The sequence below is a fragment of the Variovorax sp. 679 genome (assembly GCF_003952185.1).
Classification (GTDB): Bacteria; Pseudomonadota; Gammaproteobacteria; order Burkholderiales; family Burkholderiaceae_C; genus Variovorax.
This window is the reverse complement of record NZ_RXFS01000006.1, coordinates 112,293-223,367: the sequence shown is the minus strand read 5'-3', so window position 1 is coordinate 223,367 and position 111,075 is coordinate 112,293. Positions and strand designations below refer to the sequence as shown.

110 protein-coding genes, 1 tRNA gene, 2 pseudogenes and 1 riboswitch (2 of these 114 running past the window's edge) are annotated in these 111,075 nt (G+C 66.4%); of the genes and pseudogenes, 59 read left to right on the top strand and 54 right to left on the bottom strand.

From position 1 onward, the window contains the following. From EJO71_RS16910 to EJO71_RS16890, 5 genes are all read left to right on the top strand, one after another. On the top strand, window positions 1-1,547 hold the 3' portion of the coding sequence (locus EJO71_RS16910) for a tannase/feruloyl esterase family alpha/beta hydrolase (protein WP_125949917.1). 94 nt of this gene lie to the left of the window's left edge; only the last 1,547 of its 1,641 coding nucleotides appear in the window; the start codon falls outside the window, past its left edge; the stop codon is at window positions 1,545-1,547. 375 nt (window positions 1,548-1,922) lie between these two features. Next, the gene (locus EJO71_RS16905) at window positions 1,923-3,101 is read left to right on the top strand and encodes an alpha/beta hydrolase (RefSeq protein WP_125949918.1); all 1,179 of its coding nucleotides are present in this window, start codon (window positions 1,923-1,925) and stop codon (window positions 3,099-3,101) included. Continuing rightward, window positions 3,098-3,826 (top strand): enoyl-CoA hydratase/isomerase family protein, encoded by a 729-nt coding sequence (locus tag EJO71_RS16900; protein ID WP_125949919.1) that lies wholly within the window; start codon window positions 3,098-3,100, stop codon window positions 3,824-3,826. Before EJO71_RS16905 ends, EJO71_RS16900 begins: the two co-directional genes overlap by 4 nt. 65 nt (window positions 3,827-3,891) lie before the next feature. Continuing rightward, on the top strand, window positions 3,892-4,863 hold the full coding sequence (locus EJO71_RS16895) for a tripartite tricarboxylate transporter substrate binding protein (protein ID WP_125949920.1): 972 nt from the start codon (window positions 3,892-3,894) through the stop codon (window positions 4,861-4,863). 47 nt (window positions 4,864-4,910) lie between these two features. Beyond that, the gene (locus EJO71_RS16890; protein ID WP_125949921.1) at window positions 4,911-5,681 is read left to right on the top strand and encodes an alpha/beta fold hydrolase; all 771 of its coding nucleotides are present in this window, start codon (window positions 4,911-4,913) and stop codon (window positions 5,679-5,681) included. Between the two features lie 10 nt (window positions 5,682-5,691). On the opposite strand, the gene EJO71_RS16885 is transcribed toward EJO71_RS16890, so the two are convergent. Beyond that, window positions 5,692-6,465, bottom strand: a complete 774-nt coding sequence (locus EJO71_RS16885; RefSeq protein ID WP_125949922.1) for an IclR family transcriptional regulator — start codon at window positions 6,463-6,465, stop codon at window positions 5,692-5,694. 138 nt (window positions 6,466-6,603) lie between these two features. On the opposite strand from EJO71_RS16885, the gene EJO71_RS16880 reads away from it, so the two are divergent. The 9 genes and pseudogenes from EJO71_RS16880 to EJO71_RS16840 all read left to right on the top strand — a co-directional run. Then, window positions 6,604-7,392, top strand: a complete 789-nt coding sequence (locus EJO71_RS16880) for an SDR family oxidoreductase (protein ID WP_125949923.1) — start codon at window positions 6,604-6,606, stop codon at window positions 7,390-7,392. Then, window positions 7,389-8,708 (top strand): fumarylacetoacetase, encoded by a 1,320-nt coding sequence (gene fahA, locus EJO71_RS16875; RefSeq protein ID WP_125949924.1) that lies wholly within the window; start codon window positions 7,389-7,391, stop codon window positions 8,706-8,708. Before EJO71_RS16880 ends, fahA begins: the two co-directional genes overlap by 4 nt. 22 nt (window positions 8,709-8,730) lie before the next feature. Further along, entirely contained in the window at window positions 8,731-9,054 is a 324-nt protein-coding gene (locus tag EJO71_RS16870) for an NIPSNAP family protein (protein ID WP_125949925.1), read from the top strand. A gap of 28 nt (window positions 9,055-9,082) precedes the next feature. Then, window positions 9,083-10,392 (top strand): annotated as a pseudogene (gene hmgA / locus EJO71_RS16865) (homogentisate 1,2-dioxygenase). A gap of 37 nt (window positions 10,393-10,429) precedes the next feature. Then, entirely contained in the window at window positions 10,430-11,413 is a 984-nt protein-coding gene (locus EJO71_RS16860; protein ID WP_240651433.1) for a tripartite tricarboxylate transporter substrate binding protein, read from the top strand. Continuing rightward, the gene (locus EJO71_RS16855) at window positions 11,410-12,000 is read left to right on the top strand and encodes an NADPH-dependent FMN reductase (protein WP_171022565.1); all 591 of its coding nucleotides are present in this window, start codon (window positions 11,410-11,412) and stop codon (window positions 11,998-12,000) included. The genes EJO71_RS16860 and EJO71_RS16855 overlap by 4 nt, the downstream gene beginning before the upstream one ends. Window positions 12,001-12,162: 162 nt before the next feature. Beyond that, window positions 12,163-12,981 carry a Crp/Fnr family transcriptional regulator gene (locus EJO71_RS16850; RefSeq protein ID WP_240651434.1) on the top strand — a complete coding sequence of 273 codons (819 nt, stop codon included), beginning with the start codon at window positions 12,163-12,165 and terminating at the stop codon, window positions 12,979-12,981. Window positions 12,982-13,241: 260 nt separating this feature from the next. Next, a complete protein-coding gene (locus EJO71_RS16845; RefSeq protein WP_125949927.1) occupies window positions 13,242-14,870 on the top strand; it encodes a hypothetical protein in 1,629 nt (542 codons plus the stop codon). 15 nt (window positions 14,871-14,885) lie between these two features. Beyond that, a pseudogene (locus EJO71_RS16840) lies at window positions 14,886-14,993 on the top strand (LysR family transcriptional regulator); the annotation flags it as partial. A 116-nt stretch (window positions 14,994-15,109) separates the two neighbouring features. On the opposite strand, the gene EJO71_RS16835 reads toward EJO71_RS16840, so the two are convergent. The 10 genes from EJO71_RS16835 to EJO71_RS16790 form a co-directional block, all read right to left on the bottom strand. Next, window positions 15,110-15,186: transfer RNA gene (locus EJO71_RS16835), tRNA-Pro, on the bottom strand. A gap of 26 nt (window positions 15,187-15,212) precedes the next feature. After that, the gene (locus EJO71_RS16830) at window positions 15,213-15,671 is read right to left on the bottom strand and encodes a MerR family transcriptional regulator (protein ID WP_125949928.1); all 459 of its coding nucleotides are present in this window, start codon (window positions 15,669-15,671) and stop codon (window positions 15,213-15,215) included. 65 nt (window positions 15,672-15,736) lie between these two features. After that, window positions 15,737-16,111: an integration host factor subunit alpha gene (locus tag EJO71_RS16825; RefSeq protein WP_125949929.1), complete on the bottom strand. Its 375-nt coding sequence runs from the start codon at window positions 16,109-16,111 to the stop codon at window positions 15,737-15,739. A 5-nt stretch (window positions 16,112-16,116) separates the two neighbouring features. After that, window positions 16,117-18,558 (bottom strand): phenylalanine--tRNA ligase subunit beta, encoded by a 2,442-nt coding sequence (gene pheT / locus EJO71_RS16820; RefSeq protein WP_125949930.1) that lies wholly within the window; start codon window positions 18,556-18,558, stop codon window positions 16,117-16,119. Window positions 18,559-18,600: 42 nt separating this feature from the next. Then, window positions 18,601-19,677, bottom strand: a complete 1,077-nt coding sequence (gene pheS, locus EJO71_RS16815) for a phenylalanine--tRNA ligase subunit alpha (RefSeq protein WP_125949931.1) — start codon at window positions 19,675-19,677, stop codon at window positions 18,601-18,603. A 112-nt stretch (window positions 19,678-19,789) separates the two neighbouring features. Continuing rightward, entirely contained in the window at window positions 19,790-20,149 is a 360-nt protein-coding gene (gene rplT / locus EJO71_RS16810; protein ID WP_007832499.1) for a 50S ribosomal protein L20, read from the bottom strand. A 24-nt stretch (window positions 20,150-20,173) separates the two neighbouring features. Then, on the bottom strand, window positions 20,174-20,377 hold the full coding sequence (rpmI, locus tag EJO71_RS16805) for a 50S ribosomal protein L35 (protein ID WP_007832497.1): 204 nt from the start codon (window positions 20,375-20,377) through the stop codon (window positions 20,174-20,176). 164 nt (window positions 20,378-20,541) lie between these two features. Further along, entirely contained in the window at window positions 20,542-21,168 is a 627-nt protein-coding gene (infC, locus tag EJO71_RS16800) for a translation initiation factor IF-3 (RefSeq protein WP_125949932.1), read from the bottom strand. Window positions 21,169-21,269: 101 nt separating this feature from the next. Beyond that, window positions 21,270-23,177, bottom strand: coding sequence for a threonine--tRNA ligase (gene thrS, locus EJO71_RS16795; RefSeq protein ID WP_125949933.1), 1,908 nt, complete (start codon window positions 23,175-23,177; stop codon window positions 21,270-21,272). Between the two features lie 220 nt (window positions 23,178-23,397). After that, the gene (locus tag EJO71_RS16790; RefSeq protein ID WP_125949934.1) at window positions 23,398-23,709 is read right to left on the bottom strand and encodes an antibiotic biosynthesis monooxygenase; all 312 of its coding nucleotides are present in this window, start codon (window positions 23,707-23,709) and stop codon (window positions 23,398-23,400) included. A 115-nt stretch (window positions 23,710-23,824) separates the two neighbouring features. On the opposite strand from EJO71_RS16790, the gene EJO71_RS16785 reads away from it, so the two are divergent. Then, window positions 23,825-24,787, top strand: coding sequence for a helix-turn-helix domain-containing protein (locus tag EJO71_RS16785; protein WP_125949935.1), 963 nt, complete (start codon window positions 23,825-23,827; stop codon window positions 24,785-24,787). Between the two features lie 92 nt (window positions 24,788-24,879). Here the strand turns inward: EJO71_RS16785 and aceA are convergent, their stop codons facing one another. Together aceA and EJO71_RS16775 are read right to left on the bottom strand one after the other, a co-directional pair. Next, window positions 24,880-26,211 (bottom strand): isocitrate lyase, encoded by a 1,332-nt coding sequence (aceA, locus tag EJO71_RS16780; RefSeq protein ID WP_125949936.1) that lies wholly within the window; start codon window positions 26,209-26,211, stop codon window positions 24,880-24,882. Between the two features lie 206 nt (window positions 26,212-26,417). After that, entirely contained in the window at window positions 26,418-26,828 is a 411-nt protein-coding gene (locus tag EJO71_RS16775; RefSeq protein ID WP_164546847.1) for a gamma-glutamylcyclotransferase family protein, read from the bottom strand. Between the two features lie 41 nt (window positions 26,829-26,869). Here EJO71_RS16775 and EJO71_RS16770 point away from each other — a divergent pair, with 41 nt between their 5' ends. Both EJO71_RS16770 and EJO71_RS16765 read left to right on the top strand, forming a co-directional pair. Further along, window positions 26,870-27,793, top strand: coding sequence for a DMT family transporter (locus tag EJO71_RS16770; protein WP_125949938.1), 924 nt, complete (start codon window positions 26,870-26,872; stop codon window positions 27,791-27,793). Window positions 27,794-27,948: 155 nt separating this feature from the next. Next, a complete protein-coding gene (locus EJO71_RS16765) occupies window positions 27,949-28,389 on the top strand; it encodes an SWIB/MDM2 domain-containing protein (RefSeq protein ID WP_125949939.1) in 441 nt (146 codons plus the stop codon). Window positions 28,390-28,429: 40 nt separating this feature from the next. Here the strand turns inward: EJO71_RS16765 and EJO71_RS16760 are convergent, their stop codons facing one another. Further along, the gene (locus tag EJO71_RS16760) at window positions 28,430-29,209 is read right to left on the bottom strand and encodes a helix-turn-helix transcriptional regulator (RefSeq protein WP_125949940.1); all 780 of its coding nucleotides are present in this window, start codon (window positions 29,207-29,209) and stop codon (window positions 28,430-28,432) included. A 103-nt stretch (window positions 29,210-29,312) separates the two neighbouring features. Here EJO71_RS16760 and EJO71_RS16755 point away from each other — a divergent pair, with 103 nt between their 5' ends. Further along, window positions 29,313-29,603, top strand: a complete 291-nt coding sequence (locus EJO71_RS16755; protein ID WP_125949941.1) for a hypothetical protein — start codon at window positions 29,313-29,315, stop codon at window positions 29,601-29,603. On the opposite strand, the gene EJO71_RS16750 is transcribed toward EJO71_RS16755, so the two are convergent. Further along, window positions 29,572-31,293: a thiamine pyrophosphate-binding protein gene (locus EJO71_RS16750; protein WP_125949942.1), complete on the bottom strand. Its 1,722-nt coding sequence runs from the start codon at window positions 31,291-31,293 to the stop codon at window positions 29,572-29,574. The two genes, EJO71_RS16755 and EJO71_RS16750, sit on opposite strands and share 32 nt — an antisense overlap. Window positions 31,294-31,387: 94 nt before the next feature. Between EJO71_RS16750 and EJO71_RS16745 the strand changes: the two genes are divergently transcribed. From EJO71_RS16745 to EJO71_RS16705, 9 genes are all read left to right on the top strand, one after another. Then, window positions 31,388-32,056 carry a TetR/AcrR family transcriptional regulator gene (locus EJO71_RS16745; RefSeq protein ID WP_125949943.1) on the top strand — a complete coding sequence of 223 codons (669 nt, stop codon included), beginning with the start codon at window positions 31,388-31,390 and terminating at the stop codon, window positions 32,054-32,056. Window positions 32,057-32,341: 285 nt separating this feature from the next. After that, entirely contained in the window at window positions 32,342-33,334 is a 993-nt protein-coding gene (locus EJO71_RS16740; protein ID WP_125949944.1) for a tripartite tricarboxylate transporter substrate binding protein, read from the top strand. Between the two features lie 49 nt (window positions 33,335-33,383). Further along, the gene (locus EJO71_RS16735) at window positions 33,384-34,157 is read left to right on the top strand and encodes an ABC transporter permease (protein WP_125949945.1); all 774 of its coding nucleotides are present in this window, start codon (window positions 33,384-33,386) and stop codon (window positions 34,155-34,157) included. Between the two features lie 39 nt (window positions 34,158-34,196). Beyond that, window positions 34,197-35,198: an ABC transporter substrate-binding protein gene (locus EJO71_RS16730; protein ID WP_125949946.1), complete on the top strand. Its 1,002-nt coding sequence runs from the start codon at window positions 34,197-34,199 to the stop codon at window positions 35,196-35,198. A 155-nt stretch (window positions 35,199-35,353) separates the two neighbouring features. Beyond that, the gene (locus tag EJO71_RS16725) at window positions 35,354-36,133 is read left to right on the top strand and encodes an ABC transporter ATP-binding protein (protein WP_125949947.1); all 780 of its coding nucleotides are present in this window, start codon (window positions 35,354-35,356) and stop codon (window positions 36,131-36,133) included. A gap of 11 nt (window positions 36,134-36,144) precedes the next feature. After that, window positions 36,145-37,575 carry an enolase C-terminal domain-like protein gene (locus EJO71_RS16720; protein WP_125949948.1) on the top strand — a complete coding sequence of 477 codons (1,431 nt, stop codon included), beginning with the start codon at window positions 36,145-36,147 and terminating at the stop codon, window positions 37,573-37,575. Between the two features lie 48 nt (window positions 37,576-37,623). Continuing rightward, window positions 37,624-38,799: a Gfo/Idh/MocA family oxidoreductase gene (locus tag EJO71_RS16715; protein WP_125949949.1), complete on the top strand. Its 1,176-nt coding sequence runs from the start codon at window positions 37,624-37,626 to the stop codon at window positions 38,797-38,799. Window positions 38,800-38,806: 7 nt separating this feature from the next. Next, window positions 38,807-39,994: a dihydrodipicolinate synthase family protein gene (locus EJO71_RS16710; protein WP_125949950.1), complete on the top strand. Its 1,188-nt coding sequence runs from the start codon at window positions 38,807-38,809 to the stop codon at window positions 39,992-39,994. An 8-nt stretch (window positions 39,995-40,002) separates the two neighbouring features. Continuing rightward, a complete protein-coding gene (locus EJO71_RS16705; RefSeq protein ID WP_125949951.1) occupies window positions 40,003-40,881 on the top strand; it encodes a sugar phosphate isomerase/epimerase family protein in 879 nt (292 codons plus the stop codon). Window positions 40,882-41,163: 282 nt separating this feature from the next. Here the strand turns inward: EJO71_RS16705 and EJO71_RS16700 are convergent, their stop codons facing one another. Next, a complete protein-coding gene (locus EJO71_RS16700) occupies window positions 41,164-41,568 on the bottom strand; it encodes a hypothetical protein (protein ID WP_125949952.1) in 405 nt (134 codons plus the stop codon). A 327-nt stretch (window positions 41,569-41,895) separates the two neighbouring features. Here EJO71_RS16700 and EJO71_RS16695 point away from each other — a divergent pair, with 327 nt between their 5' ends. Beyond that, window positions 41,896-42,456, top strand: a complete 561-nt coding sequence (locus EJO71_RS16695) for a DUF2846 domain-containing protein (protein WP_125949953.1) — start codon at window positions 41,896-41,898, stop codon at window positions 42,454-42,456. 481 nt (window positions 42,457-42,937) lie between these two features. On the opposite strand, the gene EJO71_RS16690 is transcribed toward EJO71_RS16695, so the two are convergent. From EJO71_RS16690 to EJO71_RS34605, 9 genes are all read right to left on the bottom strand, one after another. Then, the gene (locus EJO71_RS16690; protein ID WP_125949954.1) at window positions 42,938-43,282 is read right to left on the bottom strand and encodes a hypothetical protein; all 345 of its coding nucleotides are present in this window, start codon (window positions 43,280-43,282) and stop codon (window positions 42,938-42,940) included. A 128-nt stretch (window positions 43,283-43,410) separates the two neighbouring features. Further along, window positions 43,411-43,806 (bottom strand): hypothetical protein, encoded by a 396-nt coding sequence (locus tag EJO71_RS16685; protein WP_125949955.1) that lies wholly within the window; start codon window positions 43,804-43,806, stop codon window positions 43,411-43,413. Between the two features lie 160 nt (window positions 43,807-43,966). Then, entirely contained in the window at window positions 43,967-44,248 is a 282-nt protein-coding gene (locus tag EJO71_RS16680) for a ribonuclease E inhibitor RraB (protein ID WP_240651435.1), read from the bottom strand. A gap of 188 nt (window positions 44,249-44,436) precedes the next feature. Beyond that, window positions 44,437-45,003 carry a hypothetical protein gene (locus EJO71_RS16675; protein ID WP_125949956.1) on the bottom strand — a complete coding sequence of 189 codons (567 nt, stop codon included), beginning with the start codon at window positions 45,001-45,003 and terminating at the stop codon, window positions 44,437-44,439. A gap of 132 nt (window positions 45,004-45,135) precedes the next feature. Continuing rightward, window positions 45,136-45,603, bottom strand: coding sequence for a hypothetical protein (locus tag EJO71_RS16670; protein ID WP_125949957.1), 468 nt, complete (start codon window positions 45,601-45,603; stop codon window positions 45,136-45,138). Between the two features lie 103 nt (window positions 45,604-45,706). After that, window positions 45,707-46,006 (bottom strand): DUF3658 domain-containing protein, encoded by a 300-nt coding sequence (locus EJO71_RS16665; RefSeq protein WP_125949958.1) that lies wholly within the window; start codon window positions 46,004-46,006, stop codon window positions 45,707-45,709. A gap of 103 nt (window positions 46,007-46,109) precedes the next feature. Next, a complete protein-coding gene (locus EJO71_RS16660) occupies window positions 46,110-46,349 on the bottom strand; it encodes a hypothetical protein (protein ID WP_125949959.1) in 240 nt (79 codons plus the stop codon). A gap of 109 nt (window positions 46,350-46,458) precedes the next feature. Further along, window positions 46,459-46,932 carry a hypothetical protein gene (locus EJO71_RS16655; protein WP_125949960.1) on the bottom strand — a complete coding sequence of 158 codons (474 nt, stop codon included), beginning with the start codon at window positions 46,930-46,932 and terminating at the stop codon, window positions 46,459-46,461. A 268-nt stretch (window positions 46,933-47,200) separates the two neighbouring features. Then, window positions 47,201-47,470 carry a hypothetical protein gene (locus tag EJO71_RS34605; protein ID WP_125949961.1) on the bottom strand — a complete coding sequence of 90 codons (270 nt, stop codon included), beginning with the start codon at window positions 47,468-47,470 and terminating at the stop codon, window positions 47,201-47,203. Between the two features lie 483 nt (window positions 47,471-47,953). On the opposite strand from EJO71_RS34605, the gene EJO71_RS16645 reads away from it, so the two are divergent. The 5 genes from EJO71_RS16645 to arsC all read left to right on the top strand — a co-directional run bounded on the left by EJO71_RS16645 (window position 47,954) and on the right by arsC (window position 53,501). Beyond that, complete coding sequence (locus EJO71_RS16645) at window positions 47,954-49,045, top strand: crosslink repair DNA glycosylase YcaQ family protein (protein WP_125949962.1); 1,092 nt, start codon at window positions 47,954-47,956, stop codon at window positions 49,043-49,045. A 268-nt stretch (window positions 49,046-49,313) separates the two neighbouring features. Beyond that, window positions 49,314-51,500: a TonB-dependent siderophore receptor gene (locus EJO71_RS16640; protein WP_125949963.1), complete on the top strand. Its 2,187-nt coding sequence runs from the start codon at window positions 49,314-49,316 to the stop codon at window positions 51,498-51,500. A gap of 98 nt (window positions 51,501-51,598) precedes the next feature. Continuing rightward, a riboswitch (FMN riboswitch) is annotated at window positions 51,599-51,759 on the top strand. Between the two features lie 100 nt (window positions 51,760-51,859). Continuing rightward, window positions 51,860-52,372: a 6,7-dimethyl-8-ribityllumazine synthase gene (locus EJO71_RS16635; RefSeq protein ID WP_125949964.1), complete on the top strand. Its 513-nt coding sequence runs from the start codon at window positions 51,860-51,862 to the stop codon at window positions 52,370-52,372. Window positions 52,373-52,412: 40 nt separating this feature from the next. Beyond that, window positions 52,413-53,096, top strand: a complete 684-nt coding sequence (locus tag EJO71_RS16630; protein WP_125949965.1) for a glutathione S-transferase family protein — start codon at window positions 52,413-52,415, stop codon at window positions 53,094-53,096. A gap of 24 nt (window positions 53,097-53,120) precedes the next feature. Beyond that, a complete protein-coding gene (gene arsC / locus EJO71_RS16625; protein WP_125949966.1) occupies window positions 53,121-53,501 on the top strand; it encodes an arsenate reductase (glutaredoxin) in 381 nt (126 codons plus the stop codon). 4 nt (window positions 53,502-53,505) lie between these two features. Here arsC and queG read toward each other — a convergent pair whose 3' ends face one another. Next, a complete protein-coding gene (gene queG / locus EJO71_RS16620; RefSeq protein WP_171022566.1) occupies window positions 53,506-54,579 on the bottom strand; it encodes a tRNA epoxyqueuosine(34) reductase QueG in 1,074 nt (357 codons plus the stop codon). Here queG and tsaE point away from each other — a divergent pair. From tsaE to EJO71_RS16605, 3 genes are all read left to right on the top strand, one after another. Further along, window positions 54,565-55,071, top strand: a complete 507-nt coding sequence (gene tsaE / locus EJO71_RS16615; protein ID WP_125949967.1) for a tRNA (adenosine(37)-N6)-threonylcarbamoyltransferase complex ATPase subunit type 1 TsaE — start codon at window positions 54,565-54,567, stop codon at window positions 55,069-55,071. The two genes, queG and tsaE, sit on opposite strands and share 15 nt — an antisense overlap. Continuing rightward, window positions 55,068-56,519: an N-acetylmuramoyl-L-alanine amidase gene (locus tag EJO71_RS16610; RefSeq protein ID WP_125949968.1), complete on the top strand. Its 1,452-nt coding sequence runs from the start codon at window positions 55,068-55,070 to the stop codon at window positions 56,517-56,519. The genes tsaE and EJO71_RS16610 overlap by 4 nt, the downstream gene beginning before the upstream one ends. A 154-nt stretch (window positions 56,520-56,673) precedes the next feature. Further along, window positions 56,674-56,961, top strand: a complete 288-nt coding sequence (locus EJO71_RS16605; protein ID WP_125949969.1) for a glycine zipper domain-containing protein — start codon at window positions 56,674-56,676, stop codon at window positions 56,959-56,961. 77 nt (window positions 56,962-57,038) lie between these two features. Here the strand turns inward: EJO71_RS16605 and EJO71_RS16600 are convergent, their stop codons facing one another. Next, window positions 57,039-57,707: a DedA family protein gene (locus EJO71_RS16600; RefSeq protein ID WP_125949970.1), complete on the bottom strand. Its 669-nt coding sequence runs from the start codon at window positions 57,705-57,707 to the stop codon at window positions 57,039-57,041. A 47-nt stretch (window positions 57,708-57,754) separates the two neighbouring features. Between EJO71_RS16600 and EJO71_RS16595 the strand changes: the two genes are divergently transcribed. From EJO71_RS16595 to EJO71_RS16565, 7 genes are all read left to right on the top strand, one after another. Beyond that, window positions 57,755-58,252 carry a GNAT family N-acetyltransferase gene (locus EJO71_RS16595; protein ID WP_125949971.1) on the top strand — a complete coding sequence of 166 codons (498 nt, stop codon included), beginning with the start codon at window positions 57,755-57,757 and terminating at the stop codon, window positions 58,250-58,252. Window positions 58,253-58,278: 26 nt separating this feature from the next. After that, window positions 58,279-59,496 (top strand): dienelactone hydrolase family protein, encoded by a 1,218-nt coding sequence (locus EJO71_RS16590; RefSeq protein WP_125949972.1) that lies wholly within the window; start codon window positions 58,279-58,281, stop codon window positions 59,494-59,496. 12 nt (window positions 59,497-59,508) lie between these two features. Further along, window positions 59,509-60,372 carry an alpha/beta hydrolase gene (locus EJO71_RS16585; protein ID WP_125949973.1) on the top strand — a complete coding sequence of 288 codons (864 nt, stop codon included), beginning with the start codon at window positions 59,509-59,511 and terminating at the stop codon, window positions 60,370-60,372. A gap of 34 nt (window positions 60,373-60,406) precedes the next feature. Further along, window positions 60,407-62,305, top strand: coding sequence for a DNA mismatch repair endonuclease MutL (gene mutL / locus EJO71_RS16580; RefSeq protein ID WP_125949974.1), 1,899 nt, complete (start codon window positions 60,407-60,409; stop codon window positions 62,303-62,305). 201 nt (window positions 62,306-62,506) lie between these two features. Then, window positions 62,507-63,487, top strand: coding sequence for an alpha/beta fold hydrolase (locus tag EJO71_RS16575; protein WP_125949975.1), 981 nt, complete (start codon window positions 62,507-62,509; stop codon window positions 63,485-63,487). A gap of 57 nt (window positions 63,488-63,544) precedes the next feature. Further along, window positions 63,545-64,570, top strand: a complete 1,026-nt coding sequence (miaA, locus tag EJO71_RS16570) for a tRNA (adenosine(37)-N6)-dimethylallyltransferase MiaA (protein WP_240651437.1) — start codon at window positions 63,545-63,547, stop codon at window positions 64,568-64,570. Beyond that, a complete protein-coding gene (locus EJO71_RS16565; protein ID WP_125949976.1) occupies window positions 64,567-65,217 on the top strand; it encodes an ABC transporter ATP-binding protein in 651 nt (216 codons plus the stop codon). Before miaA ends, EJO71_RS16565 begins: the two co-directional genes overlap by 4 nt. A gap of 13 nt (window positions 65,218-65,230) precedes the next feature. Here the strand turns inward: EJO71_RS16565 and EJO71_RS16560 are convergent, their stop codons facing one another. After that, window positions 65,231-66,193, bottom strand: a complete 963-nt coding sequence (locus EJO71_RS16560) for a threo-3-hydroxy-L-aspartate ammonia-lyase (RefSeq protein ID WP_125949977.1) — start codon at window positions 66,191-66,193, stop codon at window positions 65,231-65,233. Between the two features lie 125 nt (window positions 66,194-66,318). On the opposite strand from EJO71_RS16560, the gene EJO71_RS16555 reads away from it, so the two are divergent. The 5 genes from EJO71_RS16555 (at window position 66,319) to EJO71_RS16535 (ending at window position 71,047) form a co-directional block, all read left to right on the top strand. Further along, complete coding sequence (locus EJO71_RS16555) at window positions 66,319-67,029, top strand: GntR family transcriptional regulator (protein ID WP_125949978.1); 711 nt, start codon at window positions 66,319-66,321, stop codon at window positions 67,027-67,029. Beyond that, window positions 67,026-67,901: a phytanoyl-CoA dioxygenase family protein gene (locus EJO71_RS16550; RefSeq protein WP_125949979.1), complete on the top strand. Its 876-nt coding sequence runs from the start codon at window positions 67,026-67,028 to the stop codon at window positions 67,899-67,901. The genes EJO71_RS16555 and EJO71_RS16550 overlap by 4 nt, the downstream gene beginning before the upstream one ends. Before the next feature lie 5 nt (window positions 67,902-67,906). Further along, the gene (locus EJO71_RS16545; protein WP_125949980.1) at window positions 67,907-69,280 is read left to right on the top strand and encodes a Gfo/Idh/MocA family oxidoreductase; all 1,374 of its coding nucleotides are present in this window, start codon (window positions 67,907-67,909) and stop codon (window positions 69,278-69,280) included. A gap of 166 nt (window positions 69,281-69,446) precedes the next feature. Beyond that, a complete protein-coding gene (locus EJO71_RS16540) occupies window positions 69,447-69,818 on the top strand; it encodes a YciI family protein (protein ID WP_125949981.1) in 372 nt (123 codons plus the stop codon). After that, entirely contained in the window at window positions 69,815-71,047 is a 1,233-nt protein-coding gene (locus tag EJO71_RS16535; RefSeq protein WP_125949982.1) for a DUF6596 domain-containing protein, read from the top strand. The genes EJO71_RS16540 and EJO71_RS16535 overlap by 4 nt, the downstream gene beginning before the upstream one ends. Window positions 71,048-71,056: 9 nt before the next feature. On the opposite strand, the gene EJO71_RS16530 is transcribed toward EJO71_RS16535, so the two are convergent. Beyond that, a complete protein-coding gene (locus tag EJO71_RS16530) occupies window positions 71,057-71,713 on the bottom strand; it encodes an NUDIX domain-containing protein (RefSeq protein WP_240651446.1) in 657 nt (218 codons plus the stop codon). Between the two features lie 140 nt (window positions 71,714-71,853). Here EJO71_RS16530 and EJO71_RS16525 point away from each other — a divergent pair, with 140 nt between their 5' ends. Genes EJO71_RS16525 through EJO71_RS16510 form a run of 4 tightly spaced genes read left to right on the top strand, consistent with a single transcriptional unit; the run spans window position 71,854 to window position 74,808 of the window. Then, complete coding sequence (locus EJO71_RS16525; protein WP_206169025.1) at window positions 71,854-72,732, top strand: TIGR02452 family protein; 879 nt, start codon at window positions 71,854-71,856, stop codon at window positions 72,730-72,732. Further along, a complete protein-coding gene (locus EJO71_RS16520) occupies window positions 72,729-73,334 on the top strand; it encodes a DUF4291 domain-containing protein (protein ID WP_125949984.1) in 606 nt (201 codons plus the stop codon). Before EJO71_RS16525 ends, EJO71_RS16520 begins: the two co-directional genes overlap by 4 nt. Window positions 73,335-73,351: 17 nt before the next feature. Next, window positions 73,352-73,912 carry an NADAR family protein gene (locus EJO71_RS16515; RefSeq protein WP_125949985.1) on the top strand — a complete coding sequence of 187 codons (561 nt, stop codon included), beginning with the start codon at window positions 73,352-73,354 and terminating at the stop codon, window positions 73,910-73,912. After that, window positions 73,909-74,808, top strand: a complete 900-nt coding sequence (locus EJO71_RS16510; RefSeq protein WP_125949986.1) for an ADP-ribosylglycohydrolase family protein — start codon at window positions 73,909-73,911, stop codon at window positions 74,806-74,808. The genes EJO71_RS16515 and EJO71_RS16510 overlap by 4 nt, the downstream gene beginning before the upstream one ends. Window positions 74,809-74,817: 9 nt before the next feature. On the opposite strand, the gene EJO71_RS16505 is transcribed toward EJO71_RS16510, so the two are convergent. Continuing rightward, window positions 74,818-76,254, bottom strand: coding sequence for a serine hydrolase domain-containing protein (locus EJO71_RS16505; RefSeq protein ID WP_125949987.1), 1,437 nt, complete (start codon window positions 76,252-76,254; stop codon window positions 74,818-74,820). Window positions 76,255-76,337: 83 nt separating this feature from the next. Here EJO71_RS16505 and EJO71_RS16500 point away from each other — a divergent pair, with 83 nt between their 5' ends. After that, a complete protein-coding gene (locus EJO71_RS16500) occupies window positions 76,338-78,944 on the top strand; it encodes an ABC transporter permease (protein ID WP_125949988.1) in 2,607 nt (868 codons plus the stop codon). 22 nt (window positions 78,945-78,966) lie between these two features. Here EJO71_RS16500 and EJO71_RS34355 read toward each other — a convergent pair whose 3' ends face one another. The 3 genes from EJO71_RS34355 to EJO71_RS16490 form a co-directional block, all read right to left on the bottom strand. Then, window positions 78,967-79,107 carry a hypothetical protein gene (locus tag EJO71_RS34355; RefSeq protein WP_164546837.1) on the bottom strand — a complete coding sequence of 47 codons (141 nt, stop codon included), beginning with the start codon at window positions 79,105-79,107 and terminating at the stop codon, window positions 78,967-78,969. 83 nt (window positions 79,108-79,190) lie between these two features. Then, a complete protein-coding gene (locus EJO71_RS34350; protein WP_164546838.1) occupies window positions 79,191-79,688 on the bottom strand; it encodes a hypothetical protein in 498 nt (165 codons plus the stop codon). Between the two features lie 54 nt (window positions 79,689-79,742). After that, window positions 79,743-82,250 carry a penicillin acylase family protein gene (locus EJO71_RS16490; RefSeq protein WP_125949990.1) on the bottom strand — a complete coding sequence of 836 codons (2,508 nt, stop codon included), beginning with the start codon at window positions 82,248-82,250 and terminating at the stop codon, window positions 79,743-79,745. A gap of 108 nt (window positions 82,251-82,358) precedes the next feature. Between EJO71_RS16490 and EJO71_RS16485 the strand changes: the two genes are divergently transcribed. The 3 genes from EJO71_RS16485 to EJO71_RS16475 all read left to right on the top strand — a co-directional run bounded on the left by EJO71_RS16485 (window position 82,359) and on the right by EJO71_RS16475 (window position 85,057). Then, on the top strand, window positions 82,359-83,435 hold the full coding sequence (locus tag EJO71_RS16485; RefSeq protein ID WP_125949991.1) for a PLP-dependent cysteine synthase family protein: 1,077 nt from the start codon (window positions 82,359-82,361) through the stop codon (window positions 83,433-83,435). A gap of 8 nt (window positions 83,436-83,443) precedes the next feature. Next, a complete protein-coding gene (locus EJO71_RS16480; protein ID WP_171022567.1) occupies window positions 83,444-84,505 on the top strand; it encodes a carotenoid 1,2-hydratase in 1,062 nt (353 codons plus the stop codon). A gap of 93 nt (window positions 84,506-84,598) precedes the next feature. Further along, entirely contained in the window at window positions 84,599-85,057 is a 459-nt protein-coding gene (locus tag EJO71_RS16475; protein ID WP_125949993.1) for a YXWGXW repeat-containing protein, read from the top strand. A 68-nt stretch (window positions 85,058-85,125) separates the two neighbouring features. Here EJO71_RS16475 and EJO71_RS16470 read toward each other — a convergent pair whose 3' ends face one another. The 6 genes from EJO71_RS16470 to EJO71_RS16445 form a co-directional block, all read right to left on the bottom strand. Further along, window positions 85,126-86,112: a branched-chain amino acid ABC transporter permease gene (locus tag EJO71_RS16470; RefSeq protein ID WP_125949994.1), complete on the bottom strand. Its 987-nt coding sequence runs from the start codon at window positions 86,110-86,112 to the stop codon at window positions 85,126-85,128. Window positions 86,113-86,122: 10 nt separating this feature from the next. Next, window positions 86,123-86,998, bottom strand: a complete 876-nt coding sequence (locus EJO71_RS16465; RefSeq protein ID WP_125949995.1) for a branched-chain amino acid ABC transporter permease — start codon at window positions 86,996-86,998, stop codon at window positions 86,123-86,125. A 41-nt stretch (window positions 86,999-87,039) separates the two neighbouring features. Continuing rightward, window positions 87,040-88,236 (bottom strand): ABC transporter substrate-binding protein, encoded by a 1,197-nt coding sequence (locus EJO71_RS16460; protein WP_125949996.1) that lies wholly within the window; start codon window positions 88,234-88,236, stop codon window positions 87,040-87,042. A 54-nt stretch (window positions 88,237-88,290) separates the two neighbouring features. Beyond that, on the bottom strand, window positions 88,291-89,487 hold the full coding sequence (locus tag EJO71_RS16455) for an ABC transporter substrate-binding protein (protein ID WP_125949997.1): 1,197 nt from the start codon (window positions 89,485-89,487) through the stop codon (window positions 88,291-88,293). Between the two features lie 65 nt (window positions 89,488-89,552). Beyond that, the gene (locus EJO71_RS16450) at window positions 89,553-90,260 is read right to left on the bottom strand and encodes an ABC transporter ATP-binding protein (RefSeq protein ID WP_125949998.1); all 708 of its coding nucleotides are present in this window, start codon (window positions 90,258-90,260) and stop codon (window positions 89,553-89,555) included. Further along, the gene (locus tag EJO71_RS16445; RefSeq protein WP_125949999.1) at window positions 90,260-91,030 is read right to left on the bottom strand and encodes an ABC transporter ATP-binding protein; all 771 of its coding nucleotides are present in this window, start codon (window positions 91,028-91,030) and stop codon (window positions 90,260-90,262) included. The genes EJO71_RS16450 and EJO71_RS16445 overlap by 1 nt, the downstream gene beginning before the upstream one ends. Before the next feature lie 322 nt (window positions 91,031-91,352). Here EJO71_RS16445 and EJO71_RS16440 point away from each other — a divergent pair, with 322 nt between their 5' ends. Together EJO71_RS16440 and EJO71_RS16435 are read left to right on the top strand one after the other, a co-directional pair. After that, entirely contained in the window at window positions 91,353-92,630 is a 1,278-nt protein-coding gene (locus EJO71_RS16440; protein WP_125950000.1) for a YbiU family protein, read from the top strand. Window positions 92,631-92,641: 11 nt separating this feature from the next. After that, window positions 92,642-93,841, top strand: a complete 1,200-nt coding sequence (locus EJO71_RS16435; protein ID WP_125950001.1) for an AGE family epimerase/isomerase — start codon at window positions 92,642-92,644, stop codon at window positions 93,839-93,841. An 85-nt stretch (window positions 93,842-93,926) separates the two neighbouring features. Here EJO71_RS16435 and EJO71_RS16430 read toward each other — a convergent pair whose 3' ends face one another. From EJO71_RS16430 to EJO71_RS16415, 4 genes are read right to left on the bottom strand one after another with little or no spacing between them, the layout of a single operon-like run. Beyond that, a complete protein-coding gene (locus EJO71_RS16430; protein WP_125950002.1) occupies window positions 93,927-95,489 on the bottom strand; it encodes a DHA2 family efflux MFS transporter permease subunit in 1,563 nt (520 codons plus the stop codon). 50 nt (window positions 95,490-95,539) lie between these two features. After that, a complete protein-coding gene (locus EJO71_RS16425) occupies window positions 95,540-96,862 on the bottom strand; it encodes an efflux RND transporter periplasmic adaptor subunit (protein WP_125950003.1) in 1,323 nt (440 codons plus the stop codon). 46 nt (window positions 96,863-96,908) lie between these two features. Beyond that, window positions 96,909-98,384 (bottom strand): efflux transporter outer membrane subunit, encoded by a 1,476-nt coding sequence (locus tag EJO71_RS16420; protein WP_125950004.1) that lies wholly within the window; start codon window positions 98,382-98,384, stop codon window positions 96,909-96,911. After that, window positions 98,377-98,922, bottom strand: coding sequence for a MarR family transcriptional regulator (locus EJO71_RS16415; RefSeq protein ID WP_125950005.1), 546 nt, complete (start codon window positions 98,920-98,922; stop codon window positions 98,377-98,379). The genes EJO71_RS16420 and EJO71_RS16415 overlap by 8 nt, the downstream gene beginning before the upstream one ends. 77 nt (window positions 98,923-98,999) lie before the next feature. Between EJO71_RS16415 and EJO71_RS16410 the strand changes: the two genes are divergently transcribed. Then, entirely contained in the window at window positions 99,000-100,784 is a 1,785-nt protein-coding gene (locus tag EJO71_RS16410) for an ABC transporter transmembrane domain-containing protein (protein ID WP_125950006.1), read from the top strand. A gap of 19 nt (window positions 100,785-100,803) precedes the next feature. On the opposite strand, the gene EJO71_RS16405 is transcribed toward EJO71_RS16410, so the two are convergent. The 11 genes in view from EJO71_RS16405 to nuoG are tightly spaced (at most 38 nt apart) and all read right to left on the bottom strand, a layout consistent with a single transcriptional unit that may run on beyond the window. Beyond that, window positions 100,804-101,277 (bottom strand): DUF1178 family protein, encoded by a 474-nt coding sequence (locus EJO71_RS16405; RefSeq protein WP_125950007.1) that lies wholly within the window; start codon window positions 101,275-101,277, stop codon window positions 100,804-100,806. Between the two features lie 7 nt (window positions 101,278-101,284). Then, entirely contained in the window at window positions 101,285-101,899 is a 615-nt protein-coding gene (locus EJO71_RS16400; protein ID WP_125950008.1) for an NUDIX hydrolase, read from the bottom strand. A gap of 13 nt (window positions 101,900-101,912) precedes the next feature. Next, the gene (locus EJO71_RS16395; RefSeq protein WP_125950009.1) at window positions 101,913-102,218 is read right to left on the bottom strand and encodes a DUF2818 family protein; all 306 of its coding nucleotides are present in this window, start codon (window positions 102,216-102,218) and stop codon (window positions 101,913-101,915) included. 15 nt (window positions 102,219-102,233) lie between these two features. Further along, window positions 102,234-103,721 (bottom strand): NADH-quinone oxidoreductase subunit NuoN, encoded by a 1,488-nt coding sequence (gene nuoN, locus EJO71_RS16390; RefSeq protein WP_125950010.1) that lies wholly within the window; start codon window positions 103,719-103,721, stop codon window positions 102,234-102,236. A 24-nt stretch (window positions 103,722-103,745) separates the two neighbouring features. Next, complete coding sequence (locus tag EJO71_RS16385) at window positions 103,746-105,224, bottom strand: NADH-quinone oxidoreductase subunit M (protein WP_093204825.1); 1,479 nt, start codon at window positions 105,222-105,224, stop codon at window positions 103,746-103,748. Window positions 105,225-105,248: 24 nt separating this feature from the next. Next, window positions 105,249-107,282, bottom strand: a complete 2,034-nt coding sequence (gene nuoL, locus EJO71_RS16380) for an NADH-quinone oxidoreductase subunit L (protein WP_125950011.1) — start codon at window positions 107,280-107,282, stop codon at window positions 105,249-105,251. Between the two features lie 7 nt (window positions 107,283-107,289). Beyond that, window positions 107,290-107,598 carry an NADH-quinone oxidoreductase subunit NuoK gene (nuoK, locus tag EJO71_RS16375; RefSeq protein WP_019653383.1) on the bottom strand — a complete coding sequence of 103 codons (309 nt, stop codon included), beginning with the start codon at window positions 107,596-107,598 and terminating at the stop codon, window positions 107,290-107,292. Further along, window positions 107,595-108,248: an NADH-quinone oxidoreductase subunit J gene (locus EJO71_RS16370; protein ID WP_125950012.1), complete on the bottom strand. Its 654-nt coding sequence runs from the start codon at window positions 108,246-108,248 to the stop codon at window positions 107,595-107,597. The genes nuoK and EJO71_RS16370 overlap by 4 nt, the downstream gene beginning before the upstream one ends. Window positions 108,249-108,286: 38 nt before the next feature. Further along, window positions 108,287-108,808 carry an NADH-quinone oxidoreductase subunit NuoI gene (nuoI, locus tag EJO71_RS16365; RefSeq protein ID WP_019653385.1) on the bottom strand — a complete coding sequence of 174 codons (522 nt, stop codon included), beginning with the start codon at window positions 108,806-108,808 and terminating at the stop codon, window positions 108,287-108,289. Window positions 108,809-108,825: 17 nt separating this feature from the next. Further along, complete coding sequence (nuoH, locus tag EJO71_RS16360; protein WP_125950127.1) at window positions 108,826-109,902, bottom strand: NADH-quinone oxidoreductase subunit NuoH; 1,077 nt, start codon at window positions 109,900-109,902, stop codon at window positions 108,826-108,828. Further along, on the bottom strand, window positions 109,902-111,075 hold the 3' portion of the coding sequence (gene nuoG, locus EJO71_RS16355) for an NADH-quinone oxidoreductase subunit NuoG (RefSeq protein ID WP_125950013.1). 998 nt of this gene lie beyond the right edge of the window; 1,174 of the gene's 2,172 nt are visible here — the last part of the coding sequence; its start codon lies beyond the right edge, outside the window; the stop codon is at window positions 109,902-109,904. Before nuoG ends, nuoH begins: the two co-directional genes overlap by 1 nt.

The following is a 111,075-nucleotide window of genomic DNA, read 5'->3' as shown; positions in this document are numbered from 1 at the left end:
GCGGAGGCGGCGGCTTCATCCCGCTTCCAGCACCGGCACCCGCCCCTGCGCCCGCCCCCGCCGCACCGCCACCGGCAGGGCCTACCGCCGAGCAGCTGAAGAGCACCTGCGACGCGCTCAAGGGCCAGGTGCTCGAAGGCGTGACGGTCACGCAGACCGCGCGCTTCGAGGCCAAGGCACCGGTCTACGCCTCGGGCTTCTGCCAGGTGCTCGGCACGCGCGCACCGTTCCTCGACATCGAGATCGACGTACCGGACAACTGGACCGGGCGGTACTGGCAGCAAGGCGGCGGCGGCTTCGACGGGCGCATCGCCTCGGTGGTGACGAAGGACTCGGGCGGCGCGGTGACCGCGGTCGATCCGACACTCGCGCTCAAGGGCGCCGTGTACGCGGCATCGAACGGCGGGAACCGGGCAAGCGTTCCCGCGCAGGCCGCGCCAGCCGTCTGGGCCAGCGGCACGGCCGACGGCCAGCAATCGGCGACCGACTACGCGTACGCCGCAGTGGGCACCACGGTGCGTTTCGGCAAGGCCGTCACCAGGGCCTTCTTCGGCAAGGCACCGAGCCACAGCTACTTCAACGGCTGCTCCAACGGCGGACGCAACGCCTACATCGCCGCGCAGCGCTGGCCGCAGGAGTTCGACGGCATCGTCTCGGGCTGCGAGACCATGGACATGGCGGGCCAGACCAGTGCCTGGCTGCGCGCGGCCTCGCTGACGGGTACGCCCGCGGCGCTGAGCCCCGCGCAGACCGGGGCAGCCTATGCGGCGGCGCTGGCATCGTGCGACGCGCTCGACGGTGCCACCGACAGCCTCATCGGCAATCCGCAGGCCTGCACCTTCGACCCAGCAGTGCTGCAGTGCGGCGCACCGGGTGCGAGCACCGACCCGTCGATCTGCCTCGGCGCGACACAGGTGGGGACGCTGAAGTCCTTCCTCTCGGAACTCAAGCTCTCCAACGGCGGCACCGTGCTCTCGGGCTACTCCTGGGGCAACGGACTCGGCATCGGATGGGGCGGACTCGGCGGCGGGTTCGCATTGCTCGCGAGCGGAGACCCGGCCTGGCTCACGCCCGCGAAGCAGGCCGGCTTCGTGCTGGACACCGACTACTACATGCTCGGCAACGGCCTCGCGCGCATCGGCGCCGATCACGACAAGGCGGCCATCGCCAGCTTCGTGGCCTCGGGCCGCAAGCTGATCTCCTGGCACGCCGGCAGCGATGCGCTGCTGTCGCCCAACGACCACTACCGCAACTGGACGACCATGACCGGCATCGCGAAGTCGATGGGACTCGCCGACCCCAACACCGCCACGCGCTTCTTCATCGTGCCCGGCGGCGGACACGGCGCAGGTGGCTCGCTGAAGGAAGTGGACTGGGCGTCCGCCATCATGGGCTGGGTGGAAAACGGCGATGCCCCCACGCAGATGACCTACACGTTCACCAGCGGGGGCACGACCCGAAGCATGCCCGCCTGCCAGTATCCGAAGTACCCGAAGTACAACGGCGCGGGCGATGTGAACACGGCGTCCAGCTACACCTGCAGCTGACGGCCTCATGCGACGCTGCCGCCGTGCGTGGCGGCAGCGTCGCGATGACCCCGGGGAGATCCCGCGCTCCCCATGCAGAGCACCCGCCGACGCCGACGACAGCGACCACGCGTACATCGTCCGCCGTCATCTGTGATGCGCGATGGTCAGAGAGATCATCAAGCCCGCCCAAGCCAATCCTCCCGCTCGTCCAACCTCTCGCACGCGGACGCGAGACAGCTCTGGTGTCCATCTATTGGACAACGCCGAGACATCCACAAACGCAAGGCGAACAATTCCCCGAACTGCTGTCGGCCGGCTCCTCCGTGAAGTGCATCGGACCATGCACCCGGCGCCACCGCAGATCCGCGATTCACCTTACCTGCTGGAGAGAGCATGTTCTTCTACTTCCCCGACAACTACCGCTGGTCTCTTGCCGTGCTCCGGGCCATCGCCGCAGGCGGCTTGTTCGGCGAGATCGACTGGGCCTGCTCCCGCCTCAAGGAGGCCTCGCGGGTACAGCCCTCCGGCGACGTGGAAGCCTGGCATCGAGCCTGGAGCGAACTCGGGCAACAACTGGAGCAATCCGCGGCCGATGCCATTGCCCGCGGCCACCGGGTGAGCGCGAGCGATTTCTCCCTGCGCGCCTCGGTCTATCACCAATGGGCGGAAGGCCTGCTGGACCCGGACGATCCACGTGCCGAGGAGGCCTACGGCAAGCACTTGTCGTGCTTCGCGAGCTTCGCCCAACACCGGGACCCGGCGATCGAGCTGGTGAACATTCCCTTCGAAGGCGGGGTGATTCCGGCCTATCTGGTGCCGGCCGTTGGCGTCAGCGGCCCCGGGCCGGTCGCGCTGCTTTCGGACGGACTGGACGCGAACAAGGAAGAGATGTTCTACGTGGCGCTCAACCTCGCGCGGCGCGGCATCGCCACCCTCGCCTTCGACGGTCCGGGCCAGGGCTCCGCGCTGCGTGTGCACGGGCTCGTGGCGCGCCACGATTTCGAGAAGCCGGTGTCGGCCTGTGTCGACTGGCTGCTGCAGCGCCCGGAGGTGGACGCATCACGCATCGGCATGGTCGCAGCGAGCTGGGGCGGCTACTACGCGCCGCGCGCCGTGGCGTTCGAGAAGCGGATCAAGGCATGCGCGGTGATGGGCGCAGTCTTCGACACGCACGCGTGCATGGTGCGCCGCGTCGGCTACGTGCCTGGCCAGGGTGCCACCCAGCTGGGCAACAACGCACCGCTGGGCACCACCGGCAAGCAGATCCTCCGGATACTGGGCGTGCCCGACTGGGAGAGTGCGTTCCGCAAGCTGGAGGACTTCCGCCTCGAAGGCGTTGCCGCCCGCATCGACTGCGACCTCTTCGTCGTGCACGGCGCCAACGACCGCCACGCGCCGCCCTCTGAAGCGCATCGCCTGCTGGAGACGGTAAGTTCACGCCACAAGCAGCTGCGCGTGTTCACCGAAGAGGAAGGCGGCGCGGCCCACGTCAACCTCGACCGGCCGGAGCCCGCGCTGAGCATGGTCTGCGACTGGATGGCCGAGCGTCTTTCGGCGGGAGGCAAGGCATGACCACGCCCGAGTCTTCCTGGGTCGGCTACGAAGTGCAGGCCGGCGTGGCCGCCATCCGCCTGCAGCGCCCGCAGGCCGGCAACCGCCTGACCAACGACATGGCGCTGGCGCTGGCCGAAGCGCTCGATGCCGGGCGCGAGAGCCGGGTGATCGTGCTGTGCGCCGAAGGCCCTGACTTCTGCCTGGGCCGCGAGATGGCGCCGCCGCCACCCGGCGCAGGCGTCAGCGCGGCGGACGTGTTGCGCGACGATGCCGCGCCGATCCAGCAGCTGTACGAAGCCTTCGGCCGCTGTCGCGCGCCGGTGCTCGGGATAGTTTCGGGGCGCGCATGGGGCATCGGGCTGGTGCTGGCCGCGCGGTGCGACCTCACGCTGTGCACTCCGGACAGCAGCTTCGCACTGCGCGAACTGGAGCGCGGCATTCCGCCCTGCATCGCCATGGCACCGCTGCTGGACCGCATGCCGGCCAAGGCGCTCGCACACCTGGTCTTCGGCGCCGAGCCCATCGACGCGAACGCCGCGCTGGCGGCAGGCATCGTCGGGGGCATCGTCGAAGACAGCCGGCTGCAGGCCGAGGGCAACGCGCTGGTGCAGCGCCTTCTGGCCTTCCCGGCACCAGCGGTGCAGGCGGTCAAGCAATACCTCGCCACCGCGCCGCGGCACCACGAATCGAACGCGGTGCTCTACGGCGCAGGGCTGCTCGCCAACGTGCTGGGCTCGCGCTAGACGGCCGTGCCGGGACGGCGCCGCACACGACGACGACAAGACAGAACGAGACAGGAGACATCACCATGCGACTCTCATTTCTTGCGCCTCTTGCGGCGGCCTTCGCACTGGCTGGCGCCTGCGCGCCGGCAGCATCCGCCGGGTTTCCGGAGAAGCCGGTGCGCATCGTCGTCGGCTTCCCGCCCGGAAGCACCGGCGACCTCATCGCGCGCATCGTCGGCCCGCGCCTGACGCAGGGCCTCGGCCAGCCCGTGATCGTGGAGAATCGCCCCGGCGCCGGCAGCAGCATCGCCGCCGAAGCGGTGGCCCATGCACCACCCGACGGCTACACGCTGCTGTTGAGCACAACGGCGAATGTCATCAACACCAGCCTGTATCCCAACCTGCGCTTCAGCTTCACGAAGGACCTGGCGCCGGTGAGCCTCATCGCCGAAGCGCCGGCGCTGCTGATCGCGAAGTCCGACCTCGCGCCGCGCACGGTCAAGGAACTGGTGACGGCGGCGTCGGCCACGCCCGGCAAGTTCAGCTACGGCTCGTCTGGCAACGGCACCTTCACGCATCTCTACGGCGAACTGTTCAACCAGTCGGCGAACGTTCGCCTCACCCATGTGCCGTACAAAGGCAGCTCGCAGGCACTGACCGATGTCATGGCCGGGCTGGTGGACCTGTCGTTCACGCCGGCGGCGCCGGTGCTGGCGCAGGTCAGCGCGGGACGGGTGAAGGCCCTGGCGGTCATCGGCCACCAGCGCATCGCCTCGCTGCCGCAGGTGCCGACCTTCGAGGAATCGGGCGTCCCCGGGTTCGACTCGGCGCTGTGGTTCGGCCTGAATGCGCCGACAGGTACGCCGGCCGCCGTCGTCGAGCGGTTGGCGGCCGAACTGCGCAAGGTGCTCGCCGAGCCGGAGGTCAAGCGCCAGCTCGCGGACCAGACGGTCGACGTCGTCGCCAGCACGCCGGCCCAGTTCGCGGGCACCATCGCGAGCGAGTCGGCGAAATGGGCGAAGGTGATCCGGACCGCGAACATCAAGATCGACTGACGAAGCCCGCGCCCGGGCTGGCACGAACGAACGAAAGGAGAACGCACATGACTCTGCTGGGCCACGACATCCGGGGCAACGGCCCCCGGCGCGTGATGGTTCTTCACGGCTGGTTCGGCGACCACGACGTGTGGGCGCCGACCTATCCGCTGCTGGACGAGAAGGCCTTCACCTACGCCTTTCCCGACTACCGCGGCTACGGAGCCTCCCGCACCATCGAGGGTCGGCACTCGATCGCGGAGATCGCCGCCGATGCGCTGACGCTGGCCGACCACCTGGGCTGGGAGCGCTTCTCGCTGCTGGGGCATTCGATGGGCGGCATGGTCGCGCAGCGGGTCGCCATCGACGCGCCCGAGCGCATCGAAGCCGCCGTGTGCGTGACGCCGGTGCCGGCCTCCGGCGTGCCGCTGCCGCCGGAAGTGGCGGCGCTGTTCGCATCGGCCGCGAGGAGCGACGAGGCGGCGCTGGGCGTCATCGAGAACTCGCTCGGCACGCGCCTCACGCCGGCCGCGGGGCGATGGGTGCTGGCCCATCAGCGCGCAACCTCGAACCCTCGCGCCTTCGAGGACTATTTCCATGCCTTCTCCGCCACCGACTTCTCCAGCGAGGCCGGCGCGCTGCGCGCGCCGCTGCTGGTGCTTGTGGGCGCGCACGACGCGGGCGTGTCTTCCGACTTCGTGCAGGCGACCTTCCCTCGCATGTACCCGCATGCGCAGATCGAAGCGCTGCCGAACGCCGGCCACTACCCGATGCTCGAGACGCCGGCCTATCTGGTGACGCGGATCGAGGCCTTCCTGCGGGAGCACGCGGCCGGCTGAAGCCGACGCCTCATGGCTTGCGCTTGCGCAGCAGGATCTCGACCGACTGCGTCGCGCCGCGCAGCATCTCGGCCACCACGGCGATGCGCCGCTGGCTCAGGCGCTGCGACAAGGCCGCGACGCTCAGGGCGCCCACGGCTTGCCCCATCGAATCGCGGAAAGGAACGCCGACCGCCTTGACGCCCAGGCTCACGCGGTTCTGGATCACGGCGGCGCCCAGGGTGCGCGCCTGCACGCAGGCTTCGGCGAGGTCCTGCGGCGAGAGCTTGCCGAAGGCGGCCAGGCTCGGCCCCACCCGCTCGATGATTTCCGAGCGCTCCTCCTCGTCGATGGCCGACAGGATCGCAAGCCCCCCGGCACCCACGCCCAGCGGTCGCCGGCTGCCGACCTCGAGCACCAGCGCACGAATCGGAAACGAGCCTTCGCGGCGATGCATGCAAACTGCATCGAAACTGCTTCGCACGACCAGGTAGACGGTGTCGCCCGTCTCCTTCGCGAGCATGTCCATCGCGGGTTCGCACAGGTCGCGGATGTCGTGCATGGTCGAGCCGGCCACGCCCAGTTCGAACGCCAGCGGACCGAGCTTGTAGCGCCGCAGCTCCGCGTTGAAGACCGCCAGCCGCTCCGCGGTCAGCTGCCCGAGGATGCGATGCACCGAGGGATGGGGAATCCGCGATTTCTCGGACAGCTCCGTCAGTGCGAGTCCGCGCGGACCGGCCGTGGCGAGCAGCTTGAGGATCGCCACGCCCCGCTTCAGCGAACCTGCATCGGAGGGCGCTTTCATGTTCGACTAGTGGACAAACGTCTGGTTGAGTGCGGGCCATTAGAAAACAATTTCCCTCGGAACAACAACACGCGCCCCGACTATCGGACATCACTCTTCCGATGCGGTGCGCGCAGGCACAACGCAAGGGCCCGAGGAATGCATCAGGAAGAAGAGAAGAAGGAAAGGCAAGCGTCGCAAGGGTCCGCGCCCGGCCTCGCCGGCAAGGTGGCCGTCGTCACCGGCGGCAGCAGTGGCATCGGCGCGGCCTGCGTGCGCGCGCTGGCCGATGCGGGAGCGACGGTCGTCATCGGCTACAACGAGGGCGCGGAGCGTGCGCAGGCACTGCGCGAACAGCTGCCGGGCAACGGTCACATCGCACTGCGGATTCCGCTGACCGACGGCGCGGCGCACGCAGCGACGGCGGAGGCGCTCCAGCGCAGCTTCGGCCGCATCGACGTGCTGGTGAACTCGGCCGGCTTCACCCGGCGTATCGCGCATGGCGACCTGGATGCGCTGCCACCGGCCCTGTTCGACGAGATACTGGGCGCCAACGTCGGCGGCCCTTACGCCATCACACGTGCGCTCATGCCGCTGCTGCGCGCATCGGACGATGCGACCGTGATCAACATGTCTTCCGTTTCGGCTTTCACCGGGCTCGGCAGCAACATCGCCTACTGCGCGGCCAAGGCGGCGCTCGACACGATGACCGTGTCGATGGCCAGGGCCTTCGGTCCGGTGCGTTTCCTCAGCGTCGCGCCCGCGGCGGTCGACACCGGCTTCGTTCCGGGACGCAATCCCGATGAGCTGGCAAAGAAGGCTGCCGCCACGCCGCTCGGGCGCGTCGTCACACCGCAGGACGTGGCGCTCGCCGTGCTGGCTTGCGTGTCCCATCTGCGCACGGCCACGGGCACGCGGATCGTGATCGACGGAGGGCACAGCCTGTGAATGCCATCGAGCTCGATGCGACGCACGATCCGGCGCTGCGCAGCTGGGTCGGGTCGGCCAACGTGGAAGGCACCGACTTCCCGATCCAGAACCTGCCGTTCGCGGTGTTCCGGCGCCATCCGTCCGATGCGCCCCGCTGCGCAGTCGGCATCGGAGACAGGCTGCTGGACATCGGCATGTGCATAGAGCTGTTCGATGGAGCGGCTGCCCCCGCGGCGCGGGCTTGCCGCGCCTCCGCACTGAACGATCTGATGGTGCTGGACCCTTCGGCCGTTTCCGCATTGCGCGCACAGCTCTCGCGGCTGCTCTCCGCTGGCCATGAAAGGGATCGCGCCGCGCTCGGTGAAGCGCTGGTCCGCATCTCGGACGCGGAACTGCTGCTGCCCGTGAAGATCGGTGGCTTCACGGATTTCTTCGCATCGATCCATCACGCGACCAATGCGGGCCGGATGTTCCGGCCCGACATGCCGCTGCTGCCGAACTACAAGCACCTGCCCATCGCCTACAACGGCCGCGCGAACAGCGTGCGCGCCAGCGGCGCGATGGTGCGGCGTCCGCACGGCCAGCTGAAGGCCGCGGCCGACACGGCACCGCGCCATGGCCCTGCCCAGCGGCTGGACTACGAGGTGGAACTGGGCCTGTACATCGGCGCCGCGTCCACGCCCGACCAGCCGGTGACAGTCGGCGACGCATGGCGGCACGTGTTCGGCTTCTCGCTGCTCAACGACTGGTCGGCGCGCGACATCCAGTCGTGGGAGTACCAGCCGCTGGGCCCCTTTCTCGCCAAGAGCTTCGCGACCACCGTATCGCCCTGGGTCGTGACGGCGGACGCGCTGGCCCCGTTCCGCGTGAGCGCAGCCGAACGGCCTGTGGGTGATCCGTCCCCGCTGCCCTATCTCCACGACGCGCGGGACCAGCTCCACGGCGGCCTGCGGATCACGCTCGAAGCGAGGCTGCGCACGCAGCGGATGGCCGCGGAAGGCACGCCGCCGGTGACGCTCTCGCGCTCCGGCACCGACACCCTCTACTGGACCTTCGCCCAGATGGTCGCGCACCACACGAGCAACGGCAGCTGGCTGGACACGGGCGACCTGCTGGGCTCCGGCACCGTGTCGGGTCCCGGAGCGGATGCGCTGGGCAGCCTGCTCGAGATCTCGGAGGGCGGCTCGAAGCCGCTGACGCTTCCGAACGGCGAGCAGCGCACCTTCCTCGCGGACGGCGACGAAGTGACGCTCGTCGGCCGCTGCGAGGCGCCCGGCCGCGTGGGCATCGGATTCGGGGAATGCACCGCCCGCCTGCTCGCCGCCGCGGGCTGATCCCCGAAAAAGGAAGAACAGCATGCTCGTCGAACAACGTACCTACACCACGCACCCCGGCCAGTGGCGGGCGTACCTGTCGCTGTACGAAGCCAAGGGCCTGGAGATCCAGCGCCGCATCCTCGGCCGGATGGTGGGCTACTACCGCAGCGAGACCGGACCGCTCAACCAGGTGATTCACATGTGGGCCTACGTGGACATGAACGAGCGGGCCCAGCGACGCGAGCACCTGATGGCCGACGCGGGATGGAAGTCCTACGTGGCGGAAATGCTCCCGCTGCTGCAGAGCCAGGAATCGAAGATCCTGATTCCCGCCGCCTTCTTCGAACCCCGATGGCAGGACTGAGGGTCAAGAGATTCAAGACGGAGACACCATGACCACACGCACAGGCCAGCCCGAAGCGACGCTCGACTACCAGAGCGGATTCGGCAACCAGTTCGCCAGCGAGGCGCTTCCCGGCGCCCTGCCCGTCGGCCGGAATTCGCCACAACGGGCACCGATGGGCCTGTATGCCGAGCTGCTGTCGGGCACGGCCTTCACTGCGCCGCGCGACCACAACCTGCGCACCTGGATGTACCGGAAACGCCCGAGCGCGATGCACGAAACCTTCGAGCGCATCGACGACGGTAGCTGGCGCAGCGGCCCGTTCACCGAAGCGCCGACGCCGGCCAACCGGTTGCGCTGGAATCCCTGGCCGATGCCGGACCAGCCCACGGACTTCGTCGACGGCATGCTGACCATCGCCGGCAACGGAGAACCGCACGCGCAGACCGGCTCGGCGGTCCATGTCTACCGCGCGAACCGTTCGATGGACAGGCGCTACCTCGTGAATTCCGACGGCGAGATGCTGTTCGTGCCGCAGTCCGGCGCGCTGCTGCTGCACACGGAGCTGGGGCGTCTTCACGTCGGCCCCGGCGAGATCGCGCTGGTACCGCGCGGCATGCGATTTCGCGTCACGCTGCCGGACGGCGAGGCGCGCGGCTATGTCTGCGAGAACTACGGCGCGCCTTTCCGACTGCCGGAGCTCGGCCCGATCGGCTCGAACGGCCTGGCCAACGCGCGCGACTTCATGGCGCCCGTCGCGGCCTTCGAGGAAGACGCCGGCCCGGTGCGCATCGTCAACAAGTTCATGGGCCATCTCTGGGAAGGCGGGCAGGCGAATACGCCGCTGGACGCGGTTGCGTGGCACGGCAACCTCACCCCTGGAAGTACGACCTGGCGCGCTTCATGGCCATCGGCACGATCAGCTTCGACCATCCCGATCCGTCGATCAACACCGTGCTGACCTCGGGCAGCGACACGCCCGGCGTCGCCAACTGCGACTTCGTGATCTTCCCGCCGCGATGGCTCGTGGCGGAAGGCACCTTCCGCCCGCCCTGGTTCCACCGCAACGTGATGAGCGAGCTGATGGGGCTGGTGCGCGGCGTCTACGACGCAAAGGCCGAAGGCTTCGTGCCCGGCGGCGTGAGTCTGCACAACTGCATGCTGCCGCACGGGCCCGATGCCACCACCTTCGAACGGGCCAGCACCGCCGAGCTCGCGCCGCATCGCCTGGAGAACACGCTGGCCTTCATGTTCGAGAGCCGCCATGTGTTCCGGCCGACGGCGCAGGCGCTGTCCGCGGCCAACCTGCAGTCCGACTACGACACCGTCTGGAGCGGCTTCAGGACTGCGGGCGCGTGAGACCCCGAAAGACAAGAAAAGGAGACAAGAGAAAGCCGTGACAACCTCACCCAACATCATCACCCGCCGCGACTTCGTCGCTTTCGCAGCCGCACTCTCGCTACTGCCTTCCGCATATTCGCAGACCAGCTACCCCAGCCGCCCCGTCCAGCTCAACCACGGCTTCGGCGCGGGCGGCAATGCCGACGTGGTCTCGCGTCTGCTCGCGCAGAAGATGCAGGACAAGCTCGGCCAGCCCGTGGTCGTCGAGATCAAGAGTGGCGCGGGCGGACTCATCGCCACCGACTTCGTGGCCAAGGCCCGGCCCGATGGCTACAACATCGTCATGCTCACCGGCGCGCACACGGTGTCGGCCGCGCTGCGCAGGAAGCTGCCCTACGAGCCGGTGAACGACTTCGCGTTCATCTCGACGGTGACGAGCTTTCCCTTCGTGATCGCCGTGCGCGCGGACCATCCGGCCAGGAACTTGGCCGAGCTCATCGCAACCGCGCGGCAGAAGCCCGGGCAGGTCACCTTCACGTCGGTGGGCGTGGGCTCGACGCAGCACATGGTCGGCGAACTGCTGGGCGTGAGCGCCGGCGCCAAGCTGCTGCACGTTCCCTATCGCGGCGGCGGCGCACCGGTGCAGGCGGTGATCGGCGGCGACGTCGACGTCCTCGCGGACACACTGACGGTGGCGATGCCGCACATCCAGTCCGGCCGGCTGCGCGCGCTCGCGGTCACCAGCGCACAGCCCTGGCCCTCGATGCCGGAGGTGCCCGTGGTCGCGAGCGTGCTCAAGGGCTTCGAGATCCGTTCCTGGCTGGGCATCGCGGCGCCACACGATACGCCACCGAACGTGATCGAGGTGCTCGGGCGCAGTGCGCGCTCGGCGCTCGACGATCCGGGCGTGAAGACGACGCTGACCACGCTCGGCAGCGAGGCCGCGCCATCGACACCTGCACAGATGAAGTCGATGGTGGAGAGAGAAATCGGACGCTGGAGCGAAGTCGTCGCCAAGGCAGGGATTCCACAGCAATGAACACCACCGATACCTCCACTCGGCCATCCATCGATGTCGTCGGGCTCTGCGGCAGCCTGCGGCGCGGATCGATCAACGCCATGGCGCTGCGCCTGGCCGGCGAATGCATGCCGGCGGGAATGGCGTTGGATGTGGTCGACTGGCGCGACATCCCGCCCTTCGACGCAGATGTCCTCGCCCAAGGCAATCCCGCGCCGGTGGACGCGCTGCGCGAGCGCATCCGGCGCGCGGACGCGGTCCTCATCGCCACGCCGGAATACAACTTCTCGATTCCCGGCATGCTGAAGAACGCGCTCGACTGGATCTCACGCGGCACCGACCAGCCGCTGCGCCACAAGCCGGTCGCGATCATCAGCGCCGCGCCCGGTCCGGTCGGCGGCGCGCGGGTTCAGTACGAGCTGCGCAAGGTGCTGCTCTTCATGGATGCGATGGTCCTGTCGAAGCCGGAGGTCTTCATCGCCAACGCGGCCGGCAAGTTCGGGCCGGACGGCGATTGCACGGACGAGACGACGCGCCGCTTCGTCACCGACCAGATGACGGCATTGCAGCGCTGGATCGATCAGGTAGGACGGATGCTGCCGGGGTAGCTGCGACGGTTGCGCAAGCAGCGTTCCCTGCGCCGTCCTCGCCATCGCGCACCTGGTCCAGCGCATCGGCGGTTGCCTCGAGTTCGGAGAGTCGCGCATCGCATGTCGCCTTCGCCGCGAGTTTGCGGCGCAGGTGTTGAGGATGGACAGCACACCCAGCACGTGCCCGACGCCGATGCGTTCGATCCGGTTCGAGGTCGCTTCGCTTCTCCGACCGTCACCCTTGCATTGACCGCCTCGACGAAGCGTTCACGGCCGTCGAGGGAGACCTGCGATGTTGTCGATGCCGCGCTGCAAAATATCGCCATGCATGCGTTCCACGCCAACCCCTGGTTCAAGACTCTGCCGGACTCGGTGGCCGATGCGCTGCTGAACGCCGCAGTCCCCATGCGGCTCCCCTGCGGTACGTTCCTTTTCTCTCAAGGGGATGCAATGAGCACCGAATCGGCCGCGTTCTTCGGCGTGGTCTCCGGCTTGCTGAAGCTTTCCATCTTCGACGAGGCGGGCACCGAAGCCATCCTGGCCACCGTGGAGCCGGGCAACTGGTTCGGAGGCGTGTCGACCCTGGATCTGCAGCCGCGAGCGCATTGCGCCATTGCGCTGGAAGACTCGCAGGTGCTCGGCGTTCGCGTCGATCAGTTCGATGTGCTGATGCAGGACGGCGCGTTTGCCCGTGCGATGCTTCGCCTGGTGGCGTCGCGCCTCCGGCTGGCCTATGTTTCGCTTGCGAATGCTGCACTGCTGGGTACCCGCGAGCGTCTGGCACGGCGCATCGCCCTGCTGGCGTGCGGCGATATGTCGCAGTCCGAAAGCGCGCGCAGCAGTGTCAGTGCATCCCAGGAAACGCTTGCAATGATGCTTGGCGTCAGCCGGCCAACCTTGAGCAAGGAACTGCAGGCACTGGCCAAGGCAGGCGCCATCCGCCTGAACTATGGCCGGATCGACATCCTGGACATGGCCCTCTTGCTGCGCGATCAGTAACGACCATAGGCCCGAATGGGCTGGGCGAGATGCCGCGCGTCGTCATCGCCGCACACGACAGCCCCCGGGAATCCGTCGCATCGCGCGTTCGTGATGGCCGCTCCGTGGATGTTTGGGGGCAAATGCAAAGAAGTTAGCAGTCTTCGGGCAGGCGTGTCCGGATGATGCCGCCAAGGGCATCGAGAGCAGCCGGTGCCGACGAGAACCCGCCTTGCATTCACAACATCTCGCCGGGCCAGGCCGGCGAACGGAGACCTGCCATGAACGCCCTTCCCATCGAACGCCGCCAGTTTCTTGCCCTCGGAGCCGGTGCAGCGGCCACTGGCCTGATGGGCCTGCCTTTGCAAGGCAGCGCCCGATCCGGAAACGAATGGAATGCCGGCCAGCTCCTGCACCTCATTCCCATCGCGAACCACGAGCGGTTCCTCATCAAGGCATCGTTCAGGACGCCGTTGAAGAGCCCTCCGCAACTTGGCGTCGACGGCAAGCGGATCGCCGGGGTGAAGACCGATTCGCAAGGCCGCTTCTGGCGCTTTGACGTGCGCGGGCTGCGTCCCTCGACCCACTATGAGCTGCGCATCCTGGATGCCAAGGGCTCCGCGCTTTGCGATTCATGGCCGCTCAAGACCTTTCCGGCTCCCGACACCATGCCCGAGCGCCTGCGCATCCTCGCCTACACCTGCGCGGGCGGCTACGACGCGGAATCGTTCAAGGGAAAGAGCGCGTTCCTGGACATGGCGGCGCGCAGACGACTGCTGGCGAAAGGCATGTCGTTCAACCCCGATGCGGTGATCGCCAACGGCGACCACATCTACTGGGACCAGAAGACCTGGGACAACAAGCCCTTCGCCCAGCTCGTGAAGTCGGACGTCCGGCCACGCTTTGGCGGCGAGCTGGATCTTTCCTTGCCCATGTATCACCCCCGGAACATCGGCATCTTCACGCAGGTCTGCGACTACCAGATCCCGGGCCTGTACGGCACCACGTTGCGCTCCACGCCGGCCTGGTTCCTGACCGACGACCACGACATGTTCGACAACGACGAGTTCGACGACCAGCTGGCCACGTTGCCCGTTGAGGACTACGGCCGTGTCGGCGCGGAACTGACGCAGCAGATGTACTACCCCGAGTTCCTGCCCGACGCCAATCGCCCGCAATGGCTCCCGGGTGGCGACCGCGCCGGCCAGCCCGAGGGCACGAACTGCAATTTCGGCACCCTGCGCTACGGCAAGCTGTTCGAGACGGTGCTGTATGACTGCCGGCGCTACCTGGACAACAAGGGCATTCACGCGCGAGTGATCCCGCGCTGGGTGGAAGACTGGGTGCTGGCGCGCACCCGTGCCGAAGACACCGCGCATTTCTTCCACACGCCGTCGCTGCCTTTCGCCTATTCCTCGGGCAAGCTGGGCGACTGGTATCCGGACCTGCTGAACGAGAAGACCGGCAAGCTCGTCGGCAACGTGCCCAAGGACGGCTGGCAAGCCGGCTGGCACAAGCAGCACCAGCGCCTGGTGGCCGCGCTGAGCGAACAGAAAAAACGCAGCGCCGTGATCGTCCAGGGCGATTTCCACGCCTCCGCGGCCGGCAGGATGGTTCGGTCGGCCGAACTGGATCTCGGCGCCAACCCCGTCCACGCCATCATGACCGGCACCCTGGGCACCGGCGATCTGGGCTTCCCTTCGGTCTTTCGCAACGTCGAGTCCATGCCGGCACTGTCGGTGGACATGGAGCAGGCACTCAGGCCGGCAGAGAAGAATGGCTTCACGATCATCGACATCACACCCGAGAAGATGAGCTTCTCGCTCTATCTCTGGCGTCCGCCGGAAGCCGTTGAGGCGATCGATTCGCTTGCGCCTGCGATCGTCTATGAAGTTCCACGAAGGGCTTGAGCAGCTTCGCTTGAACTGAGACTGGAAGCCATCGAGGTCGTCGACGCCATCGCTCGCCACGGCACCTTCGCCGCCGCCGCCTCGCGCCTGAACAAGGTGCCCTCCACCATCTCCTATGACGTGGAGGCGTGAGGAAGGATGCAAGGCATCTGGTTTGTCAGGAACCCATCCATTTGTCAGGCGCAAAGAAAAACGGGTCAGGACTTGTGGTCCTGACCCGTTGATCTATCTAGCAAAAATGGTCGGTGTGAAAGGATTCGAACCTTCGACCCCTTGCACCCCATGCAAGTGCGCTACCAGGCTGCGCCACACACCGAAGCTCTCGATTATAGCCTCGAAAATTCAGCGTCCTACACTCAGCAGCTCACGAATTTCGAAGAGTTCGCGCCGCAGGTGCAACAACTGCGACAGGTCGGCCGTTTGGACGCCAGATGGCACAGGGGAATCCTCCACCACGGCGGCATCGAACTCTTCCTGGTCGATCTCGATCGCCTCCACGCCTTCGAGCGGTACCTCACCGGCCTTGCGGCGGTCGCGCTCGCCCTGCACGAGTTCCTGCAACTTGTTGCGGGCACCACTGATCGTGAAGCCCTGGTCGTAAAGCAGATCGCGAATGCGGCGAATCATGAGCACCTCGTGGTGCTGGTAGTAGCGACGATTGCCGCGCCGCTTCATGGGGCGCAGCTGCGTGAACTCCTGCTCCCAATAACGCAGCACGTGCGGCTTGACGCCACACAGCTCGCCGACCTCACCGATGGTGAAGTAGCGTTTGACAGGGATCGGCGGGAGCGTTTTCTCCATTGAAATCAAGACTGTGCGCGGGAAACCTCAGAGATTACTCTACGCAGGCGCACAGCACCAAGCACTTATTCGGTAGAGCCGAGACTCCACTCGACTTCGGATGCATTGCCCTGGTCGATGCTCCCGTGAATCTGCTCCTTGAGCTTCGCGCTCGCATGGAAGGTGGCCACGCGGCGCTCGCCGATCGGAATGGCCTCGCCGGTGCGCGGGTTGCGCCCCGGCCGCGGCGCCTTCACGCGGATCTGGAAGTTGCCGAAGCCAGAGATCTTCACGTCCGTGCCCTCGATGAGGCTGTTGGCCACGAGCTCGAAGAACGCTTCGACCATATCCTTCGACTCACGCTTGTTCAGGCCGATCTGCTCGAACAGCAGGTCAGCGAGATGCGCCTTGGTGAGCGCAGGCGTTTCGAGAGCCTCGAGCGTGAATTCGGCAGCGTTCATTCTCATCATCCCCTCAAGCGGCCGCCGAGCTTGGCGCCCAGTTGTTCGACGATTGCGCGGACAGCGGGCTCGACCTGCTCGTCCGTCAGAGTGGCGCTGTCGCTCTGGAAGCTAAGGCGCACCGCCATGCTCTTCTCGCCCTGTGCCAGCGCACCTGCCGCGGCCACGGCGCCATCGCGCAATGGCTGCGGACGGTAGATGTCGAACAGCGTCGCATCGCGCAGCAGGCCTTGTGCAGCCGAGGCAGCACGGATGGTCTGCATCAGCGCATCGTGCGTGACGGCCTCAGCCACCACGACGGCGATGTCGCGCTCGACGGCCTGGTGCTTGGGCACCGGCTGTGCCACTGGCACGGGCCGCGCGGTCACTGCGTCGAGGTCGAGTTCGAACAGCACGGGTGCCTGCGCGAAGTCCCACTTCTGGCGCCAGCGCGGATGCAGCTCGCCAACGAAGCCGATGGCCTTTCCGTCGACCAGCACGCGTGCCGAACGGCCCGGATGCAGGGCCGGATGCTCGGCGACCTCGAAGCTGGGCTGCAGCGGCGCGAGCAGTGCTTCGACGTCGCCCTTCACGTCGTAGAAATCGATGCGCTGCGGCTTGCCATCCCAGCGCGATTCATCAGCGTCGCCCCACGCGAGGCCTGCCACGCGCATCGGCTGGTTCACGCCGCGCACGGTGCTGTCGGTGGTCACGACGCTGTCGTCGCGCATGAACACGCGCCCCAGCTCGAACACGCGCACGCGGGGCGCCTTGCGGTCGAGGTTGAACTTGAGCACCTGAAGCAGCGAGCCCATCAGCGAAGAGCGCATCACGCTCATCTGGCTGGCGATGGGGTTCAGCAGCTTCACCGGGTTGGCATTGCCCGCAAGGTCCTGCTCCCATTGCGCTTCGACAAAACTGAAGTTGATGATTTCCTGATAGCCCAGCGCGGCAATGCTGCGGCGAACCGCGAAGCGGCTGCGCTGCGCCTCGGGCCGCACGCGCGCGGTGATGGGTGCGAGCGGCGCCGTGGTCGGCAGGTTGTTGAAGCCGATCAGGCGCGCGACTTCTTCGATCAGGTCTTCCTCGATCAGCAGGTCGAAGCGGTGCGGCGGCGGCGTCACGGTCAACGTGCCCTCGCCTTCGGTGATCGCGAAGCCCAGGCGGTTCAGCGCGTCGGCGCATTGGGCCTGCGTCAGCGGCATGCCGATCACGCGCGCCGCGCGCGCCACGCGCAGCGTGACGGGTGCAGCTTCAGGCACGCGCAGCGTCTGGTCGTCCATCCTGCCGGCCTGGCCGCCGCAGACCTCGACGATCAGCTGCGTGATGCGCTCGATGATCTGGACCGTGCGGCTCGGGTCAACGCCTCGCTCGTAGCGATGGCCGGCATCGGTCGAGAAATTGAAGCGACGCGAACGGCCCTGCACCGCCTCGGGCCACCAGAACGCAGCCTCGACGTAGATGTTGCGCGTGTCGTCGGACACAGAGGTGGCGTCGCCGCCCATGATGCCGGCGAGCGACTCGACCTCGCGGTCGTCGGCGATCACGCCGACCTTCTCGTCGACGGTGATCGTCGTGCCGTTGAGCAGCTTGAGCTGTTCGCCCGCCTTGCCCCAGCGCACCGTGAGGCCGCCGTGGATCTTGTCGAGATCGAAGATGTGGCTAGGCTGGCCATACTCGAACATCACGTAGTTCGAGATGTCGACCAGCGGCGTCACGCTGCGCTGGCCGCAGCGCGCGAGGCGCTCGACCATCCATGCGGGAGTGGCGACCTTGGTGTCCACGCCGCGCACGATGCGGCCAGAAAAGCGACCGCAAAGATCGGGCGCCTCGACCTTGACCGGCAGCACGTCGGCGAACGACGTGGCCACTGGCGCGATGGCGGGGGTCTTGAGCGGCGAACCGGTGAGCGCGGCCAGCTCGCGCGCCACGCCGTAGACGCTGAGGCCATGCGCCAGGTTGGGCGTGAGCTTCAGCGTGAGCAGCACGTCGTCGAGCTTGAGCACGTCGCGCACGTCGGCGCCGATGGGCGCATCGGCATCGAGCTCGAGCAGGCCGCCGTGGTCTTCGCTCAACTGCAGTTCGCGCGCCGAGCACAGCATGCCCTGGCTCTCCACGCCGCGCAGCTTGCCAAGCTTGATGAGGAAAGGCTTGCCGTCTTCACCCGGCGGCAATTCGGCGCCGACGAGCGCGCAAGGCACCTTGATGCCGACACGCGCATTGGGCGCGCCGCACACGATGTTCAGCAGAGCACCCTGCCCCGCGTCAACCTGGCACACGCGCAGGCGATCGGCGTTCGGGTGCTGCACCGCTTCCTTGATTTCGCCGACCACGATGCGCGTGAAAGGCGGCGCCACCGGTCGACGCTCTTCGACCTCGAAGCCACCCATGGTGAGCGTTTCGGCCAACGTGGCGCTGTCGATGGGCGGGTTGCAGAACTCGCGCAGCCAGGATTCCGGGAATTGCATCTCTTCGATCTCGATCTGGTTTTTTCTGTGATGGGGTGCTGCTTACTGGAACTGCGAGAGGAAACGCAGGTCGCCGTCGAAGAAGAGGCGCAGGTCGTTCACGCCGTAGCGCAGCATCGTGAGCCGGTCGGGGCCCATGCCGAAGGCGAAGCCGATGTAGCGCTCGGGGTCGAGGCCCATGTTGCGCACCACGTTCGGGTGCACCTGGCCCGAGCCCGACACTTCGAGCCAGCGGCCGGCCAGCGGGCCGCTCGCGAACTGGATGTCGATCTCGGCGCTGGGCTCGGTGAACGGGAAGAAGCTCGGGCGGAAGCGCAGCACGAGGTCGTCGCGCTCGAAGAAGGTGCGGCAGAAGTCGGTGAAGACGACCTTCAGGTCCTTGAAGCTCACGTTCTCACCGAGCCACAGGCCTTCGCACTGGTGGAACATGGGCGAATGGGTGGCGTCGCTGTCAACGCGGTAGGTGCGGCCCGGCGCGATCACGCGGATCTCGGGCGCCTTCACGGCGCCGGTGGTGTCGGCCGCGGCAGCCGCGAATTCGGCGGCGTACTTCTTGATGTGCTGATGCGCGTAGCGCACCTGCATCGGGCTGGTATGCGGACGCAGGTTGTAGGGAATGCCGTCGTCGCCGTTCAGGTCGACGTAGAAGGTGTCCTGCATCGAGCGCGCAGGATGGTTAGGCGGGTTGTTGAGCGAGGTGAAGCTGTGCCAGTCGCTCTCGATCTCAGGGCCGTCGGCCACGTCGAAGCCCATGCTCGAGAAGATCTCCTCGATGCGCTCCAGGGTGCGGCTCACGGGGTGCAGTCCGCCGGAGATGCGGCGGCGGCCGGGCAGGCTCACGTCGAGCGCCTCGGCGCGCAGTTGCAGGGAGAGCTCGTCGTCGGCCAGCTGCTGGCGGCGGTCGGTCAGCGCGGCCTCGATGGCCTGCTTGGCGACGTTGATGGCGGCGCCGCGGGACTTCTTCTCTTCGACACTCAGCGCTGCCATGCCCTTCATCAGCTCGGTGATGCGGCCCGACTTGCCGAGGAACTGGGCCTTGGCGTTTTCGAGCTCTGCGGGCGTCTTCGCTTCGGCGAAGGCGGCGCGTGCGGTGTCGACCAGGGAGTCCAACTCGTTCATAGCAACAAAAATCTTCGAGGGGAAATAAAAAAGAGCTGGAGCCTTTTCAAGCGCCAGCCCTTGAGCCGTGGGCGCAGGAAGCCGCCCGAAGGCAGCGCCCTGCTGTGCAGAATCAAGCAGCCAGCTTGGCCTTGACCTGCTCCACGATGCCGGCAAAAGCGGCCTTGTCGTGCACGGCGATGTCCGCAAGCATCTTGCGGTCGATCTCGATACCGGCCTTGCGGATGCCATTGGCGAACTGGCTGTAGGTCAGGCCCAGTTCACGCGAGGCGGCGTTGATACGCGCGATCCACAGCTGACGGAACACGCGCTTCTTGGTACGGCGGTCACGGTAGGCGTATTGGCCTGCCTTCATCACCGCCTGTTTGGCGACGCGGAAGACATTGCCGCGGCGACCGCGGAAACCCTTGGCGAGTGCGAGAACTTTCTTGTGGCGGGCGCGAGCCGTTACACCACGTTTGACGCGAGGCATGTGTGTACTCCTTGTTCGTCTGAATTAGATGCCACGGCCGGGCAGCATGGCGGCGACAGAAACCATGTTGGTTTCATGCACTGCGACTGCACCACGGAGGTGACGCTTGTTCTTGGTGGTCTTCTTCGTCAAGATGTGACGCTTGAAGGCTTGACCGCGCTTGACGGTGCCACCGGGACGAACGCGGAAACGTTTTTTCGCGCTGCTCTTGGTCTTCATTTTGGGCATGTGAATGCTCCTTTAGTTTGTGCTCGTGAGGCGCCATGGATGCTCCACGGACTTGTTGGCCCCGAGACACTTCTTCATCCCGCCCCTGCCTGCCCTTCTTGCGAAGTGCGGACAGGAGCGAAATCCCTTCAAAACCTCTCTACTGCAACCCCGGTTCCAGCCACTCAGGCCGTTGCGGGTGCCGCTGCCGGCGCGGCACCGGCGTCTGCCGCCGGCTTCGGCGCACCGCCACCGGGCTTCTTGCGGCCCGGAGCGATCATCATGATCATCTGCCGGCCTTCGAGCTTCGGAAACTGCTCGACAAGGATGGAGTCGCCCAGCTCGTCGCGAATACGCTGCAGCAATGCCAGACCCAGCTCCTGGTGCGTGATCTCGCGGCCGCGGAAGCGCAGCGTGATCTTGCATTTGTCGCCGTCATCAAGAAAGCGCCGGATGTTGCGCATCTTGATGTTGTAGTCGCCATCGTCGGTACCGGGCCGGAACTTGATTTCCTTGACCTCGATGACCTTCTGCTTCGACTTCGCCTCGGCCGCCTTCTTCTGCTCGTGGTACTTGAACTTGCCGTACTCGATCAGGCGACACACCGGCGGATTGGCCGCCGCAACGACCTCCACCAGATCCACGTCCTGCTCACCAGCAAGGCGTAGAGCCTCGGCAAGACTCACGACACCCAATTGCTCGTTATCCGGGCCGATCAGGCGGACTTCCGGGGCCATGATTTCCCGGTTCAGGCGGTGTTGGCGTTCCTCGCGGTGGCGGCGGTCGCGGAATGCAGTAGCGATGGTCAGAATCCTTCAAAATTTGCTACAAAATCTGTAGCGAACGCCGTTCAGCCCTCGCGGACAAACGGCACGATTTGGCAGGGAAACATGTGGGGTGTTCCGAAGACAAATCAACGCTTGTCGGCAACATCCTGAACGAGCCGTTGCGTGAACGATTCGAGGGACATTGCACCGAGGTCTTGATTGCCCCGGGCGCGCACTGCGACGGCACCTGCTTCCTTTTCCTTGTCGCCCACGACAACGATATAAGGGAGCTTTTGCAACGAATGCTTCCGTATTTTATACGTAATCTTTTCGTTGTGCAGGTCAAGCTGGACCCTAAGCCCTTGATTTTGCAGCGTTTTCGCAACTTGCGCAGCGTAATCGGCCTGTCCTTCGCTGATATTGAGCACCGCGACCTGCACCGGAGCGAGCCATGCGGGCATTGCCCCGGAGTGGTGTTCGATCAGCATGCCGATGAAGCGCTCGAGGCTGCCGACGATCGCGCGGTGCAGCATCACGGGATGCGCGCGGCCGCTCGATTCCGTCACGTATTCGCCGCCAAGACGCTCGGCCGTGTTGAAGTCGACCTGCATCGTGCCGCACTGCCACTGGCGGCCGATCGCGTCGCGCAGCGTGTACTCGATCTTCGGGCCGTAGAACGCGCCGTCGCCCGGCGCAATGACGAAATCGACGCCCGAGCGGCGCAGCGACTCCATCACCGCATGCTCGGCCTTGTCCCACAGCTCGTCGGAGCCGACGCGGTTCTCCGGCCGCGTGGCGACCTTGTAGAGGATGTCCGTGAAGCCGAAGTCGGCGTAGACCTTCTGCAGTTGCGCCGTGTAGGCGATGCACTCGTCGAGGATCTGGTCTTCCGTGCAGAAGATGTGCCCGTCGTCCTGCGTGAAGCCGCGCACGCGCATGATGCCGTGCAGCGCGCCGCTGGGCTCGTTGCGATGGCACTGGCCGAACTCGCCATAGCGCAACGGCAGGTCGCGGTAGCTGCGCAGGTCGCTCTTGAAGATCAGCACATGGCCCGGGCAGTTCATCGGCTTCAGCGCGTACTCGCGCTTTTCCGACTCCGTCGTGAACATGTTGTCGCGATAGTTCTGCCAGTGGCCCGTTTTCTCCCACAGGCTCTTGTCGAGGATCTGCGGACCCTTCACTTCCCAGTAGCCCGTGTCGCGATAGATGCCGCGCATGTACTGCTCGACCTGCTGCCAGATCGCCCAGCCCTTCGGGTGCCAGAACACCACGCCGGGCGCCACTTCGTCGATGTGGAACAGGTCGAGCTCCTTGCCCAGCCTGCGGTGATCGCGCTTCTCGGCTTCCTCGATGCGCTGGATGTATTGGTCGAGCTGCTTCTTGTCGGCCCACGCCGTGCCGTAGATGCGCTGCAGCTGCTCGTTCTTGGCATCGCCGCGCCAGTAGGCGCCGGCCAGCTTCGTGAGCTTGAAGACCTTCAGGAATCGCGTGTTCGGCACGTGCGGGCCGCGGCACATGTCGACGTATTCCTGGTGGTAGTACAGGCCCATGGCTTGCTCGTCGGGCATGTCCTCGACGAGGCGCAGCTTGTAGTCCTCGCCGCGCGACTTGAAGACTTCGATGACTTCGGCACGCGGCGTCATCTTCTTGATCACGTCGTAGTCCTGCGCGATCAGCTCGCGCATGCGCGCCTCGATGGCAGCCATGTCCTCCGGCGTGAAGGGGCGGTCGTACGAGATGTCGTAGTAGAAGCCCTCCTCGATCACGGGCCCGATCACCATCTTGGCCGTCGGATAGAGCTGCTTCACCGCGTGGCCGACCAGGTGGGCCGTCGAGTGGCGGATGATCTCCAGGCCCTCGTCGTCCTTGGGCGTGATGATCTGCAGCCTGGCGTCATGGTCGATGACGTCGCTGGCATCGACGAGCCTGCCGTCGACCTTGCCGGCCACCGTCATCTTGGCCAGGCCGGGACCGATGGACTGGGCGACTTCGGCCACCGAAACCGGGCCTGGGAACTCGCGGCGCGAGTTGTCGGGGAGCGTGATCTGGATCATTTGAAGAAAACCTCGAAGAGAAAAACAAAAAAGCGCGGTGGATGCCGCGCTTTGCTTGGTTGTGGCGCTGGAAGAAACCAGCGAGCGCGGGGCTACCGGCCTTTTCCTTCAGTGAAGAAAAAGCCGCTGAATCCTTGCGGGGTAGTTCGCGGTGTCATAACCAAGGTGCCTTTCTCGCTCTTGTTGAGTGCAGAGACGGCGATTCTAGCCTTTGCCCGCTTCAGGACGCAGGCGCGGCGTTCTTGAGTCCCAGCACTTCGATGGGCTCGATCGACGGCGGACTGGCAAACAGTTCGGGCGCCTTCGCCATCAGCGCCTGGGCGATCGGACCGGTCAGGTGAGCCTGGCGTCCGGCCTCGTTCTCGAATGCGTCGAACACGCCGAAGGTGCTTGGCGACAGGCGCAGCGCAAACCAGATCGGCGTGGTTTTCTCGTCGCGCGCCATCACGAGACCGGCCTCGAGGAACTTCTCGACATCGCCTTCCTTGCCCGGCTTGGCTTCCAGGCGGGCGAACAGTGCGTACTTGATCATGGGTCATCTCCTGAGTTGAACGGCGCGCGACATTGCGCGGCGTTGGCACCAACTCTAGGCAGCCATCGCCTCCGGAGCTATTGGCGTTATTGACATCTTTGATATCGTTATGGCCATGAAGCTCGACGTACTCGCCCTCGACGGCGTATTCGATACCGGCCTGTCCACGGTGCTCGACGTGTTCACCACCGCCAACGAGCTCGCGGCCATGCTGCGACTCGACGTTGCACCGTTCGAGGTCACCGTGACAGGCGTCCGCAAACGCGTGCGGACCTCGCAGGGTCTTGTCGTGCCGGTGGCTCGCGCACTCGACACCAGCACTGCGGATTGGCTGATCGTTCCCGCGCTGGGCTGCAAGATGCCCGAAACCCTGGAACCCGCGTTGCAGCGCGCCGACGTACGCGACGCCTGCACCGCATTGCGGGAGCGCTCGGGCAGGAACGCCAACGTGGCGGCCGCCTGCATCGGCACCTTCGTGCTCGCCGAATCGGGCGTGCTCGATCACCACAAGGCGACCACGACCTGGTGGCTTGCCACGCTGTTCCGCCAGCGCTATCCCGGCGTGCAGCTCGAGGACTCGCGCATGCTGGTCAATTCCGGCCACCTGGTCACGGCCGGCGCGGCGCTGAGCCATGTCGACATGGCGCTGTGGATCGTGCGCCAGGCAAGCCCCGAACTCGCCACGCTGGTCGCACGCTACCTGATCGTCGACTCGCGGCCGTCGCAATCGGCCTACGTGATCTCCGACCACCTCTCGCATTCAGACCCGCTGGTGGAGCGCTTCGAACGCTGGGCGCGCGGCCGGCTGGCCGACGGCTTCTCGCTCGACGAGGCCGCGCAGGCCGCGGGCACCAGCAAGCGCACGCTGGCTCGCCGCATGCAGCAGGTGCTGGGCAAGAGTCCGCTCTCCTACGTGCAGGATCTGCGCGTGGAGCGCGCCGTGCACCTGCTCAAGACCAGCGACAGGAGCCTTGAGCAGATCGCCGGCATGGTGGGCTACGCCGACGGTGTCACGCTGCGCACCCTGCTGCGCCAGCGACTGGGGCGCGGCGTGCGCGAAGTACGCCTCGAAGCCTGACGGGCGCAAAAAAGCCCGGCACACGGCCGGGCTGAAGGTGACAGCGAATGCCTGCCTGTCAAAGATCGATCCGGCGAGGATCGATCGACCGATCAGTGGAACTGTTCTTCCTCGGTCGAGCCCGTCAGCGCCTTCACGCTGGACGAACCGCCCTGGATCACAGTGGTCACGTCGTCGAAGTAGCCTGCGCCGACTTCCTGCTGGTGCGACACGAAGGTGTAGCCCTTGTCGCGCGCTGCGAACTCGGGTTCCTGGACCATGTTCACGTAGTGCTTCATGCCTTCGCCGCGGGCGTAGGCGTGAGCGAACTGGAACGTGTTGAACCAGTTGACGTGGATGCCGGCCAGCGTGATGAACTGGTACTTGTAGCCCAGCGCCGACAGGTCTTCCTGGAACGAGGCGATCTGCTTGTCGTCGAGGTTCTTCTTCCAGTTGAAGGAAGGCGAGCAGTTGTACGACAGCAGCTTGCCGGGGCAGGCAGCGTGCACGGCTTGTGCGAATTCACGGGCGAAGCCGATGTCGGGCACGCCGGTTTCGCACCACACCAGGTCGGCGTAGGGCGCGTAGGCCACACCGCGGCTGATGGCCTGCTCCAGGCCGTTCTTGACGCGGTAGAAGCCTTCCTGCGTGCGTTCGCCGGTCAGGAACGGCTTGTCGTTGGCGTCGTGGTCGGAGGTGATCAGGTTCGCGGCTTCGGCATCGGTGCGGGCCAGCACGATGGTGGGCACGCCCAGCACGTCGGCGGCGAAGCGCGCGGCGATCAGCTTCTCGCAGGCTTCCTGCGTCGGCACGAGCACCTTGCCGCCCATGTGGCCGCACTTCTTCACGGCAGCCAGCTGGTCCTCGAAGTGCACGCCGGCGGCACCGGCCGTGATCATGTTCTTCATGAGTTCGAAGGCGTTGAGCACGCCGCCGAAACCGGCTTCCGCGTCGGCCACGATCGGCAGGAAGTAGTCGATGAACTCCTTGTCGCCGGGGTTGACGCCACGGCCCCACTGGATTTCATCGGCGCGGCGGAAGGTGTTGTTGATGCGACGGACCATCGTCGGCACCGAGTCGTAGGCGTACAGCGACTGGTCGGGGTACATCGTTTCGGAGGTGTTGCCGTCGGCGGCGACTTGCCAGCCCGACAGGTACACGGCCTCGAGACCGGCCTTGGCCTGCTGCATCGCCTGGCCGGCGGAGATCGCACCGAATGCGTTCACGTAGCCCTTCTTGGCGCCGCCGTTGATCTTGTCCCAGAGCTTCTCCGCGCCGCGCTTGGCGAGCGTGTGCTCGATGGGGAACGAGCCGCGCAGACGCACCACGTCTGCCGCGCTGTAGCCGCGCTTGACGCCCTTCCAGCGGGGGTCGGTGGCCCATTCTTTCTCGAGGGCGGCGATCTGCTGTTCGCGGCTGAGTTGTTCTGTGAGGGTCTGGGGCATGGTCACTCCGTGAGGTTGATTGAAGGTTGGGCGCTGCGGCCGTGGAGTAACTGTAATCGGACTGCGGACTCTTATGTCTTATAGAAGACATATTTTTCACTCAACAAAATCAATGACTTATGCGAATATTTCTCAATGCAAAATTATTTTTCTCGTATTGAGAAAAAATATTGCGCCGCAGCAGCCGCCAATTTCGCAATACGCAATCAATCTTTCGGTTGTGAAAACGAGGCGTTGCTTCGTGCCGCATGCGCGATCCAGTCCCCGCTCTCGATCACGCCGCGGCCCGCGATGCGCGTCGGATGGATCTCGTAGACCAGGCAATCGAGCCACCGCCCGCCAACGTCGACGCGCACCTGCCGCTTGATGTACTCGCCCGAGTCGTCATCGGCCACCTCTTCGAGCTCATCGAGCGCAGACTCGACCGCCGGCTCGACGACGTAGACCTCGCCCTTCACGCGTCCCACTCCGCCGAGCACGACACCCGGATAGGAGCCCAGGTCGAACAGCGTGCCGGCAATGCTCGCGTCGCCCACCCACACCGGCGCGGGCCGATAGCGCGCGATGTCGTTGCGCCCGCCGCGGCGCAGCGTGCCGTAAACAAGAACGTGGGGCATGATCGAAACCGCCTTCTCCGCAACAACAGAACTTCAGTCTATTGAACTCCGCTGCTCCCGCATCAGGCCGCCTCGCGGCCTACGGCTGCCTGGCATTGAGCATGTCGCTCGTCGGCGGCTACGTCGCCCTCTCCAAGCCCCTTGTCGCCGCCTTTCCGGTTCTGCTGCTTGCATGGCTGCGCTTCGGAATCGCGGCGCTGGCCATGCCGCATTGGCTCAAGCGAACGCCCGACGAACCGCCGATGACATCCCGCACCCGCTGGCTGGTGTTCCTCGAGTCGTTCCTCGGCAATTTCATGTTCTCGATCTGCATGCTGTTCGGCGTGAGCCTCACGAGCGCGGTGTCCGCGGGCGTAATCATGGCGTCGATCCCCGCGTGCGTGGCCGTCGCGAGCTGGCTCTTCCTGCGCGAGCGCATCACTGTGCGCATCGGCCTGGCCATCGCATGCGCCGCGCTCGGCATCGGCCTGCTGGCGCTGTCGCCGGCACACGCACCGGCATCGCCCGCAGCTTCATCGGCTTCGATGCCATGGCTCGGCAACCTGCTCGTGCTCTGCGCGGTGCTCTGCGAGACGGCCTATGCGGTGATCGGCAAGTCGCTCACGGGACGACTCGGACCCAAGCGCATCGCCTCGCTCATCAACCTCTGGGGCTTCGTGCTCTCGCTGCCCTTCGGCATCTGGTTCGCGCTGCAGTTCGATTTCACCGCCGTGCGCTTCGGCACGTGGGCGCTGCTCGTGGTCTATGCGCTCGCCGCGAGCATCTGGACCGTGTGGCTCTGGATGACCGGACTTCGCCACGTACCAGCCGCACAAGCGGGTGTTTTCGCCGTGATGCTGCCCGTGAGCGCGGCCCTCGTGGGAGTGCTCGTGCTGGGCGAAAACCTCTCTTCACCACAGCTCGTTGCGTTCGTCATCGCCCTCGTAGGCGTGGTGCTTGCGACGTGGCCCGGGCGCCGAACGTGAAAAACAGGGCTTCTCCCCTCTGAAAAAACAACAACTCCCAATGAAAAAAGCGCTTTTTCCCTTGGAAACGCGTTTTTTCTCATTTAGCATCCGCATTGCCACTGGAGACGCAAGTTTTTCATTGGTGACTGTTCAACCAAAAAAGGAAATCAACCATGGCAACTGCAAAGAAGGCTCCGGCCAAGAAAGCTCCGGCGAAAAAGGCCGCTCCCGCAAAGAAGGCGGCGACTCCTGCAAAGAAGGCCGCACCGGCCAAGAAGGCGGCTCCTGCAAAGAAGGCCGCACCGGCGAAGAAGGCAGCTCCTGCAAAGAAGGCCCCCGCGAAGAAGGCCGCTCCCGCCAAGAAGCGCACGCCCAACGCCGCGTTCATGAAGGCACTGACCCCCAGCCCGGCACTGGCCGCCGTCGTCGGCTCCACGCCGCTGCCGCGCACCGCTGTCGTGAGCAAGCTGTGGGACTACATCAAGAAGAACAACCTTCAGGACAAGGCCAACAAGCGCAACATCAACGCCGACGCCAAGCTGAAGGAAATCTTCGGCAAGGCTCAAGTTTCGATGTTCGAACTGGCCGCGCTGATCGGCAAGCACGTCAAGTAAGTGCTCAGGGGCCTCGAGCTCCTGAATCAAAAAGCCCGCTTCATGCGGGCTTTTTTTTCGTCTGCGGCAAGGCCACGCCCTCCTCGAAGAAGCGCGTCGGCGTGCGGCCGAAGTGCTTGCGGAAGGCCTCTATGAAGGCGCTCACCGAGCTGTAGCCCACCGTCAACGCCACCGCCGTGACGGGCTCCTTCAGGCTCAGCAGTTCGACGGCCTTCAGCAAGCGCGCCTGCTGGCGCCACTGCGCGAAGCTCAGGCCCGTCTCCGCAGCAAAACGGCGAGTGAGCGTCCTGCGCGCCATGCCGATGCGATCGGCCCATTCGTCGATACCGTCAGGCAACGCCGGATCGTTGGCCAGCGCGGTCGCCATCGAAGCGAGTCGCTTGTCCTGCGGCATCGGCAGGTGCAGCGATTCCTTTCCGCTCGCCGCAAGCTCATCGATCAGCACGGCCACCAGACGCGCTCTTCGTGGCTCCAGCAGGGGCTCCGACGCATCCAGCAACATCAGCCGATCTATCAGCGCCTGCATCAGCGGCGTGACGGCAAACACATGAGGCCCGTCCGGCAACGCCCCAGCAACCGTCGGATCGATGTGCAGGCTCCAGCCCGCAGTGGCACCGAAGCTCTGCGCCGCATGGGCGCAGCGAGGCGCTATCCAGCCGATCCATCCCGGCGGCTGCACCCATCGGCCCGAAGGCGTCTCGATGACCTGCAGGCCCTCGCGCAACGCGAAAAGCTGGCCGGTGTCGTGCGAGTGATAGCCCGTGACGCGCGGCGCCTCGTAGGCCGTGATCCAGAGCCTTGCGGTAGCTTCGTCAGCCATGGATGGCCCACCGGAGATATCGATTGGCCCCGCGCCGCAAGCCCGGATGCGCCCCGCTGCCTAGCATCGAATCCATCTCCACTCCCATCAAGGAACAGCATCCATGAAAGCCCAGGACGTACTCCCCGACGGCGACGACTTCACCGTCATCAACGGCCGCACACTGCGCAAGGGATCGGTCGGCGCCTTCCTCGCAAACGTGCGCATCCTCGAGGATGCAGGCGCATCGGCCGCGGACAGGCAAGCCGCCGGACAGGACCTGATCACGCTGATCCCGACCCTCGACGCGCTCGGCCTGTTCGACGTGTTCGAACTGCGCTCGCCATCCCTGCGCGAGGAAGTCGACCGTCATCGCGCCGCGCTCAGCTCTTCGCCTGCTTCGCCGAGCGCGTGATCGACGACAGCGTGCCACGCGTGGTGATGACTTCGGGGTCGAGCGGGATCTCGATCAGCGTGCCGGTGTCGGCTTCCAGCGCGCGCAGCAGCGCCGCTTCGAACTGCGCCGTTTCCGTCACCCGCTCGGCTGCATAGCCGTAGGCGCGCGCGAGCCCGCAGAAGTCGGGGTTGCGCAGCGCCGTGCCACTGGTGCGCTCGGGATACTCCCGCTCCTGGTGCATGCGGATCGTGCCGAACATGCCGTTGTTGAGCAGCACGATGATGCTCTTGCCGCCATGCTGCGAAGCCGTCGCCAGCTCCTGCCCCGTCATCAGGAAATCGCCGTCGCCCGCAATCGTGAAGGCCACGCGCCCCGTCGCAAGGTTGGCAGCGATGCCCGCCGGCACGCCGTAGCCCATCGCCCCGCTCGTCGGCGCCAGCTGTGTCTTCGCGCCCTTGGCGAGGCCGTGGTAGCGGAAGTAGCGATGCACCCAGCTCGCGAAGTTGCCCGCGCCGTTGGTGATGGCCGCATCCGCTGGCAAGTGCTTCTGCAGCAGCGCGACGACCGCCGCCATGTCTACCGCCCCGCGCGGCGTCTCGGCAGGCATGCCGGCCAGCGCCTGCGGCACGAGGTTGGCCTCGTAGTCGGCACGGGCCTGCAGCGTCCACTCTTCCCACGGCAGCGTCGGCGGTGCGCTCAGCACCTCAAGGCTGCGCGCGGCGGCGCTCATGCCGGCGTTGATCGCCAGGTCGGCCTGATAGACGCGGTTGAGCTCCTCGGCGCTCGCATGGATGTGCACCAGCGTCTGCTTCGCCTTTGGTGCCTCCAGCAGCGTGTAGCCGCTGGTCGTCATCTCGCCAAGGCGCGGGCCGATGGCAAGGATCAGGTCGGCATCCTTCACGCGCTGCGCGAGCTTCGGGTTGATCGCGATGCCGACGTCGCCCGCGTACTGCGGATGGTGGTTGTCGAAGGTGTCCTGGAAGCGGAAGGCGTTCGCCACCGGCAGCCGCCAGTTCTCGGCGAAGCGCTGCAGCGCCTGCGCGGCCTGCGTCGTCCAGCCGCCGCCGCCGGCAATCACCAGCGGGCGCTGCGACTTCAGCAGCAGCTCGCGCAAGGTGCGCAGCGCGCCCGGATCGCTCCAGGGCTCCACCGCCTCCACGCGCGCCAGCGGCCGTGCGGCGGTCTCGCTGCGCAGCATGTCTTCGGGCAGCACCAGAACCACAGGCCCCGGCCGGCCGTTCATCGCGGTGGCGAAGGCGCGCGCGATGTACTCGGGAATGCGGTTCGCGTCGTCGATGCGCTCCACGCGCTTGGCGAAGCCCTTGGTGCTCGGGCCGAAGAAGCTGGCGTAGTCGACCTCCTGGAAAGCTTCGCGGTCGCGGAAGTCGCTGCCGACGTCGCCCACGAAAAGCACCATCGGCGTCGAATCCTGAAAGGCGTTGTGCACGCCGATCGACGCATTGGTCGCACCCGGCCCGCGGGTAACGAAGCACACGCCCGGTCGCCCGGTGAGCTTGCCGTGCGCCTCGGCCATGAAGGCCGCGCCGCCCTCCTGCCGGTTGACGACGAAGCGCGTGCGGTCGCGGTAGGCATGGAAGCCGTCGAGCACCGCAAGAAAGCTCTCGCCAGGCACGCCGAACGCGATCTCCATGCCCTGTTCGACCAGGCATTCCACGATCAGGTGGCCGGCGGGTTGTGATGTACTCATGGGAAGTAGAACCTCAGCTGCAAATGTCTTCGGCAATTATGTGCGCCCGCTCCAGACGCCTTGCGTTAATTCCCCAATTGGTTAAATTCGCGCCATGAAGGCCTCCAAGGACTCCGCGCCCGACATCAGCATCGAGGCAATCGAACCCCGCTCGCGCGACGCCGACCGGTCGCAGCTCGCCATCCTCGCCTCGGCGCGCGACGAGTTCTCCGCGCGCGGGCTCGCCGGCGCGCGCATGGACAGCATCGCCGAGCGCGCGGGCCTCAACAAGCGCCTCATCTACTACTACTTCGGCAGCAAGGACGACCTGTTCCTCGCGGTGCTGGAGCGCGTGTACGCCGACATCCGCGAAGCCGAGCAGCGCCTGCACCTCGAAGAGATCGACCCCGTGGAGGCCATCCGCCAGCTGGTGTCGTTCACCTGGAACTACTACCTCGAGCACCCCGAGTTCATCACGCTGCTCAACAGCGAGAACCTGCACTGCGCGGCACACCTGAAGCGCTCCGAGCGCATCCAGGAAATGAACTCGCCGCTGGTGCAACTGCTCGACACCGTGCTGGAGCGCGGCCGTCGCGACGACCTGTTCCGCGCGGGCGTGGACCCGGTGCAGCTCTACATCTCCATCGCCTCGCTCTGCTACTTCTACCTCTCGAACAACCACACGCTCTCGGCCATCTTCGGCCGCGACCTGCGTGCGCCCAAGGCGATGGCGCAACGCCTCTCTCACATGACCGACCTGGTCCTCGGATACGTCCTGAAATAGGCTCGCCCCCAGGCTGCGCGCACTTCGTGTCGCTACGCCACCCCCCTTCCGGGGGCAACACCAGCGGCCCGGCAAAGCCGGTTCCGCGGTGTTTCTGGCCTTGGCTGCGCCAGCTTCATGCGCCGCGCGCGGCGCAAATCCCCTCTACGAACGACTGAACCGCCCCTCCGGGTATTCACTAGGCAGCTCCGGTTGACGCTGCCGCGCGGGCGTTCCTACAATCGATAATTCACTCAATGGTGAATTGATCGATTCAAGAAGCGGCCCGACCGCGCGGAGACATTCATGAAGCTCTTTGCCAGCACTGCACGCACCACCGTCCTTGCCTCGCTGACCTGCATCGCAGCCCTGCTGCCCGCACTGGCGGCCGCGCAGAACGGCTACCCCAGCAAGCCGATCCGCGTGATCGTTCCCTTCGCGGCCGGCAGCACCACCGACATCATTGCCCGCGCCATCACCGACAAGATGAGCGCCAGCATGGGCCAGGCGCTGGTGATCGACAACCGCGGCGGCGCCAGCGGCACCATCGGCCAGCAAGCGGTGGCCACGGCCGCGCCCGACGGCTACACGGTGATGATCCATTCGTCGTCGCATACGGTGAGCCCCTCCACCTTCGCCAAGCTGCCGTTCGACACGGTGCACGACTTCGCGGGCGTCACGCCGATCTCTTCGCTGCCCAACGCGCTGGTGATCTCGCCGAGCAAGAACATCAAGACGCTGCCGCAGCTGCTGGCCGCCGCGCGCGCCAAGCCCGGCAGCATGAACTTCGCCTCGGCCGGCCAGGGCAGCGCCACGCACCTGAACGCCGAGAAATTCAAGATGGCCGCCAAGATCGATGCCACCAACATCCCCTTCAAGGGATCGGGCGAGGCCGTCACCGAAGTGCTCTCGGGCCGCGTCGACTACTACTTCTCGCCCATCGCGCCGGTCATCGGCCAGATCAAGGAAGGCCATCTGCTGGCGCTGGCAGTGGGCTCGCCCAAGCGCGCCGCCGCCCTGCCCGACGTGCCCACAACCAGCGAAGCCGGCGTGCCCGGCTCGGAGTTCAATTTCTGGATCGGAATGATGGCGCCCGCCAAGACGCCGCGCGACGTCGTCGAGCGCCTGAACGCCGAAGTGGCGAAGGCGCTGGCCTCGCCCGAGGTGAAGGAGCGCTTCGCCAAGCTCGGCGCCGACGCCTGGACGCTCAAGCCCGAGCAGTTCGACGCCTACATCAAGGAAGAGATCGCGAGCAATGCGCAGCTCGTGAAGGCTGCCGGCCTCTCGGTCCAGCAGTAAGAACAGCAAGCACCGCAAGCCAGCCCTCCCGAAAGTCCCGGCCCTCGCCATGTTCCGCAAGCTCCTGCTCTCCCCGGCCCTGCGCCCCTTCATCCTGATCCTGTTGCTGCTGGTGCTGTGGGACCTGGCGATCCGCCTGTTCAAGATTCCGGCCTACCTGATTCCCCCGCCGTGGGAAGTGGTGAAGCAGCTCGTTGCCGAATGGCCGCGCCTGCTCGCCGAAAGCTGGAAGACCACGCTCGCCACGCTGGGCGGTTTCGGACTGACGATCGTGATCGGCATTCCGATCGCGATGGTCATCGCCTACTCGCGCGTCGTCGAGTCGTACGTCTACCCGCTGCTGGTGTTCTCGCAGAGCATTCCCAAGGTGGCGATCGCGCCGCTGTTCGTGGTGTGGTTCGGCTTCGGCATCTTCCCGAAGGTGATCAGCGCTTTCCTGCTGGGCTTCTTCCCGGTGGTGGTGTCCACGGTGATGGGCTTCAAGTCGGTCGAGCCCGACATGCTCGATCTCTCTCGCTCGATGGGCGCGAGCCGCCTGCAGACCTTCTTCAAGATCAGCCTGCCGCAGGCCCTGCCCCAGATCTTCAGCGGCCTGAAGGTGTCGGTGACGCTGGCCGTGGTGGGCGCGGTGGTCGGCGAGTTCGTCGGTTCCAACTCGGGCATCGGCTACGTGCTGCAGGTGGCCAATGGCAACTTCGACCTGCCGCTGATGTTCGCGGCGCTGGTGGTGCTTTCGAGCATCGGCGTGATCCTTTTCGTCGCGGTCGATCTGGTCGAGCGCGTGATGATCCCGTGGCACGCCTCGCAGCGCCACGTGCACTGAGTTCCTTCGCAAAAGCCAACAACTCCCGGAGACAACACCATGAAGAAACTGCTTCCCTCGCTGCTCGCAGCGGCCGCGCTCGCCACCTTCGCCATCGCCCCGGCACATGCCCAGGGTGACAAGCCCAAGGACAAGGTCACGCTGATGCTCAACTGGTACCTGTACAGCGAGCACGCGCCCTTCTTCCTCGGCAAGGAAAAGGGCTTCTATGCCGACGAAGGCATCGACCTCGACATCCAGGAAGGCCGCGGCTCCGCCGTCACCGCGCAGGCGGTGGCCGCCAAGTCGGCGACCTTCGGCTACATCGACGTCACGACCATGATCAAGGCTGCCGCCAAGGGCGCGCCGCTGAAGTCGACGGGCGTGCTGTTCCAGGTGAGCCCGATGTCGGTGATGGGCTTCTCCGAGAAGAACATCAAGACGCCAAAGGACATCATCGGCAAGACGGTGGCCGTCACGCCGGGCGACTCGATGTCGCAGATGTGGCCGCTCTTCCTGAAGGTCAACAACATCACGGCCGACCAGGTGAAGATCGTCTCGGGCGACGGCCAGACCAAGCTCAATGCAGTGACCAACGGCCAGGCCGACCTGCTGCTGGGCTACGTGATGGACCAGGCCATCAAGCTGCAGGACGCCACGGGCAAGCCGGTGACGCCGATCCGCTTCGCCGACTCGGGCGTGAACCAGATCAGCTCCGGGATCATCACCAACAAGAACCTGCTGACCGAGAACCCCGACCTGGTGAAGCGCTTCATGCGCGCCTCCACAAAGGCGGCAGAAGCCGCCGAGAAGAGCCCCGAGGCCGCGGTCGACGCGATGCTCAAGGCCAACCCCAAAGCCGGCGTGCGCGACACGCTGATCGTTGGCATGAAGCAGAGCGTGGCGCTCTATCACACGAAGGAAACGGCCAACCAGCGCCCCTTCCGCGTGACGACGAAGAACGTGAGCGATTCGCTCGACCTGCTGGTGCAGTACGGCGGCATGGACGCCTCCACGCGCGGCAAGCCCGAGGACTACGTCACCCTCGACTTCCTGCCGTAAACAGACTCGCCCCCAGGCTCCGCGCACTTCGTGTCGCTTCTCCCACCCCCTACCGGGGGCAACACCTGCGGCCCGGCAAAGCCGGTTCCGCGGTGTTCCCCGAAAAAACACAAGCGCTCCGTCTCCTCATTCGCTTCGTCCTCTAACTACGCTCCATGTCTCCAGTGAACCTGATCGAAGCGCGCGGCGTCTCGAAGATCTACCAAAGCAAGGACGGCCCCGTCGAGTCGCTCAAGCCGCTCGACTTTGCCATCAAGGAAGGCGAGTTCGTCTCCGTCGTCGGCCCTTCGGGCTGCGGCAAGAGCACGCTGCTGAAGATGGTGGCCGGCCTGCTGCCCATCAGCGGCGGCAGCCTCACGCTGGCAGGCCACCCGATCAAGGGACCGCAGAAGGACGTGGGCATCGTGTTCCAGAGCGCGGTGCTGCTGCCCTGGCGCAGCGTGGAAGACAACATCCTGCTGCAGGCCGAGATGCGCCACCTGCCTTCGGAGGCGTCGCGTGCCCGCGCCCGCGAGCTGATGGAAATGGCGGGCCTGAAGGGCTTCGAGAAGAAGTACCCCTGGCAGCTCTCGGGCGGCATGCAGCAGCGTGCGTCGATCTGCCGCGCCCTGCTGCACGACCCGTCTGTGCTGCTGATGGACGAACCCTTCGGCGCGCTCGACGCGATGACGCGCGAGAAGATGAACCTGGAGCTGCAACGCATCTGGATGGCGTCGAAGAAGACGGTGATGCTCATCACCCACAGCATTCCCGAAGCCATCTTCCTGTCGGACCGCGTGATGGTGATGAGCGAGCGCCCCGGCTCCATCGCCGCGGTGTACGACATCGACCTGCCGCGCGCCCGCACGCTCGACATGATGGCCTCGCCCGAGTTCGGCGCGTACACGAAGCTGGTGCGCGCGCATTTCTTCTCTCAGGGCATCCTGGACCACTGAAACGGCACCCCATGGACGCGATCCGTTTCCACGTCGAGGAGATCCGCTTCGCCGAGCGCAACGTGGCGCTGCGGCTGCCCTTCCGCTTCGGCGCCGCCACCGTCACGGCCTGTCCGCAGGTCTATGTGCGAGCGCGCATCCGCTTCGCCGATGGCCGCACGGCCGAGGGCTGCGCGGCGGAGATGATGATTCCGAAGTGGTTCGACAAGAACCCCGCGCTCACCAACGAGCAGAACTTCGAGCAGCTGCGATTCGCCCTGCGCGATGCGCGCGAGGCCTACACCGCCGAGCCCGATGCGCAGACCGCGTGGACGCATTTCGCCTCGAACTACGCAGCGCTCCAGTCGCGTGCCAGGGCCAAGGGCCTGCAGCCGCTGGTGGCCAGCTACGGCCCCGCGCTGATCGACCGCGCCCTGCTCGACGCGCTGTGCCTGCATAGCGGCACGAGCTTCGCTGCGGCGATGAGCGGCAACCTCAGCGGCATCGACATCGCCGGCAGCGGCCTGGCTGACGACCTCGCTGGCTTCGACATGGCCGGCTTCCTGGCGAAGCAATCGCCGCGAACCCGCATCGCGGCACGACACACCGTCGGGCTGGCCGATGCCATCGACGACAGTGACGCTTCGCCCGATGCGCCAGCCGGCGGCCTGCCGACCACGCTGCAGGCCGCCGTGCAGCGCTACGGCCACACGCATTTCAAGCTCAAGCTGTGCGGCAACACCGCGCAGGACATCGACCGGCTCCAGCGCATCACCCGCGTGATCGACGGCCAGGCCCAGCTCGTGACGCTCGACGGCAACGAGCAGTACGCGGACGCCGATGCATTCGCCACTTTCCTCGACCGCATGCTCTCCACGCCCGTGCTGTGGAAGCTCGCGCAGAAGACCGTCTTCGTCGAGCAGCCGATCCGCCGCGACGCGGCGCTGCAGCGCGACGTGTCCGCACTGGGCAAGCGCATTCCGCTGCTCATCGACGAATCGGACGCCACGCTCGATGCCTTCGTGCAGGCCCGCGCGCTGGGCTACACCGGCGTGTCGAGCAAGAGCTGCAAGGGTTTCTACAAGTCGGTCATCAATGCCGCGCGCTGCGCGCAATGGAACGCCGCGACGGAGAAGCCGCGCTACTTCCTCTCCGGCGAAGACCTGACCATGCAGGCCGGCATCGGCGTGCAGCAGGATCTGGCGCTCGTCGCCTGGCTGGGCCTCTCGCACGTGGAACGCAACGGCCACCACTACGTCAACGGCCTTGCCGCGGCACCCGAAGCCGAGCAGCAAGGGCTGATGAAGCTGCATCCCGGCCTCTACCAAACCAGCGACGGCGCCGTGCGCCTCGCCATCCGCGCAGGGCAGCTCGACCTGTCCTCGCTCGCCGCCGCGCCCGGCTTCGCCACCGGCAAGCCAGGCGCAGGCATCTCGTGGGACGCGATGCGTTCCGTCTACTGAAGCGCGCGTCCAGCCCGCACCAATCTCTCGCACCCAAGGAAGAAAACGATGGCCACCCAACGTCTAGGAATCATCATGCACGGCGTCACCGGGCGCATGGGCATGAACCAGCACCTGATCCGCTCGATCTGCGCAATCCGCGCCCAGGGCGGCGTCGCGCTGTCGAACGGCGACAAGGTCATGCCCGACCCGATCCTCATCGGCCGCAACGCCGAGAAGATGGAAGCGCTCGCCAAGGCCCACAACATTCCGCGCTGGGGCACCGACCTCGACAAGGCGCTGGAGAACAAGGACGACACCATCTTCTTCGACGCCGGCACCACGCAGATGCGCCCCGCACTGCTGGCCAAGGCCATCCGCGCCGGCAAGCACGTCTACTGCGAGAAGCCCATCGCCACCAACCTCAACGAGGCCGTCGAGATTGCCCGCCTGGCCGAGGAAGCCTCGAAGACCAAGGGCCTGAAGCACGGCGCCGTGCAGGACAAGCTCTTCCTGCCCGGCCTGCGCAAGCTCGACATGCTGCGCCGCGCCGGCTTCTTCGGCCGCATGCTCAGCGTGCGCCTGGAGTTCGGCTACTGGGTGTTCGAGGGCGACCTGCAGCCCATCCAGCGCCCGAGCTGGAACTACCGCAAGGAAGACGGCGGCGGGATGATCCTGGACATGATGTGCCACTGGCGCTACGTGCTCGACAACCTGTTCGGCGAAGTGAAGTCGGTGAGCTGCCTGGGCACCACCCACATCCCGAAGCGCTGGGACGAAGCCGGCAAGCCCTACGAGGCCACCGCCGACGACGCGGCCTACGCCACCTGCGAGCTCACCGGCCACAACGGCGAGCCCGTCATCGCGCAGATCAACATGAGCTGGGTCACGCGCGTGCGCCGCGACGACCTGGTGACCTTCCACGTCGACGGCACCGACGGCTCCGCCGTGGCGGGCCTCTCGAGCTGCCGCGCCCAGTCGCGCGTGGCCACGCCGCGCCCGGTGTGGAACCCCGACGAGAAGCAGACCATGAACTTCTTCGACCAGTGGCAGGAGATTCCGGACTCGCAGGTCTACGACAACGGCTTCAAGATCCAGTGGGAGCACTTCATCCGCCACGTGGTGGAAGACGCGCCCTACAAGTGGACGCTGCCCGAAGGCGCCAAGGGCGTGCAACTGGTCGAGGCCGCGCTCGAATCGTGGAAAGACCGCCGCTGGGTCGACGTGCCGGTGCTGAAGGTCTGAGGCAGCCATGGCGCTTTCTCTTGCCCTCCCCACCGCCGGCGGCGCGCTGGCGCCCTACGCGCTGCGCGGCACCGCGCCGGCCAGGCCCGACGCGGGCGTGAAGTTCAACCGCATCGCCTACTCGGCCGCGCACGTGGTGGCCGACCCGCTTGCGGCCATCGACCCTTGGCTGCAATGCGCGGTCGACTGGGACACCACCATCGCCTACCGCCGCCACCTGTTCTCGCTGGGCCTGGGCGTGGCCGAGGCCATGGACACCGCGCAGCGCGGCATGGGCCTGGACTGGCCGACCTCGCTGGAGCTGATCCGCCGCTCGCTCGACGCCGCAAAGGACGTGCCCGGCGCGCTGGTCGCCTCGGGTTGCGGCACCGACCACCTGGACATCGACAGCGTGAAGAGCGTCGACGACGTGATCCGCGGCTACGAGGAGCAGATGGCCGCCATCGAGGCGCTGGGCGGCAAGCTGATCGTGATGGCCAGCCGCGCGCTGGCCCGCGTGGCGAAGAGCCCGGCCGACTACGAGCGCGTGTACGACCGCATCCTGAGCCAGGCGAAGCAGCCGGTGGTGCTGCACTGGCTCGGCGACATGTTCGACCCGGCGCTGGCGGGCTACTGGGGCACGAAGAATGTCGACGCAGCCATGGACACGGCGCTGGGCATCATCGCCGCGCATCCGGACAAGGTCGACGGCATCAAGATCTCGCTGCTCGACAAGGACAAGGAGATCGCGATGCGCCGGCGCCTGCCGCCTGGCGTGCGCATGTACACGGGCGATGACTTCAACTACGCGGAGCTGATCGCCGGCGACGGCTTCGGCAACGAACCCACGCACGGCAAGAGCGATGCGCTGCTGGGAATCTTCGACGCCATCGCGCCGGCGGCCAGCGCAGCCCTGAGCGCACTGGCGCAGGGTAACGAAAAGAAGTTCCACGACATCCTCGGCCCCACGGTGCCGCTGTCGCGCCACATCTTTGCCGCGCCCACGCGCTTCTACAAGACCGGCGTGGTGTTCATGGCCTGGCTCAACGGCCACCAGAAGCACTTCACGATGGTCGGCGGCCAGCAGAGCACGCGCTCGCTGCAGCACTTCGCGGAGCTGTTCCGGCTGGCCGATGCCGCCAACCTGCTGGAGCAGCCCGAGCCGGCGGTGCGACGCATGAAGACCCTGCTGGCCCTGCACGGCGTGGAAGGCTGAAGACCAGCATGCGCGATTTCTCGCAGAACCACGACTGGCTGTCGATCAACACCGCGACGGTGCGCAAGCAGTCGGGCGCCGAGGTGCCGCTGGACCGCATCATCGACCAGTGCGCCGAACGCGGCATCCGTGCGATCAGCCCATGGCGCGACCAGGTGGCGGCCGTCGGCCTCGACAAGATTGCTAAGCAGCTGAAGGCGCACGGCATCGGCCTCTCAGGCTATTGCCGCGGCGGCTTCTTCCCCGCGCCCGATGCGGCCGGCCTGAAGGCCGCGCTCGACGACAACCGCCGCGCCATCGACGAGGCGAAGACGCTGGACGCGCCCTGCCTCGTACTGGTCGTCGGCGCCCTGCCCGGCGCGCTCGAAGGCAAGGTCGCCTACAAGGACATCGGCCGCGCACGCAGCGAGGTACGCGACGGCATCGCCGCATCGCTCGAATACGCCCGCGAAGTCGGCATGCCGCTGGCCATCGAGCCCCTGCACCCGATGCAGGCGGCGGACCGTGCCTGCATCAACACGCTCGAACATGCGCTCGACCTGTGCGACGAACTCGACGCGGGCAGGAGCGGCATGCTCGGTGTGGCCCTGGACATCTACCACGTGTGGTGGGACCCGAAGCTGCAGCAGCAGATCGCCCGCGCCGGCCGCGAGCGCCTGCTGGCGTACCACGTCTGCGACTGGCTCACGCCTACGCGTGATCTGCTGAGTGACCGCGGGATGATGGGGGATGGCGTGGTCGAGTTGAAGAAGATCCGCGGGTGGGTCGAGGACGCGGGCTTCGCTGGTTTCAGCGAAGTGGAGATCTTTTCGAATCTCGACTGGTGGCAGCGGCCTGGAAGCGAAACTCTGGACGTCTGCATCGAGCGGCACAAGCAGGCGGTCTAGCGCTGCTCGTTGTTCAGGGCGTGTGCATAGGCCAGCGGGCATTCCCCTTGCGCGAATGTCCCCCGGCCTGCTGGCGCCCTACTTATTTCGCTGCCGGGAGCACCCGGTAGCCTAGGCCCAATGAACGCAGCTGTGACGCTGGTAATTTGGCCGCTGCTGCGGATAGCCATCAGCTTTCACGAGCATGTTTGACCTACGCAAGGGGCACAATCGACCAGAAGCGGCTGCCTGCTAGATCTGGCTCATTCACCACAATCGACGGCTGCGAGCGGTGTTGTAGCGTCAGACCCCAATGCCGGGCGGCCAGTCTAGGTAGTAGTTACAGCTCTTGGGGAGCGGGTGTCCATCCATGATGTACGCTGCCCACGCGAACAAATTCAACATATGCCTAGCGCCGGTAGGTGTCAGGCCGCAGGACTCGGCGACCTCTGGCAATCGTGCACGACAGATATCAAGGTGGCGTCGTACACCCTCCGTCCCACCGAGGTAGGCATTGAACTCATCAAGATCGATGCCTAAACCGGAGACTCCGTAGGTGCCTGCCACGCCCGGTGCATCTGTATAGACGGCCATGACATCGTGGCCTTCAAGAGTCGCCACGGTTGTCAGCACTATGCAAAAGGCATCCTTCATCCCATTGCTGATCCAAAGGTCCATTTTGTTGTTGATCCAGATGGGGGCGCCCATGGGCTTGTCTATGAATAGCCTTGAGAGGCGGTGAGGTTGTCAGTTCTCAGCGATGCTGGGTGTTCTTGGCTGTCGCTACCTAAGTTGAATTCAACGGCAGCTTTGAAGAAGATGCTACTTCCGCTTCGAGCCCGAAGCAGAAGTAGCTCGCGCTCAATAGCAGTCACTTGCCACGCTCGGTCTGGTCCGTTGAAATCCCGAATGAGCATATGCTAGGTCGTCCTCCAAACCAGCAGCGTAGCGGTTCGCCGTCACCAAGCAGGTTGGGCATGCGCGTTGGAGGTCGGATAACATTGCTGCGCCTCGTGGACGGGTGGAGCGCAGAATTTGATCAGAACTGCAGGTAACTTTCACACCGTCAGACTTCCTGCTAACAATAATGTCTCAACTAAAAAAATGAAGATGGGAAAAATGCTCAAGCGACCCGACTCGCGCACCCTCTTGGGTCGCCTTGCAGTGGTCGTAGCCTTGCCTCTGATGCTTGGTGCTTGTGGAGCCTACGGACCGGCGTTCACCGAACCTTCGGCTCCGAATCCAAACCAGGGCGCGATCTATGTTTATCGGATGACCGCGTTTGCGGCTGGCGCATCAAGGCAGCCGGTGCTTGTCGATGGCGTCCAGGTTGCGGTGCTGAAGAACGGCGGGTACCTCAGGCGCGACCTTGCACCTGGTGATCACACGCTGGAGGTTAAAGGCTTCGGGCCAGCAGCAATTAACTTCAGTGTTGAACCTGGGAAGACACTTTTCTACAGATACACCATCGAACATAAAAGTGCTGAGCATATATACGGGTCACTCGCCTTCAACCACAAATTTGCTAGTTCTCTTGACAGCATTCCTCCAAATATCGCCCTCATAGAGCTGAAACAAACCCAAGGGCTGGATTGAACGCAGTCACTGGTATCTATTTCCGAATTGAACCCCTTCGGAATCAAGCATGCACTTGAAGACACTCGCTACCGTTGTTCCGTTGGCCGCCCTGGTATCAGGTTGTGCTACGGCAGTGCCCCCAAAGTTGATTGGCAAAGGTCGTGTTCTTGAGGTTGTCGCCTTGAATGAGGCAACACTCCAACGTCATCGAGTCGATGTGGCGGTCGCATTCGTGATCCCACTACCATCGTCTACACCGATAGCTACACCTTGGCGCTTGTACACGGTGCGACTGCTTGACGGCACCGAGGTAAAGAAGGTGGCTGAGGGGCAACTGCTTATCGGAACATGCGTGACGCTTCGCGAGCAAGCCGTGCCCACCCGTGATGTGACCACGGCCGACCACGAGATCGCAACGATTTCCCCCAGCGAAGGCTGCGAATAGGCTTGGGCAGGTCACTCCCCAATTGTGAATGACAGGTTCTGGCCGACTGCGGGCTCAACCCATACGTGCGCCGGCTTCAGCACTTGGGTAGACGACCGCGAAATCGGCAGGGCGCTCCGTCTCATCAAGCAGTGAAGTTCCCACTCTGGCTGAATCGGCCAACCGGTTCTCATAGATCATTTCATTCTCTAGGAGCTCGATCACGAAGGGGAGTGCGGCATCCAGGTTATCTGTGGACAGGTAGATGAGCATTGCATCAGTACCCTCTTCATAGTCGTAGCCGCTGTCGGTCAGAATTCCGCTCGAAATCTCGGTCAAGCGATCAGGTACGACGTATCGAAGATCGGTATCTGGGTTCTCCATGCGGCCTGGATCAAGACGAATCAGGACTGACGGCATATTCCATCCTTTAGTGTTTTGGGATGACCGGCTTGTAGCAAATCCGCCCCGCATGCGTACTTCCGCTCTTGGCCGAACCTTGCCCGACAGCGCGACTGATGGGGTTGTGGCCGCGAACTGAATGCGCCTCAGCAAACATTGATCTCAACCGTATGAGATTCGGCTGAAGGCCCGGCGATAAGAAACTCCTGCCAACGCTGCAGCGCCAAGGCGAACGCCTCAGTCGGCAAGAAAACTCTGTTGACGAGATCGTGATGATCAGACGCGATAGTCTGGTGGCCAAGAATCTCTACTCCAAAGTACTCGCGGGCCCAATACAAGGGGCCAGATGCCCCGGCCAGTGCCTCGTTAGCGAGTCGCTTTCCTTCTTCGATCCATTGGATCGCCATCTCGACCCCTAAGCCTCCGTCGTCGTCGAGTACGCGAGCGACCAAATCTTCTTTCTCGGAGTTTGCTAGATCCGTCATGCAAACTGGACAGCGTCCGCCCCCAGGGGCATCGATCCACAAGAAGGTTAGCTTCATGCGTGTAAGTTTAGAGTCGTCTCGTGGCCGATCCTTTTGATGTGCTGAACGACCGGTGTTAGCTGAATTTTCGTCAGTGCGACGAGTGACCGGTCCTGGCCGACTGTAGCCGCTTGTGCCGTCCTCGTGGATCGGCCCACGGGCAGACGTGACTAGGGTGTTATTTCTTGGTCAGCGGCCCCACGGGGCCAACGTCCATGCCGTCGTAGGAGGCGATGTCCAGCCGGTCCGCGAGTGCGTAGAGTTCCTGATTCCGAGAGTCCAGCGATTCCGGCGAGTGGACCTCGATTCGCTCAACGTGTAGTCGGTAACGTCCAGCACCCGCAGGCTCGATACCGACCACGCGATAGCCTTTACTTGCGAGCTCGGAGGCGGCCAGTTCAAGCTTTACCCGAGAACTATCGAGGAAGAAGTAACCCACAAAGCAGTGGGCCATCGACATTCCAGGGCGCCTTGGCACGCATCTGCGAGAACATTGCATCAAGTTGGCTACGCGGAATTCGCCGTTGTGCTTCGGCCATTGCAAATTCTGATCCTGTTAGAGCGGCAGCAGCTAGAAGGACAGTGCACGCGATAGAAAAGCGTCGATTCGTGGTGCGCATAATTGATTCCGATGGTCGCTTTTGGCCGTCAGCGGCCAACTTGGCTACCGAGCCGAGCGAGCAAGGTTGCCGCCGCGAAATACAGGATAGCGATAGCTACCACTGCCCATGTTCCCCACAACCACCGCTCGCGCAACAGCAGAGCCTTCCCGGCATAGTCGGCGTAGGGAATGACATCGCCAGTCTGGCTCGACACGGCGAATATCTCACCGCGGTAAAGCATGATGCGCAGCTCTGGGCCAGCCTGCTCCACCGCTTGAGCCTGGCTCCTTGAAATGTCCAGTACGCCAGCGAATGGTACGTACAACACCGGCTGCAATTTTCTGAGCATCTCGTTGCGTTCGATGTCGTTCGCTACACCGATTCCGATGCCTGCCTTAAATCGAGTGCTGCCGTGCTGTATCCCACTGCGACTCACAACGGTTTCGAGGTCACCGACGTAGCGCAAGGAAACGTTACGCGGAGATAGTGCTTGCAGCGGCACGACTTCGAGCTCGGAGCGATACTTTGCTGCCATTCCCGCGACCGCAAGCAAGGCTAAGAAAAGATGAGCTCGGTATTGCACTAGCCATCGCGCGAGGGAGTTCTTAAGCATAGGACTTGGATTTTGGCTGGACCAATGGTCAGTGCGCACGCGCTTCGGACGCCGCATTCGGCTGTCCGGTCTTGGCCGCATTCTGCCGTAGGCGCGCCGCCGTCAGTGGGCCTACAACAGACAGTCCCCCTCTTAAGCGGGCTTACTGCTGACGGTCTTCTCACCTATATCGGCAAGGATGTCCTTCGCCAACTCCGCTATTTCCTGATTGGGGTCGGTGGCGTACCCGAACAGTCGCGGGCGCTGCGCGATGACCATGCGCCGCAGTTCTTGAAAAGTTGCCGTCTCATCTGGTCGGTCGAAGTGAACGCAGCGCCAGATAAGCTCAAGGAGTTCAGTCGTCAGTTGTTCACCGGCTTGAGGCAAGACGTCGAGAACAAACGGGAGCGCGAGAACCGCTACTGGCGGAGGGCCGATACCACCCGAAACCAAATCGCACCAGAGTTCGCGGCTTGCAGCGAGTGCAGCGGCCGAGTCGGTACTTGCGAGGCGTTCCAGCACTTCCCCCATCTTGTCCGCTGGGCCGAGGCAGGTCCGGAAATTGCGCCAAGGAATCGCATCCAGTCGCGCCCGAAGCGGGGATTGTGTCAGTTGGGACATGGTGGTTCAATCTCCACGCCTCTCTGACAGGCAAGCCAGAGATAGGGATAGCTTCAAAGTAACTGGCAAGAGGCAAATGACTGGTTGTGGCCGCAATCTGCCGTCATGCAGGTATACGCCGTACTTCGCTAAATCGCATTCGCCGAAGGTCGCCCTGTGACTCAAGTCGGCCCAATTCGACAAGCAGGCCGACCCGCTTTGCGAAGAAAACGTCAGGAACCTCACTTAGGCGGTCTGGCATCGACAGCATCGCCATCCCAACCACGCGCGCGACCTTCCTCCAGTCGTCGGAGACTTGCGAAAAAAGTGCTGCATCGATAAGCGACAGTTCAGCTTGAGACAGCTTTGCAACTCGCGCGCCCTCTGAGGGCGAAAGCTCAGCATCGTAGATGTCGTCGTTCATCGTGCTAAATCGTTGATAGGCAGGACCGGATCGGATGCTCGCTCACGGTCGCATTCTGTAGCACCGGTGAGTGTCAGGTTGTGGCCGGATCCTGTCCTAGTCATCACTGGCCTTTGTCGCGCAGCGCTCGGCAAACTAATACCAACAGCATACCGAGTCCAATCAACAATGCTTCCATGAGCCAGCTGTGCTCGGTCGGGACCACGCGGTAGTAATGATGCGCACCGCCAAGCAGATTGACTGGCAGAAGATCGCCAAGCGGCAACAGCAGAAGAATGCCTAGGACAATCAAGGCGTATCCCATACTCACAAGCCAGGTTAGACGTGTTTGCTTCATGTTCATGGTCTTGGCGAGATGTCTGCTTCTGGCCGAACCGTACCACCTGCGTTTACGCGCAAGCTGACGCCCCGCTGCGCTCGGCGCCCCCACCCCGGCCTTGTCCACTTTCCGTCTATTCGACGTCAGCGTGATAGGGCGAACGCATTTCCTCAACGAACAGGCCAACCTTCATCGCCAGCTCTTGCGCTTCAGGACACGCTGATGCGACCCCTATGTACATGTAGTAGTCCCACCCAAAGTGGATGAACCCTCTATCGCCCTCAAGCCTGCACCAGAACTCCTCGCGGAGCACTTCGGTCATGATTGTCCCGACATCCATCACCGTGAGGCAAGCGCCTTCCGGGTAGGGCCGCTTCCCTTTCTTTCGGTACTCCAGCCCTCGAACTGCCAGGGAACCGACGTTCGCTTCTCGAAGGAATGCCATGGCGACGGAGATGTACGCCGTCTCGACCTTTTCGTACGTCGCTCGGGTTAGAACTGTTCCGTCGAAGGTGGCACCAACGTCGCTGAAGGAGGTCCACTCGTTGTAGGTTCCTCCACTCAGTCGGACGGCTGGGTCGTACTTGGTGACTCGATACTCAAACATCGTTGCCTTTTCCTCGCCGCAAACGTCCGCTTCCTTACGAATTCCGCGACACGGTCGAACGCCTCCTGTTGCCCGATAGTATCTATTCGCACGAGGCCCTGGGACTTCGGCAATCGCTGCAAAGCAGATGCTCGCCTTGTCCGTCGCCAATCAGCTCGGACCACATAGCGGCCATCGAACCCTACCCCGCAAACTTCAATCGCCCCGAATTCCCTTCACCACGAAGGCCTCAGGCGGGCCGCGAAATCCGCAGCCCGCGGACCGGCCGCTAACCGCCAGTCTCAGGCGCCCCACATCGCGCCTTCTCGCTCATCTGAAACAGCTCTCCAGCCTTGCGCGCCAGTTCCGCCGCAAGCCAAAGCAGGTTGTCCAGTCGTCGAGGCCCATCACCGCTGCACCATTCGATGTCTTCCCCGTGGCAAACCCACAGTAACGCTTCAAGCTGAGAGAGTGTGTTTTCAAGAAGATCCGCCGGGTCTTGGGCGGTTTCTGCGGAAGCTACCGGCGTAGTCGGCCGGGCTATAGTCTTGGTAGCCATTTTTGTGCGTTCCTTCCAAGGTTGTTGCACGAACTTGGTTAGACGGCTGGGGTGCTAGTAACACCCTGGCCGTCGCCTTTTGATACCTCGCATCTGCATCGCTGCTTTCGCACCGACAACCTGCCGCGAGGCAAGCAGCCTTCGAACATCGGGTTGAGTTGGGTGGGTGGCGCCTTTCTGCTCCCCTTGGTGGGGTGTTGAGTGACAGGGGCATTCACTCTAGAGAAGAACCCGGCAAAGCAGCCGCTGCTACAGCACGAAGTCGCGAAGACTGCCAACAAATACAGCTTCCGCAGCAGCGCTGAACGCTCACGCCGATGGGGCGCCTTGCGCAGCGAAGTAAAGGGGGAGCCCGAAGGGCGGAGGACATTCGCGGAGCAAGGCACCCCGTCGGCGTGAGCGCGCCCTGAACGACAACAGAGCCCGACGCCCAACGCACCACGCAGCAAAGCGAAAGTCCGCCGCCTGTGCTGCAATCCGCTGATGCCAGCCCCGACCCTCGACGACCTGCGCCGCTACGCAGTGGCGCGCACCCTCTTCAAGCCCACGACGTTGCCCGCGGCGATCCGCCAGCTCGGCTTCGTGCAGGCCGACCCCATCCGCGCCCCTGCTCGCGCGCAAGACCTGACGCTGCGCCACCGCGTGAAGGACTACCGCGCGGGCGATCTCGAAAGCCGCTACACCCGCCTTGCTGTCGAGGAAGACTGCCTCGTCAACTACGGCTTCCTGCCGCGCGAGCATCTGGCGCTGATGCATCCGCGCGAGGCCAAGCGCGCATGGGACGCCGACACGCGGCGCAAGGCGGCCGACGTGCTCGCCTACGTGCAGGAGCATGGACCGGTGCACCCGCGCCAGGTGGAGCAGCACTTCGCGCACGGCCGCATCAAGAACTACTGGGGCGGCTCCAGCAACGCGACCACGCACCTGCTCGACGAGATGCACTACCGCGGCATGCTGCGCGTGGTGCGGCGCGACAGCGGCACGCGCGTCTACGAGGCGGTGACGCACGAGCCGGCCGACGACAGCCCCGCCGGCCGCGCTCGCCGCGCGGCGGCATTGATCGAGCTGGTGGTGCGCAAGTACGCGCCGCTGCCGGCCTCGAGCCTCACCTACCTCGTGCGCCTGCTCGGCTACGGTGCACCGCATCTCGCAGCGCAGACGCAGGCGGCGCTGCGCATCGCGCGTGAAGAGCTTGCAAGCTGCAGCATCGACGGCACGACCTGGTACTGGCCCGCCGACGAGAACCCGGCCTCGCGCCGCCATGCGCCCGACGACGAAGTGCGCCTGCTCGCGCCCTTCGACCCGGTGGTGTGGGACCGCCGCCGCTTCGAACTGCTCTGGGACTGGACCTACAAGTTCGAGGCCTACACGCCCGCGCCCAAGCGCCAGTTCGGCTACTACGCGCTGCCAATGCTGTGGCACGACCGCGTGATCGGCTGGGCGAACGTGAGCGCGCCCGAGGGCAGGCTGCAGCCAGCCTTCGGGTATGCCGGCAAGAAGCCGCGCGATGCGACCTTCCGCGCGGCGCTCGACGACGAACTGCAGCGCATGACGCAGTTCCTCGCCGGACGCTGATGCCTTTCTTCCTATAATCGCGCCGCTCAGCCAGCCGCCCGCAACGGGCGCGCAAGCCGTCTTCGAAGGAACGAAGACCGCAGCCGCAACGGCTGCCCGCGACGACGCAACAAGAACCCATAAAGACCATCGGCCGCCAGCCCGAAGCGAGCTGCCGGTTGCGCTCGTCCGGATCGAACCGAAACGGATCAGAGAAGCCATGGCACGCCCGCACCGGGCGCTTGCCGCAGCCACTCCCCTCAAACGCAGGACACAGGAGAAGCTGCACATGACATCGAAGAAGCATCGCCGCCCGGCTTGGCGCATTTCACATACCCGCCGCGCCACGCTCGCGGCCACCGCCGTGGCGCTGAGCGCCGCCGTACCGGCTTACGCCGAGGAAAAGGACGATTCCGCGGAGACCCGAAAGGCCCTGCCCACCATCACCGTATCGGGCGATCCGGGCGAAACCGCGACCGGCCCGGTGACGGGCTTCGTCGCAAGGCGCGGCGGCTCCGCCACCAAGACCGACACGCCGCTGATCGAAACGCCACAGGCCATCTCGGTGGTCACGCGCGACCAGATGGAAGCCCAGGGCGCGCTCACGCTGCGCGAAACCACCAACTACACGGCCGGCGTGGTGTCGAGCTACTTCGACAGCCGCGTCGACTCGTTCAAGGTGCGCGGCGGCGACGCCATCCAGTACCTCGACGGGCTGCAGCGCAGCTACGGCACTTACAACACCACCCGCCCCGATCCGTACACGCTGGAGCGCGTCGAACTGCTGCGCGGGCCCTCTTCTGTGCTCTACGGGCAAGGTGGCATCGGCGGCGTGCTGAACCTGGTGTCGAAGCGTCCGCAGGCCGAGCTGCAGCGCGAAGTGCAGGTGCAACTGGGCAACAACAACCGCAAGCAGGTCACGGCCGATTTCACCGGCCCCATCGACGCCGAGGGCAAGTGGCTCTACCGCCTCGTAGCCATCAACCGCGACAGCGGCACGCAGGTCGACCACGTGCCCGACGACCGCATCGTGCTCGCGCCCTCGCTCACCTGGCGCCCGAACGCCGACACCTCGCTCACGCTGCAGGCGCTCTACCAGAAGGACAAGAGCGGCTCGATGATCGGCTTCTTCCCTTGGCAGGGCACGCTGCTGCCGTCGCTCTACGGACAGATCCCCACCTCGACCTTCACGGGCGAACCGGGCTTCGACCGCTACGACACGCGCAACACCTCGCTGGGCTACCTGTTCAGCCACCGCCTGAACGACACCTGGACCTTCAGGCAGAACCTGCGCTCGACCGAGAGCAAGGTGGTCTACAACTCCTCCTACACCAGCTTCACGGCCAACCGGCTCACCGGCCGCCCGGCACGCCCGGTGTTCAACGCAGACCAGCGCACCATCGAGCGCGACCTGATCGTCCAGCTCAACGGCGGCAAGATGCTGCTGATCGACAACCAGGCCGAGGCGCACTTCAAGACCGGCGCGGTGGAGCACACGCTGCTCGTCGGCGCGGACTTCCAGCGCAACGAGACCTCGCAGTCCACCGGCCGCGGCCGCGCGGGCGCGCTCGACGTGTACGCGCCGGTCTACGGCAACTACACGCCGCCCGCGTTCCTCACGCGCCAGCCCGCGGTGCTGCAGAAGCAGGCCGGCATCTACGTGCAGGACCAGGTCAAGTACGGTCGCTGGATCGGCCTGCTGGGCCTGCGCCACGACAGGGCCACCACCGACACGGAGGGCCGCCCCGCCGTGGCGGTCGACGACAAGGCCACCACCAAGCGCGCCGGGCTGGTCTACCTGGCCGACGGCGGCTGGGCGCCGTACCTGAGCTATGCCGAGTCGTTCCTACCGCTGGGCGGCGCCGACGTGAACAACACGCCCTTCAAGCCGCAGCGCGGCAAGCAATGGGAAGCCGGCGTGAAGTGGGAGCCCGAAGGCCAGCGCACCTCGTTCATGGCCGCGGTGTACGACCTGCGCGACACCAACCGCAAGACCACCGACCCGACCAACCCGCTCAACAGCGTGCAGCTCGGCGAGGTGCACGTGAAGGGGCTGGAGCTCGAATACAAGGGCAGCATCGGGCGCGAGTGGGACTGGGTCGCCTCGTACGCCTACACCGACGCGCGCGTCTCGCGCAGCAACGGCACCGACCTGGGCAAGCGCATCTCGGGCGTGCCGAAGCACACGGCCTCGGCCTGGCTGATGCGGCGCTTCTCGATCGGCGGCGTGCCCGGCTTTTCGGTGGGCGGCGGTGTGCGCTACCTGGGCAAGTCGTGGGACGGCATGGACGCCAACCCCGTGCCCTCGGTGACGCTGCTGGACGCGATGTTCGCGTGGGACAACGGCCCGCTGCGCCTGTCGCTCAACGTGGGCAACCTGACCGACAAGGTGCAGCTCACCACCTGCCTCGCGCGCGGCGACTGCTTCTACGGCCAGCGGCGTACCGTGACTGCGGCGGCCGCGTATCGCTTCTGAAGAAAATCCCCGCTGGGTCGAAGGTCTGGCGCGCGGGCGACAGACCCGCGCCCCGACTGGCTCCTAGAATCGCCCCGCTGTCCGGCTCGCCGGGCGGCAAGCGTTCTCAGGGCGGGGTGAAACTCCCCACCGGCGGTGATGGCGGTCGCAAGGCCGCACAAGCCCGCGAGCGCCCGAAGCTTGCAACGAGCTTCGGGGTCAGCAGATTTCGGTGCGATTCCGAAGCCGACGGTCACAGTCCGGATGAAAGAGAGCGCGAAATGCGGGCTTGCCCGCGCGCTTCGCTTTGTGCTGGCGCGCGAGCGGCCTTGCGGTTTCGTGCGCCCTGATTCAGGAAACCTGCTTTCAAGAGGCACACCATGAGTCAGATCAACGACCTTCCCCTTTCCGCCGTCACCGCGTCGGGTTCACCACGCGGCACGCGCATCGCATTCGTCGAGGCGCAGTGGCATTCCGACATCGTCCATCAGGCGCGCGACGCCTTCCTCGAGGAGATGGACCGCCTCGGCGTGGCACGCGATCTCATCGACATCTTCGACGTGCCCGGCGCCTTCGAGATTCCGCTGCACGCCAAGCGGCTCGCCAACTCGGGCAAGTACGCGGCCATCATCGGCTGCGCGCTGGTGGTCGATGGTGGTATCTACCGCCACGAGTTCGTCGCGAACACGGTGGTCAGCACGCTAATGTCGCTGCAGCTGGAGACCGACGTGCCGATCTTCTCGGCAGTGCTCACGCCGCATCACTTCCACGAGCATGTGGAGCACCGCAAGTATTTCCACCGCCACTTCGCGATCAAGGGCACGGAAGTGGCAGAGGCCTGCTTCAAGACGCTCGAAGCCCTGAAGAAAGTCGACGCGCTGCTGGCCACCTGACCTACGTGACAACGGGGGCCGGCCTGCGTAACCTGCGCGGATGCCATCCACATTCGCACACGAAGACCGCTACACCCTCTACGGCGCACCCGGCTCGGGCGCAACACCCATACACGCCGCGCTGACGCTGATCGGCGCGCAGGTCGAGACCGTCGACATCGCCACCTGGGAAAGCGAAGCCGAGCGCGAGCGCGTGTCGGGCATCAACCCGATGCGGCAGGTGCCCGCGCTCGTGCTGCCTTCTGGCGAGGTGATGACCGAGAGCGCGGCCATCCTGATCTGGCTCGGCGACCGCTATCCCGAAGCCGGACTCTGCCCCGCGCCCAACGACCCGCTGCGCTCGCGCTACCTGCGCTGGATGGTCTACCTGCCTGCCGCCATCTACTCGCTGCTCTGGGTGCGCGACGAGCCCTCGCGCCTCGTGCCCGACCCGGCCGCGCAGCCCGCGATGCTCGAACGAAGCGCCGAACGCATCGCGCATTGCTGGCACCTGATGGACACGCAGATCGACGAGCCCGCGCCCTACCTTCTCGGCGAGAAGCTCAGCATGCTCGACCTGTACGTGACCGTGCTGTCGCGCTGGACGCCGGGCCGCAGGCGCTTCTATCGCGTGGCGCCCCGCATGACGCGGGTGGTGCGACGCGTCGATGCAGACCCGAGGCTGGCGGAATTCTGGGCGGCGCGCTTTCCTTTCACGACGGAACCGAACAGCTCCGGGAGCTGAACCCTGTTGCCTATCATCGACACCATGACTGCACGCACACCGACCACCGTCTACCCGATGACGATCTACCACAAGCCCAACTGCAGCACCTCGCGCAACGTGCTGTCGTTGATCCGCGAAAGCGGCGTGGAGCCCGAGATCGTTCTCTATCTTGAAACACCGCCCTCGAAGAAGAAGCTGCGCGAGCTTGCGAAGGCCATGGGCATGGGCGCGCGCGAACTGCTGCGCACCAAGGAGGCACCTTACGAAGAGCTGAAGCTGGCCGACACGAAATGGACCGACGACCAGCTCTTCGACTTCATCGTCGAGCACCCGATCCTGCTGCAGCGGCCCATCGTGGTGTCGCCGCGCGGCACGCTGATGTGCCGGCCGTGGGAACGCGTGCGCGAGATCCTGCCGGCCTGAGGCCTCAGCTCGCGGCCTCTTGCGCGAGACCCCAGGCGACGTGCTCGCGCACCAGTTCGCTCGGATGTCCGGCACGGGTTGCCAGCGCCTCTTTCGCACCGCCCTCTCCCGCCCTCGCCGCGTTGCCCAGCGCCACGGCGACGTTGCGCAGCCAGCGCTCATGCCCGATGCGACGGATCGGGCTGCCTTCGGTGCGGCGCAGAAAGTCTTGCTCGGTCCACGCGAAGAGATCGGCCAGCGTGCGCCCCGTGAGCTCTTCCCGCGCGTCGAAGTCGGGCAGCGTGCTCTTCTTCGCGAACTTGTTCCAGGGGCAGATCAGCTGGCAGTCGTCGCAGCCGTAGATGCGGTTGGCCATCAGCGGGCGCAGCTCGATCGGAATGGGCCCGCCGTGCTCGATGGTGAGGTACGAGATGCAGCGCCGCGCATCCAGCCTCTTCGGCGCGATGATGGCCTGCGTCGGGCACACGTCGATGCAGGCGCTGCAGCTGCCGCAATGCGCGGTGACAGGCTCGCTCGGCGGTAGTTCCATGTCGACGTAGATCTCGCCCAGGAAGAACATCGAGCCCGCGTCGCGGTCGAGCACCAGCGTGTGCTTGCCGCGCCAGCCTTGGCCGCTGCGGGAAGCCAGTTCGGCCTCGAGCACCGGGGCCGAGTCGGTGAAGGCGCGGTGGCCGAAGGGGCCGACCTCCTCGGCGATGCGCTCGGCCAGCTTCGCGAGCCGGTTGCGCAGCACCTTGTGATAGTCGCGGCCCCGCGCATAGACCGAGACGATGGCCTCGCCCGGCCGCTTGAGGCGGTCGAATTCGACGGTCTGCCACTCGGGGCTGGTGCTGCGCGGCAGGTAGTCCATGCGCGCGGTGATCACGCTCACCGTGCCCGGCACCAGCTCGGCCGGCCGTGCGCGGCGCGTGCCGTGCGTTTCCATGTATTGCATCTCGCCATGGAACCCATGGGCCAGCCATTGCATCAGACCGGCCTCGGCGCTCGATAAATCGACGCCCGCGATTCCGATTTGGGAGAATCCGAGTTCCCGGGCCAAGGCCTGAATACGAACAACGAGTGGATGGCTGACGATCACTTGCCGATTGTAGAAACGACCCAGAACGCCCGCACCCTGCGCTGGCGCAGCGAGGACGACACCGACGCTTTCGCGGTGGCCCTCGCATCCTCGCCCGCATTGCGCGACGCCTTCATCGCGCTTCACGGCGACCTCGGTGCCGGCAAGACCACTTTCGTACGCCATCTGCTGCGTGCCCTGGGCATCACCGGGCGCATCAAGAGCCCCACCTACGCGGTGGTCGAACCTCACGAGGCGCCCGACGGGCTGCAGATCTTCCATTTCGACTTCTATCGCTTCGCCGACCCGCGCGAATGGGACGACGCCGGCTTCCGCGACATCTTCGCCGGGCCGGGCCTCAAGCTGGCCGAGTGGCCGGAGAACGCCGCGGGCCGCACACCAATTGCCGACCTCGCTATTAAAATAGAAGCAATGACTGACGACACTCGCAGCGTGACCCTCCTCGCGAACACCCCTCGCGGCAGCGATCTGCTGGCGCGCATCGCCGCATGAAGGCGGCCGGCCTGAAACGGCGCGTGCTGCTGCAGGGCGGCAGCATCGCGCTGATGCTCGGCGTGCACCAGATCGCGCGCGGAGCCACCATCCTCGCAGTGCGCGTATGGCCTGCCGCCGACTACACGCGCGTGACCATCGAGTCCGACGCACGGCTCAATTCGCAACAGCTCGTGGTGGGCAGCCCGCCGCGGCTCGCCGTCGACATCGAGGGCATCGATCTCAACCCCGAGCTACGCGAGCTGGTCGGCAAGATCAAGCCGGGCGACCCGTACATCAACGGCCTGCGCGTCGGGCAGAACGCGCCGAAGGTGGTGCGCATCGTGTTCGACCTGAAGCAGGCCGTGGTGCCGCAGGTGTTCTCGCTCGCGCCCGTCGCCGCGTACAAGCACAGGCTGGTGCTCGACCTGTATCCCGAGCAGGCAGTCGACCCGATGGAAGCGCTGATCGCCGAACGCCTGCGCGATGCGCCCCGCTCCACGGGCGGCGGCTCCACGGGTGCGCCACCGGCGGTGGCGACTGCGCCGGCCGCCGATCCGCTCGGCGACCTGATGGCGCAGCAGTCGATGCGCCCCGGCCCGCAATCGCCGCCGCCCGCCGCAATGACCGGCGGCGACAGGCCTTCGCTGCCGCCGCCTCCCGTGGTGGCCACCGCGCCCGTCAGGCCCGCTACACCGCCCGCTCCGCCGCCCCCACCGGTTGCCGCCACGGCCAACCGCACCGACCGCATCATCATCGTGGCGCTCGACCCTGGCCACGGCGGCGAAGACCCCGGCGCCATCGGCCCCAACGGTACGCGCGAGAAGGACATCGTGCTGCAGGTCGCGCACCGCCTGCGCCAGCGCATCAACGCGAGCAGCGTGAACGGCAGCCCGATGCGCGCCTTTCTCACGCGCGACGCCGACTTCTTCGTGCCGCTGGGCGTGCGCGTGCAGAAGGCGCGGCGCGTGCAGGCCGACCTGTTCGTGAGCATCCATGCCGACGCCTTCACCACGCCCGCCGCGCGCGGCGCCAGCGTGTTCGCGCTGAGCCAGAGCGGCGCCTCGAGCAGCGCGGCGCGCTGGCTGGCCAACAAGGAAAACGACGCCGACCGCGTTGGCGGCGTGAACGTGGGCACCCATGAAGCACAGGTGCAGCGCGCGCTGCTCGACATGAGCACCACCGCACAGATCAACGACAGCCTGAAACTCGGCGGCGCGATGCTCGGCGAGATCAAGGGCATCGGCGCACGGCTGCACAAGGGCTCGGTCGAGCAGGCCGGCTTCGCGGTGCTGAAGGCACCCGACATTCCCAGCGTGCTGGTGGAAACCGCCTTCATCAGCAACCCGGAAGAAGAAGCCAACCTGCGCCGCGTCGACTACCAGGAGAACCTGGCCGATGCGCTGATGCGCGGCATCCAGCGCTACTTCGCGCAGAACCCGCCGCTCGCGCGCAGCCGGCAGCTGTGATTTCACGCTTTGGCTTTTGTAAAGCCAAAGCGTGCACTGCTGTCCCACGCCGCGCGACCCAAGAGAGCGCACAGGCAGGCGCGGCAGGTTCCTACACAGCGCGCGGGGGCCTTCTGGACATGATTGACCCATCACTCCTCGAAAGGTGGACATCATGAACACACGTCTCTGGATCGCTGCCGCAGCAGCCACCTCGGTCATGACGATCGCGGGCTGCGCGAGCGGCCCCAACCAGAACCTTGGCACCGGCGTGGGTGCCGTGGGCGGCGCACTGGTGGGCAATGCCATCGGCGGCAACACCGGAAGCACGCTGGGTGGCGCAGCCATCGGCGGCATCATCGGCAATCAGATCGGCCGCAATGCCGACGAACGCAACTACTACAACCAGCAGCGCTATCCGCGTGGCAGCGGCTACTACCCGGGCAACGGACCGAACTACTGAGATGCGGCCTGAACGGGCCTGAACGAAAAAGCGCGCCGGTGGCGCGCTTTTTTCATGGTTGATCGGAAGAAGCAGTTTCAGGCCTGCGAAGCCTGCGCCTCGCGCGCCTTCTCGGCCTTCGAGGCGCGCCAAGCACCGTAGATCGCCAGCAGCCCCGGCACGAAGATCAGCGCCCAGATGATCTTGTCCAGATGCTGGCGCACGAACGGCAGGTTGCCGAAGAAGTAGCCCGCCGTCGCAATGCCCAGCACCCAGATCAGCGCGCCGACCACGTTGAACATGGTGAACTTCGCGCGGTTCATCTCGGCCACACCAGCCACGAACGGGGCGAAAGTGCGAATGAAGGGCATGAAGCGCGCCAGGATGATCGTGATGCCGCCATAGCGCTCGTAGAAGGAATGCGCCTGGTCGAAGGCCTTGCGGTTGAAGAAGCGCGAGTTCTCCCACTGGAAAACCTTCGGCCCGAAGTAGCGGCCGATCGAGTAGTTGCACTGGTCGCCAAGGATCGCGGCGGCAATCAGTATTCCGCAGGCCAGCGGATAGCTCATGAGCCCCGCGCCGCACAGCGCGCCGACGATGAAGAGCAGCGAGTCTCCCGGCAGGAACGGCATCACCACCGCACCGGTCTCGACGAAGACGATGAGGAAGAGCAACGCATAGACCCACGGGCCGTAGGCAATGACGAACTGCTCGAGATGCTTGTCGACGTGGAGGATGAAGTCGACGAGAAAGCTGATGATTTCCATGGGCGCGGATTATCCTTGCTGAAACCGAACGCACCCTGAATCACCCCATGCTGCACATACGCGCCGCCACCGATGCGGACTGGCCTGCCATCTGGTCCGTTCTGGAACCCACCTTCCGACGCGCCGACACCTACACCTATCCACCCGACGTAACCGAGGAGCAGGCACGCCACTCGTGGACCCAGGTGCCCACGGCAACTTTCGTCGCGTGCAACGACGAGGGCACGGTGCTCGGCACCTACGCCATCCGGCCCAACCAGCCTGGCCAGGGCTCGCACGTAAGCAATTGCGGCTACGTCGTGTCCGATGCCGCACGCGGCCTGGGCGTGGCGTCGGCGCTTTGCGAACACTCGCAGCAGGAGGCCCTGCGCATGGGCTTCAGCGCGATGCAGTTCAACTTCGTGGTGTCCACCAACGAAGGCGCCGTGCACCTGTGGCGCAAGCTGGGCTTCGCCATCGTCGGCACGCTGCCCGGCGCATTCAGGCACCCGAAGCACGGCTACGTCGATGCCTACGTCATGTTCAAGCAGCTGCGACAGCCCTGACAACCACGCTACAGGAGACACACACGATGACAGGCCAGTACATCCAGATGCAAGCCACCGACGGCAGCGGCAGTTTTCGCGGCTACCTCGCGCTGCCCGAGGCCGGCACCGGCCCGGGCCTCGTGATCGCGCAGGAGATCTTCGGCATCAACCACACGATGCGCGAGGTGGCCGACTACTACGCCGAGGAAGGCTACGTGGTGCTCGTGCCCGACCTGTTCTGGCGGCAGGAGCCGGACGTGGAACTCGGCTACGGCGAAGCCGACTGGCAACGTGCCTTCGCGCTTTACGGCGACTTCGACGAGGCCAAAGGCATGGACGACATGCAGACCGCCATCGACACGCTGCGTGGCCGTGCCGAAGTGCCCGGCAAGAGGGTCGGCGTGCTCGGGTTCTGCCTCGGCGGCAAGCTGGCCTACCTCGCGGCCTGCCGCACTGACGCGGACGTCGCCGTCGGCTACTACGGCGTGGGCATCGATGCCGCGCTCGACGAAGCCGACAACATCAAGCGCCCCCTCACGCTGCACATCGCCGAGCTCGACAAGTTCTGCCCGCCCGAGGCCCGCGAGCGCATCGTCTCCACGCTCAAGGGCCGCGCCGGCGTGTCGCTCCACGTCTACCCCGGCATGGACCACGCCTTCGCCCGCCTCGGCGGCGAGCATTTCCACAAGCCCTCGGCCCTGATGGCCCACGAGCGCAGCATCGCCACGCTGAAAGGCGCCATCGGCCCGCACTACGACCTGCCGGCCCTTTGGGACAAGCACTGCGAGTACGAATTCGGCACCCGCAACGTCGACGACACCATGTCCACCATGGTGGCCGAGCCCTACGTGAACCACATCCCGACCATGACCGGCGGCGTGGGCTACAAGGCGCTGCACGCGTTCTATACGAACCACTTCGTCAACAGCAACCCGCCCGACACCTCGCTGGTGCCGATCTCGCGCACGGTCGGTGCCACGCAGGTAGTCGACGAGATGCTGTTCTGCTTCACCCACACCACCGAGATCCCGTGGATGCTGCCGGGCGTGGCGCCCACGGGCAAGCGCGTGGAGATTCCGCTGCTGGCCGTCATCAAGTTCCGCGGCGACAAGCTGTATCACGAGCACATCTACTGGGACCAGGCCAGCGTGCTGGTGCAGGTGGGGTTGCTGGATGCGAAGCTGCTGCCGGTGGCGGGCGTAGAGACCTCGCGCAAGCTGCTGGATGAGACGCTGCCGTCGAACACCCTGATGACGCGATAGATACGCCCCTCGATGCGCCGCCGGACTCTGATCGCCGTCGCCCTGCTGGCACTGGGCGTGCTGGCAGTCGGTGGCGTGGGCGAACTGCTCAGCCGGCCGGTGCGTCCCGTGATCGGTCTGCCTCCCGCCGAGTTGAATGCCGAGGCCGTACGCATCCCCTACGCGAGCGGAGCACAGGTTTCGGGCTGGCAGATACGCGGTCGCCCCGGAACCGGCGCGGTCCTCCTGCTCCATGGCGTCCGCTCGGACCGCAGGCAGATGACGCGGCGCGCCGGTTTCCTCCAACGCCTCGGCTATTCCGTGCTGTGGATCGATCTTCCCGCGCACGGCGAAAGCAGCGGCGACCGGATCACCTTCGGCGCACGCGAGGCCCAGGGAGTCAAGGCGGCCCTGGCCTACCTGGCGCACGAAGCGCCTGGAGAGCCCATCGGAGTCATTGGCGTGTCCCTTGGAGCAGCCTCGACGGTGCTTGCAGGCGAGGATCCGAACGTGCGCGCCGTGGTGCTCGAATCGATGTATCCGACCATCGACGATGCGGTGGCAAACCGGCTGAAACGCTACCTCGGGCCCGCAGGCGCATCACTGGCGCCATTGCTGCTCTGGCAGCTGCCGGTGCGCACCGGCATCGACACCGCGCAGCTACGGCCCGTGGCTCGGATCGGCGCCCTGCATGCGCCCGTCTTCATCGTTTCGGGCTCGAAGGACTGGCACACCACGGAGGCGGAAACACGGCAGATCTTCGACGCCGCCGGGCAACCCCGGCAGTTGTGGATCGTCGAAGGCGCCGCGCACGTCGATCTCCACAACTTCGGGCGCAGTGCCTACGAAGACCGCGTGGGTGCCTTCCTTGGCCAATACCTCGTCAAGCCCCTCTGAACGACCGGATTCCACCCCCTTTTAGAATGCCCCGGTGAGCGCCCTCCCCACTTCCATCTCCCCCTCCGAACGCCGCCCGATCCGCGAACTCCCCGACGAACTGATCAGCCAGATCGCCGCCGGTGAAGTCGTCGAGCGCCCGGCGTCGGTGGTGCGCGAACTGCTGGACAACGCGCTCGACGCGGGCGCCAGCCAGATCACGCTGCGGCTGGCTTCGGGCGGTGTGCGGCTGATCTCGGTGGAAGACGACGGCCTGGGCATTCCGCGCGAGGAACTCACGGTGGCACTGCGCCGCCACGCGACCAGCAAGATCGCCAGCCTCGTCGACCTCGAGACGGTCGGCACGATGGGCTTTCGCGGCGAGGCGCTGGCCGCCATCAATTCGATTGCCGAACTCAGCATTCTTTCGCGCTTCGCCGGTTCGGACTCCGCCTTCGCGCTCGACGGGCGCACCGGCGAGCTGCGGCCCGTGGCCCGCTCCACCGGCACCACGGTGGAAGTGCGCGAACTGTTCTTCGCCACGCCCGCGCGACGCAAATTCCTGAAGACCGACGCCACCGAGCTGGCCCATTGCATCGAGGCGGTTCGCCGCCATGCGCTGGCTCGGCCCGAAGTGGGCTTCTCGGTCTGGCACGACGGCAAGCTGGTCGAGCAGTGGCGCGCCGCCACCACGCGCGAGCAGCGGCTGGCCGATGCGCTGAGTGACGAGTTCGTGGCGCAGAGCGTGGCCGTCGAGCGTGACGGCGGCGCGGTCCGCGTGGTCGGCCGCGCCGGCATTCCCGACGCGGCACGCTCGCGCGGCGACCAGCAGTTCTTCTACGTCAACGGCCGCTTCGTGCGCGACAAGGTGCTGTCGCACGCGGTGCGCAGCGCCTACGAAGACGTGCTGCATGGCCAGCGCCAGCCGATCTATGCGCTGTACCTCGAGATCGACCCGGCGCGGGTCGACGTGAACGTGCACCCGACCAAGATCGAGGTGCGCTTTCGCGACGGGCGCGAGGTGCACCAGGCGGTGCGCCACGCCGTGGAAGACGCACTGGCCGCCCCGCGCTCCGGCGACGCGGTCGCGCCGGCCGGTGCGCCGCAACCGTTCTTCAAGCAAGCCCCCCTGCCATCGAACGCCAGCTGGGCGCAGCCTGCTATCGATTTCACAGCACGCGAGCGCGGTACCGGCGATTTCGAGGCGATGTGGCCCCGGCGCGACGAGCCGCAGTTGCCGCGGCATGCGGCGGAGCCCGCCGCCTCGCCTCTCTGGCCTCCGGCCAGCGCCGCGCCGGCGACCTTCCAGGCTCCCGTCGGGCTGCCGACAGCCACGGGCACCGGAGCGCCGCTCGCCACCAATGAAGAGGCCTGGCCGCTGGGCCGTGCGCTGGCACAGCTGCAGGGCATCTACATCCTGGCCGAGAACAGCCAGGGCCTGGTGATCGTCGACATGCACGCGGCGCACGAGCGCATCGTCTACGAGCGGCTCAAGACGCAGCTCGACGGCGCGGCCATCACCAGCCAGCCGCTGCTGATTCCGGCCACTTTCGCGGCCACGCCGCAGGAAGTGGCCACGGCCGAGGCCTGCGCCGAGGTGCTGCCGACGCTGGGGCTGGAAATCACGCCCTTCTCGGCGCGCACGCTCGCGGTGCGCGCCGTGCCCGGAACGCTGGCGGACGGCGACCCGGTGGAGCTGGCGCGCAGCGTGCTGGCCGAGCTGGGCCAGCACGACGCGAGCACCGTCGTGCAGCGCGCCCAGAACGAGCTGCTGTCCACCATGGCCTGTCACGGGGCGGTGCGGGCCAACCGCAAGCTCACCATCGACGAGATGAACGCACTGTTACGCCAGATGGAGGCAACCGAGCGCTCCGACCAGTGCAACCATGGCCGGCCGACCTGGCGCCAGCTTTCGGTGCGCGAGCTCGATTCGCTGTTCATGCGCGGCCGATAAGGCCGGCGGGGGCCGTTCCAGGCCATTCTTAAGCCTTTTTTCTAGGGTTTTCCGCAGTCATCGGAACTGCGGGCACGCCCGTTGCATAGGCTTGTCAAAACGCCAGCGAGCGTTGTTTCAGGGGGTTACCTGGGTGCTGTGTCGGCGCATCGAGGTGAAAGCAGGTGAACTTTCCGGCCGACTTCGCTGTCCCTCAACCCCATGATGAAACGCTGGACCCTCCTCGCGTCAGTCTTCTCGCTGTGTGCCCTGCTCGCCGCCGGTTGCTCGACGCTCGACGAACGGCAGCGCGAATGGATCTTCCAGCCCAGCGACCGCAGCTGGGGCAACACCGCCTCCATGGCCCAGGGCATGGAAGACGTCTGGATCGATTTCCAGTCCTCCATCACCGGCGAACCCGCGCGGCTGCACGGCCTGTGGCTGGGCGGCGCGCCCGAGACCACCGACACGCCCGTGATGCTGTACCTGCACGGCGCCCGCTACAACGTGGCCGGCTCGGCGCCGCGCATCCAGCGCATGCACGAGCTGGGCTTCTCGGTGCTGGCCATCGACTACCGCGGCTTCGGGAAGAGCTCCAAGGGCCTGCCCTCGGAGGAATCGGCCCGCGAGGACGCCCGCGCCGCCTGGACCTGGCTGGCCGCGCGCCACCCCAGGCAGCACCGTTACATCTTCGGCCACTCGCTGGGTGGCGCCATCGGCATCGACCTGGCGGCACACGTGAACGACGAGAGCGGCGTGATCGTGGAAAGCACCTTCACCTCCATCGCCGACGTGGTCAGCAGCTTCAAGTGGGGCTGGCTGCCTTTCGGGCCGTTCATCACGCAGCGCTTCGAGGCGATCAACACGGTCAAGCAGATCGGCTCGCCGCTGCTGGTGGTGCACGGCACGGCCGACAGCCTCATCAACCCGACGCTGGGCCGCAAGCTGTATGACGCGGCGACCGTGCCCAAGCTGTTCGTGCTGGTCGAGGGCGGCTCGCACCACAACACCAACTCGGTGGGCGAGGCGCAGTACCGCGCGGCGCTGACCCAGCTGTTCCGCATGAAGACGGAGAACATGGTCGCCAGCAACACCGGCGCGCAGCGGCCAACGCCGCGCCTCGCACCGCCGGCAACCGGCGCGCTCACGCCGCAGGACGTGAGCGGCAAGGAGCAGCAGCCAGCGGTGCCCGCCGCCATCTGACGGCACCAAACCCCGGCATCCGGCCGGGCCCGCGCCATTTGCTACCCTCGGCGCACCATGCCTCCCAGTTCCGTCGCGGCCGCAAGTGCCGCAGCCCCGCCATCGCCGGGTGCCGAGCCCTCTCTTCCTCCGCGCTACATCGCGCTCGCCGGCCCCACCGCCTCGGGCAAGACGGCCGCCGCGCTGGCGCTCGCGCGCCTGCTGCCGGTGGAGATCGTCTCGGTCGACTCGGCCCTTGTCTATCGCGGCATGGACATCGGCACCGCCAAGCCCACGGCCGCCGAGCAGGCCGCTGTTCCGCACCACCTGATCGACATCCTCGATCCGCGCGAAAGCTACAGCGCCGCCGCCTTCGTGGCCGATGCCGCGCGGCTCATCGGCGAGATCCGCGCGCGTGGTGCCATGCCGCTGCTGGTGGGCGGCACCATGCTGTACTTCAAGGCGCTGTTCGACGGCATCGATGCCATGCCGGCGGCCGACGCCGACGTGCGCGCGCGCATCGACGCCGAAGCTGCCGCGCTCGGGTGGCCCACCATGCACGCACGGCTTGCGCAGGTCGATCCGGTCACGGCCGCGCGGCTGGCGCCGCAGGACAGCCAGCGCATCCAGCGCGCGCTCGAAGTGTGGGTGAGCAGCGGCCGGCCGCTGTCGAGCTTTCATGCGAGCGACAACAAGGCCGCCGGCGCCGTCGAAGGCGGTGCGCTGTTCTCGCTTGAGCCAGCCGACCGCGCCTGGCTGCACGGGCGCATCGCCGAGCGCTTCGACGCCATGCTGGCCTCCGGCTTCCTCGACGAAGTACGCGCCCTGCGCGCGCGTGGCGATCTCTCGACCGACCTGCCCTCGATGCGCTGCGTCGGCTACCGGCAGGCGTGGGAAACGCTCGATGCCTGCGGCAGCGCGGCGCCCGACGCCAGGGCCATCGCCGACCTGCGCGAACGCGGCATTGCAGCCACGCGCCAGCTCGCCAAGCGGCAGATCACCTGGCTGCGCAGCATGCCGCAACGCACCGTGATCGCCTGCGACGCCCCCGACGCGGTGCAGACCGCCGTTCAACTGATCGCCAGGACCGTCGCTCACAGATGACGCTGCGCATTTCCAACCTCGGCAAGCATTACGGAGATGCGCCTGTCTTCGAGAACGTGACGCTCGCCGTCGAGCCCGGCGAGTTCGTCGCCATCGTGGGCGAATCGGGCGTCGGCAAGTCGACGCTGCTCAACTGCATGGCCGGCCTCGACAGCTGGGACCAGGGCACCGTGACGCACGACGGTACCGACATCGGCGCGCTCGACGGCGAAGCCTGCGCGCTCTGGCGACGGCGCAGCGTGGGCTTCGTGTTCCAGGCCTTCCACGTGCTGCCGCACCTCGACGTGGCACAGAACGTGTCGCTGCCGCTGATGCTGCTGGGGCAACGGAAGGACGAAGACCGCATCGCCCACATGCTCGAAGCGGTCGGCCTGCCCGGCATGGGCGCGCGGCTGCCGCAGACGCTGTCGGGCGGCCAGCTGCAGCGCGTGGCCATCGCGCGCGCGCTGGTGCATCGCCCCGCCCTGCTGCTGGCCGACGAGCCCACGGGCAACCTCGATCCGTCCACCGCCGCGAAAGTGATGGAGCTGCTGATCGGGCAGACCCGCGAGCACGGCGCATCGCTGGTGCTGGTGACGCACTCGGAGAGCGCGGCGGCCCGGGCGGACCGCCTGCTTCACCTGACGGCTGGCGGAATCCGGGCCTGACTCGCCTGCGGGATTACTGCGGCGCGATCAGCGCGGCAAAACGCGACAGGTCGACGTTGCCGCCGCTGATCAGCACGCCCACGCGCTTTCCGGCAATGGCCTTGCCCGCCGCGATCGCTCCCGCGAAGGCGAGGCAGCCGGTGGGCTCCACCACCATCTTCATGCGCTCGGCGAAGAAGCGCATCGCGTCGACGAGCTGCTCGTCGGTGACGGTGAAGATGTCGTCCACGTCGCGGCGGATGATGCCGAAGGTGTACTCGCCGAGGTGCTGCGTCTGCGCGCCGTCGGCGATGGTCTTCGGCGTTTCGATGTGCACGATCTTCCCGGCACGGAACGACTGCTGGCCGTCGTTGCCCGCTTCAGGCTCGACGCCATAGACCTTGCACTGCGGCGACAGGGCGCGCGCCGAAAGCGCCGAACCCGAGAGCAGCCCGCCGCCGCCCAGGCACACGAACAGATGGTCGAGCGGGCCGGTTTCCTCGATCAATTCCTTCACCGCGGTGCCCTGGCCCGTCAGCACGTCGGGGTGGTCGTAGGGCGGGATCATCGTCATGCCGCGCTCCTGCGCGAGCCGCTTCGTCAGCGCCTCGCGGTCTTCGGTGAAGCGGTCGTACATCACGACTTCAGCGCCGTAGCCCTTGGTGGCGGCGACCTTGGCGGCCGGCGCGTCCTTGGGCATCACGATCACCGCGGGCATCGCCAGCAGGCGCGCCGACAGCGCGATGGCCTGTGCATGGTTGCCCGACGAGAAGGCGATCACGCCGCCCTTGCGCTGCGTGGCGTCGAACTTCGACAGCGCGTTGAACGCGCCGCGGAACTTGAATGCGCCCATGCGCTGGAAGTTCTCGCACTTGAAGAAGAACTCGGCACCCCAGCGCTCGTTGGCGGTGGTGGAGCGCAGCACCGGCGTGCGGTGAGCATGGCCTTCGAGCCGCGCGGCCGCGGCGATGACGTCGTCGTAGGTAGGTAGTTGCATGGTGTCGAGCTTAGCGGCGGCCTGCAATTTTTTGCAGCCCCGATGGGTAAAAACCCGGTATGCGAGGCATCGCGGAACTCCGTACTCTGTATACAGAGTTCAAAAACCGGCGCAAGGAGACAACCATGCCCGCCCAGCTCGTCAGCATCGAGGTCGCGCCCGACCTCGTCGATCAGGTCTACCGAGCCCTGCTCGGCGCCATCAGCAGCGGCACGCTCGCGCCGGGCGAGCGCATCACGCAGGAAGACATCGCCTCCCGCCTCTCGGTGTCCCGCCAGCCTGTGCTGCAAGCGCTTCGCCTGCTGAAGAAAGACGGCTTCGTGCTCGACGCGCCCGGCCGCGGCGTGCTGGTGGCACCGCTGGAAGCCAAGGCGATGCGCAAGGTCTATCAGGTGCGCGGCGCGCTCGACGCGCTGGCCGCGCGGCTGGCGGCGCAGCAGCGCGTTCGCATCGACCCGAAGCTCATCGAGCGCGGACGAAGAGCCGCGCGCGGGCGCAATGTCGAAGCGATGCTCGACGCCGATGTCGCCTTTCACCAGGCCATCTACGAAGCCTCGGGCAATCCGCTGATCGGCCAGAGCGCCGATCCGCACTGGCGCCACCTGCGCCGCGCGATGGGCGCGGTGCTGCAGGCCGAGCCGCAGCGCGAGTCGCTCTGGGACGAGCACGAGGCCATTGCCGACGCCATCGCCGCAGGCAACGCCGATCGCGCGGCGCGCTTGAGCGAAGAACACGTCTCGCGCGCCAGCGAGGCCCTGAGCGAGCGGCTGCGGGCACATGCCGCGTCCGCCCATACCACCGCTGCCATACCCACGAGAAAAGGAGACAAGGCATGAAACTCACACCCGAGCAGCGCGCGCAGTTCGAGCGCGACGGCTATCTGTTCTTCCCCGGCCACTTCTCGGCCGAAGAAACCAAGGCGCTGACCGACGCGGTGCCCGAGCTCTACGCCCGGCGCGAGGCCTTCAACGTGCGCGAGAAAGGCTCCGATGCCGTGCGCACGAACTTCGCCGCGCACCTCGTGAGCGAACCCTTCGCCCGGCTCGCGCGCCACCCGCGCATGGTCGAGCCTGTGACCGACCTCTTCGGCGAGGAGGTCTACATGCACCAGTTCAAGATCAACGGCAAGATGGCCTTCGAAGGCGACGTGTGGCAGTGGCACCAGGACTACGGCACCTGGCTCAACGACGACCTGATGCCCACGGAGCGCGCGATGAACGTCGCGATCTTTCTCGACGACGTGAACGAGCACAACGGCCCGCTGATGTTCATTCCGGGCAGCCACCGCAAGGGCGTGGTCGATGCCAGGCACGACCTCACGACCACCAGCTACCCGCTATGGACCGTCGACAACGACCTGATCCGCCAGCTGGTCGACCGCGCGGGCGGCAAGCATGGCGGCATCGTCTCGCCCAAGGGGCCGGCGGGCTCGATGATCCTGTTCCACAGCTGCCTCGTGCATGCCTCGGGCAGCAATCTCTCGCCCTTCAACCGCGTGGCGGTGTACCTGAGCCTGTGCGCGGTCAGCAACCACATCCGGCGACACAAGCGGCCCGAGTACATCGCGCACCGCGACTTCACGCCCATCGAGCTGCTACCCAACGACTGCCTGCTGAAGCCCTACCCGGTGGACGTGCCGTGGAAGAACGGCCTGCCCGAGAGCGCGCTGCGCACCTCGCCCGATGTGCTCGACACCGTGGAGGCCTGAGCGACATGAGCCTCCATTCCCGCCTGCAGCAGCGCGCCGCCGAAGGCCGCCCCATCCGCGTCGGCCTGATCGGCGCCGGCAAGTTCGGCGCGATGTATCTCGCGCAGATTCCGCGCACGCCCGGCGTGCAGCTGGTAGCCATAGCCGACCTGTCGCCCGACGCAGCCCGCGTCAACCTCGAGCGCGTGGGCTGGCAACGCGAGCGTGCGTCGGCCAACTCCGTGCAGGAAGCGCTGAAGCTCGGCACCACCTGGATCACCGACGACTGGCAGGCCGTGACACGCGAGCCCTCCATCGACATCGTGGTCGAGTGCACCGGCAACCCCATCGCCGCCGTGGAGCACTGCCTCGACGCCTTCGCCCATGGCAAGCACGTGGTCAACGTGACCGTGGAGGCCGACGCCTTCTGCGGCCCGTTGCTCGCGCGCAAGGCGCAGCAGGCCGACGTGGTCTATTCGCTGGCCTTCGGCGACCAGCCCGCGCTGATCTGCGACCTGGTCGACTGGGCGCGCACCTGCGGCTTTCCGGTGGTGGCAGCCGGGCGCGGCCACAAGTGGCTGCCGCACTTCACCGAATCGACGCCCGAGACGGTGTGGGGCAACTACGGCCTCACACCCGAACAGGCGAAGCGCGGCGGGCTCAATCCGAAGATGTTCAACAGCTTCCTCGACGGCTCCAAGCCTTCGATCGAAAGCTCGGCGGTGGCCAACGCCACCGGCCTCACGGTGCCCTCGGACGGCCTGCTCTACCCGCCCGCGAGCGTGGAGGACATTCCCTTCGTCACGCGGCCGAAGAGCGAAGGCGGCGTACTCGAGCGCAAGGGCATGGTCGAGGTGATCTCTTCGCTGGAGGCCGACGGCCGGAAGATCCCGTACGACATCCGCATGGGCGTGTGGGTCACGGTCGAGGCCGAGACCGACTACATCAGAAACTGCTTCGAGGAGTACAACGCCCACACCGACCCGAGCGGGCGCTACTTCACGCTCTACAAGCGATGGCACCTGATCGGGCTCGAAGTGGGCATGTCGGTGGCCAGCGTTGCGCTGCGCGGCGAGCCCACCGGCGTGGCCACCTGCTGGAATGCCGACGTGGTCGCCACCGCCAAACGCGACCTCGCGGCCGGAGAGATGCTCGACGGCGAAGGCGGCTACACCGTCTGGGGCAAGCTGCTGCCGGCCGACCGCTCGCTGCGGCTGGGCGGCCTGCCGCTGGGGCTGGCGCACAACGTCAGGCTGGCGCGCCCAGTGAAGAAGGGCCAGAGCCTGAGCTGGGCCGACGTGGCGATCGACACCACCACCGCCGCCTACAAGGTGCGCAGCGAGATGGAGGCGCTGTTCGCGCCCAAGGCCCAGGTACGTGCCCGGGCCGAGGCCGCCTGACCGCCAGCTGAGAACCCGCCCGTCCCGGTGCAGCCACCGTTGCGCCGGAGCGCGTTCGCGTAAAAAATATTCTGCTCGGCACGAACCCCGTGTCGAAATGACCGCCGGCGGGCCGTCATTGTGGTGAGCGATCCTGCTCAGCCTTCTTCCATGACGGAGAAACACCATGCAATACATGTTGATGTTCTATCAGCCCGCGGCCGAGTTCGAGCAACGCGACGACCCATCCGCGCAGGCCTATCGGGCCAGCTGGATCGCGTATGCCGACGCCGTGCGCCAGTCGGGCATCTCGCTCGGCGGCCACGGTCTCTTCCCGCCCATGACCGGCACCACGCTGCGCGTGCGCGGCGACAAGCGCCAGGTGCAGGACGGCCCCTTCGCCGACACCAAGGAGCAGCTCGGCGGCTACTTCGTGGTGGACGTTCCCGACCTCGACGCCGCACTCGAATGGGCGGCGCGCGCGCCCTGCGCGACCAGCGGCGGGGTGGAAGTGCGGCCCGTTTTCGTGGCGACGGCACAGGCAACCGCCGCGGCATGACCGACCCGGCGGTTCACCGGGCCGCCGAGCGGGCGGCGCGCGAGTCGTATGGCCGGCTGCTGGCCATCCTGTCCGCGCGCACCCATGACATCGCCGCGTCGGAAGACGCGCTGGCCGATGCCTTCGCCCGCGCGCTCGAGCGCTGGCCCGCCGACGGCATCCCGGTACAGCCCGACGCCTGGCTGCTGAGCGTGGCGCGCCACCGCAAGCTCGACGCCTGGCGCCACAGCCGCGTGCAGGACCAGGCCACCCAGACCCTGCTGCTGCTCGCCGGCGAAGTGGACGACGCCGCCGAAGGCAGCAGTGCCATCCCCGACGAGCGGCTGCGCCTGCTCTTCGTGTGCGCGCACCCAGCCGTCGACGCCGCGGCGCGCGCACCGCTCATGCTGCAGACGGTGCTCGGCCTCGACGCAGCGCGCATGGCAGGCGCCTTCCTCACCGCCCCTTCCACGCTGGGCCAGCGGCTGGTGCGCGCCAAGGCCCGCATCCGCGCGGCCGGCATTCCCTTCGAATACCCGCAGGCACGCGACCTGCCGCAACGGCTGCAGGACGTGCTCGACGGCATCTACGCAGCCTACGGCACCGGCTGGGACGACGTGGACGGCGCCGACGCCCTGCCCCGCGGTCTCACCACCGAAGCCATCGACCTGTGCCGCATCCTGTGCGGCCTGATGCCCGACGAGCCCGAGCCACTGGGCCTGCTCGCGCTGATGCTGTTCTGCGAGGCCCGCATGGCAGCTCGGCGCAGCGACACCGGCGCCTATGTGCCCCTCGACCAGCAGGACCCGCTGCGCTGGGACCCGGACCTGCTCGCGGAAGCGGAACGCTGCCTGCGCCGTGCGTCGGAAATGAAATCGCTGGGCGCCTACCAACTCGAAGCCGCCATCCAGTCGGCCCATTGCGAGCGCCGCGTAGGCGCGCCGGTGCCGCCCGAGGTGCTGGTGTCGCTTTACGAAGGCCTGCTGGCGCTGCGCTCCAGCATCGGCGCACAGGTCAGCCTCGCCTGCGCGCTGGCGAACGCACGCGGCCCCGAGATCGGGCTACGGGCGCTCGAAGCCATTCCCTCGCAAGACGTTGCCAGCTACCAACCGTACTGGGCAGCGCGTGCGCACCTGCTCGCAGCCGGCGGCGCACGCTCCGCCGCACGCCAGGCATTCGACAGGGCCATCGGCCTGAGCACGAACGCAGCGGTTCGTGCGTATCTGCATGCGATGTCGGACCGGCTCTGAAGCCCGGAACTACTTCATCGCGTTGAAGGTGCGCGGGAACAGCGCGGCCTGCGATCGGTCGCGCAGCCGGTAGCTCATGGCTGGCCGGCCGAGACTGCCGGTGACCATGCCGGCCTCTTCCATGAATCCACCGTCGAGCATGCGCCTGCGGAAGGCGCTCTTGTCGACATCGCGCCCCAGCACGACCTCGTAGGTGTGCTGCAGCGCCGGCAACGTGAAAGGCTCCTCCAGCAGAAAGGCCGGCAGCGAGGTGTATTCGACCTTGCTGCGCAACCGGGCGACCGCCGCTTCGAGCAACTCGCCATGGTCGAAGGCCAGCCGCTTGCGCGAGGCGGCATCAACCTCGAACCACGCCACTTCCGCCGCGTTGGCGCCACTGCGCAACTGCATCGCCTGTGCCGGAATCAGCGCATAGAAGCAATGCGTGGCCGACCAGCCGCGCGGATCTCGCTGCGCCCCGCCCCAACTGCCGAGCTGTTCGAGGTAAGGCGTGATCACGCCGGTCTTCTCGCGCAGCTTGCGCAGCGCGCAGTCGAGCAGCGTGGCGTCCTCGTCGACGTTCACGAAGCCACCCGGAAGCGCCCACTTGCCGGGGAAGGGCTCGTCACTGTCGGCGGGCCGCTTCACCAGCAGAACCTGCAGGGCTTCGTCGAGCACGGTGAACATCACCACGTCGACCGTGACCAGCGGGCGCGGGAAGCTCAGTGGCGGGAATTTCGAAGAAGACTGGTTCACGGGTTGCTTGACTTGCGGTTATTTAGTTGTACTATACAACTCATTATTAGTTGTACTGAGCAACTAAGAAAATGCTGTCACACATCAACGACAAAGAACAAGAAATGAATCGCCACCAACGTATGCTCCTGGCGCAGGAAACACTGGCCATCCTTTCGCAAAAGCGCTACACGACGTCTGAAGGCCTTCCTGTCGACCTCACTGCTCTCATCGATGAGTGCCTGCGCTCGACTCGCCATGTCGCCCCATCAGAAGCTCCCGCCCTCCCTGGGCAAGTCTCTGCACAGCCCCGGCAACCTCATCGGGCATCCGTTGAGGTAGTCAATGAAACTACGCTGGCCGGCATCTCACGCGCATTGCGCGAAAGCAATGACCGCGTAGCGGCATTGAACTTCGCATCCGCACGCAACCCTGGCGGCGGCTTCCTCGGAGGTAGCCTTGCCCAGGAAGAATCGCTGGCAAGCAGTTCAGCCCTCTATTCGTCGCTGCTGCAGGCACCGGAGTTCTACGAGCAACACCGCTCTACGGCGTCGTGTCTGTATTCGGACGCACTGATCTTGTCGCCGGATTGCCCTGTTTTTCGTGCCGATGACGGTCGACTCATGCAACAACCGGAGTTGGTGACGTTCATCACCTGCGCTGCCCCGAATGCAGGTGCCGTGACAAAGAACCAGCCAAACGATGTCGAACAGATTGAAGGCACGCTTCGCAAGCGCGCCGAGTGCGTTCTGGCACTGGCCGCCCTTCAACGCTGCCCCACCCTGATTCTTGGCGCGTGGGGCTGCGGCGTTTTCCGGAATGATCCGGCCATGGTGGCACGGGCATTTCGCGACCACCTCTACGGCAACGCGACTTGGGCCGCCCGATTCGAACGAGTCATCTTTTCAGTATTCGACACCTCCGCGCAACAGAAGGTTTACGAGACATTCAAGGAAGTGCTTGCATCATGAACGCTCCACTCCCGACAGAACCGCACCTCGTCCAGCGCGCACGCTGGCCGAAGGACGGCCGGCACATCCTCGCCCACCACGACGAGTCATCGGTCATCGTCTACCAGGCCTACCGCCCCGCCATCGGCGAGTACGCGATCCGCCACGGCCGGCTCGACGGTCCGGACTTCAGCCTTTCGCGCATGAGCTGGATCAAGCCAAACTTCCTCTGGATGATGTATCGCTCGGGTTGGGGCACCAAGGAAGGCCAGGAAGTCATCCTGGGCCTGCGGCTGCGCCGCGCGTTCTTCGAGCGCGTGGTGCGCGAGGCGGTGCCGTCGACCTTCGACGCAGGCTACCCGAGCCGCGAGGCGTGGCAGGAGGCCGTCGAGCACTCGGAAGTGCGCCTTCAATGGGACCCCGACCACTCGCCCAGCGGCCACAAGCTGGAGCGCCGTGCGATCCAGCTGGGCTTGCGCGGCCGCGTGCTGGCTGCATTCGCGAGCGAGGAGCTGCTGGAGGTCATCGACATGCGCCCCTTCGTGGACGCGCAGCGCCCGCTGGCACAAGACGACAACACAGAACTACAACTGCCGGTGGAGCACCCGCTCGTCATCGGCTGACAAGGAGAGAGGAAAAAATGACGACGACACCCCGCAGCATCCGGGACCTGCCCGCGTACTTCGCGCAGGGCCACCGCCCCGAATACCTGCTGTTCTGGGGCCATCGCCCCCCGAAGACCGGCGTGAACAAGAGCTGCTTCAGCCAATGGTTCGAGGCGGAATTCACCGTCGACGGCACGCGCTACCGAACGGCCGAGCATTTCATGATGGCCGGCAAGGCACGCCTGTTCGGCGACGCGGAAACCTGCGAACAGATCCTCTCCGCCCGCACGCCGGACGACGCCAAGAAACTCGGCCGCAAGATCCGCGGCTTCGACGAAGCGGCCTGGGTGGCTGCGCGCCTCGACATCGTGACGCGCGGCAACATCGAGAAGTTCGGGCAAAACCCGGCTCTGGGCGCCTTCCTGCTCGGTACGGGCAACCAGGTGCTGGTGGAGGCCAGCCCGGTCGATGCCATCTGGGGCATCGGGCGAGCAGCCACCGATCCCGCAGCACAGGACCCGCGCGAATGGAAGGGGCTCAACCTGCTGGGCTTCGCGCTGATGGCTGCGCGCGATGCGCTGAGGCAACCACGATGAACGACGTCGAACGCTATCAGGGCTGCCTGCTCGGCCTGGCCTGCGGTGATGCAGTAGGCACCACGGTCGAGTTCCGCTCGCGCGGCAGTTTCGCGCCCGTCACCGGCATGCAGGGTGGCGGTCCGTTCGGGTTGATCGCAGGCGAATGGACCGACGACACCTCGATGGCGTTGTGCCTGGCGGCAAGCCTCATCCATTGCAAGGGCTTCGACGCGGTCGACCAGATGAACCGCTATTGCAACTGGCGCAGCGTGGGCTACCTGAGCAGCACCGGAAACTGCTTCGACATCGGCCTGACGGTATCGGGCGCCCTCACCCGCTATCTCGCGTCCGGCGATCCGTTCGCGGGCGACCCCGACCCGCGCACGGCAGGCAACGGCGCGCTCATGCGGCTCGCCCCGGTGCCGATGTTCTATGCCGCCAGCGCGCCAGCCACCTGGAAGCAGGCCGGAGAAAGCACCCGCACCACGCACGGCGCGCAGGAGGCCATAGAGTGCTCGCAGCTCTTTGCGCTGCAGCTGCGCTCGGCGCTGCGCGGCGAGGACAAGGCCGCGATCCTTTCGACCGAGCCGCTCGCGCCGCTGAGCGCGAAGGTCGCGGCGCTGGCGGGCAGCGGCTACGCCTCGAAGCCCGTCGAGCAGATCAGGGGATCGGGCTACTGCGTCGAGTCGCTCGAAGCAGCACTCTGGTGCTTCGCGAACACCGGCTCCTTCGAAGAAGCCGTGCTTGCCGCCGCCAACCTCGGCGACGACGCGGACACCACGGCGGCGATCTGCGGTCAGCTCGCGGGCGCCTTCTACGGCGTAGGTGGCATTCCGCGCGACTGGCTCGACAAGCTCGTCATGCGCGACGACATCGAACGGATGGCCGGAAAGCTGCTGACGCTGGCAGGCTGAGCCCGCCGATCACTCCTGCGTCACAGCGGCCGCCTCCCCCACCCGCCGCCCATCGAGCTGACTGCCCCCCTGCATCAGCGACACCGCAACCACCGCGTTCGACGCATCCCTGCGAAACACCAGCTGCGCCCCGATGGCGGTCACCGCAAAGCGATCGTTGCCCGTGGGCGTGAGGGCGTTGTAGCCACGCCCCGTCTCGCGCACCAGCAGCCGGCCGTTGCGCACGGTGAAGCTCAGCGACTGGGTCTTCGTCACGCGGTACTCGCCCCTGTACTCGTCGAGCCGCTTCGCATCGAGGGGCACTTCCGTGGTCGGCACCGGGTAGCGGCTCTTGCCGATGGCGAGCATCACGCCCTGCATCGGCGCGCGCGCATTGCTGCTGAGCACGATCAACGCCTCGCCGGTGTCGGGCGCCAGCAGCCACAGCGTGCGGTAGCCCTCGGTGACTCCCGGGTGGTAGTAGGTACGCCGGCCGCCCTCGGGCCCGCGCACCATCACCGCATAGCCGATCTCGGCGCCCTCGTAGCGCGCCAGCGGCGTGAGCATGCGCGCGGCGGCCGGGCCCAGCGGGCCTCCGGCACCGGCGAGGATGGCGCGGCTGAAGGTCATCATGTCGGCGGCTGTGGAACGCAGCGCGCTGGCCGGCGCGTAGGCCAGCATGTCGAACAGCGGCTGGCGGCGGTCGCCGGCGAAGGCCGGGGCCATGCGCGAGGCCTTGTCGCCGAGCGGGATCACGGTGTCGTTCATGCCCAGCGGCTCGGTGATGCGCGCGCGCACCAGCTCGCCCCATGAGGTGTCGTAGTGCTCGGCGAGCAGCTGGCCGAGCAGCGCCATGCCGAAGTTGCTGTACGCGCCCTCGCACGGCGGCGCGGCAGCCGTGAGCCTGATGCGCGCGAGCGCGGCCCAGAACATGGGCTTGTCGTAGGTTCGGAACTGCTCGGCAAGCGGTGCGCCGCCGGTCACGCCGTCGGCCATCACAGGCATGCAGCCGGTGTGCGTGACAAGCTGGCGCAGCGTGACCGAGGCCACCGCGGGCGCGAGTCCGTCGACCTTGCCGGCCAGCAGCCTGCCCACGGTGTCCTCGAGCTTCAGGTCGCCGCGCTGCACCGCCTGCGCGAGCAGCAGGCCGGTGAACACCTTGGTGACGGAACCGATCTCGAACATCGGCTGCTCTGCGCTGCTGGCCGCGATGGCGCGCGGCGCCGACGGCGGCTCGGGGTTGTAGGCGGCGCCATAGGCTGCCTGGCCGTTGCGCAGCGTCCCCACCACCAGCGTGCCCCGCTCCGCGCCGAGCGCGGCCCTGGCCAGGACGCCCGGATCGCTCGCCAGCGTCAGAGGCTGCTGCTGTGGCTGTGCGACGGCATTGCCGGCCAGGAGCAACGGAACGAGGAGCCAGGCCGCGAGCCGGGATCGGTACAGCAGCAGGGCATGGGGCAGGAGCCGCATCGTCGGATTCCTCAGGCGTCGTCGAAGAGCCCCATCGTGCCACGGCCGGGCAACACCCCACGCGCCGCGACGACAATGGTCCGATGCGCGCATTGCTCGGCACCTTCTCCTGGCAGGAACTCCGCCACCACCCCTGGCGCAACGCGGCGGCCGTGCTGGCCGTGATGCTGGGCGTGGCGCTGGCGTTCTCGGTACAGCTGATCAACGCGTCGGCGCTCGACGAGTTCTCGAGCGCGGTGCGCTCGGTCAACGGCGAGCCCGACCTGGAAGTGCGCGCCGTGCAGGGCGGCTTCGACGAGGCGGTGTTCGCACGGCTGGCCCGGCATCCGCAGGTGGCGCTGGCGAGCCCCGTGGTCGAGTTCCAGGGCCTGGCGCTGGCCGGCGAGCGCCAGGTGCCGATCCGCGTGATCGGCATCGACGCACTGGTGCTGCTGACCATCGCACCCGCGCTGATGCCGCAGGCGGCGGCGGGTGTGGACCGCTTCGCGCTCTTCGCGCCCGGTCATGTGTTCCTCAACCTCGCGGCGCGCGACGCGCTCGGCCTGCCCGCCCAGGCATCCGGCGAAGGCGCGGCGGAGACGGTGCAGCTGCGCAGCGACGATGCCTGGCACAAGCTGGCGGTGGCCGGCCACGTGGCCGCCGGTGGCAAGGCGCTCGCGGTGATGGACATCGCGGCGGCGCAGGAGCTCTTCGGCCGCATCGGCCAGCTCAGCCGCATCGACCTGCGCCTGGCGCCCGGCACCGACAGGGCCGCATTCATGGCCTCGCTGCAGAAGTCGCCGGACTGGCCCGCGGGCGTGCAGTTCGCCGAGCCCGGCGATGCGGCGCAGCGTGTGAGCAACCTGTCGCGCGCCTACCGCGTGAATCTCACGGTGCTGGCGCTGGTGGCGCTGTTCACGGGCGCGTTCCTGGTGTTCTCGGTGCTGGCGCTCAGCGTGGCCAAGCGCGCGCAGCAGTTCGCGCTGCTCGGCGTGCTCGGGCTCACGCCGCGCGAGCGGCTGCGGCTGGTGCTTGCCGAGTCGCTGGTGCTGGGGCTGATCGGCAGCGTTGCCGGCCTTGCACTCGGCACGGCGCTGGCGGCCTTCGCGCTGCGCGTTCTGGGCGGCGACCTGGGCGGCGGCTATTTCGAAGGCGTGGCGCCCACGCTGCACTGGAGCGCGGGCGCGGCCCTGCTCTACGGCGGCCTGGGCGTGCTGGCCGCGCTGGTCGGCGGCTGGTGGCCCGCACGCGCGGCGCAGGCGCTGCCCGAGGCGCAGACGCTCAAGGGCCTGGGCGCGGCGCCCACGCAAGGCAACGGCCACTGGCTGGCGCTTGGCCTGATCGCACTGGGCGCGGTGCTCGCCAACCTGCCGGCCATCGGCGGCATTCCGGTGGCGGCATACCTGTCGGTCGCCTGCCTGCTGGTGGGCGGCATCACCGCCCTGCCCTGGCTGATCGCGCTGCTGTACGACCGCGTCGCCCCGCTGTTCGCGCAGCGCGTGCTGCCGATGCTGGCCGTGGAGCGCGCACGGCGCATGCGCGGCACGGCCGCCGTGGCAGTGAGCGGCGTGGTCGCGAGCCTGAGCCTCGCCGTCGCGCTCACGGTGATGGTCGCGAGCTTCCGCGACTCGGTGACGCACTGGCTCGACGTGGTGCTGCCCGCCGACCTGTACGTGCGCGCCACCTCGGGCGGGCGCGGCGGCAACAGCGGTAGCGGCAGCAGCACCGACACGGCGACCTTTTCTCCGGCCTTCGTGCAATCGCTGGCGCAGCTGCCGGGCGTGGCGCGCACGGGCACGCTGCGCACGCAGCCGCTGCAGCTGGATGCGGCGCGGCCCGCCGTGACGCTGATCGCGCGCAGCCTGGAAGGCGGAGCGGCGCAATCGCTGCCGCTCGTGGGCGCGGCATTGCCCGTGCCCGATGGACAGATCGGCATCTACGTGAGCGAGCCGATGGTGGAGCTCTACGGCGCGAAGCCGGGCACGGTGTTCGCGCCGCTGTCTGCTGCGATGGGCATGCCGGCTGGCACAGGGAAGGCGCAGAGCTTTTTCGTGGCCGGGGTGTGGCGCGACTACGCGCGGCAGTTCGGAGCGGTCACGATGGATGCGCGCGACTACGAGCGCATCACCGGCGAGCGCAACGTGAGCGACGTGGCGCTGTCGCTCGCGCCCGGCGCATCGGAAGGCGCGGTGCAGGCGGCGGTGCGCGACCTGGCGGCGCGCGCGGGCGGCACGTCGTCCGGGTCCGTCGAGATCGCATCGGTGGGACAGATCCGCGCGACCTCGCTGCGCATCTTCGACCGCAGCTTCGCCGTGACCTACTGGCTGCAGGCGGTGGCCATCGCCATCGGCCTGTTCGGCATCGCCGCGAGCTTCAGCGCGCAGGTGCTGGCGCGGCGCAAGGAATTCGGGCTGCTCGCGCACCTCGGCTTCACGCGACGGCAGGTGCTGGCGGTGGTGGCCGGCGAAGGCGCGGCGTGGACCGCCATCGGCGCCGTGGCAGGGTTGGGACTCGGGCTGGCTGTGTCCGTGGTGCTGGTGAAGGTGGTGAACCCGCAGAGCTTCCACTGGACGATGGACCTTCTGGTGCCCTGGGAGCGCCTGCTGGCGCTGTGCGGCGCGGTGGTGGCCGCGGGGACTGTCACGGCCTGGCTGGCAGGCCGGGCCGCCGCGGGCAAGGACGTGGTGCTGGCGGTGAAGGAAGACTGGTAGGCGGCGCTGCCTCCGCCGCCGGTCAGCGGCCGGGCTCGCCGTTCCAGTCGATCAGGCCGGTGCCGCTCCAGTGGCCGAAGGAGCTCAGGTCCATCTTCGGCCGCGCGATGCGGCGCCAGGTGTCGACCATGTGCATGACGCGGATGTCGTCGAACACGATCACGACGTGCGGCGCGAGCTTCAGCGTATCGAGGTTGGCGAGGATGCGGGCCTCCGTGTGCCCGTCCTTCGGGCCGTCGACGAAGATCAGGTCGGCCGATTCGAACAGCGCGCGGGGTGCGGCTCGATGCCGCCGGGCGCTGAAATGTCGTGCAGCACCTGCCGCGCGCGGCCGCTCTCGAAGTCGGACGGCGCGAGCCAGGTGTCGTCGAAAGTCTCCCAGCCCAGCAGGTCGAAGGTCGTCACCGACGCGGCAGGCGGCAACTCCTGCATCAGTGCCAGCGTGCCCATGCCGGTGAAGGTGCCGACCTCGATCACCGTGCGTGGCCGCAGCGTGCGCACCAGCGCCGCAAGCAGGCGGTAGTGCTCGCCCGGCCAGGTGTCGAACCAGTGAGGCTCCCTGGAAGGTCGCCCCTCGTAGATCGACAGCGCCAGCTTACGAGCCGCCGCGCAGGCGTCGAGCGCGACATCCATCAGGCGTGCTGTGGGGCGCGCGGGCTCGTCATCCATGCTCGCGATGATCGTGGCTTCCTTGTGGCGCGCGGGCACCGCAGCGAAGATCCGGTTGAACTCGTCGAAGGTCATGGTTCGGGCATGGAAAGAAAGGCCGCCGAAGTCTAAGAGCGCGGCCCCCGCATCTCAGCGCGCCGGCGTCAATTGAATCCGCTCGACCGTCTCTTTTTCCACGGCGCTGCGGCTGTAGACCAGCGGCACGTACTTGCCTTCGAGCCACAGCGGCGCCAGGTCGCGGTAGTTCGGGCTCTCGGGGTTGCCCGACTGGCCCGGTGTGTTGATGACCCGCGAGGCGTCCCAGTTGCCCACGTCCAGCACCATGCGGAAGGATGCGCCCGCCGTCAGCCGGTAGTCGCTGGCCCGGTAGGTAGCCGCCATCGGCGTGAAGGAAGACCCGGACATCGGCCAGTCGCCCACGTCGAGCTTCTTGCGCGTGGCGGCGTCGACCACGCCGCCGAGCGGATGGCGGAACTCGGCGCGGTGCAGCGCGCCCCACTTCCAGGCTGCAGGGTCGGGGCCCAGCTTGGTCGTGAGCTCCTGCATCGCCGCAGGCAGGGTCTTGAGCAGCAGCGCGTCGCGCTGCTCGTTGGTGACCCAGCCGAACGGGTTCTCCAGCAGCAGCACCATGCGCGTGTTGTCGCCGGGCGCGGCCAGCGCGGCACCGGCATCGCCCGCGCCGGCCTTGAGCACTGCGGCGCGCAGCGGCTTGCTGCTCCACACCTCGTACAGCGCGGCGGCCGCGCTGTCGCGGTCCATGGTGCCGTCCCAGCCCTGCAGCATGCGCAGCGCGGTGGCCGTCTGCATATCGTCGCTGCGAAGGCCGGCCAGCAGCTTCAGCACGCGCTGCGCGGGCGTGGCGACGATGTCGTTCTGCATGCGCTCCGAGTCTTCGACCGAGAAGCGCGAGCCCGCCGCCACCTTGGCCGCGAACAACTCCTTGAGCCGCCGCGCACGCGCCGCGTCGCTCCACTCGTAGCCCACGCCCTTCTTCGCGGCGGGGTGGTCCGGCGGAATGTTGTTCTCGTTGGCGGTCACCACGTAGCCGCGCGCCGGGTTGAACTCCGAAGGCAGTTCGTCGCCGTTGCGGAAGCCCGACCACTCGTAGCGGCCATCGCCCGGCACCGGCATCAGCCCGTCCCAGTTGGGGCGGATGGGCGTGAGGCCACCGGGAATCCAGCCGACGTTGCCGCTGGTGTCGGCATACACCTGGTTCTCGCCCGGTGCGCCCCAGCGGTTCATCGCCGCGCGGAACTGGTCCCAGTTGCGCGCGCGCATGTAATCCATCGAGCCGAAGTACGGCGCCATGCCGGGTTCCAGCCAGGCCGCGCGCAGTGCAAACGCACGCTGCTTGCCGGGCTCGGCGAGCAGCACCGGGCCATGGCGCGTGAAGGTATTGACCACCTCGCGCGGCGCACTCTCGCCCTTGACCGCGATGCGCTCGGTGACGCGCACCATCGGCTCCCAGCGGCCCTGGTAGCGGTACTCGTTGGGGTTGCGAGGATTCAGCTGGTACACGTACAGGTCTTCCTGGTCCATGTAGAAGCGCGTTAGGCCGAAGGCGATGGTGCCGTTGTGGCCGATCGACAAGCCCGGCAGGAAGGGTTCGCCCGCGCCGATGACGTCCATGCCCGGCGCACTCAGGTGCGACATGTAGCGCAGGCTCGGTGCGCCGTGCGCGCGATGCGGGTCGTTGGCCAGGATGGGCCGGCCGGTCGAGGTGAGCTTCGGCGAGATCACCCAGTTGTTGCTGCCATAGGCTCCTGTCGGGTCGCCTTGCGATGCCTGCTGCAGTTCTTCCGCCGCATCGGTGCCTGGCTGCAGGCTCGCCACGGTCGCTGCGAGCTTCGTGTTGGTCTTGGTGAACTGCGGGCCTTCGGTTGCACGCAGGTAGGCGGCGCGCAACTCGACGGCCGGGATGGTGCACGGATCGAGCCCCTGCGGCACGCGCGGGTTGACCGGCGGATCGAGCTCGCGGCGCAGCCAGTCGGCCTTGATGCCTGGGCCGCCGGCGCAGAAGGCCCGCGCACGGTCGATCTCGGATGTGAAGTTGAGCGTGAGGCCATGGTGCCGGATGCGCACCACGTCCTCGGGCGCCCACATCGCGGGCTGATAGCCCAGCAGCGCGAACTCCGGCGGCAGCAGCGAGGGCTGCGCACGCACCTGTGCCACGTAGGCGTTGACGCCCGCCGTGAATGCTTCGGCCACGCGCTTGGCGTCGGAACCATAGGCCAGCCACTCGCGGTACATGTCGCCGCGATAGAGCACGGCGCGCGCGGCGCGGTCATTCTCGACCCAGGCGGGGCCGAAGTCCTTCGCCATCTCGCCGAGACCGCGCTTGCGCCAGAGGTCCATCTGCCAGAGCCGGTCGCGCGCGGCGATGAAGCCCTGCGCCACGAAGGCGTCGTAGAGCGTGCCCGCGTAGAGATGCGGCACGCCCCAGCGGTCGACCAGCACCTCGGCCGGCTTCTCGAGGCCGGGCACGGCGAACGACGAGGGAGGACGCGCGGGCGTCTGCGAATCAGGAGGCCCCGACGCACAGCCCGCGAGCGCGAGGGCCGCGAGTGCAACGACACCGAAGGAATGCCTTTGACCTAACGAGCGCCGCGATACCGGGCGCAGGTTTCTTCTTTTCATGTGACTCGTCTCCTGCCTTGTCTTGTTCGTTGATGGATGGCAGCGAACAGTATCCCGATTTGCACGCTTCGTGGGAGTGGCGAGGCATGACTTGTAGACTGGCGCACCATGCAGCAGACACCGCCTTCCTCCTCCTGCGGCAGCTGGCTCGACGGCGCCATCCGCCGCATCGAGGCCGACTACCAGCGCAGCGCAGACACGCACCTGATCCCGCTGCCCCTGCCCTCGCTCGCGGCGCGCGGAATCGACCTGTACCTGAAGGACGAGTCCACGCACCCGACCGGCAGCCTCAAGCACCGGCTCGCACGTTCGCTCTTCCTCTATGCGCTGTGCAACGGCTGGGTGCGCGAGGGCACGACCATCGTCGAGGCATCGAGCGGCTCGACCGCGGTGAGCGAGGCCTACTTCGCGCGGCTGCTGGGCCTGCCCTTCATCCCGGTGATGCCCCGCAGCACCTCGCCAGAGAAGGTCGCGCAGATCGCGTTCTACGGCGCGAGCTGCCACTTCGTCGACCATGCCGCGCAGGTGTACGAAGAAGCCCGCGCGCTGGCCGAGCGCACCGGTGGCCACTACATGGACCAGTTCACATATGCCGAGCGCGCGACCGACTGGCGCGGCAACAACAACATTGCAGAGAGCATGTTCCAGCAGATGTCGCGCGAGCGGCATCCGGTGCCGAAGTGGATCGTGGTGGGCGCGGGCACGGGCGGCACCAGCGCGACCATCGGGCGCTACCTGCACTACCGCTGCCACGACACGCGGGTGCTGGTGGCCGACCCCGAGGGCTCGGTGTTCTCGGCCTATCACCGCACGGGCGACGCCACGCTGACGGCGCCCGGCTCGCGCATCGAGGGCATCGGCCGCCCGCGCGTGGAGCCGAGCTTCATCCGCACGCTGGTCGACCGGATGATCGAAGTGCCGAACCTCGACTCGGTGGCTGCCATGCTTTCGCTGTCGGCGCTGCTGGGCCGCAAGGTAGGGCCGTCGACCGGCACCAACTTCGTCGGCATGCTGGCCGTGGCGCAGGAGATGCGCGCGGCGGGCGAGCAAGGCTCCATTCTTTCGCTGCTGTGCGATTCCGGCGAGCGCTACCTGCCGAGCTACCACGACGCGGCATGGGTGAAGAACGCCTTCGGCGACATCGGACCAGCGCAGCAGCGCATCGACGCGCTGGTGGCGTCGTGATGTCTTCCATGCCAAGGCTGCTGTCGCGCCGCAGCCTGCTGCTGGCGGCGCTCGCGACGGGGCCGCTTGCGGCCTGGGGCTTGCCCGAGCGCCGGCTGGAGTTTCCGCGCGACTTCGGCAGCCACCCCGACCTGCACACCGAGTGGTGGTACATCACCGGCCACGCGAAGACGCCGGCGGGGCGCGAGTTCGGCTTCCAGGTGACCTTCTTCCGCTCGCGCGTCGAGGCCACGATGGGCATGCGCTCGGCCTTCGCCGCGAAGCATCTCGTGTTCGCGCATGCGGCCATCACCGACCTCGAAGGCCGCGTGCTGCTTCACGACCAGCGCATCGCACGCGCCGGCTTCGGCGTGGCGGAGGCGAGCGCGAGCGACACCGACGTGCGCATCCGCGACTGGTCGCTGGTGCGGGAGAACGGCCTCTACCTTGCGCGCATCCCGGCCGGCGAATTCGCTCTCGACCTTCGCTTCACGCCCACGCAGCCGGTGCTGCTGCAGGGCAACGCCGGCCTCTCGCGCAAGGGCCCCGAAGAGTCGCAGGCGAGCTACTACTACAGCGAACCGCAACTCAAGGCACAGGGCAAGCTCACGCTCAAGGGGCAGGCCTTCGACATCTCGGGCAGCGCATGGCTGGACCACGAATGGAGCGAGGCGCTGATGCACCCCGAGGCCGTAGGCTGGGACTGGATCGGCATGAACCTTGACGACGGCAGCGCCCTCACCGCCTTCCACTTGCGGCGCCGCGACGGCAGCGCGCTGTGGGCCGGCGGCTCGTTCCGCCAGCGCGACGGCACGGCACGCATCTTCAAGAGCGACGAAGTGCGTTTCGAAAGCCTCCAGACCTGGGACAGCCCCCGCACACAGGCGAAGTACCCCACGAAATGGCGCGTACAGACACCCGCCGGCGGCTTCGAAGTGCACGCCCTGCTCGACGACCAGGAACTGGACAGCCGCGGCTCCACAGGCGGCGTCTACTGGGAGGGCCTGAGCGACCTGCTCGACGCACAGGGACGCCGTGTAGGACGCGGCTACCTGGAGATGACAGGCTACGCCTCACCGCTGAAGCTGTAACTGTTGTAGCGGCAGACAAGAGCTGACAACCGAACCACTCGCACGCGCGTTGGGAAAATTTCCCAGAACCATCCAAAAGCAGAGGAGCCCACCATGAAAACCCGAATCGCAATGCTGGCCGCGGCCGGCGCTCTCTCCATCCTCGCAAGCCCGCTGGCCGCCAACGCGCAGGTCTCGGTCAACATCAACGTCCCCGGACTGGTAATGACGGCCCCGCCCCCGCCGCGCTACGAGCCCCTGCCCCCGCCGCGCGGCGGCTTTGTCTGGGTGCCGGGCCGCTGGGCCTGGGACGGCCGTGCCTATGCATGGCATGCGGGCGGCTGGCAACCGGCGCGCGCGGGCTACGTGTATGCACCGGGCCGCTGGATCGAGGACCGCGGCGGCTGGCGCTGGAACGACGGCGACTGGCGCCGCGAAGCCCGCCGTGAGGCACGACGCGAACGCGAGTGGGAAGAAGACCGCCGCCATGACCGCTACGAGCGCGATCACCGGCACGGCCACGACCGCGGCGATTTCTGCCCGCCCGGCCAGGCCAAGAAGGGCAACTGCTGAGGCGCAAGCCCGCAGAGCCCTCAACGAAAAAGGGAGCCGGAAGGCTCCCTTTTTTGTTTGTCCGCGTCCTACTTCGCCCGTCGCCGGTCGAGGAACGCGATGATCTCGCCCATGATCCCCTTGCGGAAGGCCAGCACGCAGATCACGAAGATCAGGCCCGTGACCATGGTCACCGACTCGCCCAGCGTGTTGAACCAGTCGATGGTGGTGATGCGCGCAAGGAAGTTGCCGAGTTCGCCGATCTTGTTCTCCAGCAGCACCACCACGGCCGCGCCCACCAGCGGGCCCGAGAGCGTGCCGAGGCCGCCCACCAGCGTCATCAGGATGACCTGGCCCGAGGCTGTCCAGTGCACGTCCGACAGCGTGGCGAAGCCCAGCACCAGCGTCTTGAGCGAACCGGCCAGCCCCGACAGCGCCGCCGAGATCACGAAGGCCAGCAGCTTGAAGCGGCTCACGTCGTAGCCCAGCGAGAGCGCGCGCGGCTCGTTCTCCTTGATGCCCTTCAGCACCTGGCCGAAGGGCGAGTGGATGGTGCGCACGATCAGCAGGAAGGCCGCCACCACGACGACCAGCGCGACGTAGTACATCGTGAGGTCATTCGACAGGTCAAGCACGCCGAACAGCTTGCCGCGCGGCACGCCCTGCAGGCCGTCTTCGCCGCCTGTGAACTTGGCCTGCAGCGCGACGAAGAACATCATCTGCGCGAGTGCCAGCGTGATCATCGCGAAGTAGATGCCCTGCCGGCGGATCGCCAGCACGCCGAAGACCCAGCCGAGAAAGGCGCCGGTGAGCGTGCCCGCGATCAGGCCCAGCTCGGGCGTGAGGCCCCAGACCTTGATCGCCTGCCCCGCGACGTACGCGGAGCCGCCGAGGAAGGCCGCATGCCCGAAGGACAGCAAGCCGGTGAAGCCCAGCAGCAGGTTGAAGGCCGCGGCGAAGAGCGCGAAGCACATGAGCTTCATCACGAACACCGGGTAGGCGCCGAAGAACGGTGCCAGGACCAGTGCGAGAAGCAGCAGTGCGTAGACGACGGTGGAGATTTTTTTCGTGTTCATGCCGCGCGTCTTATTTTTCTTTGCCGAACAGGCCGGCGGGGCGGATGAGCAGCACGATGACCATGATCACGAACACAACCGTGGAGGAAGCCTCTGGATAGAAAACCTTGGTGAGCCCTTCGATCACGCCGAGCCCGAGGCCCGTGAGGATGGCCCCCATGATCGAGCCCATGCCGCCGATCACGACCACGGCGAACACCACGATGATGAGGTTCTGTCCCATCAGCGGCGAGACCTGGATGACCGGCGCGGCCAGCACGCCGGCGAAGGCGGCGAGCGCACAGCCGAAGGCGTAGGTCAGCGTGATCATCAGCGGCACGTTGACGCCGAAGGCCTCCACGAGGCGCGGGTTCTCGGTACCGGCGCGCAGGTAGGCGCCGATACGCGTCTTCTCGATCACGTACCAGGTGGCGAAGCACACCACCAGCGATGCGACGACCACCCAGGCGCGGTAGTTGGGCAGCACCATGAAGCCCAGGTCGGTGGCGCTCGAGAGCGCATCGGGCGCGTCGTAGGGCAGGCCCGAGACGCCGTAGACCGAGCGGAACACGCCCTCGATCAGCAGCGTGAGGCCCAGCGTGAGCAGCAGGCCGTAGAGATGGTCCAGCTTGTAGATCCAGCGCAGCAGCAGCCGCTCGATGAGCACGCCGAAGATGCCGATGACGACAGGCGCCGCGATCAGCATCACCCAGTAGTTGATGCCGAGATACTCCATCGCCATCCACGTCAGAACGGCGCCGAGCATGAACAGCGCGCCGTGCGCGAAGTTGATGACGTTGAGCAGGCCGAAGATCACCGCCAGCCCGAGGCTCAGGATGGCGTAGAAGGAGCCGTTGACCAGCCCCAGCAGGAGCTGGCTCAACAGAGCGGGAAGGGAAATGTTCATAGAGGTTCAGCGAACGCGGGCGGCTGCGCGCCCGCGCGGGGTTACTTCCACAACGCGCACTTGCTTTCGGCCTTCGTCGTGAAGACCTCTTCGCCCTTCAGCTTCTGGACCACCTTGTAGTAGTCCCACGGCTGCTTCGACTCGGCCGGCGACTTCACCTGCACCAGGTACATGTCGTGCACGAAGCGGCCGTCCTCGCGCACGAAGCCCTTGGCGTAGAAGTCGTCGATCGGCGTCTTCTTGATCTGCGCCATCACCGTGTCGGCGTCGGTGCTCTTGGCGGCCTGCACGGCCTTCAGGTAGGTCATGGTGGCCGAGTAGTCGGCGGCCTGGATGTCGGTGGGCATGCGCTTGGTCTTCTCGAAGAAGCGCTTGCCGAAGGCGCGCGTCTTGTCGTCGAGGTTCCAGTCCCAGCTGGTGGTCAGCAGCAGGCCCTCGGTGTTCTTCAGGCCCAGGCTGTGCACGTCGGTCACGAACACCAGCAGGCCGACCATCTTCATGGTCTTGGAAATGCCGAATTCCCTCGCCGCCTTGATCGCGTTCTGCGTGTCGCCGCCCGCATTCGCGAGCGCCAGCACCTGGGCTTTGGAGTTCTGCGCCTGCAGCAGGAACGAGGAAAAGTCGGAGGTGTTGAGCGGGTGCTTCACGCTGCCGAGCACGGTGCCGCCCTTCTCCTTCACGACCTTGGTCGCGTCGGCTTCGAGCGCCTGGCCGAAGGCGTAGTCGGCCGTCAGGAAGTACCAGCTCTTGTCGCCCCGCGCGATGACGGCGCTGCCCGTGCCCTTGGCCAGCGCCACGGTGTCGTAGGCGTAGTGCACGGTGTAGGGGCTGCACTGCTCGTTGGTGAGCGCCGAACTGCCCGCGCCGTTCACGATGAACACGCGCTTCTTCTCCTGCGCCACCTTGGCCATGGCCAGGCCGGTGCCCGAGCTGGTGCCGCCGAACAGCATCGTCAGGCCCTGCGTGTCGATCCACTCGCGAGCCTTGGAGGCTGCGATGTCCGCCTTGTTCTGGTGGTCGGCCTGCAGCAGCTCGATGGGCATGCCGTTGACCTTGCCGCCGAAGTCGTCGATGGCCATCTGGATCGCGAGGGCACCGTTCTTGCCCTCCACGTCCGCGTAGAGGCTCGACATGTCGGTGATGAAACCGATCTTGACCTTTTCCTGGGCCTGCACCGCGCCGGCAGCCATGAAGCAGGTAGCGGCGAGGCAGGCAGAGGCGATGAGCGTGCGTTTCATGAAATGGTCCTCGTGGTTGACTTCGGTGGAAGGAACTCGGGCAGCGTCAGGCGCTTACTTCCATGCAGCGCACTTCGATTCGGCCTTGGTCGTGAAGACCTGTTCGCCCGGCAGCGTCTTGAGCACCTTCAGGTAGTCCCACGGCTTCTTCGATTCGGCGGGCGACTTCACCTCGACCAGGTACATGTCGTGGATGAAGCTGCCGTCGGCGCGGATCTGGCCCTTGCCGTAGAAGTCGTCGATCTTCATGCTCTTGAGCTGAGCCATCACCTTGTCGGAGTCGGTGGTCTTGGCGGCGGCCACGGCCTTCAGGTAGGTCATGGTGGCCGAGTAGTCGGCGGCCTGCACGTCCGTGGGCATGCGCTTGGTCTTCTCGAAGAAGCGGTTGGCGAACTTGCGCGTGTCGTCGTTCAGGTCCCAGTACCAGCTGGTGGTGTGCAGCAGGCCTTCGGTGTTCTTCAGGCCCAGGCTGTGGATGTCGCTCAGGAAGACCAGCAGGCCGGCGGTCTTCATGGTCTTGTTGATGCCGAATTCCTTGGCGGCCTTGATCGAGTTGATCGTGTCGCCGCCCGCGTTGGCCAGGCCCAGGATCTGCGCCTTGGAGTTCTGCGCCTGCAGCAGGAACGAGGAGAAGTCCGACGCGTTCAGCGGATGGCGCACCGCACCCACCACGGTGCCGCCCTTCTCCTTCACCACCTTGGTGGTGTCGGCTTCGAGCGCGTGGCCGAAGGCGTAGTCGGCCGTCAGGAAGAACCAGCTCTTGCCGCCGCGGTCGACCACCGCCGCGCCGGTGCCCTTGGCCAGCGCCACGGTGTCGTAGGCGTAGTGGATGGTGTAGGGGCTGCACTGCTCGTTGGTGAGCACCGAGCTGCCGGCGCCGTTGTTGAAGTACACGCGCTTCTTCTCTTCCGCCACCTTGGCGGTGGCCAGCGCGGTGCCGGAGTTGGTGCCGCCGAAGATCATGGTCACGCCGGCCGTGTCGACCCACTCGCGGGCCTTGGAGGCGGCGATGTCGGCCTTGTTCTGGTGGTCGGCCACCAGCAGCTCGATGGGCTGGCCCAGCGCCTTGCCGCCGAAGTCGTCGATGGCCATCTGGATGGCGGTGGCGCCGCCCTTGCCTTCGAGGTCGGCGTACAGGCTCGACAGGTCGGTGACGAAGCCGATCTTCACCTTTTCCTGCGCCTGCGCGGCACCTGCACTCAGGGCGAGGATGCCGATGGCGGTAGCGATGAGGCCGAGTTTCTTGTTCATGGCGTGTTGTCTCCTGAAGAAATCTTTGTGGGACTGGAAAAGGGTCTTGTGGACGTGTCGTTGTCTCAGACGCCCAGCAGCTCGGTGAGCACGGGCATCTTGGCTTCGAGCTCGGCGGCGCCGAACTTCTCGACGATGCGGCCGTGCTCCATCACGTAGAAGCGGTCGGCCAGCGGCGCGGCGAAGCGGAAGTTCTGCTCCACCATCACGATGGTGTAGCCCTTGGCCCGCAGCGTGGTGATCATGCGGGCCAGCGCCTGCACGATGACCGGCGCGAGGCCCTCGGAAATCTCGTCGAGCAGCAGCAGCCGCGCGCCGGTGCGAAGGATGCGCGCCACGGCCAGCATCTGCTGCTCGCCGCCCGACAGGCGCGTGCCCTGGCTGTGGCGGCGCTCGGCCAGGTTGGGGAACATGGCGTAGATCTCTTCGACCGACATGCCCTGCCCCGCTCCCTTGAGCTCGGGCGGCAGCATCAGGTTTTCCTCGCACGAGAGGCTGGCGAAGATGCCGCGCTCCTCGGGGCAGTAGCCGATGCCGAGGTGCGCGATGCGGTGCGTCGGCATGCCGATGGTCTCTTTGCCGTTGACCTCGATGCTGCCCTTGCGCGCGCCGGTGAGTCCCATGATGGCGCGCAGCGTGGTGGTGCGGCCCGCGCCGTTGCGGCCCAGCAGCGTGACGACTTCGCCCGGCTGCACGACCATGTCGACGCCGTGCAGCACGTGCGATTCGCCGTACCAGGCTTGCAGGCCCTTGATCTGGAGTGCTGCGGTCATCAGTGAGCGCCCTGCAGTTGGCCTTCGGTGGTGCCCATGTAGGCTTCCATGACCTGTGGATTCTTCGAGACTTCGGCGTACGGCCCCTCGGCCAGCACGGCGCCGCGCTGCAGCACGGTGATGGTGTCGGCAATGGTCGACACCACGCTCATGTTGTGCTCCACCATCAGGATGGTGCGGCCCGCCGACACGCGCTTGATGAGCTCGGCCACGCGGTGCACGTCTTCGTGGCCCATGCCCTGCGTAGGCTCGTCGAGCAGCATCAGCTCGGGCTCCATGGCCAGCGTGGTGGCGATCTCGAGCGCACGCTTGCGGCCGTAGGGCAGGTTCACAGTCTGTTCGTCGGCGAGTTCTTCGAGGCCGACTTCAGCCAGCAACTCGCGTGCTCTGGCATCCAGCGGCTTGAGCGACTTCTCGCTCTTCCAGAAGTGGTACGAGGTTCCAAGCCTGCGCTGAAGGCCCAGCCGCACGTTCTCGAGCAGCGTGAGGTGCGGGAACACGGCCGAGATCTGGAACGAGCGGATGATGCCGCGCCGCGCGATCTGCGCCGGGCGCTCGCCCGTGATGTCCTGCCCGTTGAACAGGATCGTGCCGGTGGTCGGCTCGAGGAACTTGGTGAGCAGGTTGAAGCAGGTCGTCTTGCCGGCGCCGTTCGGGCCGATGAGCGCGTGGATCGAGCCGCGCACCACGGACAGGTTGACCTTGCTGACCGCAGTGAACCCTTTGAATTCCTTGGTGAGCTGGCGTGTTTCGAGAATGACGTCGCTCATCTCGCGAAGTCACCCGGGTTCGTGGAAAGAAAGTCGGTCATGCGGTCCATCTCAATGCGCCACCATCGAGCGCGGACCGATTGTTCGTGGGCGTCCCCCGCTTGCATACTGGGGCAAATGCCTATGCTGCAGTGCAACCATTTCACGGTCTTGCCGGGCTTGTGCTTCACGACTGTCGTCCCGACGACAAAGGCGGCATTCGCGGGGTGACGAAGGCCCTTCGCTTGTTGCGCTTGCAGCGCCGACTTTCGTTGGGGAAAGCACAGCGCGGCGCGGCGCAAGGGCCAACCTAAACTGCCCCGGACTCCACACAGCGAGGCCCATGCACAGCCCGATGAACGACCTGCCGAAAGACTGGATGAACGACATCCCGCGAGCCGTCTCGCAGGCCCAGCGCGCGCTGCGCGCCAGCGTGCCCAACCTCCAGCTGCGCTTTCTGCGCGAGAACGAGTGGCTGCGCGACGAGGTGGCGCTGGTGCACGCGGAAGAAGCGGCAGGCGGCGCGGTGCCCGAGATCGGCTACGACGACATCGCGCACGGCCGCGTGTCGCAGCGACAGCTCGAACGCATCCGCCGGCGCGGCTGCGTCGTGGTGCGGCGCGTGTTCGACCCGGCCCAGGTGCGGGAGTGGAACGAAGAAATTCGCCGCTACATCGACGACAACAGCTATCTCGAACGCGCGCGCTCGAAGGCTGGCCTCGACAAGTACTTCAGCGCCCTCGCCTCCGGCCGGCCGCAGATCTTCGGGCTCTACTGGTCGCGCCCGCAGATGCAGGCGCGCCAGGCCGAAGCCATGGACCGCACTCGCTCGTTCCTCAACCGGCTCTGGACATACGAGAAGAACGGCGAGCGCTTCTTCGACCCCGACCGGCAAGCCAACTATGCCGACCGCATCCGCCGCCGCGAGCCCGGCGACGCGACGCTGGGCCTGTCGCCGCATTCCGACGGCGGCTCGGTCGAGCGCTGGTGCGAGCCGAGCTTTCGCCCGGTCTACCGCGAAGTCTTCGAAGGCGATCTCGCTCGCTTCGACCCCTTCGATGCCGAAGGCCGCACCGAGACCCGCGAGATCCCCTCGCCCGCCGTGTGCTCCGCCTTCCGCACCTTCCAGGGCTGGACCGCGCTGTCGCGCCAGGGGCCGGGCGACGGCACGCTGCGCCTCATGCCGGTGGCGCGCACCGCGCCCTGGATGCTGCTGCGCGCCCTGATGCCCGACGTGCCCGAGGGTGACCTCTGCGGCGCGCAGCCCGGCCGCGCGCTCGGCGCCACGACCGAATGGCATGCCGCGCTGCGCGAGGGCCTGGTCTCCATACCGCTGATGGAGCCAGGCGACACCGTGTGGTGGCACCCCGACGTGATCCACGCGGTGGAAGACCATCATCGCGGCAGCGAGCACAGCAGCGTCATCTACATCGCCGCCGCCCCTTGGTGCGACAAGAACCGCGACTTCATGGAGCGGCAGGCTCCCGCCTTCCTGGCTGGCCGCAGCAGCCCAGATTTCGCGCCCGAAGACTACGAAACGGACTTCAAGGGCCGCGCCACCCTCGACGATCTCACGGCCCTCGGCAAATGCCAGATGAGCCTGCGTCCATGGGATCAATGAGACAGCTTCACATGCCGAACTTCCGCTCTACCGACTTCCTGGCCGACCACATCCTCCACACGCTGGCCTTCTACGAGCCGCACAGCCTGGACGCCACCGGCGGCTTCTTCCATTTCTTCAAGGACGACGGCACGGTGTACGACCGGCGCACGCGCCACCTCGTGAGCAGCACGCGCTTCGTGTTCAACCATGCGATGGCGTATCGCCGCTTCGGCAATCCGACGCATCTCACGGCCGCGCGGCATGGCCTCGCCTTCATCGAGCGTGCCCATGGGCAGCAGGGTGGTGGCTATGCCTGGCAGATCGACTGGCACCAGCGGCGCCTCACCGTGCAGGACGACACCAACCGCTGCTACGGCCTGGACTTCGTGCTGCTCGCGCAGGCGCATGCGCTCATGGCCGGCATCGAGGAGGCGCACGCGGGGCTCGACCACACCTGGCAGCTGATGGAGAAGCACTTCTGGGAGCCGCGCCACCAGCTCTACGCCGACGAAGCCACCGTCGACTGGCGCGTCGGTGCCTATCGCGGGCAGAACGCCAACATGCACGCCTGCGAGGCGCTGATGGCCGCCTTCGAGGCCACGCAGGAAAAGCGCTACCTCGACCGCGCGCTGGCGGTGGCCGAATCGGTCACGGGCCGGCTGGCCGCGCTGGCCGACGGGCTGGTCTGGGAGCACTACCGCAACGACTGGTCGGTCGACTGGGACTTCAACCGCGACGACAGGACCGACATCTTCAGGCCCTGGGGCTTCCAGACCGGGCACCTGACCGAGTGGGCCAAGCTGCTGCTGCAGCTCGAGGCTCATCTCGCCACCGAGGACCGCGCGGCCGACTGGGCCCTGCCGCGCGCGCGCCATTTCTTCGAGACCGCCATGTTCCGCGGCTGGGACGTCGACAACGGCGGCCTGGTCTACGGCTTCGGCCCCGACGGCGCGGTGTACGACGGCGACAAGTATTTCTGGGTGCAGGCCGAGAGCTTCGCGGCGGCCGCCCTGCTCGCGGTGCGCACTGGCGAGACCGGCTACTGGGACTGGTACGACAGCATCTGGGCCTACAGCTGGGAGCACTTCGTCGACCACCGCCACGGTGCGTGGTATCGCATCCTCACGCCGGAGAACCGGAAGATCAGCGACGAAAAGAGCCCCGCCGGCAAGACCGACTATCACACGATGGGCGCGTGCTACGACGTGCTCAGGGCACTGCGCAAATAGACAGACACAGGCAGCGAAAAGAAGAAACCCCCAGGCTCCTTGCGGAGGCTGGGGGTTGTGAGATGGTGAGATGGCGGGATGGGGATCAGTGCGCGCCGGCAGCAGCGTCGCCACCCGCCCCACCCTTCTGGGGCCGCGCCAGCCACACCAGCGGGATCAGCAGCAGGAACAGGATCGCCGACGCATAGAAGATGTCGTTCGTGGCCAGCATGTAGGCCTGCTGGTCGACGATGCGGTTGAGCTGCCCCAGTACCTGGTCGGCACCGAAGCCATTGGCACCGAGGCCTGCCATCGCGCTCGTGGCCGCGTTGTTGCCCTGGTTGATCGTCTCGGCCAGTTGCGTGTGATGCAGCGTCGCGCGGTTGTCCCACAGCGTGGTCGTGATCGACGTTCCCATCGCGCCGGCGGTGATCCGCAGGAAGTTCGACAGCCCCGATGCGGCCGGAATGCGGTCGGGCGTGAGGCCCGACAGCGTGATCGTCACCAGCGGGATGAAGAAGAACGCCATCGCGATGCCCTGGATGACCGTTGGGATGATGATCGTCACGAAGTCGGCCTGCGTGTTGAAGTTCGACCGCATCCACAGCACCAGCGCGAACACCAGGAACGAGAAGGTCGCGTAGCGGCGCGGGTCGATCTTGGCCACCGTGAGCCCCACCACCGGCGAGAAGAAGATGGCAAGCAGCCCCACGGGCGCCATGATCATCCCCGCCTGCGTGGCGGTGTAGCCCATCCACTGCTGCAGCCACAGCGGCAGCAGCACCACGTTGCCGAAGAACAGGCCGTAGGCCACCGCCGTTGCCACGGCGCCCGACCAAAAGTTGCGGCGCTTGAAGAGCGACAGGTCGACCACCGGGTGCTTGTCGGTCAGCTCCCAGACGAGGAAGAACGCAAAACCCACCACGGCCACCACAGCCAGCCCGACGATCTGCGCGGAGTGGAACCAGTCGAGCTCCTTGCCCTTGTCGAGCATCAGCTGCAGCGAGCCTACCCACAGCACCAGCAGCGCGAGGCCGATGGCGTCGATGGGCACCTTGTGCGTGACGCTCTCGCGCTTGCGGTACAGCGCCCAGGTGATGGCGGCCGCGACGATGCCCACGGGGATGTTGATGTAGAAGATCCACGGCCACGAGATGTTGTCGGTGATCCAGCCGCCCAGCAGCGGCCCCATCACCGGCGCTACCAGCGTGGTCATCGACCACATGGCCATCGCGAGGCCGGCCTTGGCGCGCGGGTAGCTCGACAGCAGCAGCGTCTGCGACAGCGGGATCATCGGCCCCGCGACGAAGCCCTGCAGCGCGCGGAAGGCGATCAGCGTCGTCATGTTCGGCGCCAGGCCGCACAGCAGCGAGCTGATCATGAACAGGATGACGCTGGCCATGAACAGGCGGACCTGTCCGAAGCGCTGCGTCATGAAGCCGGTGAGCGGCACCGCGATGGCGTTGGCCACCGCGAAGCTGGTGATGACCCAGGTGCCTTGCGTGGTGCTCACGCCGAGGTCGCCCGAGATGGCGGGCAACGACACGTTCGCGATCGACGAGTCGAGCACGTTCATGAAAGTTGCCGCAGACAGCGCAACCGTGCCCCAGACGCGGGCTGCGCCCTCGAGCGGCGGATGCGCAACGTATGCAGGAGCAGCGGTGGCCATGGGCGGAGCTGTTTACCTGGAGTACGGGGGAAGGCAGGACGCGCGGGCGATCAGCCCGGCTGGCCCTGCACTGCCACGGACGCGCCGGGCGCGGCGGGAGCCTTGGCAGGCGCCACTGCGGCAGCGGCCGGAGCGGTGCGGCCGAGGTTGGCCGCGACGATGCGGTCCACTTCGGCGTCGGCGCCGCGGTCGAGCTGACTGTAGACCTGCGTCTGCGTCAGCGCGGTGGCGCGCGGGGCGTCGGCGAGCATCTTGCCGGTCTTCTGCGAGATGTCGATCTCGGCATCCATCGACAGGCCGATGCGCAGCGGGTTGGCCTTGAGCTGCTCGGGGTCGAGCGCGATGCGCACGGGCACGCGCTGCACCACCTTGATCCAGTTGCCGGTGGCGTTCTGCGCGGGCAGCAGCGCGAACGCACTGCCGGTGCCCACGCCCAGGCCCGCGACCTTGCCGGTGTACTCGACCTTCTTGCCGTACACGTCGGCAGTGAGCTTCACGGGCTGGTCGATGCGGATGTTGCGCAGCTGCACTTCCTTGAAGTTGGCGTCGACCCACAGCTGGTTGAGCGGCACGATCGACATCATCGGCGTGCCGGCCGAGACGCGCTGGCCGAGCTGCACCGTGCGCTTGGCGACGTAGCCGTCGACCGGCGCGGGCATGGCCACGCGCTGCGTGGCGAGGTAGGCCTCGCGCACCTTGGCGGCGGCGGCCAGCACGCTCGGGTGCTGGGCCACGCTGGTGCCTTCGGTCAGCGACTGGTTGCTGACCAGCGCTTCCTTCGCGGCGACCACGCCGGCCTGCGCCGCGGCGAGCTGGCTCTTGGCCGTGTCGAGCTGCGTCTCGGCGTGGTTGAGTTCTTCCTTCGACACGGCGCCGTTGCCCGACAGCGCGCGGCGGCGCTGCAGGTCGTCCTGGGCCTTGGCGATGTCGCTCTGCGCCTTCACGATGTCGGCCTGGCGCAGCGTGACCTGCGCGGCCAGCGAGCCGTTGTTGGCGTACAGCGTGCGCACCTGGCGCACGGCCTGCGCGAGCGCGGCCTCGGCCTGCTCGAGCGACACCTTGGCGTCGGCCGGGTCGAGCTGCACCAACGGCTGGCCGGCCTTCACGAAGTCGGTGTCGTCGGCGTTGATGGCCATCACGGTGCCGCCGATCTGCGGCGTGATCTGGATGACGTTGCCCTGCACGTAGGCGTTGTCGGTGTCCTCGTAGTGGCTGGCGACCAGCCATTCGTAGAGGCCCCAGCCGCCGCCGGCGACGATGACGACCGCGGCGAGCGCGGTGAGTGCGCGGCGGCGCTTGCCGTTACCGGCGGGCGCCTCGGGGGCGGCGGAAGCTGCGGCTGCAGCGGGCGTCGGAGTGTTGTTATCGCTCATGATGAAGTTCTTTCCGAAGACGAGAGAGTCGAGTCAGTTCTGCTGTTCAGTTCACCGTGGCCGGGGGCGCCGATGCGGTGGCCGTGGCCGGCGGCTGCCAGCCGCCGCCCAGCGCGCGCGCCAGGCCCACCTGCGTGTCGAGCGCGCGGGCCGCGAGATCGACGGCCAGGCGGCGCTGCGCCAGCACCGAGGTTTCGGCGGTCAGCACGTTGAGGTAGTTGCCGAGGCCCGCGCGGTAGCGCTGCACGGCGATGTCGTAGGCGCCTTCAGCCGCCGTCTGCGCGGCGCGCTGCTCGGCCTGCTGGCGGGTGATCGACTGCGCGCTCGTGACCTGGTCGGCAGCGTCGCGCACCGCGTCGATCACGGTGGCGTTGTAGCTTTCGACGGCCACGTCGAGGTCGGCCGACTTGCCGCGCAGGTTGGCGCGCAGCTTGCCGCCTTCGAAGATCGGCAAGCTGATGGCCGGGCCCACGCCCCACTGCTCGCTGCCCGACTTCAGCAGCTTGCCGAAGCCCAGGCTCTGGAAGCCGGCGAAGGCCGTGAGGTTCACGTTGGGATAGAAGAGCGTCTTTGCGTTGGCCACGTCGCTCGTGGCGGCCTCGACGCGCCAGCGCGCGGCGGCGATGTCGGCGCGGCGGCCGAGCAGGTCGGCCGGGATGTTCGCCTGCAGCGCCATCGGCTTCACGCCCGCCAGCACCGGCGGCTTGAGCGACGCCGACACGTTCGGCTGGCCGACGAGCGCATCGAGCGCGTGCTGCTGCAGCGCGACCTGCTCGTTGAGCGATTCGATCTGCTGGCGCGCCTCGGGCAGGCCGCCTTCGCTCTGGCGCAGTTCGAGGCGGGTGTCGAGGCCGGCGGAAACGCGATCGCGCACCAGCTTCAGCGTTTCGTCGCGCTGCGCGAGCGTGCGCCGGGCGACGGTGAGCTGGTCGTTCAGGCGGGCCCACTGGAAGTAGCTGCGCGCCACGTTGCTCGCGAGCAGCACGCGGGCTGCATCGGCATCGGCGGCGGCGGCGTTTGCCGCACCGATGGCGGTGTCGAGCGCGGTGCGGTTCTTGCCGAAGAAGTCGAGCTCCCAGCTCGCACCGAGCTGCAGCAGGCCGATGTTCTGGATGGAGCCGCCCAGCGGCGCGGGGTAGATGTAGTTGCTGTTGAACTTCTGGCGGTTCAGGTCGAGCTCGCCCTTGACCTGCGGCTTGAGTGCCGCGCCGGCAATGTCGGCCGACGCCTGCGCGCGCACGAGGCGGGCCTGCGCGACCTGCAGGTTGGGGTTGCCGGCCACGGCCTGGTCGATCAGCGAGTTGAGCTGCGAATCGCCGAAGGCGAGCCACCACTGGCTGTCGAGTCGGGACACCGGGACCGCGGCGCTGTCGGGCGCGATGCCCAGCGACGAAGCGTCGCGCAGCTTGGCCTGCGAGCCGATGCCGGCCATGTCGGCACAACCGGCAAGCGCGACCACCAGCAATGCGGCGGCCACGACGGGAGTGCGACGCACGGCGCGCACGGCGAGGGAATCAGTCATTTTTATCTCCACGGGCCACGAGGGCCTGGGCGTTGTCGAGGATGCGGCGCAAGTAACCCTTGAGCTGCTCCCACTCTTCGGCGGTGAAGCCGGCGAGGTGTTCGTTCTGCACGCGGCTCAGTACGTAGGGCACGTCCTTGGCGGCGGCACGGCCTTCGTCGGTGAGCTCGATGTTGACCACGCGGCGGTCTTCGAGCGAGCGCACCCGGCGGCACAGGCCCTTGGCCTCGAGGCGGTCGAGAAGGCGCGTCATGGCGCCGGTGTCGAGCTCGCAGGCGCGGGCCAGTTCGGCGACCGTGGTGGCGGCACCGACGTGCAGCTTGTAAAGAGGCACCCATTGCGGGTAGGTGGGGCTGCCGGGCTCGCACATGCGGGTTTCCACCGACTGGCCGACCGCGGTGACGATGCGGCGCATCAGGTAACCGATGCTTTCCTCGGCACGGTAGGTTTCTGCCCGGTAGAAATTGGCAGCAGGCGCGCGACCCTCTTCGTCGGTGCGGGGAGCCGACGGGGCTTGGGGGGTGTTGGCATCGCTCATGGGTCGAATATTAGTTGCCACGGCAATTATTGTCAAGGCTGCCTTTGTAGTAGCAATGGTTCTGTAGAATCGCCCGCATGGCTTCTCCCCCACCGTCTTCCATGGCCAAGGGCTCGCCCCGATCACTCTCGGGCCTGAGCCCTTTTCTTCGCCCGTACCGCGTGCAGATCGTGCTGGCTGGCCTCTTCCTGGTGATGGCGGCGGTCACCACGCTGGCTTTTCCTATCGCCCTGAGAAGCCTGATTGACAACGGCCTCATCAGCTCCGACAAGGGCGCGCAGACCATGGCGCTGCGCGAACACTTCGGCGCCCTCTTCGCAGTGGCGGTAGCGCTGGGCGTTTTCTCGGCGGCGCGCTTCTATACGGTGAGCTGGCTGGGCGAGCGCGTGACCGCCGACATCCGCAACGCGGTCTACGGCCACGTGCTGAAGCAGAGCCCGGCCTTCTTCGAAACCACGCAGACCGGCGAGGTGCTGTCGCGCCTGACGGCCGACACCACGCTGGTGCAGACGGTCGTCGGCTCTTCGCTGAGCATGGGCCTGCGCAATGCGGTGATGGGCGTGGGCGCCCTGGCCGTGCTGATCTGGACCAACCCGTACGTGATGGTGCAGGTGCTGGGCATCCTCGTGCTGGTGGTGCTGCCCAGCATGCTGTTCGGCCGCCGCGTGCGCAAGCTCTCGCGCGCCAGCCAGGATCGCGTGGCCGATTCGAGCGCCATCGCCGCGGAAGTACTGAATGCCATTCCGGTGGTGCAGAGCTACACGGCCGAGGGCCGCGAGGCCGCGCGCTTCAGCGGCTCGACCGAGAACGCCTTCCGCACCGCGGTGCGCCGGACCAGGGCGCGGTCGGTGCTGGTGGCCTTCATCATCATCGCGACCTCGGCGGCGCTGCTGTGGGGCCTCTACCAGGGCACGCAGGCGGTGCTGCGCGGCGACATCACGGCCGGCCACCTGGGCCAGACCGTCGTCTACGTCGCCATCCTGGCCAGCGCGACCGCCGTGCTGGGCGAGGTTTACGGCGACCTGTTGCGCGCAGCGGGCGCGACCGAGCGGCTGATGGAGCTGCTGCATGCGCCCTCAGCCATCTTTTCACCTTCGAATCCGGTGGTCGCGCCCGTTCCCGTCGCGGGCAGCGCCATCAAGTTCGACTCGCTGACCTTCCACTACCCGTCCCGGCCGGGCACGCCGGCACTGCGCGACTTCAGCCTCGATGTCGCGCCGGGCGAGACCGTGGCGCTGGTCGGCTCGAGCGGCGCCGGCAAGAGCACGGTGTTCCAGCTGCTGCTGCGCTACTACGACCCGCAAACGGGACGCGTGCTGCTCGACGGCGCGCCGCTGGCTTCGCTCGCCCTACCCGAACTGCGCACCCGCATCGGCCTCGTGCCGCAGGACGCGGTGATCTTCTCGGCCAGCGCCTTCGAGAACATCCGCTACGGCCGCCCCGAGGCGACAACAGAAGAAGTGCAGGCCGCCGCCCGCGCAGCCTTCGCCCACGACTTCCTGCAGGCGCTGCCCGAGGGCTACGACACCTTCCTCGGCGAGCGCGGCGTACGCCTGTCGGGCGGTCAACGCCAGCGCATCGCGATCGCACGCGCGATCCTGAAGAATCCGCCGCTGCTGCTGCTCGACGAGGCCACGAGCGCGCTCGACGCTGAAAGCGAGCGCATGGTGCAGGCAGCGCTCGAATCGGCAATGGAGAACCGGACCACGCTGGTGATCGCGCACCGCCTCGCAACGGTGCAGAAAGCCGACCGCATCGTGGTGCTGGACCACGGCGGGATCGTCGAGCAGGGAACGCACGCGGCGCTGGTCGCGCAGGGTGGCGTGTACGCGCGGCTGGCCGCGCTCCAGTTCACGGCCTGAACAGGCAGGCCGGGCCGGACTACTGCAGGGTTTCCTTCAGCGCCGCCGGAAGCGGCAGCGCCACCACCGGAATGCCTTCGTCGAGCAGCGCTTCGGTCTGCTCGGGCGTCGCCTGTCCGCGAATGCCGCGTTCACGGGTTTCGCCGTAGTGCATCTTCCGGGCTTCGTCGGCAAAGCGGTCGCCGACGTCTTCGGTCTTTGCCAGCACCTCGCGCACGGCGCGCATCCAGCGGGCCTCGGGCGAAAGCTCGGCGGGAACATTGGAAGCAGCAGCCGAAGCGGCGGCCACAGCAGGTGCAGCCGTCGTCTCCTGCGGCGCCTTGGCGTTTCCCAGATTGAGGCGCGGCGCGCTCAGCAGCTTGACGATGCCGGTGTCGCCGCAGACCGGGCATTCGACCAGGCCAGCCGCCAGCTGGGTCTCGAAGTCCTCGCTGGACGCGAACCAGCCCTCGAAGCCGTGGCCGTGGGTGCAGCGTAGATCGAGAACCTTCATGCGCGGATTATCCCGCGCTGCCTTGGGCGGGCGCGGCCTGCCAATCCAGTGCCCATGCGCCCGAAAGGACGTTCTGCAGCCAGAGCGTGCAGGTCAGGGTCTTGGCGTCGGTGACCTTGCCGTCGCGGCACCAGCCGGCCAGCTCTTCGGGCGTGGCCGTGAACACATCGAGGAACTCGCCATGGTCGAGCTGCCGCTCGCCGAGCGAGAGGCCGCGCGCGAAGTAGATGTGGATGATCTCCGTCGAGTACGCCACCGCGAGGTGCATGGCACCCGCATAGGCCCATTCGCGCGCGGTGTAGCCCGTTTCCTCGATCAGCTCGCGCCTGCCGCAGTCGAACGGGTCTTCACCGGCATCGAGCTTGCCCGCGGGAAACTCGATCATCACGTGGCCGACCGGATAACGGAACTGCCGCTCAAGCACCACGCGGCCGTCGTCCAGCATCGGAATCACCACCACTGCGCCCGGGTGCAGCACGTACTCGCGCGTGGCGCTGTGACCGTCGGGCAGCCGGATAGTGTCGCGCCGGGCCTTCAGGAACTTGCCCTCGAACAGCTCCTCGCGGCTCAGGAGCTCTTCCTTCAGATGCGAATCGGTGGTGTCGGCGGGCTTGGTAGTCATGGGGTCGTCGTCTTCAGTGCCTGTGCTTCATCAGGTAGCGCCAGGTGAATCCCGGAAAGGCCAGCACGATGAACAGCGAACCGGTCACCGCGTAGAACTCCCAGCCCTGCGCGGCAATCTGCCCTGCCCTGCGCTCGAACAGCAGTCCGACGCCGCCGGCCAGAAAGTACAAGACCACCAGTTCGGCGAGGCGCACCGCGAGCGACTTGGGGATTGTCGGCAACGGCACGACGCCGAACAGGCGGTCGTTGAAGAACGGCAGATTGGCGGCCACGAGGGCCACCAGCAGAACGACCCAGACCGACGCGGTTTGCGACACCCGAGGTCGGCCGCGTCAGTGGGCCAGGGTTGCCACGATCGCGTCGTAGCAGAGCGTCATCAGGCCGCCGGGCACGATGCCCAGGATCAGGATCAGCGCGCCGTTGATCGTGAGCACGGTGCGCACGTCACGCGGTGCCGACACGGTGGTGGCCGTGACGGGCGCGTCGAAGTACATGACCTTGACCACGCGCAGGTAGTAGAACGCGCCGATCAGCGACATCATCACCGCGAACACGGCCAGGCCGATGTAGATGGCGTGGCCCGAGGCGATCAGCGCCTGAAGCACGGCCAGCTTCGCGTAGAAGCCGACGAGCGGCGGCAAGCCGGCCAGCGAGAACATCGCGATCGACATGACACCGGCGTACAGCGGGCTGCGCTGGTTCAGGCCGGCCAGATCTGTGATCTCCTCGCTCTCGAAGCCTTCGCGCGCAAGCAGCAGGATGATGCCGAAGCTCGCCAGCGTGGTCAGCACGTAGGTCACGATGTAGAACATCGCGGCGCTGTAGGCGTACTGGGCGTTGTAGGTGCCCTGCTGATCCGAGCCGGCGACCAGGCCGAGGAGCATGAAGCCCATCTGGGAGATCGTCGAGTAGGCCAGCATGCGCTTCAGGTTGCTCTGCGCGATGGCGGCCAGGTTACCGACCAGCAGCGAGGCGATGGCCAGCACGGCGAGCATCTGCTGCCAGTCGATGGCCAGCGGCTGCAGCGCGTCGACCAGCAGGCGGATGATGATCGCGAAGGCAGCCAGCTCGGGCGCCGCGCCGATCAGCAGCGTGATCGCAGTCGGTGCGCCCTGGTAGACGTCGGGCACCCACATGTGGAACGGCGCAGCGCCCACCTTGAAGGCCAGGCCGGCGACGATGAACACGAGGCCGAACACCAGCACCTGGTGGTTCACCTTGCCGCTTGCGATGGTCTTGAACACATCGTTCACGTCGAGCGAGCCGGTCGCACCGTACATCATCGACAGGCCATACAGCAGGAAGCCGCTGGCCATGGCGCCGAGCACGAAGTACTTCATGGCGGCTTCGCTGGCCACCGCGTTGTCGCGGCGCAGCGCCACCAGCGCGTAGCTCGACAGCGTGAGCAGTTCGAGGCCCAGGTAGATCAGCAGGAAGTTGCTGCCCGAGATCATCACGAACATGCCCAGCAGCGCGAACATGCTGATGGTGAACAACTCGCCGCCGCGCAGCATCTCGCGGTCGGCCGCATAGGGGCGGCCATAGACCAGCGTGACCATCAGGGCGACGGTGGCGAAGCATTTGAGCCAGTTGCCCATCGGGTCGCTGACGACCATGCCGCCGAAGCCGTAGATGGTCTTGCCGGCGGAGGCCTGCAGGCCCGACAGCACGGCGACCACCGCCAGCGTGAGCAGCGTGAGCACATAGGTACGGGTACGGCGCGGGCTCGTGTCCGACAGGTCGACCAGCGCAATGATGCAGGCCATGACCAGCAACACGATTTCGGGGTAGATCGTGACCCAGCTGAGTTTGTCAATCATCTCGTTCTCTTCTTCAGCGTGGCATCAGGAGGGCAGCTTGGAAACTGCCACGTGGCGCAGGAGCTCGGTCACGGAGGCGTCCATCGCGTCGGTGAACGGCTTCGGGAACAGGCCCATCCACAGCACGGCGATGGCCAGCAGTGCCAGCATCAGGAACTCGCGGGAGTTGATGTCGCTGAGTTCCTTCACGTGGTCGTTGCCGACCGGGCCCAGATACACGCGCTTGTACATCCAGAGGGTGTAGGCCGCGCCGAAAATCAGCGCGGTGGCGGCCCCGAGGCCGATCCAGAAATTGGCCTTCACGGCACCCAGGATCACCATCCACTCGCCCACGAAACCGGCGGTGCCCGGCAGGCCGCAGTTGGCCATGGCGAACAGCAGCGCGAACGCGGCGAACTTGGGCATGGTGTTCACTACGCCGCCGTAGTCGGCGATCTGGCGCGAGTGCACGCGGTCGTACAGCACGCCGATGCCCAGGAACATGGCGCCCGACACGAAGCCGTGCGCAATCATCTGCACGATGCCGCCGGACACGCCGAGCTCGTTGAAGATGAAGAAGCCGAGCGTCACGAAGCCCATGTGGGCAACCGACGAATAGGCCACCAGCTTCTTCATGTCCTGCTGCACCAGCGCCACCAGGCCCACATAGATCACGGCGATCAGCGACAGCGCGATCATGAGCCAGGCCCACTCGTGCGAGGCATCGGGCGCGATGGGCATCGAGAAGCGCAGGAAACCGTAGGCGCCCAGCTTCAGCATGATCGCAGCCAGCACGGCTGAGCCGCCCGTGGGCGCCTCGACGTGCACGTCGGGCAGCCAGGTGTGCACCGGCCACATCGGCACCTTCACCGCGAAGGCCGCGAAGAAGGCGAAGAAAAGGAAGGTCTGCGCGGTCGAACCCAGCGGCAGCTTGTGCCAGGACAGGATGTCGAAGCTGCCGCCCGACTTGTTGTACAGGTAGATCAGCGCCACCAGCATCAGCAGCGAGCCGAGCAAGGTGTAGAGGAAGAACTTGAACGCCGCGTAGATCTTGTTCGGGCCGCCCCAGATACCGATGATCAGGTACATCGGGATCAGCGTGGCTTCGAAGAACACGTAGAACAGCACGCCGTCGAGCGCGGCGAACACGCCGATCATGAAGCCCGACAGGATCAGGAACGCGCCCATGTACTGGTTCACGCGCTCGGTGATCACTTCCCAGGCCGAGATCACCACGATGACCGTGATGAACGACGTCAGCAGCACCAGCCAGAGCGACAGGCCGTCGATCCCGAGGTGGTAATTGACGTTGAAGCGCGAGATCCAGCCCGTCTTCTCGACGAACTGCATCGCGGCGGTGCCGTTCTGGAAACGCGTGAACAGCGGCACCGTGACCAGGAAGCTCACGATGGCACCGACGAGCGCGACCCAGCGCACGCCCTTGGCATGCTCGTCACGGCCAAACGCCAGCAGCACGGCACCGAATGCGATCGGCACCCAGATGGCAAGGCTCAACAAACCCATTTTTCTTTTTCTCCAGCGCTAGGCTCAGCGTTTGAACCAGACGAAGTACGTCATCAGGATGAAGATGCCGAGCAGCATCGCGAAGGCGTAGTGGTAGATGTAGCCCGACTGCATCCAGCGCACCACACCCGAGATCCGGCCCACGATCTTCCAGGAACCATTCACCACGGCACCGTCGATCAAGGCCTGGTCGCCGCCCTTCCACAGGCCGGTACCCAGCGCGCGCGTGGCACGGGCGATGACGTTCTCGTTGAACCAGTCCATGTAGTACTTGTTCTCGAGCAGGCGGTAGATCGGGCCGAAGGCGCGCTTGATCGCGGCCGGCAGCGCCGGGTTGATCATGTACATGTACCAGGACAGGACCACGCCAGCCAGCGCAAGCCAGAACGGAGCCGCCTGCAGGCCGTGGATGGCCATGGCCACCGGACCGTGGAAGGCTTCTTCCAGTTCCTTCATGGCGTGGTGCTTTGCACCGTCCACGAAGATCGCGTTCTTGAAGAACTCGCCGAACAGCATCGGCTCGATCGTCATGAAGCCGATCACCACCGAGGGGATGGCCAGCAGCACCAGCGGCAGCCAGACGACCCAGGGGGACTCATGCGGCTTGTGGTCGTCGTGACCATGGCCGTGATCGTCGTGGCCGTGATGGTCGTCATGATGCGCGTCGGGGTTCTGGTCGTAGCGTTCCTTGCCATGGAAGACCAGGAAGTACATGCGGAACGAATAGAAGGCCGTGATGAACACGCCGGCCAGCACCGCGTAGTAGGCGAAGTTCGCGCCCCACAGGTGGCTCTCGTGCACCGCCTCGATGATGCTGTCCTTCGAGTAGAAGCCGGCGAAGAACGGCGTACCGATCAGCGCGAGCGAACCCAGCAGCGAGGTGATCCAGGTAATGGGCATGTACTTGCGCACGCCACCCATCCAGCGGATGTCCTGGTTGTGGTGCATGCCGATGATGACCGAGCCCGCGCCGAGGAACAGCAACGCCTTGAAGAACGCGTGCGTCATCAGGTGGAACACGGCGACCGAGTAGGCCGAGGCGCCGAGCGCCACAGTCATGTAGCCGAGCTGCGACAGCGTCGAGTACGCGACCACGCGCTTGATGTCGTTCTGGATGATGCCCAGGAAGCCCATGAAGAGCGCGGTGATGGCGCCGATCACGAGGATGAAGCTCAGGGCCGTGTCGCTCAGCTCGAACAGCGGCGACATGCGCGCCACCATGAAGATGCCGGCCGTCACCATCGTTGCCGCGTGGATCAGCGCCGAGATGGGGGTCGGGCCTTCCATCGAGTCGGGCAGCCACACGTGCAGCGGGAACTGGGCGCTCTTGCCCATCGCGCCGATGAACAGGCAGATGCAGATCACCGTGATGAGCATCCACTCGGTGCCCGGGAAGGTGATGCCGGCCAGCGTGCCCGCCTTGGCAAACGCCTCGGTGTAGTTCAGCGTGCCGGCGTAGGCGGCGATCAGGCCGATGCCGAGGATGAAGCCGAAGTCGCCCACGCGGTTGACCAGGAAGGCCTTCATGTTCGCGAAGATCGCGGTCGGCTTGTTGAACCAGAAGCCGATCAGCAGGTACGACACCAGGCCCACCGCTTCCCAGCCGAAGAACAGCTGGAGCATGTTGTTGCTCATGACGAGCATCAGCATCGAGAAGGTGAACAGCGAGATGTACGCGAAGAAGCGGTTGTAGCCGTCGTCCTCTTCCATGTAGCCGATGGTGTAGATATGGACCATCAGCGACACGAAGGTCACGACGCACATCATCATGGCGGTGAGGCCGTCGACCATGAAGCCGACTTCCATCTTCAGGCCGCCCACGACCATCCATTCATAGATGGTTTCGTTGAAGCGGGCGCCGTCGGCCACCACGCTCTTGAGCGTCATCGCCGAGATGATGAAGGCGACCAGCACGCCGAGGATGGTCAGCGAATGCGTGACCTTGCGGCCGATGTGATTGCCGCCGAACTTGGTGCCGAACACGCCTGCGAGGGCTGCGCCGACCAGGGGTGCCAGCGGCACGGCCAGCAGTGTGGATGCGGAAAGGGTTGCGCTCATGTTGCTGTCAACCCTTGAGCGAGTTGAGTTCGTCGACGTTGATGTTCGACTTGTTGCGGAACAGCAGGACCAGCAGCGCCAGCCCGATGGCCGACTCGGCCGCGGCCACCGTCAGGATGAAGAACACGAAGATCTGGCCGTGCATGTCGCCCAGGAAGTGCGAGAAGGCCACGAAGTTCATGTTGACGGCCAGCAGCATCAGCTCGATGGCCATCAGCAGGACGATCAGGTTCTTGCGGTTCAGGAAGATGCCGATCACGGACAGCGCGAAGAGCATCGCGCCGAGCGAAAGAAAATGTCCGAGCGTGAGCGTCATGCCTTGTTTTCCTTTGCAGCGTCCGCAGCTTCAACCACAGGTTCGGCGGCACGCGTTGCCGGCATCTGGACGATGCGCACGCGGTCGCGCGCCTTCACGCGAACCTGGTCGGCCGGGTTGACGTACTTGCTGTCCTTGCGGGTACGCAGCGTCAGTGCAATGGCGGCCACGATGGCCACGAGCAGGATGACCGCGGCGATTTCCAGCGGGTAGAGATATTCGGAGTAAAGCAGCTTGCCGAGTTCGAGCGTATTGGAAGTGTTGGGCCCCATCGCACCGGCAGCGGCGCGCGGTGCCTCGCCCAGGCGGAATCCGCCCATGAGCACCGCCGCCATTTCGAGCGCGATCAGCGCACCGACGCCTGCCGCCAGCGGAAAGTGCTTCCAGAAGCCCTCCCGCAAGCCGTCGACGTTGATGTCCAGCATCATCACCACGAACAGGAACAGCACCATCACGGCGCCGACATACACCAGCACCAACGAGATCGCGAGGAACTCGGCGCGCAGCAGCAGCCAGATGGCCGATGCCTGGAAGAAGGCCAGAACCAGGTACAGCGCGGCGTACACGGGGTTGCGGGCGGTGATGACGCGGAACGCTGCGAACAGCAGCACCACGGCAAACAGATAGAACAGACCGGTCTTGACGTCCATTGGAATTCGAATTGGTACGGGTTTCGGGCTGAACTGGATCAGCGGTACTTGGCGTCGGCCGCCTTGTTCGCCGCGATTTCTTTTTCGTAGCGGTCGCCCACGGCCAGCAGCATGTCCTTGGTGAAGTACAGGTCGCCGCGCTTTTCGCCGTGGTATTCGAAGATATGCGTCTCGACGATCGAGTCGACCGGGCAGCTCTCTTCGCAGAAACCGCAGAAGATGCACTTGGTCAGGTCGATGTCGTAGCGCGTGGTGCGGCGCGAGCCGTCGTCGCGCACGTCCGATTCGATGGTGATCGCCAGCGCCGGGCAGACGGCCTCGCAGAGCTTGCAGGCGATGCAGCGCTCTTCGCCGTTTTCATAGCGGCGCAGCGCGTGCAGGCCGCGGAAACGCGGCGACAGCGGCGTCTTCTCTTCGGGGAACTGCACCGTGATCTTGCGGGCGAAGGCGTACTTGCCGGTGATGGCCAGGCCCTTGAACAACTCGAACAGCATGAAGCTGCTCAGGAAGTCCTTGAGCGAGAAAGGCGCGGATGGTGTTGCGGTGTGCGCAGCAGACATGATGTTGGCGCTTCCTGTTATTTCCAGATGTTGAACGGCGTCTGCATCCAGCCACCGACCACGACCAGCCACACGAGCGTGACGGGAATGAAGATCTTCCAGCCCAGACGCATGATCTGGTCATAGCGGAAGCGCGGGAACGTCGAGCGCACCCACAGGAACATGGTGACCACGCAGAAGGTCTTGAGGCCCAACCAGATCCAGCCCGGGATGAAGCTCAGGAACTCGAACGGCGGCAGCCATCCGCCGAGGAACAGCACCACGGTCAGGATCGAGACGAGCCACATGTTGGCGTACTCGGCCAGGAAGAACATCGCGAAGCTCATGCCCGAGTACTCGATCATGTGGCCGGCCACGATTTCGGACTCGCCTTCCACCACGTCGAACGGGTGGCGGTTGGTTTCGGCGAGGCCCGAGATGAAGTAGACGACGAAGATCGGCAGCAGCGGCAGCCAGTTCCACGACAGGAAGCCGACGCCCATGTTGGCGAACATGCCCTTGCCCTGCACATTGACGATCTCGCTCATGTTCAGGCTGCCGGTGACCATCAGCACCACGACGAAGCAGAAGCCCATCGCGATTTCGTAGCTCACCATCTGCGCCGAGGCGCGCAGCGCGCCCAGGAAGGCGTACTTCGAGTTCGAAGCCCAGCCGGCGATGATCACGCCGTACACCTCGAGCGAGGTAATGGCCATCACGAACAGCAGGCCGGCGTTGATGTTGGCCAGCGCCACATCGGGCCCGAACGGAATCACGGCCCATGCGGCGAGCGCCGGCATGATGGTCATGATCGGGCCCAGCAGGAACAGGCCCTTGTTGGCGACCGTCGGAAGAATGATTTCCTTGGTCATCAGCTTGAGCGCGTCGGCGATCGGCTGGAGCAGGCCCAGCGGTCCGATACGGTTCGGGCCAATGCGGATCTGCGTGAAGCCGATGGCCTTGCGTTCCCACAGCGTGAGGTACGCCACGGCCAGCATCAGCGGGATCACGACGATGATGATCTTGATCAGCGTCCAGACCACGGGCCAGACCAGGCCGGTCCACCAGCCTGCGGCCACCAGGCCCTGGCCAAAGCCATGAATGGTGTCGACGATCATGCCAGTGCCTCCTCGGCACGAGCCGTCACGTTCGATCCGGTCGATGCGTTGCGCGCGTCAGCGGTCAGTTGCAGCGACGGTGCGCGTCGCACGATCGAGTCGAGCTGGTAGATGCTCGCAACCACGGGGGCGGCAGCCGCTCCGTTCGAAGCAGCGGCGTTCGCGGACGTGGCGTTGCTCAGCGCATTCGCCGGCACTGCGCCCTTGTCACCGATGGTGGCCAGCACTTCAGCGGTCGATTCGAACGCGAAGCCCGGTAGGCCCAGCAGGTTGGCCAGCACGCGCAGCACCTTCCAGGCCGGACGCGTTTCGCCTTGGGGCTTCACGACGGCATGGAAACCTTGCAGGCGGCCTTCGGCATTGACGAAGGTACCGGGCGTTTCGGTGAACGGAGCGATCGGGAGCAGCACGTCGCTGAACTCGAGGTTGGCCTTGAAGGGGCTCAGCGTGACGACCATTTGCGCATTGCCGATGACATCGGCCGCGGCCTTGCCGGCAGCCGAGTCGAACACCGGCTCGTTGTTCAGCAGCAGCACGGCCTTCAGGCCAGAGCCCGCGGCGAGCATGCGGCCGGCATCGAGGCCGCCGTTCTTCGGGAAGGCGCCGACGATCTGCGCGCCCACGGTGTTGGCCGCTTCGGTCAGGTAGCCGACGGTAGCGCCGGTCTGCGCGCCGATCCAGTTCGCCAGTGCCAGCAGGCTGCCGGCTTGGGCGTGGTGGGCAGCGGCATTGCCGAGCAGGATGGCCTTGCGTTCGCCGCTCAGCAGCGAGGCTGCGATGGCTTGCGCGGCGGCGTCCGGCGCGTTCTTCGGTGCCAGCGGTGCGGCTGCGCCGGTGGCCTGGCCGACGGCGGCAGCCACGGCAGCCAGCGCTTCGATCCACTGGTCGGCTTCGACGATGGACGATTGCGCCACGTCGATGGCCCACGAGTCGCGGGTAGCCATCAGGCTGGCCGAGGTGATCACCGACAGCGCGGCGCCCTTGCGCACGGCCTGGCGGATGCGCTGTGCGAACAGCGGGTGTTCCTTGCGCAGGTTCGAGCCGACGACCAGCACGCGCTGCACCTGCGTGAGCGATGCGATCGAGGTGCCGAGCCAGCGCACGCCTTCGGGTGCCGTGAATTCGGCGTTGCGCAGGCGGTAGTCGATGTTGTCGCTGCCGAGTTCACGC

Bases quoted from the DNA above. Each gene is read 5' to 3' on its own strand.
- tsaE (WP_125949967.1), top strand. From the start codon at position 54,565: ATGGCTGACGATCACTTGCCGATTGTAGAAACGACCCAGAACGCCCGC.
- aceA (WP_125949936.1), bottom strand. From the start codon at position 26,211: ATGCCCCAGACCCTCACAGAACAACTCAGCCGCGAACAGCAGATCGCC.
- EJO71_RS16610 (WP_125949968.1), top strand. From the start codon at position 55,068: ATGAAGGCGGCCGGCCTGAAACGGCGCGTGCTGCTGCAGGGCGGCAGC.
- EJO71_RS16385 (WP_093204825.1), bottom strand. From the start codon at position 105,224: ATGGGTTTGTTGAGCCTTGCCATCTGGGTGCCGATCGCATTCGGTGCC.
- EJO71_RS16790 (WP_125949934.1), bottom strand. From the start codon at position 23,709: ATGATCAAGTACGCACTGTTCGCCCGCCTGGAAGCCAAGCCGGGCAAG.
- nuoN (WP_125950010.1), bottom strand. From the start codon at position 103,721: ATGATTGACAAACTCAGCTGGGTCACGATCTACCCCGAAATCGTGTTG.
- EJO71_RS16435 (WP_125950001.1), top strand. From the start codon at position 92,642: ATGCCGAACTTCCGCTCTACCGACTTCCTGGCCGACCACATCCTCCAC.
- EJO71_RS16400 (WP_125950008.1), bottom strand. From the start codon at position 101,899: ATGACTACCAAGCCCGCCGACACCACCGATTCGCATCTGAAGGAAGAG.
- EJO71_RS16475 (WP_125949993.1), top strand. From the start codon at position 84,599: ATGAAAACCCGAATCGCAATGCTGGCCGCGGCCGGCGCTCTCTCCATC.
- EJO71_RS16885 (WP_125949922.1), bottom strand. From the start codon at position 6,465: ATGAAAGCGCCCTCCGATGCAGGTTCGCTGAAGCGGGGCGTGGCGATC.
- EJO71_RS16465 (WP_125949995.1), bottom strand. From the start codon at position 86,998: ATGAACATTTCCCTTCCCGCTCTGTTGAGCCAGCTCCTGCTGGGGCTG.
- EJO71_RS16635 (WP_125949964.1), top strand. From the start codon at position 51,860: ATGAGTCAGATCAACGACCTTCCCCTTTCCGCCGTCACCGCGTCGGGT.
- EJO71_RS16370 (WP_125950012.1), bottom strand. From the start codon at position 108,248: ATGGACGTCAAGACCGGTCTGTTCTATCTGTTTGCCGTGGTGCTGCTG.
- EJO71_RS16665 (WP_125949958.1), bottom strand. From the start codon at position 46,006: ATGAACGACGACATCTACGATGCTGAGCTTTCGCCCTCAGAGGGCGCG.
- EJO71_RS16825 (WP_125949929.1), bottom strand. From the start codon at position 16,111: ATGAACGCTGCCGAATTCACGCTCGAGGCTCTCGAAACGCCTGCGCTC.
- EJO71_RS16870 (WP_125949925.1), top strand. From the start codon at position 8,731: ATGCTCGTCGAACAACGTACCTACACCACGCACCCCGGCCAGTGGCGG.
- EJO71_RS16745 (WP_125949943.1), top strand. From the start codon at position 31,388: ATGAAGGCCTCCAAGGACTCCGCGCCCGACATCAGCATCGAGGCAATC.
- EJO71_RS16660 (WP_125949959.1), bottom strand. From the start codon at position 46,349: ATGAACATGAAGCAAACACGTCTAACCTGGCTTGTGAGTATGGGATAC.
- EJO71_RS16710 (WP_125949950.1), top strand. From the start codon at position 38,807: ATGGCGCTTTCTCTTGCCCTCCCCACCGCCGGCGGCGCGCTGGCGCCC.
- pheS (WP_125949931.1), bottom strand. From the start codon at position 19,677: ATGAACGAGTTGGACTCCCTGGTCGACACCGCACGCGCCGCCTTCGCC.
- EJO71_RS16520 (WP_125949984.1), top strand. From the start codon at position 72,729: ATGAACGCTCCACTCCCGACAGAACCGCACCTCGTCCAGCGCGCACGC.
- EJO71_RS16550 (WP_125949979.1), top strand. From the start codon at position 67,026: ATGAAACTCACACCCGAGCAGCGCGCGCAGTTCGAGCGCGACGGCTAT.
- EJO71_RS16590 (WP_125949972.1), top strand. From the start codon at position 58,279: ATGACAGGCCAGTACATCCAGATGCAAGCCACCGACGGCAGCGGCAGT.
- EJO71_RS16565 (WP_125949976.1), top strand. From the start codon at position 64,567: ATGACGCTGCGCATTTCCAACCTCGGCAAGCATTACGGAGATGCGCCT.
- EJO71_RS16510 (WP_125949986.1), top strand. From the start codon at position 73,909: ATGAACGACGTCGAACGCTATCAGGGCTGCCTGCTCGGCCTGGCCTGC.
- EJO71_RS16880 (WP_125949923.1), top strand. From the start codon at position 6,604: ATGCATCAGGAAGAAGAGAAGAAGGAAAGGCAAGCGTCGCAAGGGTCC.
- EJO71_RS16445 (WP_125949999.1), bottom strand. From the start codon at position 91,030: ATGAGCGACGTCATTCTCGAAACACGCCAGCTCACCAAGGAATTCAAA.
- EJO71_RS16725 (WP_125949947.1), top strand. From the start codon at position 35,354: ATGTCTCCAGTGAACCTGATCGAAGCGCGCGGCGTCTCGAAGATCTAC.
- EJO71_RS16530 (WP_240651446.1), bottom strand. From the start codon at position 71,713: ATGTTCACCGTGCTCGACGAAGCCCTGCAGGTTCTGCTGGTGAAGCGG.
- EJO71_RS16525 (WP_206169025.1), top strand. From the start codon at position 71,854: ATGCTGTCACACATCAACGACAAAGAACAAGAAATGAATCGCCACCAA.
- EJO71_RS16455 (WP_125949997.1), bottom strand. From the start codon at position 89,487: ATGAACAAGAAACTCGGCCTCATCGCTACCGCCATCGGCATCCTCGCC.
- EJO71_RS16425 (WP_125950003.1), bottom strand. From the start codon at position 96,862: ATGAGCGATAACAACACTCCGACGCCCGCTGCAGCCGCAGCTTCCGCC.
- EJO71_RS16630 (WP_125949965.1), top strand. From the start codon at position 52,413: ATGCCATCCACATTCGCACACGAAGACCGCTACACCCTCTACGGCGCA.
- EJO71_RS16640 (WP_125949963.1), top strand. From the start codon at position 49,314: ATGACATCGAAGAAGCATCGCCGCCCGGCTTGGCGCATTTCACATACC.
- EJO71_RS16515 (WP_125949985.1), top strand. From the start codon at position 73,352: ATGACGACGACACCCCGCAGCATCCGGGACCTGCCCGCGTACTTCGCG.
- rpmI (WP_007832497.1), bottom strand. From the start codon at position 20,377: ATGCCCAAAATGAAGACCAAGAGCAGCGCGAAAAAACGTTTCCGCGTT.
- EJO71_RS16420 (WP_125950004.1), bottom strand. From the start codon at position 98,384: ATGACTGATTCCCTCGCCGTGCGCGCCGTGCGTCGCACTCCCGTCGTG.
- EJO71_RS16605 (WP_125949969.1), top strand. From the start codon at position 56,674: ATGAACACACGTCTCTGGATCGCTGCCGCAGCAGCCACCTCGGTCATG.
- EJO71_RS16740 (WP_125949944.1), top strand. From the start codon at position 32,342: ATGAAGCTCTTTGCCAGCACTGCACGCACCACCGTCCTTGCCTCGCTG.
- EJO71_RS16890 (WP_125949921.1), top strand. From the start codon at position 4,911: ATGACTCTGCTGGGCCACGACATCCGGGGCAACGGCCCCCGGCGCGTG.
- nuoL (WP_125950011.1), bottom strand. From the start codon at position 107,282: ATGAGCGCAACCCTTTCCGCATCCACACTGCTGGCCGTGCCGCTGGCA.
- EJO71_RS16675 (WP_125949956.1), bottom strand. From the start codon at position 45,003: ATGCTTAAGAACTCCCTCGCGCGATGGCTAGTGCAATACCGAGCTCAT.
- EJO71_RS16405 (WP_125950007.1), bottom strand. From the start codon at position 101,277: ATGAAGGTTCTCGATCTACGCTGCACCCACGGCCACGGCTTCGAGGGC.
- EJO71_RS16900 (WP_125949919.1), top strand. From the start codon at position 3,098: ATGACCACGCCCGAGTCTTCCTGGGTCGGCTACGAAGTGCAGGCCGGC.
- EJO71_RS16720 (WP_125949948.1), top strand. From the start codon at position 36,145: ATGGACGCGATCCGTTTCCACGTCGAGGAGATCCGCTTCGCCGAGCGC.
- nuoI (WP_019653385.1), bottom strand. From the start codon at position 108,808: ATGTCTGCTGCGCACACCGCAACACCATCCGCGCCTTTCTCGCTCAAG.
- EJO71_RS34605 (WP_125949961.1), bottom strand. From the start codon at position 47,470: ATGGCTACCAAGACTATAGCCCGGCCGACTACGCCGGTAGCTTCCGCA.
- EJO71_RS16415 (WP_125950005.1), bottom strand. From the start codon at position 98,922: ATGAGCGATGCCAACACCCCCCAAGCCCCGTCGGCTCCCCGCACCGAC.
- EJO71_RS16715 (WP_125949949.1), top strand. From the start codon at position 37,624: ATGGCCACCCAACGTCTAGGAATCATCATGCACGGCGTCACCGGGCGC.
- EJO71_RS16905 (WP_125949918.1), top strand. From the start codon at position 1,923: ATGTTCTTCTACTTCCCCGACAACTACCGCTGGTCTCTTGCCGTGCTC.
- EJO71_RS16760 (WP_125949940.1), bottom strand. From the start codon at position 29,209: ATGGCTGACGAAGCTACCGCAAGGCTCTGGATCACGGCCTACGAGGCG.
- EJO71_RS16430 (WP_125950002.1), bottom strand. From the start codon at position 95,489: ATGGCCACCGCTGCTCCTGCATACGTTGCGCATCCGCCGCTCGAGGGC.
- EJO71_RS16575 (WP_125949975.1), top strand. From the start codon at position 62,507: ATGATGAAACGCTGGACCCTCCTCGCGTCAGTCTTCTCGCTGTGTGCC.
- pheT (WP_125949930.1), bottom strand. From the start codon at position 18,558: ATGCAATTCCCGGAATCCTGGCTGCGCGAGTTCTGCAACCCGCCCATC.
- EJO71_RS16450 (WP_125949998.1), bottom strand. From the start codon at position 90,260: ATGACCGCAGCACTCCAGATCAAGGGCCTGCAAGCCTGGTACGGCGAA.
- EJO71_RS16440 (WP_125950000.1), top strand. From the start codon at position 91,353: ATGCACAGCCCGATGAACGACCTGCCGAAAGACTGGATGAACGACATC.
- EJO71_RS16505 (WP_125949987.1), bottom strand. From the start codon at position 76,254: ATGCGGCTCCTGCCCCATGCCCTGCTGCTGTACCGATCCCGGCTCGCG.
- EJO71_RS16895 (WP_125949920.1), top strand. From the start codon at position 3,892: ATGCGACTCTCATTTCTTGCGCCTCTTGCGGCGGCCTTCGCACTGGCT.
- EJO71_RS16735 (WP_125949945.1), top strand. From the start codon at position 33,384: ATGTTCCGCAAGCTCCTGCTCTCCCCGGCCCTGCGCCCCTTCATCCTG.
- EJO71_RS16830 (WP_125949928.1), bottom strand. From the start codon at position 15,671: ATGGAGAAAACGCTCCCGCCGATCCCTGTCAAACGCTACTTCACCATC.
- EJO71_RS16460 (WP_125949996.1), bottom strand. From the start codon at position 88,236: ATGAAACGCACGCTCATCGCCTCTGCCTGCCTCGCCGCTACCTGCTTC.
- rplT (WP_007832499.1), bottom strand. From the start codon at position 20,149: ATGCCTCGCGTCAAACGTGGTGTAACGGCTCGCGCCCGCCACAAGAAA.
- EJO71_RS16645 (WP_125949962.1), top strand. From the start codon at position 47,954: ATGCCAGCCCCGACCCTCGACGACCTGCGCCGCTACGCAGTGGCGCGC.
- EJO71_RS16535 (WP_125949982.1), top strand. From the start codon at position 69,815: ATGACCGACCCGGCGGTTCACCGGGCCGCCGAGCGGGCGGCGCGCGAG.
- EJO71_RS16680 (WP_240651435.1), bottom strand. From the start codon at position 44,248: ATGTCGATGGCCCACTGCTTTGTGGGTTACTTCTTCCTCGATAGTTCT.
- EJO71_RS16500 (WP_125949988.1), top strand. From the start codon at position 76,338: ATGCGCGCATTGCTCGGCACCTTCTCCTGGCAGGAACTCCGCCACCAC.
- nuoK (WP_019653383.1), bottom strand. From the start codon at position 107,598: ATGACGCTCACGCTCGGACATTTTCTTTCGCTCGGCGCGATGCTCTTC.
- EJO71_RS16560 (WP_125949977.1), bottom strand. From the start codon at position 66,193: ATGCAACTACCTACCTACGACGACGTCATCGCCGCGGCCGCGCGGCTC.
- EJO71_RS16690 (WP_125949954.1), bottom strand. From the start codon at position 43,282: ATGCCGTCAGTCCTGATTCGTCTTGATCCAGGCCGCATGGAGAACCCA.
- EJO71_RS16490 (WP_125949990.1), bottom strand. From the start codon at position 82,250: ATGAAAAGAAGAAACCTGCGCCCGGTATCGCGGCGCTCGTTAGGTCAA.
- EJO71_RS16670 (WP_125949957.1), bottom strand. From the start codon at position 45,603: ATGTCCCAACTGACACAATCCCCGCTTCGGGCGCGACTGGATGCGATT.
- EJO71_RS16410 (WP_125950006.1), top strand. From the start codon at position 99,000: ATGGCTTCTCCCCCACCGTCTTCCATGGCCAAGGGCTCGCCCCGATCA.
- EJO71_RS16545 (WP_125949980.1), top strand. From the start codon at position 67,907: ATGAGCCTCCATTCCCGCCTGCAGCAGCGCGCCGCCGAAGGCCGCCCC.
- EJO71_RS16765 (WP_125949939.1), top strand. From the start codon at position 27,949: ATGGCAACTGCAAAGAAGGCTCCGGCCAAGAAAGCTCCGGCGAAAAAG.
- thrS (WP_125949933.1), bottom strand. From the start codon at position 23,177: ATGATCCAGATCACGCTCCCCGACAACTCGCGCCGCGAGTTCCCAGGC.
- EJO71_RS16485 (WP_125949991.1), top strand. From the start codon at position 82,359: ATGCAGCAGACACCGCCTTCCTCCTCCTGCGGCAGCTGGCTCGACGGC.
- EJO71_RS16855 (WP_171022565.1), top strand. From the start codon at position 11,410: ATGAACACCACCGATACCTCCACTCGGCCATCCATCGATGTCGTCGGG.
- EJO71_RS16700 (WP_125949952.1), bottom strand. From the start codon at position 41,568: ATGGGCGCCCCCATCTGGATCAACAACAAAATGGACCTTTGGATCAGC.
- EJO71_RS16555 (WP_125949978.1), top strand. From the start codon at position 66,319: ATGCCCGCCCAGCTCGTCAGCATCGAGGTCGCGCCCGACCTCGTCGAT.
- EJO71_RS16750 (WP_125949942.1), bottom strand. From the start codon at position 31,293: ATGAGTACATCACAACCCGCCGGCCACCTGATCGTGGAATGCCTGGTC.
- EJO71_RS34350 (WP_164546838.1), bottom strand. From the start codon at position 79,688: ATGACCTTCGACGAGTTCAACCGGATCTTCGCTGCGGTGCCCGCGCGC.
- EJO71_RS16470 (WP_125949994.1), bottom strand. From the start codon at position 86,112: ATGAACACGAAAAAAATCTCCACCGTCGTCTACGCACTGCTGCTTCTC.
- EJO71_RS16785 (WP_125949935.1), top strand. From the start codon at position 23,825: ATGAAGCTCGACGTACTCGCCCTCGACGGCGTATTCGATACCGGCCTG.
- EJO71_RS16705 (WP_125949951.1), top strand. From the start codon at position 40,003: ATGCGCGATTTCTCGCAGAACCACGACTGGCTGTCGATCAACACCGCG.
- EJO71_RS16540 (WP_125949981.1), top strand. From the start codon at position 69,447: ATGCAATACATGTTGATGTTCTATCAGCCCGCGGCCGAGTTCGAGCAA.
- miaA (WP_240651437.1), top strand. From the start codon at position 63,545: ATGCCTCCCAGTTCCGTCGCGGCCGCAAGTGCCGCAGCCCCGCCATCG.
- arsC (WP_125949966.1), top strand. From the start codon at position 53,121: ATGACTGCACGCACACCGACCACCGTCTACCCGATGACGATCTACCAC.
- EJO71_RS16685 (WP_125949955.1), bottom strand. From the start codon at position 43,806: ATGAAGCTAACCTTCTTGTGGATCGATGCCCCTGGGGGCGGACGCTGT.
- EJO71_RS16480 (WP_171022567.1), top strand. From the start codon at position 83,444: ATGCCAAGGCTGCTGTCGCGCCGCAGCCTGCTGCTGGCGGCGCTCGCG.
- EJO71_RS16775 (WP_164546847.1), bottom strand. From the start codon at position 26,828: ATGCCCCACGTTCTTGTTTACGGCACGCTGCGCCGCGGCGGGCGCAAC.
- EJO71_RS16595 (WP_125949971.1), top strand. From the start codon at position 57,755: ATGCTGCACATACGCGCCGCCACCGATGCGGACTGGCCTGCCATCTGG.
- EJO71_RS16600 (WP_125949970.1), bottom strand. From the start codon at position 57,707: ATGGAAATCATCAGCTTTCTCGTCGACTTCATCCTCCACGTCGACAAG.
- EJO71_RS16655 (WP_125949960.1), bottom strand. From the start codon at position 46,932: ATGTTTGAGTATCGAGTCACCAAGTACGACCCAGCCGTCCGACTGAGT.
- EJO71_RS16755 (WP_125949941.1), top strand. From the start codon at position 29,313: ATGAAAGCCCAGGACGTACTCCCCGACGGCGACGACTTCACCGTCATC.
- EJO71_RS16585 (WP_125949973.1), top strand. From the start codon at position 59,509: ATGCGCCGCCGGACTCTGATCGCCGTCGCCCTGCTGGCACTGGGCGTG.
- EJO71_RS16845 (WP_125949927.1), top strand. From the start codon at position 13,242: ATGAACGCCCTTCCCATCGAACGCCGCCAGTTTCTTGCCCTCGGAGCC.
- EJO71_RS16730 (WP_125949946.1), top strand. From the start codon at position 34,197: ATGAAGAAACTGCTTCCCTCGCTGCTCGCAGCGGCCGCGCTCGCCACC.